Here is a 115343-nt window from a genome sequence, read left to right on the forward strand (position 1 = left end):
AACCCCATTAATACCAATCCCTGCATATTAAGTATCCCAAAAACTTTTGTAGATGGTACCACAAGGGCAATCAGAATAGCAAAAATAGGAAGACGAGCTGAACAGCTCATCAAAGGAGTTACAAGAATGGTGAGCAAACGCTCATAACGGCTGCTGATGCTGCGTGTTGTCATAATAGCCGGAACGGCACAGGCGACTCCTGAAATAAGCGGCACAACACTGCGGCCATTTAATCCGAATTTCCGCATCAGTTTGTCCATAATCACCATTACACGGGCCATATAACCGGATTCTTCAAGTATAGAAACCAGTGCAAATAAAATAGCGATCTGTGGAATAAATATGATAATCCCCCCTATTCCTGCCATAATTCCATCAGTAATGAGGTCATTCAGTACACCTTGCGGCAAAATACCCTTTACCCACTCAATCGTAGCTGCTGTTCCTGCATCGATCAAATCCATTGGATATGTAGCCCATGCAAAAATCGCCTGAAATATGACCAGCAACACAACTGCAAAAGTGACATATCCCCAAAAATGATGCAGCAATATACCATCCAGTTTCCGTGTCCAGAAAGGCTGTTCTGTCATGCCCTCCGACTTTACCGCTTTGGAAACAATTGGTTTTATTTTTTCATACCGCGCTATGGTTTCGGTAGACAGGAAATTATTTTCATCAAAATCGTATTTTTCAATGAGCCTGTCCAGCTTTGTTCTGGCTGGTTGTTCCAGAAAAGAAAAATTATCATGCTGGCAAACATATTGCAAAGCAACATAGTCATTATCAAGATGATAAATGGATTTTACTTCTTCTATTAACTGAACTTCCTTTTCAGTAGGATCATAGAAATAAGTTAAAGCCGGCTTTTCTTTTTGCTCCAGAGTATGCGTAACTGCCTCCATCAAATTTTTAACTCCTTCACCGGTACGCGCATTAATACGAACAACCGGCACTTTCAACTGCATGGCAAGCTGTACTGCATTAACAGTAAGATTCATACTTGTTGCAACATCAAGCATATTTAGTGCAAGTACAGCCGGAATTCCAAGATCATTGATTTCAGTAAAAAGAAGGAGGTTTCTTTGAAGATTTGAAGCATCAACGACTACAATAATTACCTTAGGAAAATCAGGATGTTGCGGATTGGCAAGTATATCCATCACTACCGTTTCGTCAGCAGATTTCGGATAAATGCTGTAAGTTCCCGGCAGGTCAACCAATGTTACTTCTCCATCTGTTTTACCTGTTGAACTTTTAAGATGAAAAGTCCCTGATTTTTTTTCTACTGTAACTCCGGGAAAATTTCCTGTCTTTTGACGCAAACCGGTTAAAACATTAAACAAGGTAGATTTCCCGGCATTGGGATTACCGACGAGCGCAATTTTAATATTTTCTTGTTTCAATTGAAAAGCACTGAATTTGATGAAGATGTAATAATTACTCGATAACTATAGTCGCTGCCTCATTTAGTCGCAATGATAAACAATAACAGCCTCCAACATTGATACAAATAGGATCTCCAAATGGAGCCACTGCATCCAGACGAACTTCGCATCCCGGCAAACAACCCATTTCAAGTAATTTCAGAGACATGACTTTGTCTGAGAAAGATTTAATGACTCCGCTTTCTCCTTTTTTCAGATGGGATAGTGTTCGAACAGGCATACACCTTATTTAGATTAAATATACTTAAACTGCAAATTAAACATTATCAGCCCGCAATTCAAACTATAACGTGGAATTTCCTGCAATACATTATTTATATCATTCAAAATCATGACTGTTTTATGAGCACCCTGAGCCTTTATGTAGTACTTTTGCAGCACGATACAGAAAAGCAGGAATTAAAAGTAATTGAGTAACCACTGCGCCGAAAGCTGAACCGCCGACTGCCGATTGCCCATAATTTGAACGAGATAAAAACCCTCATCTGGAAAGAGTTTACGCTGGAATGGCGGCAAAAATACGCATTAAGCGGTATGCTGTTGTACCTGGTAAGTACCGTTTTTATTTGTTATCTCAGCTTTGGCCTGCGTCGCAATCAGCTTACACCGATTGTATGGAACACACTTTTCTGGATAATCCTGCTTTTTGCTGCAGTGAATGCAATAGCAAAAAGTTTTTCTCAGGAACGATATGGCCGCCTGATCTATTATTACAGCTTATGCAGCCCGCAGGCAATCATTTTATCTAAAATCATATATAACTCCTTCATCATGCTTTTTCTTTCGGGCATCGGTTTCGGGTTCTATGCTTTTGTAATGGGAAATCCGGTTGGCGACATTGGTTTATACATGATTTGCATTGCTTTGGCGGCAGTTGGTTTTGCATCCGTTCTGACATTGGTTGCCGGAATTGCTTCCAAGGCAGACAATAGTGCGACTTTAATGGCAGTTTTAAGTTTTCCCATCATTTTGCCAATGTTGTTAATGACAATAAAACTGGCAAAAAATGCATTGGACGGCCTGGACTGGAGTGTAAGTACAGACGAAATCAGCACATTATTATCCATCGACCTGATAGTAATAACGCTTAGTTATTTGCTTTTTCCTTATTTATGGAGAAGCTGACATAAGGTTTTTAGTAAAAATTAAAAGTAAACGGCAGCAGGAGCAGATTACGGTTTCCGGTAAAAAAGTTTCTGTTAAACACATAGTAATATCTGATAATGAAAAAGCTTTGGTGGAAAATCCTTTGTATTATTTTAATATTTTACGTCATCATAAATGGCCTGATGGGCCCGGTACCACATTTACCTATTTTGAATGAAAGTATCCGGAATACCTATTTTCATGTAGCGTTGTGGCTGGCTATGACTCTGTTATTGTTTACTTCCATGATATTCTCGGTTCGTTATCTGAACAGCGGAAATATAAAGCATGATGACATAGCCAGTGAACTTGCCAAATCGGGATTATTCTACGGAATTCTGGGTTGTTTGAGTGGTTCGGTATGGGCTAATTTTACATGGGGTGATCCTTGGCCAAATGATCCGAAATTGAACGGGGCTGCTGTTGGTATACTGATTTATCTTGCCTATTTATTATTAAGAAGTTCATTTGAGGACGAACAGCGCAGAGCCAGAATTGCTTCTGTTTATAACATTTTCGCTTTTGCTGTTTTTGTTCCTCTTATTTATATTCTTCCACGCCTTACAGATTCATTACATCCAGGAAGCGGTGGTAACAGCACATTCGGTTCTTATGATATGAATAATGACCTTCGGATGGTTTTTTATCCGGCTATTATCGGCTGGATTTTGTTAGGTCTTTGGTTTGCTGAATTGAGGGTCAGAATTAAAAGAATCAATCGTTTCAGGGAAGAAGATTTTTTGGAAGTGAAAAAATCCTGACAGCGCAAGCCTCACATTTTGAAGAAACTGTAAACATTTCAAAACAAAAATTCGTTAAGAATTAAGTACATAATAAATACCATGAAAAAAGTCTTTTCCATTCTGATTTCACTTATTATTTTCTCCGGAAATTTGTTAGCGCAAACTACTGTGGACAATACCGTTCCAATGGCTGACAAATTACGGGAAGATGGTAAAATCTGGGTTGTTGTTGCTGTTATTGCTGTCGTTTTTGCCGGGATTGCAATTAATATGATCCGGTTGGAATTGAGGGTTGGCAAAATTGAAAAAGAATTAAATATCAAGTAAAAACGTATGAAGAAGATACAGATATTCGGTCTTGTGATAGTAGCCGTAGCAATTGGAATCATTATATCAACGGCTGGTGATGCAAGCACTTATGTAAACTTTTCCAAAGCACAGGAATTGGCTTCCAGCGGTGATAATGAAAGTATTCACGTTGTTGGTAAATTAAAGAAAAATACGTCAGGACAGATCCTGGAAATGGATTACCATCCCGAAATTGATCCAAACTACTTCACTTTTACTTTGATCGACAATAACAATGTGGCTCAGAAAGTAGTATATAAAAGTACCAAACCTCAGGATTTTGATAAATCTGAACAGGTTGTGGTAGTTGGAAAAATGCAAAACGGCACTTTCGCAGCGGAGAAAATCCTGATGAAGTGTCCATCTAAATACGAAAACGGAAAATTGGAAACAACCGAGGCTACCGCATCTAAATCATGATCCATACCACTATCGGAAGCGCAGGTCACCTGCTGGTAATTATCGCATTTGTATCGGCATTAGTAGCCACCTTTGCTTATTTTAAAGCCGGAATGGCTAATACGCCTGTGGATGATCTGGCGATCTGGAAACGTTTTGCCCGTGTAACTTATGTTGTTCACGTACTGGCTGTGTTAGGTGTCGTTTTCTCCTTATACTGGATTATCGGTAATCATTATTTTGAATATCATTATGCCTGGAAAAACTCTTCCCTTTCCTTACCGACCGGCTATACTATTTCCAGTTTCTGGCAGGATCAGGAAGGCAGTTTCCTGCTTTGGATATTCTGGAATGTCGTTTTAGGATCAGTTCTGATCTTTACCAACAGATCCTGGGAAGCCCCGGTTATGACTGTTTTTGCTCTTGTACAGGCATTTTTGACTTCCATGATTCTGGGAGTTGTCATTCCCGGATTGGATGTTAAAATCGGCTCTACTCCATTTCTTCTGCTAAAAGAAGTAATGCCTGATATTCCAGTGTTTAAAATGGATCCGAATTTCATTGCAAAAGACGGAAACGGTTTAAATCCGCTTTTACAAAATTATTGGATGGTTATTCACCCTCCTACCTTGTTTTTAGGTTTTGCTTCTACGCTAATTCCATTTTCATTTGCGATTGCCGGTTTATGGACAAAAAAAATTCAGGAATGGATTCGTCCTGCTTTACCGTGGGCATTATTTTCAGCATTGGTTTTAGGTGTAGGTGTTTTGATGGGTGCTTATTGGGCATACGAAACGCTTAATTTTGGCAGTTACTGGAACTGGGATCCCGTAGAGAATTCTTCAATTGTTCCCTGGCTGGTTCTTGTTGCGGCAATTCACACCATGATTATCGCACGCAAAAATGCAACTGCATTAAAAACTTCGTTCATCTTAACTATTACAACTTTCATTCTGGTACTCTATTCTACGTTCATGACACGGAGCGGGGTTCTTGGAAATGCGTCGGTTCACTCATTTACGGATTTGGGATTGTCCGGTCAGCTACTGGTTTATCTATTGACATTCCTGATTGTCGCCATTGGTTTACTTGCATATCGCTGGAAAAGCCTTCCGTCGGACGAAGAGGAAGTTTCCACTTATTCCCAGGAGTTCTGGATTTTTATTGGAGCAACCTTATTGTGTCTTTCCGGTTTTCAAATTCTTGCTACTACTTCGATTCCGGTTTATAATAAAATAGCAGAAGCCTTTGGAACAGTACTAAATATGGCTTTACCGGCCGATCAGGTTGGACATTATAACAAATTTCAGCTTTGGTTTTTCTCCCTGATTATCGTCCTAACAGGTATTGGCCAATATTTCTGGTGGAAACGTGTTGGAAAGGATAAACTTCAGGCTTTGTACAATCCATTGCTTATTGCGTTAATTATCAGCGCGGCTGTCATTACAATCCAGGGTGTTAAGGATATTCAGTATATCGTGCTACTGACCACTTCCATATTTGCGATTGTTGCGAACGGTACTATTTTGTTCAACATTGCACGGGGAAATTATACATTGTCGGGTGGTGCTGTAACGCACATTGGTGTTGCCTTGATGCTGATCGGAATCCTGTTCTCATCTGCTTATACCAAAGTAGTTTCTATTAACAATTCGGGGCTGATGATTTCCCGCAGCGAAGAATTTACCAACAACGATAATAAAGAAAATAAAGAAAACATCACGCTATGGCTTAATAAGCCGGAAAAAATGGGTGATTATATGCTTACCTGGCGGGATGTCCGTGTAGAACCGCGCAGCATTCCTGAATACATTTCAAAAAGCTGGGTTGATATTATTGAAAACGACTTCCACGCTGTTGCGCTCAGGGATATTGTTGTAAACGATAAGAAGTATTATTCCAAAGGCGATACCCTGGAAATCTTCCCTGAAAATTTTTATTACGAAATTGAGTACCGGGAACCTTCCGGACGTGTTTTCAATCTTTTCCCTCGCGTTCAGATTAATCCAAGAATGGGTGGAATTGTGTCATCTCCGGATATTAGCCGCAAATTAGATAAGGATTTGTACACGTATGTCGCAATGGTTACCAATCCGACTGCAGAGCCCGTCTGGAGTGCTACTGAGAATTTTACCGCCAGTTTAAGGGATACATTCTTTGTAAATGATTACGTAGCTATTCTGGATAATGTAGTCCGTACAGATTCTGTGGAAGGCGTAACTTTGGGAGAAGGCGATGCGGCGGTAAAAGCAATTATCAGGGTATTGGACAACGAGCACGAATATATCATTACTCCTTCTTTTGTGATCAGGGATCGGATGGTTGCCCGTAAACCAGAGGTTAACAACGACTTAGGACTGCGTGTTCAGTTCCAGGAAATCAATCCGCAAACAGGTCAGTTCTCTTTCGCAGTCAATACAACACAACGGGACTATATTGTGATGAAAGCGACCGAAAAACCACTGATTAATATTCTTTGGCTGGGTACTTTTGTACTGGTTATAGGTTTCCTGATGGCTACTATCCGGCGATTTAAAGACTTTATAAAAATGAGGGATAAAGAAAATGCCTCTATCAATAAGAACAGGGAAAAGATTAAGGCACAAGTGGTTTAGTATCTTATTGAAGCAGTAAAAAGGGTTCCGGCAAATGTTGCCGGAACCCTTTTCTATTAGAATAAAATTACAAAATCACAGAAATAATTAACATCATTTTCAAAATCACAGAAGGATAAAATATTGGTAGCCAAAAGTTATAAGAATTGTTTATAGTGCCGCCGGTACGAAACGTTACATACCTTTGGCATTAGGATTTCCCCCAACGTTATTAACTTCTACCGCACCGCAGACCGTTGATATAATGTCCCTAATGATACTTTCACTTCAATATCTCAAATTCAATATTTATAAATTTAGAAAATTCCCTACTTCCCATCCTTTACCTTGTACCTTAATTTGTAATAAGAAATTTCTCTTTCAAATACCTTAAATCCGGTTTCAGGACATTCTTTTTTTAATTCTGCAAATTGCTTTTCTGCAAGTTTCTCATCCAGTTGCCATAACGTCCCGTTTTTGAGAGAAGTATTATCTTCATCCAGCGTTTTTTGCAGCTTTTTAATTACTGGAATTGATTTTGCCAACCCAGGCATTTGCTGTAAGGCATCCAGCTGCTGTGTACTAAAACGGAAAACATACAATTCTCCACTTTCTTTTTTCATCGTATCCGCAACTGCAAAGGTCTGCGTAAGTAACTTGCAATCCTGACTTTTGACAATGATTGATAAATGAAAAAAGAAAGCGAAAAAACCGTATTTCATTGATTAAATATTAGAATTTAAACCCAACTCTTGTAAAGAAAAATGCACCATTGCTACCCATTTGGACCGGGTCCCATGCGCCACCTGATTCAGTCAGTAATGGTTTGGACATTGTTGGGTATACATTAAGAATATTGCTTCCGCCAATAGACAAAGAGATATTTTTGGAGAATTTATAATTAACCGTGAGGTCTGTCTGAACTTTTGGTTTGTACACATCCAGCTCATAATCCCAGTTAGCCAACTTAATCTCCCCAAAGCGGATAAAACGCAGCATAAAGCTTAACTTATTAACTGTATAATCAAAAGTTAAATTGATTTTGGAAGGAGGAGCAGAAGCTAATGTAAAACGGCGTTCCCTTTCGTCAAAATAAGTATTTTGTTTTCCTTCTAATTTTGGGCTCGTATTTATCGGGCCCAATTTCATCCAGTTTAAATTCGCCGCCAGCGTTGTACTCAACCGTCCTACACTAAGTGAAGTACCATGAGCTATAATAATATCCAGTCCTTTTGTGGTCGTTGACGAAAGTGCATTGCTGAAAAACTGGGCTTTTCCTACGCGTAATGCTTTCAACAAATCACCAATCTCCTCATCTTCATCGCTAAATTGCCCGGTTAAAACTACCCGGTCTTTAACCTTGACATAGTAACCATCCACTGTAACAGATAGACTGGAAGCTGGTTTCATCGTAATTCCCAAACTTGCATTTTGTGATGTTTCCTGTTTTAGTTGTGGAATCCCTAATGCCTGTGTTACTGCACTGTTATTATTTGCCAGTAAAACTTCAACCGGTTGTCCGTTTACAAAGTTGGTAAAAGTAGAATTAAAGTATTTTTGAGCCAGTGATGGTGCACGGAATCCGGTACTGACTGATCCACGAACTGCAAACACTTCTGAAATCTCATATCTGGCACCCAATTTCCCATTTAATGTACTTCCAAAATCGCTGTAATTCTCAAAACGAACAGCGGCATCAATCAGTAATTTTTTAGTGATATCTGCTTCAACATCAAGATAAACGCCAACATTCGAGCGTCCCTTGCTGGTTGCATCTGTTGGGCTATAGCCAGGAAATCCCTGAGAACCACCTGCAAAATCAGTATCATAAGTGTCATAAGATGCACGTTCGCCTGCAAATATTTTATAGCGTTCATTCCGGTATTCTCCTCCGAAAGCTACATTCAGGCCATGCAAGATACTTTTATAATTACGGGTAAAATTCAAATTGGTTACATTCTGAGCCAATTGAAACCCGCCAGCATCAAATGATGTCTGGGTTTGTAATCCCATTGATCTGTTTAATGAGTTATTGACAAGGAAATGGAATTTATTCATTCCGTATGTATTGCTCAGATCAATATCCCATTGCTTCCATATTCCTCTGATACCAACCGTAGCTGCTTTGTCGTCGATTTTACTGGCAATAACCGGATCAAAACCGTTGGGATAAATAGATGGAATATTTCTGTTATCATTTGAGAAACGTGTCCAGGCATAAGCATCGCCTTTACGCTTATTTAAACCACCAAAACTATAAACCTGAACATTTTTTCCAACAGGAATTTTGGCATTGTAATAAAGTGCCGCATTTTTCATTTGCGGATCACCATACTGACGACGCAGAAGTTCTTCGCCCGCATCCGTATTGGCACGGTTGGTGTGGTCGCGAAAATTGTAATCAGCAGTCACATTCAGAAATCCCTTTTTGGCAATAGCAACCCCATAATTCAGATTGACATTGTAATTCTGCCCGTCAAAATTCTTATTATCAAAACGATATTTGGCCTGGTACATTCCTGCATTAACATTGGCAGTCAGCTGGTTGACATTTTCTTTCAAAACAATATTGATCACACCTGCAATGGCATCCGAACCATATTGTGCCGCAGCTCCGTCACGTAAAATTTCTATTCTTTCTATTGCAGCAGCAGGAATAGCATTTAAATCGGTTCCCGTATTACCACGGCCTCTTGATCCAAATAAGTTAACCAATGCCGATTGATGACGGCGTTTACCATTAATCAAAACCAAAGTCTGATCAGGACCTAATCCGCGTAATGAAGCCGGGTCAACATGGTCGGCGCCATCCGATCCGGTCTGGCGGTTAGAGTTAAATGATGGTGCAGCGAATTGTAAAAGCTGGTTCACGTCAAGCTGTCCCTGTTTTGTTGTGATTTCCTGAATATTGATGATGTCAACCGGAGCAGGTGTATCCGTAGACGAACGATTCATATTACGTGAGCCAACTACGGTTACCTGGCTTAGCAGTGTTGCATCCTGTAAAGTGAAATTCTGAGTTTCCTGTCCGTTAATTTCCTTTTCAATTTTGTTGTAACCTACATATGTTACTACAAGCGTCGCGCTGGAATATCCAACAGACATTGCATACATACCATTGCCATCAGCAGTAGTGCCATTATTTGTACCTTTTTCAATAATGGATGCGCCAATAAGCGGATCTCCTTTTTCATCTGTAATTTTTCCGGCAACTTTAAATTTTTGTGCGTTGGCAGAAAATACCAATAGTGTGAAGATAAACGAGAAATAAATTTTAGTCATATGATGATTTTTTTAGTAAAACAATTCGCAAAATAAAACAATAAAATTATATGCGGGAAGCACTTCGTCAAAATAATATTTCTCATGTTATCATAATTGCAGAATTTTATAAAAAGAAAAACATATTTTCTGGTACTATTGACAGATATAGTTCATAATATGTGCTTTGCTCAATAATTCATCCAAATGCCTGATTTCAAATGTATGATTGTAATTATTCGAATAGCTATCTTTGTCTTAGAAAAATACTATCTTTCATTACGCAGTAATTTTTATGTTATCTACTCTTCTTAAATCATCATTGGGTCGCCTGCGCATTGTTGCAATCCTTGAAGGAATTTCTTTTCTGGTACTTTTAGGAATCGCAATGCCTCTAAAATATCTGGCTGGTATTCCTGAAGTGGTTCGCGTGGTAGGAATGGCGCATGGCGTACTTTTTGTGCTTTATGTGATATTGTTAATCCAGGTTGCCATTGAAAAGAGCTGGTCTTTTAAAAAATCCATTCTGGCTTTTATTGCATCTTTTATACCATTCGGCACCTTTTATGCAGATTCAAAATGGTTCAGGGACTAATCTGATATTATCAATTCAACTTCCGGATTATCCTATTTCTATATTCCTATACCCATCAAAAAGTGTTGAAAAAACTTCTTCCAGCCTGTTTCTTTTACCTGTTAAGCTGTTATTGCTTTGCTCAAAAACCCAATGAAAATTATCAGTATCATATCTTCCCTGCACCTTCGGAAATAAAAGTTGATGGTGTAGCCAGCGATATTGCGTGGGAATCTGCTCAAACAGCTACGGATTTCTTCATGATTACACCCATGGATACCAGCTTCTCGCGCTGTAAAACTGAGGTGAAAATGTCTTACGACAAGCATAACCTGTATATTCTTGTTATCAATTATAAGCCAGTCAAAAGCTCTATCATCGTTGAGTCGTTGAAGAGAGATTTTGCATTTGGCAAGAATGATAACTTTTTGTTGTTCATGGATACTTTTGATGACCGAACCAATGGTTTTTCTTTTGGCGCAAATGCTGCGGGCGCACCGTGGGACGGACAAATGGGTGACGGTGGTACAGTTGATCTCAGCTGGGACAATAAATGGCTTTCCGAGGTGGTAAACGATGATGAAAAGTGGGTTTGGGAGGCTGCGATTCCGTTTAAAAGTATCCGATACAAACCAGGAATTTCAAAATGGGGAATTAATTTCAGCAGGCAGGATCTGACTATTTCTGAAAAATCTGCCTGGGCGCCCGTTCCGCGCCAGTTTCCTTCCGCTTCACTTGCTTATACAGGTGTGCTGGTCTGGGATACGCCGCCACCTAATCCGGGGCCCAACGTTTCTCTGATTCCATTTCTGGCAACGCGCCTGACCAAAGATTATCAGAACGACACGCCGAACAAATATAAAACAACGGTTGGAGGTGATGTTAAAATAGGACTTTCACCTTCACTGAATCTTGACCTTACTGTCAATCCGGATTTTTCACAGGTTGATGTGGATGTACAGCAAACCAACCTGAACCGTTTCGAACTATTTTTCCCTGAACGGCGCCAGTTTTTCCTTGAGAATGCTGATTTATTTGCAAACTTCGGGTACGCTACCATTCGTCCTTTTTTCTCCCGTCGTATTGGTTTGGGTGTTCCCATCCAATTTGGGGCGCGTATGAGCGGTAAATTGAATAAGAAATGGAGAATAGGTTTGCTTGATGTTCAAACCGCTTCCCAGGACAGTACGCCGAAAAATAATTATGCTGTTTTTGCCTTGCAGAGACAGGTTTTTGCTCGCTCCAATGTGCGTTTTATATTTATAAACCGGGATGCAATTAATTATTCACCGGAAAAAAACTCCGCCAGCAATCGTTACAACAGGAATATTGGGGCTGAGTATAATCTGGCAAGTGTCAACAATTTATGGACTGGAAAAGTCATGTTCTTAAAATCGTTTACACCTGGCAAATCGACTGATGATTTTGTACATGCAGCAGATTTGAAGTTTAATAAAGCAAATTTTTTCTGGCAATGGCAGCATGAATATGTTGGAAGAAACTACAATGCCGAAGTAGGTTACGTACCAAATGCGCCAAGAAACGGATATTACAAGATCAGTCCCAACATAGGTTATCTATTTTTCGTTAAGTCTCCACAAATCATCAGTCATGGGCCCAAACTGGTTACAAATGTGTATTGGGATAAAGAATTTTCTGTGAGTGATAAAGAATTTATCTTTTCGTATAATCTCAATTTCATTAACCGGGCTACCATTTCGGTATGGGGAGCAAGTAATTATGTTCGGCTGCTTCGTCCTTATGATCCTACCAATCTCGGTGGTTTTACCCTTGCTACTAATACTGAGCACAACTGGAAATCTACCGGATTTGACATTGCTTCCGGCCCGCAAAACCGACTTACCTATAACGCCTCAGCTGTTTTTGGAGGTTACTACCAAAATGGACACCGGAATAACCTGAGAGTTGAGCTTGGTTATCGTGTTCAGCCATATGTAGCTATTACGATGGCAGGAAATTATAATGATATTCGTTTACCAGATCCCTGGAACCGTACACAATTGTGGCTTGTCGGGCCTCGCGTAGATGTTACGTTTACCAACAAGCTCTTTTTTACAACATTTATGCAGTACAACAATCAGTCTAAAAATATCAACCTGAATTCACGTTTTCAGTGGCGGTATAAACCTGCTTCTGATTTGTTTATCGTTTATACTGACAATTATTTACCTGAAAATTTCCTGATCAAAAACCGGGCTTTGGTTTTGAAATTTACTTATTGGTGGAATTTGTAAGGATTTAATAAAACACCTCAATATTTTTATCCTTCAGCGATCCGAGTTCCTGGCCATATTTTAATTCTGACTGATTTTCTGTAAATGGATTTCCACGCAGATAAAGCTTATCGAGGTGTTTGATTTTTAAAAGCTGTGTTGGAAATTCATGAAAATTATTGCCTGATAAGTCAAGTTCTTCCAGTTTTGTAAATGCCGTAATTTGATCAGGGAAATTGGTAAACCAGTTATGACCCAGGTCAAGAATTTTCATATCCTGTAATAGTGCAATTTTTTCAGGCAGTTTGCTTAAACGGTTATGATGAGCGTAAAGTGTGTTGATATTTTTTAATTTATACAATTTGGCCGGCAAAATACTCAGCTGATTATGCGAAACTGCAAGATGCGTTAACCTTTTTAATTTTGTTATGGCTTTTGGAAGTGCTTCCAAATTGTTGTGATAAAGATCCAGAGTCTGAAGATGCTTCATTTTTTTAATTCCGCCAGGCAACAAAGCAATATTGGTTTTATATAAATTGAAATCCTTTATTTTTTTTAATCCCTTAAAACTTGCATTCCTTAGTTTGGTTAAATCATTTCCACTTAACCAGAGTATTTCCAGGCGTTTGCAATTGCTTGTCTGAATTGGAATATCTGTCAGTTGATTTTCGTTGAGATTTAGCAATTTCAAGGTTTTATTTACTGAAATCCTGAAATTTTCAGATGATATTTTATTACTCTGCAAATGAAGTTGTGATAATATAGGAAGCTTCTTCATGTCGAGATTAACTGCTTCAATTTCATTTTTACCCAGATAAAGTTCTTCCAGATTTGGATAACGGTATATGGAATTGGGGATGGCTTTCAATTCTAAATCATTGAGAAAAAGCCTTTTAATGCCCAAAGTATCTTTATATGCAATTAGGCTGGCCAGGTCTGTTAATGAACTGTCAGTATGCCGAACTTCTCTGGGTTGTTTTACCTGACCAATTCCTAAACTAAATGACAGAATGAAAGGTTTACCTGGAACAGACGCCTTGTATTTTGACATATGCCTGGTAAAGGCATCCCTGAATTTACCAGCCAGGGAATCCTTATTATACTTCTGTGAATGAAGCAGATCGAATAGAACGTAATCAACATAACCTTCTTTATTAACCATTATCCCGGCAGATACATCAATTCCATTTTTTGGCACATTAGGAAATACTGTCCTGATATTACTGTCTACAGTTTGGTACAAAAGCTGCTGATTTTTTTGATCAGTGTCATCTTCGGCATATCTATTTATTAAAACTGTTCTTTCGTTTTCTGTGATTTCTGATAATAAAAGAACTTTTTGGGCAGCAGCGCTCTGTATAATTAAGGTAAGTATACAAACAAAGAAATTTTTCATAACCAGTAAAAATTAGACATATTCAATTAACAACTAAGTTATTAGTCAAATATAACTAAAAATTTAGTTTAACAAATATTTCTACTTATTAATTTACATCAGTGAACCTTGCCTACACTGCCAAGTCGTTGCTACCTGTTTATAGAGATATAATTAATCAATATATAATGCAGAGTGCCGTAGCTACGTAACCTGAATGCATCCGTGGCACGGATGATTCACATAGCTTCACGAAAAGGATGTCCGGCCAACATAGTAAATTTATATCTGCGCAGAACATTCTTATTTACTACGTTCAATGGTGTACTGAACCAGATGTTCGAGTGATTTGCGGTGTGGGGAATCTGCAAACTGATGCAATAAAATTCGGGCTTCCTCAACATAGCGCTCCATTACTTCCTGCGCATATTTAAGTCCTCCTGAGGCTTTTACAAAATCAATTACTTCAGTTACTTTTTTGGGTTTGTGACTTTCGTTACGGATGATATTAATAATCCGGCGTTTTTCCAGCCAGCCTGCTTTGTTTAAAGCATAAATAAGCGGCAATGTCATTTTTTTTCTTTGATATCAATTCCCAGAGGCTTGCCAATTTCATCTTCGCCGTAATCAAAAAGATCATCTTTGATCTGGAAAGCCATGCCTACTTTTTCGCCAAAAGCATGCATGCGTTTTACAACATCCTCCCCTGCTCCTACCGAACAAGCGCCTACTGCGCAACAAGATGCAATCAACGAAGCCGTTTTTTGTTTGATTATCTGGTAATAAACTTCCTCATTGATATCCAGCCTGCGTGCTTTCTCAATTTGGAGCAATTCCCCTTCACTTAGCTCCCTTACTGCCGTGGAAACAATTTTAAGAATATCAAACTCCTGATAATCAACAGATAAAAGTAACCCACGCGAAAGAAGGTAATCTCCAACAAGTACCGCAATTTTGTTTTTCCACAATGCATTTACAGAGAAAAAACCGCGGCGGTAATTGGAATCATCCACAACATCGTCGTGTACCAGCGTGGCCGTATGAAGAAGTTCGATGAGTGCAGCGCCCCTGTAAGTTGACTCCACTACGCTGCCGCAAACACCAGCAGTAAGAAAAACAAACATCGGGCGAAGTTGCTTTCCCTTACGACGTACGATGTAATTCATGATCTGATCAAGAAGCATTACATCACTTTTCATAAATTGACGAAATTTTTGCTCGAAAGCTTTCATTTCATCTGCAACGGGAAGCTGAATTTCCTTTATTGAAAGGGTCATATTGATAAACGGGGGCACTCGATCCCTTACTGGTGTTAAAAAGCAGGTCGCAGAAACCAGGTGTCATTTATTTATTTAACCTGTTTCTGAACTTCAATGTTCAAATTTGGAATAAAATCTTCTGTTTACACTAATATTACCCTGAAAATGTTTAGAATTGAGTAAAAAAGGATGGCTTGGGTCGTATAAAATGACAATGTCTCCCAAATGTAAAAAATCAAACTAAACAACTTATAGCTGAAAGCCGATAACGGTCCGCCGCGCGGGGCGGAAGGCCGAAAGCCAACAAAATATGAAAGCACTCGTTCTGGGAGGTGGATCAATGAAAGGCGCTTTTCAGGTAGGCGTCATACAAGCAGTACTTGAAAATGGATTTGAACCTGAAATGATATATGGAATTTCTGTCGGAGCACTCAACGCTACCTTTCTCACTAATGAAACGGGGATTCAGTTAAAAGAAAAAAAGAAATTTCCTGGCCGGTTGCTGGCCGTAAACTCTTAGAATTCTGGATTAAAAACATCACGCATCCACAAGATATTTCAATATTACGGTCCAGGGTGAAACTAGGCATGAATACGCTTATGAGCCGATTTGATGGCATTCTTGATCCACTCCCACTTCATCAGCTGATCCGTAAAAATGTTCAGGATGAGTATCTTGAAAGTTCATCCGTAAAATTAAAGGTTGGTGCAGTCAATATTGAAAGTGGTGAAATAAAGTATGTATCGCCAAAAGATTCAAGGTTTCTGGATTACGTGTACGCCAGTTCTTCTATTCCCATGCTGATGCCGGCGGTGTCCATTCATAATGATTTATTTCTTGACGGTGGGTTGAGAGAAGTGGCACCCATTCGCCAGGCTATTGAAGACGGAGCAACAGAAATTGTACTGATTGCCTGCCATTCTCCATTATTATATCAGCCGGAAGGAATCAATGCAAGAAATCTGATTACACTCATTGAACGGGTAAGGGATATTACTGTTAATCAAATTGTTAATAACAATATTCTTTGGGCTGAATCTTTTGTTGACCGTTCCATTCTTCGTGGAGTTCCAATGAAACTGACCGTAATTCGCCCGGCAGTTCCGCTGGTGTTAGACCTGCAAAAATTCACCTCTGATGATATTTCCAGGCTCATCATTGAAGGGTACCGGGCTGGTGTCGAGACGTTGAAGAAAGTCGAAAAGGTTAAAGAAAATTAATTATAAATTTTCGGTTTAATTTCATAGTGGCCTTTCAATTTCTATCTGTTTCCAGTAACTGCCTGGAATATAGATAACCCTGAATAAACAGAAAACCCGCACGATGATGCGGGTTTTCTGTTCATAAAAACTGTTAACAATTCAATCAGAACGAATAACGGGCTCCGATTTGTGACTGCCAGCGGGAAGTAAAATCACTTACGGTGTAAGGTCTTCTTGTTCCGTTGATGTCAGTCATGTTGTTAATATTGAACTGCATAGCCGGCGCTTTCGTGCTAGGTGTAACAGCAGTACCGTCCTGAGTCTGTGCACCTGAGTTAACTACCGTAAACAAATTAACGCTTTGGAAAGATGTTGCATAACTTCTTCCCCAATCCTTGTTTACAAGATTACCAACATTAAGAACATCATAGAAAACCTGAAGTTTGTTTTTACCAATAATAAAGTCCTGAGCAATTCTCAAATCGAAATGATGTTCGAAAGGAGTTCTGTCTTCATTACGTTTGGTATTTTTTCCAAGGTTATCGGCTAAATACTTGTTACCCGCAGCGAATTTCTGAAAGTCAGTCCATTGTTGAGAAGCAGTTGCTCCACCTCTTATATCTACAAAGTTTGCTTCAGCGGCAGTTTTAGGCAGATATACCAATGTGTTACCAAATCCGGAAGCTGATCCAGCGATATCATCTCCGGTGATAGTTCTGCTATACAAGTATGATAATCTTTGCCCCGACTGACCTGTATAAATTAACGTAAAGGTTGTTGCAAGGTTTTTAGAATACTTAAACTCCTTGCTTATTGTACCAACTACACGTGAACCCAGATCAAAATTTGAGTTAGCCACGTCTAAGTGATTAAGTCCATTTGTTGTATATGCACCTCTCCAGTTAGAAAAAGCAACCGAGCTTGTAAGGTCGTTAATCGAGGTAGAGCGTCCATAAGTATAGGCTAAGAAACCTGACCATCCTTTGCTATACGGCTTTTGAACCTGAGCAGTAAAGTTATAGCTGTATCCCTTGTTTGTATTTTTTAACAACAAAACATCAGTAAAGTTTGAACTGATTCTTTTTGTCCACAATGGGCGTGTTGTTGATCCCAATGCCACGGTGCCTTCACCATTTTCGCTAAGGTTGATGTTTTGATAATTGGCATTGTTTACCGTTTTTGTAAAAATACCTTCTAAACTACCAATCAGACCCCAAACACCCAATTTTTGATCCAAAGCTAAGTTGGCTCTGAAAACCTGAGGAAATTTGAAGTTTTTATCAATAACGTTAATAACAGTCGCCGGAGTTGTAGTTGACGTTGGAATGTAAGCACCCGCGTGTGCGTCAGCAGGATCGAATTTGAAAGGAATATTCGCAAGATCGGCAGCAGCAGTAATTGTCCTGCCAAGATTGGTAACACCTGTATTTGACATCTGGTTAGAAATCCATACAAAAGGAACACGGCCTGTAAATAACCCGGCTCCACCACGAAGTTGCGTTGTAGCATCACCTGTTACATCCCAGTTGAACCCAACACGTGGAGAGAACAATGGGGAAGCCTTAGGCATTTGCTGCGTCTTCACGTCAAAAGATTTGAAAGTTGGATCTGCTTCAAACGGTGCATTGGCAGCCGGCTTATTAAAGAATACAGGAAGGTCAATTCTTAAACCATAAGTAAGTTTAAAATTAGGCTTCATTGACCATACGTCTTGTCCATATACGCTAAACTGTGCAGCGTGAAGATTAGCCTGCGCTTTGTCGGTAGGATCCGCACTTGTCGAATAACCTATCGCATAGGATGTTAATCCCTTGTTAGCCATAAAATTGGAGATGTTGTTGGAATTAGTATTTCCAGCAGCACCGTATACATATGTTCCGTAGAAATTCTGAAGGAACAAGTTCTCACTATTAAAGAACTCATTGTTTGTACCAAAAGTAAGCGTATGTTTTCCTTTGTATAAAGTAAAGTTATCCGTGATCGTGAAAATATCCTGGTTCAAGCCATTAACCTGAGACGAATTATCGGAGCCAAGGTTGTATTGAATCGTTAATTTCTTGGCTACATCATAGTTATTGATAGTTAATGAAGGGAAGAAATTACTATTTCTCTTGTCACGAATCGTGTTAAAAGTGAAACGTAAAACGTTAGAAGCTCTTGAAGAAAAAGTGCTGTTCAATTCAAGAACTGTTGAATTAGACTTGCTCAAAAACTTGTATCCGGCATTTTCAAATACAACAGAATTGGCAGTTCTGCTTCTGATATCATTGCTACCGTCAACAAAATTGTGACGCAATGTCAATGTATTTTTTTCATTAATGTTCCAATCCAGGCGGGCGAATAACGAAGTAGATTTGTTTTCGTTGTTAATGGCTCCAAAATTTCCCGGATCATAGTTATAAGTTTCTTTAATAAAATTTCTTAATGCCTGTAATGTATCAACATTTGCATTTGAACCAGATCCTGACAAAGTAGGGTCAAAGGAAAGAGGAGTCGATTTAATAAATCTTTCTGCATTAATAAAGAAGAACAATTTATTTTTAACAATTGGCCCGCTTAAGCTTGCACCGAAAGTTTTGTTTTTAAATTCTGGATATTTGTTTCTGGTAACTACGTCATTGTAACCTGCGCTTTTACCAATAAAGGCATCGTTTTGAAGCTGTCCATAAGCTGAACCATGAAACATATTGGCACCACTTTTTGTAACTGCATTGATACCACCACCTGTAAAACCTCCCTGCGTAACATCGTATGGAGATAACACGATTTGCATTTCCTGGATTGTTTCAATTGAAATAGGATTGATCCCGGCCTGACCGCCATTTGTTCCTGATGATCCTAAACCAAACCCATCCGTTGCGTTGGCACCGTCAATTGTGAACTGATTATAACGGTTGTTCTGTCCACCAAACGAAACCCCATTGCCAGCCGTATTTGCCTGAGGAGTAAGACGGGCAAAATCAGATACACTTCTGTTGATTGTAGGAACACTTTGCATCAATCTTGGAGATATGAATGTTGAAGTTCCATTTCTTGAGGTACTTATAACATTACCTTTGCCACCGGTAACCACTACTTCGTTCAGCGTTTGAGAAGCGTCTTCAAGTACAATATTAATTGAAACCGGAGAACCCAGGGTTGTCGTAACATCGCTAATCTCTTTGGTAACTAAGCCGATAAACGTAATAGTAAGCTTGTAAGGACCGCCTACACGTAGATTTGGCAATGTGTATTGTCCACTTTCTGACGTAATAGTTGAATAAACTGATCCCGTTGGTTCGTGAAGTGCTTTAATGGTAGCACCTGGTAAGGTTTCACCTTTGGCATCGGTAATTCGCCCACTGATTGACGATGAAGTTACCTGAGCATTTACTTGTCCGCTCAGAAAAGACAATGAAAATAACAGCAGAGTAAATACCGCTGCCTTGAAAAGTAAACTTTTCCTGTTCATAAAATTTTTTGATTTGGTTTTTAATATTAGTGGGATACATCAATTGATGACAACTAATTTAGCGTAAAATAAAAGTTTTTTTCATTCATAAACAATTACCATAATCCTACTTAAATGCTATACTAATATGTATAACTCGCTGATTTGTTGGAATAATACAGATTTCTATATCAATATTGACATATTATGTATATTATTTTTTTGTTATTTTTTTAATTTCGAATGTTGTTTTCTCTAATAGAAATCCTGCCGACATTTGCCTTCCGTATAACATATATACGTATAAAGGTCCTATGGACGAAAAAAAGCATTTTTCGGTGATTCAATTTAATTTTTATCAAAAGTTATCATGCTTCTTAATTATAAAAAAATAGGTGAAACGGGAAAGTCAATAATAATTCTTCACGGCGTTTTCGGTTTTCTGGATAATTGGCTTACCATTGGCAAAACTATTTCCGAACAAGGTTATCAGGTTTATCTTCTCGACCAGCGCAACCATGGCCGTTCACCTCATGGCGGCGGACTTGACTATGTGACTTTTGCCAATGACCTTAAAGATTTTTTGGAGCAAAAAAATATTTCCAATCCCATTTTACTCGGACATTCCATGGGTGGGAAAACCGTGATGGAGTACGCTGTAAGATTTCCGGAAACGTATGAAAAATTGATTATTGCAGATATTGGCCCAAAAGAGTATGCGATTCATCACACTAAAATCCTGAAAGGATTAAATGCAATTCCTGTCAATGAAATTGAGAGCAGGAACCAGGCTGATGATATTCTGGCCGATTTTGAACCAATCATATCTGTGCGGCAGTTCCTGTTAAAAAATTTGTACCGGAAAGAGGAAGGAGGATTTGGATGGCGTTTTAATTTACCGCTGCTTTCGGGTAATATGGAAAATGTAGGCGTCCCTGTCGTTTCAGAAAAACCTGTGGAAGTTCCGGTATTATTTATGCGCGGCGATAAGTCAGATTACATTCTGGATGAGGACTGGGAGGGCATTCTTGAAATATTCCCGAACGCTCAGCTTGTAACCATTGAAAACTCAGGACACTGGATACAGGCAGAACAGCCAAAAGCCTTTGTAAAAAGCCTGGTGGATTTTCTTACCTGAAATTAAGGCCGGTTCACCTGGCGTATTTTTCCCTGGTACCGTCACAGTATGAAATGATTAGCTGATTTTTATTCCATTCTATTTCCCATGTAGGACAGGATGTGCAGTTTACTACGGCACAAAGCGGATTGACAGCTATAGCCAGGGCAGGTTTTATTTCAAAGAAATCACCATTGATCAATAAAGAAGTCGGGCCGCAGCAAACTGATAAATTCCGGGAATCCAGAATTGCACCATCTTCCCGGAAAACGAGGTTTTTCGCGGAGTTAACAGCAGCAACTTCCCATATTTTTTGTCCGAATCCTCCTTTTTCAATTTCAATTAACCGCCACGTTCCTGCGACTGAACTAAAACTGGCTTGTGGCACATTTGCAGTCTCCTGGCTACATGAAAGAAGAATGAATAAAAAAAGTATAATATATAGTTGTCTTAACATAGCACGTAACTTTGCTCTCTCATAATGACTCCATTATTACTTAAATGGTTGGAGTCTAATTAAAATAAGCTTTAAAAGTCATGAACTCATCAGCACTGTCATTATTTCTGATTCCGACTGTATTGGCAGAAAACACTTCTGAAAATGTACTTAGTCCGCAGATCAAGGATGTTATAACAAATCTGGACTGCTTTTTCGCAGAAGATATCAGAACAGCCCGCCGTTTTATCAGTAGTTTGAGGCTTGGCAAAGTGATTGATCAGATTACTTTTTTTGAATTAAACAAAAATACCGATCCGGCCGAAACCAAACAGCAATTAAAAAATCTGAATCAAAATGCCGGGATTATTTCAGAAGCCGGCTGCCCTGGAGTAGCCGATCCGGGCGCTGTCGCTGTCAGGCTTGCGCATGATCTGGGTATCAATGTGGTTCCATTGGTTGGCCCCTCTTCTATTCTACTTGCATTAATGGCTTCGGGCATGAGCGGACAATCGTTTGCTTTTAATGGTTATCTGCCCATTGATAAAACTGAGCGAAAAAAAGCAATCCAGCACCTTGAATTGCAGGCACGTAATCAAACACAGATTTTCATGGAAACGCCCTTCAGAAACAACCAGCTTATGGATGCTATTTTAGAATCCTGCCAGCCCGGAACTTCACTTTGTGTTGCCAGTAACCTGACAGCACCTGACGAATTTGTAAAAACGTATTCAATCAGACAATGGAGAAACAATAAACCGGATTTACACAAAATTCCTACAATATTTATAATCGGATAAAGTTTTTAAGGAAGTTCATAAATGAAGTGAGCCAAGTATTTCACTTACAAAAAATAATTGAGTGCCGTGAAAAAATGGATATTGTGGAGCAGTGTAGCTGTCATTGGCTGTATGGCTGCGTGTAAGGACGAAAATGAAAAACTGAATGCTATTATAACAGTAGAATCGCAGTTTCAAACAACTGTTGAGGATTGGGCAGGTGGTTTTTCTGGTTACAGTTCAGTTACCAATGATACAACCCTGGAAAAGTCCTTCGGCAGGGCGCGGCTGCCGGCAGTCCTTGATTCGACTAAATATGGCCTCAGAATGCAGGGATATAACAGAGGTGATGGTATGTTTATGTTTCTCAAGAAAAAGGTTTCGGGCCTGGCTCCCGGCCGTGATTACAAAGTTACATTTGATATTAATCTCGGAACATCTTACAGCGCATCCGATCCTGGAACAGGAGGTTCTCCGGCAAGTTCAGTCTATTTGAAAGCAGGTGCATCACCGAATGAACCGACTGTAAAACTTTTAAATAAAGTTTATACCATTAGTATAGATAACGGCACACAATCGGAAGGCGGCAAGGAAATGAATGTATTAGGAAACGTGGCTAACGGATTAGATAAAAACATTTACAAATTAGTTTCACGCTCCAATTCAGATAATCCGGTTTCAGTCAGGGCTAATTCAAACGGAGAAATATGGCTTTGTGTCGGTTCAGATTCAGGCTTTAAAGATTTAACAGTTCTTTATTATGACAAAATTAAAGCAACAATTAAAGAATAATTAACCTTTTTGCGCATAAAACTATTCATCCTAACTTAAAATACCATTACAATCTTGACAGGATCGTAATGGTATTTTTTTGAAATGATATTAAATCTCAAGATTCAGGGCGCTTCAGAAACTGTTTCGTAACTTCGCCCGATATAAAAATGCGTTTCGCGAGAGCAACATTATAGATAATGATTCAAATAAAGTCTTTTACCTTCGGAGCCTTTTCCGAAAATACGTATGTTTTACATGACGAATCCGGAGAGGCTGTAATTATTGATCCTGGTTGCTATGACAAGGCAGAATATGAGGAACTTAATCGTTACATAGAAAATAATGGCCTGAAACCTGTGAAAATCATTAATACACATGCTCATATTGACCATGTTTTAGGTGTTGCTACTTTAAAACGAAAATATAATATTCCCTTTTATCTGCATAAACTGGATGAACCCTTACTGAAAGCTGTAAAAACTTACGCGCCAAATTATGGTTTCGCACAGTTTGATGAACCCGAAATTGATGGTTATTTTGATGAAGGTGATACTGTAAAATTCGGGACAACAACACTCAAAGTAATTTTTGTCCCGGGCCATGCGCCGGGCCATGTTGCGTTTGTTCACGATGAACAGCATTTCGTTGTTGGCGGAGATGTACTTTTTCGCCAGAGCATAGGCCGCACCGACTTACCGGGAGGCGATATGAAAACTTTGCTGAATAGCATTCGCACTAAATTATTTACCCTGAATGACAATTACACGGTGTATGCCGGCCATATGCAGCCTACCACAATTGGATTTGAAAAGAAAAATAACCCGTTTTTAAAATAGGTGTTTAATCACTGTTTATTTAATGATCAGAAGAAATATACCTAATGCACTTACCTGCGGCAATTTGCTTTGCGGATGTATAGGAGTAGTTGAAGCCTTTCACAGCAACCTACTTTTATCCTGCGTTCTGATAGGTGTTGCGCTCGTATTTGATTTTTTTGACGGTTTTTTGGCCCGGCTGTTAAAAGTAAGCTCACCCATTGGCAAGGATCTTGATTCCCTTGCAGACATGGTAACATTCGGATTACTTCCTTCGGTAATTGTATATCAGCTGCTTATGCAAAGTATCCCTGATCTTTTCGGGATTTGGAAGGCATACCCGGCATTTATCATTGCTATATTTTCAGCAATCCGTCTGGCCAAATTCAATAATGATCCGCGTCAGAGCGATTCGTTTATTGGCGTTCCTACTCCAGCCAGTGCCATGTTCATTGCTTCTCTCCCGCTTATCCTGAATACAACACAGGGTGAAAGTTGGAAACACATCATTATTAATACTAATAATCTATTGATTATGAGCATAGTAATATCCATATTACTGGTAGCTGAAATCCCGTTGCTTGCTTTAAAGTTTAAGTCATTTGGATGGAAGGGGAATGAAGTACGTTATGTATTCATACTCATTACCGCTGTGCTGTTGCTGACACTGAAAATTCTGGCAGTTCCACTTATTTTGGTAGTTTATCTTGCCGTTTCATTATTAACAAATTTCATGAAAACGCGTTAACAAATTGTTATCAAGGAGTTTTTATTGCAATTTTGCAGCACTTTTTCGGATGCAGGTATACAACTGATTTTAGAGATGATTTGTAAAACAGTTGTCACATAAAAGGATTTTAAATTTGTTTTGAATTTTTTTGCCAGTTCCAGATTACAAATTATTTTCATTTATAATTTGATTTGTAAAAATGGTAATTTCTTATTTTAAAAGTTTTAATTGCTGTTTACATTTCTATGACACATTCACGGATTATTGGTCTGGGATACTATGTTCCAAACAATATCGTTACTAATAATGACCTTACTGAATGGATGGAGACTTCGGATGAATGGATTCAGGAGAGAACCGGGATTAAAGAACGCAGATATTTTGAGTTTGGGAAAGATACAAATTATAGTATGGCTACGGCCGCTTCCCGTCAGGCTTTGGAACGTGCCGGACTCACTCCGGATGATGTTGATGTAATTGTTTATGCTACCATCACACCGGATTATTTTTTTCCGGGATCTGCATTTTTGATGCAACGTGAATTAGGTATGGCAGGTAAGCCGGTCATTGATATCCGGCAGCAATGTTCAGGTTTTGTTTACGCATTATCCATCGCTGACCAGTTTATCAAATCGGGCATGTATAAAACCGCATTGGTAGTTGGTTCGGAAATACAATCTTCATGGATCGATAAAAGTACAGCTGGCCGTAATACAGCAGTAATTTTTGGAGATGGGGCCGGTGCAGCCGTATTACAGGCAACATCAGATCCGGAACATTGCATATTATCTACACATTTACACGCAGACGGTAATTTTGCAGAAGATTTGTATGTAAGGGACCCAGGCAGTAGCCGTGCAGGCCGTGCCGTGACGAAGGAAATGGTCGAAGAAGGCGGATTTAATGTTATTATGAATGGCAATGCCGTTTTTAAACATGCTATTGTTCGTTTTGGTGAAGTAATAAACGAGGCACTTAGTGCCAACGGATACTCTCCCGAAGATATTAACCTATTGGTTCCGCATCAGGCGAATATTCGTATAAGCGACTATGTGAGGCAGCAAATGGGACTAGCAGAGAATCAGGTTATTAATAATATACAGCGATTTGGTAATACCACAGCCGCGTCTATTCCGATCGCCCTGGCCGAAGCATGGGAAATGGGAAAACTTAAAGACGGTGATTTGCTCTGCCTGGCTGCTTTTGGCAGTGGTTTTACATGGGCGTCAGCATTAATCCGCTGGTAAAACGTATGGTATTTATTAAATTATTTAAATTAATATTGTCCCGTAGATAACATTACTAGTGTACACGCATTTATTGGCATGATATTTATATCATTTAAGATGCTTTCAAATTCGGGGTTCTCAGTTCCGGGATTGAAGATGACACGATTAGGTTTCAAAGAAATAATGTAATCGTAATATTCTGGTTGATGGCTAGGATTAATATAAAGTGTAACTGTATGAATATCAGTCCATTTTATTTTTTCTAAGTAAATTTCCTGACCAAAAACAGAACCTTTTTTACGGCCAAGCAGCAAGACCGGATGGTTGAATGCCATCAATTTTTTAGCTGCAATGTATGAATATCGTGATGGATTAGATGATGCGCCAATAATTAGTGTATCTTTCATTGTTGTGTATTTTTATGCATGGAATGAGAATTAAATTCAGCACATCGTATATAGATAATTAGATTGCTGATAATTTTTTCTTTGGTATAAATATTATATTAGGCATGCAAAATATGCTCAACGTTATTAAAAAAATTCAACGTAATCAATAATACTATTTCTTAAAATGAACGAGTCAAATGTAAGTCGGAGTTTCTGGAATGAGAAGTGGGCGAAAATTAAATTCGACGAAATCGAAAATGCTCCTCATTACGAAGTATCAAATTATGGAAGACTTAAGAGCTTTCAGAACAACCCTAAGGACGGCGCGATAATAAAAGGGTCGGTTATTCAGGGATACAGATCTCTCAATATCAGAGCAAGTGGCGGTAAGACAATTAACCGTTACGTTCACAAACTGGTAGCCGAGTATTTTGCAGAAAAGGCAAGTGATGATCACGCTTTTGTGATTCACAATGATTTTGAAAAGCAGAATAATTACTATGAAAACCTGAAATGGGTTACAAAAGCAGAAATGATCGATCATAACCGTGAAAATCCTGCCTTTATTAACCGCGTCATCCCAAGACGGACCAAGAATTATAAATTAACCGAGAGTAAGGTAAGGATTATCAAGAAATTGTTGAAAAATGACAATAATCGCCTGAAGATGATTGCCAAACAATTCGGAATCACACATACTCAGCTTAACCGTATCAGGTCAGGAGAAAATTGGAAACATGTGACTATTGAGGATTAAAAGTATAGTGGTTATTCTTCTTTTATTAAGGAAATCGTATAACCGTTGCCGTTCATTCCTTCCTCATAATCGACTGACAACCCAAGGACATACATGAGATGTCTTTTATCAATGTATACCCTGATCCCATCGATCAGGTAAAGTTGATCATGTTCTGTTTTTGTGTCAAAGCCCAGGATGAATGTTCCACTGCATGCTCCTCCTTTTAACCCTACTCTTAACCCGTAGGTGTCCGGGATTTTATTGGCTTCCAGGGTAGTTATTATTTCAGATTTTGCCTTGTAGGTAATCCGAATTGGATTTTCCATTTACATAAAATTTAATGAAGTATAACTTCTTCTTTTTGTTGAGGTTAGCAATAACAAGAAGATTTATTTTTCTCAGTGTTACGTCAATTCTTTTTTTGCTGATCCTGATTTAAACTGCAAAAACAGAAGTAATTTATTACTGCTAACGCCAAATTACCGTATTTAATTCGTAAAATTTTTATTTGGAATCTCAGTTATCTTGTAATTTTGACTTCATTTTGGCTCAATATTAAAAGTTGCACGGCGCTATGGAGTATTATATTTTATTAACAATTACATTACTGGGAGTAGTTATTATTTACGGGATCTACCTGACAATTACCACTGTTGCAAACAAGGTCTTCGAAAAACAACAATGGGATATTCGAAATAAACATACCGAAATCACCCTGCCGCTTCGATTACAGGCTTATGAAAGAATGTGTCTTTTTCTGGAAAGAATAAGTCCTAATAATCTCTTGCTCAGGCTAGTTCCGTCTGCAATGAATGCACTCGAATTACAACAGATTCTGCTTAACGACATTCGGGAAGAATACAACCATAATGTTGCACAACAAATGTATATCAGCACCAATGCATGGGATCACATCAACAATGCGATGCACGAAATTGTAGCTGATATCAATAATGCATCCGTTGATATTACACCGGAAGCACCAGCTTCTGACCTGGCAAAGAAAATTTTTTCTCATGTAATCCAGAAAGAAGTGCAGCCAGCCTCATTTGCACTGAAAATTCTTAAAGAAGAGATCAGAACTTTTTTTAAAACAATACTGAACCAATTTCCAGGAAAATTAATTATTTCTAAATATCCTGATCAAAAAATTAATCAGTGATTACCGAAAAATAAAGCTAAAACGGTCCGCCGCGCGGCTAATTCCCAAAAATGCTATATCCTAATACAATAGAACAAAAACTTGGTTTTGATAAACTGCGCATCTGGCTTAAAGAAGCCTGTATAAGTACATTAGGGCAAAACTTTGTAGAGAAAATCAGATTCTCAGATAATTTCGGATTGGTAGAAAAGCTGGTGAGCCAAACTGCCGAAATGAAAAAAATAACAGAGATTGGCGAAAATTTTCCATCTCAGAATTACATCGACGCCACAACCTATCTGAAACGGGCTTCTATTGAAGGAATGCTCCTGACTCAAAGTGAATTCTCTGATTTAAAAGTTTCTCTTCACACAATAAAGCTTTGTATCCGTTTTTTCGAAAATCAGGAGCCTGAAACTTATCCATTATTAGGTGAATACGCAAAAAATGTAAGAGTTGATAAAGCAATTACGGACGCAATCGAAAAGATCATTGATGACCGTGGACAGATCCGCGATTCGGCATCTTCGGAATTATCGCGTATCCGTAAGCAGCTGATTTCAGAACAAGCGGGAATTCGAAAAAAACTGGATACGATGTTACGTTCGGCTAAAAGTAATGGCTGGGTGAGCGAAGATGTATCATTGACCGTTCGTAACGGACGTATGGTTATTCCGGTTGCTGCTGAGCACAAACGTAAACTTAAAGGCTTTATACACGACGAATCAGCTACCGGCCAGACTGTTTTTATAGAACCGACAGATGTTTTTGAATCCAATAATGAAATCCGTGAACTGGAATATGAAGAACGAAGAGAAATTAACAGGATATTATTACAGTTAACCTCTCAGCTGCGGCCATTTGTACCAGATTTGCAAAAGGCATACCAATTTTTAGGACTTATGGATTTCTTGCGTGCAAAAGCAAAACTTGCACGTGAAATGGATGCTATTAATCCACCTTTCACCAACCGGCAGTTCATAGAATGGCGGGAAGCAAGGCATCCGCTTTTACACTTGTCATTTCAGAAACAAGGAAAAAAGGTAGTACCTCTGAATATTGAATTAAACGAAAAACAGCGCATTCTGATCGTTTCCGGGCCTAATGCCGGAGGTAAATCTGTGTCACTGAAAACAGTTGGATTAATTCAGTATATGTTCCAATGCGGCTTACTTGTGCCCGTACAGGAAGGCTCTTCAATGGGCTTTTTCCAAAATATATTTATTGATATAGGTGACGAACAATCACTTGAAAATGACCTGAGTACATACAGTTCGCATTTGACTAACATGCGGCACTTCCTGACTTTAGCCAATAAACGTACATTATTCCTGATCGATGAGTTTGGAACAGGTACTGAGCCAGGTTTAGGCGGAGCCATTGCAGAAGCTATCTTAGAAGATCTGACAAAGTCTGGCGCTTTTGGAGTGGTTAATACGCATTATACCAATCTGAAAGTACTTGCAGACAAAACGCCCGGGCTTGTGAACGGAGCTATGCGATTCGACGGAGAACACTTGGAACCTCTTTATCAGCTCGAAATCGGAAGGCCAGGAAGTTCTTTTGCATTTGAAATTGCCTCAAAAATTGGCTTACCAATGGCTGTCATCAATCGTGCTAAAGAAAAACTGGGTACACAGCAGGTTAATTTCGAAAAATTATTGAAAGAACTGGATATTGAAAGAAGAGTTTTTGCTGAGAAAAATATTGAATTAGGAATAAAAGAACGAAAGCTGACCCGGGAATTGGCTGATTATACAGCGCTAAAATCAAACCTGGAAACAAATGAAAAAAAGATTGTAAATGAAGCAAAACAAAAGGCCAAAACACTTTTGGCGGATGCTAATCAGTTAATTGAAAATACGATCCGCGAGATTAAAGAAAACAAAGCGGAAAAAGAAAAGACCAAGGTTGTCCGCAATGAAATTCAAAAGTTTAGTAAGAAAAATCTGGAACCGGAACTGATACCTGAACCAGCTGCTACAGAGGAAATATATGAACCCGAAGATGGCGCTATTGCTCCCGGAAATTATGTTCGAATTCTGGGCCAGACAGCCATCGGTGAAGTAATTGCCCTGAGAGGAAAAGATGCTGAAATAAGAATAGGAGATCTCAAAACAACGCTTAAACTGAACCGGCTTGAACGGGTTAGCAATAAAACCTATAAAGCTGCCACGGGAGAAAAATCATTAAAAACGGTTTCAAAAGGTGTAGATTTGAATGAGCGCATGATGAATTTTAGTTTCAACCTGGATATGCGCGGCAAACGTGGAGAAGAGGCTCTTGGCCTGGTTGACCAGTTTATGGACAATGCCATTATGCTGGGGTACGACGAAATACGGATCGTGCATGGAAAGGGAGATGGAATTTTGCGGACATTGGTACGTAATCATCTTCGAGGTTATTCCCACGTTTCAGCAATGCAGGATGAACATGCTGACCGTGGCGGTGCAGGTGTTACAATTGTAAAATTGAAATAAAATTATCAGGTTATAATCCATACGGCCCGGCCTTGTGCCCGCCTTTAATATAATAAATCACCTGATGGCCGATTTTGACAATAAAAAAGGGCAGGCACAAGGCCTGCCCCAACGACGACGTTTCAATAATTTATAATTGCGGCTGTTCGGCCACCTTTGTTTCGTCGATATGATTAGATTTTGGATTGCCCGCCCAGAACCACAAAACTACAAAAGCAAATATTAATATAATCGGGAATGTCATCATAGTTGAAAGAGTTGCTTGTCCGGCGGCTAATTCCAATGCTGATCCTGAAAGACCTTTTGCCGAGTATTCTGCATTGCTGTTATCAATCCACCGGCCAATAATTGGCTGAAAAATTGATGTTGACAACATACCCACGCCACCTATTATTGACATACCCAAAGCTCCGCTTTTTGGGACCCTCTGAGCAACAAAGCCAATCATTGTAGGCCAGTTGAAACATACACCCAGACCAAATATAACAGCAGCCAGATATGCGATAGGGCCGGTGACAGTACTGAACATATAAATACCAATAGTCGCCAAAACTGCTCCTCCCAATAAAACGCCGGTTTGTCCGAATTTATCCGCAACAGGTCCGTTGAAAAGTCTGCCTACGGTCATTACCCCAAAAGTTAATGCCAAAACCAGCATAGCATCAGCTCCGCTGCTGCTTAATACCACTGTTACCCATTGGTTAGGACCAAATTCTGTAATAGCTGTTAGTGCCATGCAGCAGAATATGAAGATATACAAAGGGGTTAGCATTGACTGGAAGTTTTTCGCCAGTGAAGTTACTCCCTCAATTTTGGGCTTTGGAAAAACCTGGCCGAAAAAGAGGAAAGCATAGACTACAGTAGGAAGCATAAGAACCCAGATCTGAGTTTGCCACGAAAAACCACCACTGGTCATAAATTTGGATATTAAGCTACCAATTACAATTCCCCCTGGAAACCACATGTGGAACCTGCCAAACATTTTGTTTAGTTTACTGCTCGGATACATATCTGCAATCATCGGATTACATGCCGCTTCCGTACATCCATTGCCAAAGCCGATAAAAAATGTAGAAATCAGCAGGCCGTAGTATCCCCCTGCATAAATCGTTAATAAAATTCCCAGCGTGTGAGCAAAAACAGCTACCTGCATAATTATTTTTGGACCTACCGAATGATAAACAATACCCCCAATGATCATTGAAATCGGGAAACCAAAAAAGAACATGGAATTAATAAATCCTAATTGTTCGGCAGTCAGGCCAAAATCATTTCCCAACTGAGGAAGAATTCCTGCCCTGATGCTAAAGGAAAAGGCAGTAGTAATGATAGCAAGACAACTTGCAGTAAAAAGTCGTGAGCTGTTAATCGGTTGAGCCATGTGACTTGTGGGTTTAGATATTTAATGTGAATAAATGGAACTCGGGGTATTGATATTATTTAATATTTTCACAAAAAAAACAAATAATTTGCAAAACTACTATTCTATTCGGCAGTAATGCACCGATTTTTGCACTATAAATTTATATTTGTAAGAAGTAAGAGTCATGTATACTACTCTTTATAAATAGAAAATCTTTTCAAAACTTTAAACCAACACGAATGTCACGAAAGATAAGGATGGGTATGGTAGGCGGATCTCTTGAAGCATTTATAGGAGGGGTTCATCGTCGTGCGGCCATTATGGACGGAGAAATTGAGCTGGTTTGTGGTGCTTTCAGTTCAAGTCCTGAAAAATCTAAGGAAACAGGAAAAGCTTTGTATTTGCCTGAAAACAGGGTTTACAAAGATTATGAAGAGATGATTTTAAAGGAAAAACAGTTACCTCTGGGAGAGCGTATGGATTTTGTTGCTATTGTAACACCCAATCATGTACACTTTGGCCCAACTAAACTTGCGCTGGAAAATGGCTTTCATGTAGTATGTGACAAGCCTATAACTCTGAATGAAGAGCAGGCAGAAGAAATAGTAGAACTGGTAGCAAAAACGGGACTGATTTTTTGCCTGACACATAATTATACTGGTTACCCAATGGTAAAAGAGGCACGACATATGATCGCGTCAGGTGCTATCGGAAAAATCAGGAAAGTAATTGTTGAATATCCTCAGGGATGGCTTGCCACAATGGTGGAAACTGCGGGAAATAAGCAGGCAGCCTGGCGTACAGATCCAAGCAAATCCGGCGCAGGAGGTGGTTTGGGAGATATTGGAACCCATGCCGAAAACCTGGCAGAATATATAACAGGACTAAAAATCACACAACTTTGTGCTGACCTCACGATTTTTGTTGAAGGCCGCCTTCTGGATGATGATGCAAATATCCTTCTCCGGTTTGATTCCGGCGCAAAGGGTATCCTGCAAAACAGCCAGATTGCCAATGGAGAAGAAAATGACCTGAATATCCGTGTTTATGGTGAAACAGGCGGCTTGCAATGGAAACAACTGGAACCTAATACACTTATCCATAAAACCAACCAGGGAGCACGTATCATCCGGACAGGCGTCGGTAATCTTTCAAAAGCGGCACAGGTACATACACGTATTCCTGCCGGCCATCCGGAAGGATATTTTGAAGCATTTGCTAATCTTTATAGAAATTTTGCATTTCAGCTTCGTGCCCGTTGGGAAGGCAAAACTGCCGACCCTGTGTACGATTTCCCATCTGCAGAAGATGGACTGCGCGGTATAAAGTTCGTTAATGCTGCTTTAGCCTCGGACAAGTCGGATAAGAAATGGACAGATTTAATTTAATTACAACGTTACCAAATATTTTAACCGCTTAGCGGACCGTTTTCCACCTTTTCATTTACCCATTTATGAACAAAATTAAAGTTGGCGTGGTAGGTACTGGCTTCATTGGGCCTGCACACATTGAAGCTCTGAGACGCCTCCCTAATGTAGAAGTTGCTGCCCTTTGCGAAGTAACTGCTGAACTGGCCAAAGAAAAAGCCGATGCACTGGGCATTCCGCGTTCTTATACCTTCGATGAATTATTAAAACAGGAAGACATTCAGGCAATCCATATCTGTACGCCTAATTTCCTTCATTACAATCAATCAAAAGCAGCATTATTAGCTGGCAAACACGTGATCTGTGAAAAGCCATTGGCAAAAGACCTGGCGGAAGCGGAAGAACTGGTGGAACTTGCAGCAAAAAGCGGACTGGTGAATGCAGTGCATTTCAACCTTCGTTATTATCCGCTGGCCCGCCAAATGAAGTCCATGCGTGAAAAGGGTGAATTAGGTGAAATTTATTCTTTCATTGGTTCTTATTTACAGGACTGGCTATTTTACGAAACTGACTATAACTGGCGCCTTGAACCGGACAAATCGGGTGACTCAAGGGCAATTGCTGATATTGGTTCACATTTAATGGATATTCTTGAATATATCACGGGTTTAAAAACAGTTGCTGTTCTGGCTGATTTTAATACCATTCATAAAACACGTAAAAAACCACTCAAGGCTGTTGAAACATATTCCGGCAAAATGCTTCAGCCAGAAGACTATGCTGATGTTCCAATTAACACCGAAGATACCGCCAATGTATTGTTGAGATTTGATAATGGAAGTAAAGGTGTAATTACAGTTTCTCAGGTATCGGCAGGACGTAAAAACCGTATGACGCTGGAAATTTCCGGATCTAAAAAAACATTTAACTGGACTTCCGAAGCTCCTAATGAAATGTGGATTGGTAACCGTGATAAAAGTAATGAAATCCTGATGCGCGATCCTTCTTTGGTACATGAAGATGTTCGCTCGCTTATAACATTCCCGGGCGGGCATAACGAAGGTTTCTCGGATACTTCAAAACAATTATTTAAAGAAGTTTATGCGGCAATCACAGTTGGTAAACAACCTGAAAACCCAACTTTTCCAACCTTCGCTGACGGATATCGTGAGTTATTGATTTGTGAAAGAATACTTGACAGCAACAAAAAACAAGGCTGGGTCGAAGTATAATAATTTTATCAAAAAAGAAGTCAACTCCTGAAGAGTTGACTTCTTTAATCAACATCAGCTAATTACAAACAAAACTCTTAATCATGAAAACAATAAAAGGACCTGGAATTTTTCTTGCTCAGTTTTTGGGTGATGAAGCTCCCTTTAATACATTGGACGGTATAGCACAGTACATGGCTGACCTTGGATATAAAGGTGTACAGTTACCAATCTGGGATCCAAGAGTTATTGATGTTAAACTTGCTGCTGAATCTCAGACATACGCGGATGAATTGAACGGTAAGTTGAAAGATAAAGGTCTGGAAATTACAGAACTAGCTTCACATATTATCGGCCAGCTGGTGGCTTCTCATCCTGTTTATGACGATATGTATGATGGGTTTGCTATTCCAGAGGTGAGAAAAAATCCAAAAGCGCGTGCAGAATGGGCAGTACAACAGCTTAAATACACGGCTCAGGCAAGCCAGAAACTTGGTTTAACGGCCAGTGCAACTTTCTCAGGTGCTTTGGCCTGGCCATTTTTGTACCCATGGCCACAGCGCCCTGCAGGATTGGTTGAAACTGCATTTAAGGAACTGGCAGCCAGATGGAAGCCAATTCTGGACGTGTATGATGAAAACGGTGTCGATGTTTGTTATGAACTGCATCCTGGCGAAGATCTTTTCGATGGTTCTACATTTGAAATGTTTGTGGATTATCTGGATGGCCATTCGCGGGCTAATATCAATTACGACCCGAGCCATTTTGTACTGCAGCAACTAGACTATTTACAGTTTATCGATCTTTATCACGACCGTATCAAAGCATTCCATGTAAAGGATGCAGAATTTAACCCAACCGGAAAACAAGGCGTTTACAGCGGTTTTGCGGGATGGGCCGACCGCGCAGGACGTTTCCGTTCTCTTGGCGATGGACAGGTTGATTTCAAATCAATATTTTCGAAACTTTCCCAATATAATTATGATAGCTGGGCCGTTTTAGAATGGGAATGCTGCATAAAATCACCTACACAAGGCGCAGCAGAAGGAGCTCCGTTTATTGCAAACCACATTATTGAAGTAACTACCAAAGCTTTTGATGATTTTGCAGGGGCTGGTACTGATGAGGCATTTAACAGAAAAGCACTGGGACTTTAATTATTAATTGTCTTATTTACAAGTATATTTAAAACCTATCTATCTTATGACAGATAGGTTTTTTTATGCAAATATTTGTATTCTTTTGAGCGTTTAAGAAATCGGTTTTAATTTTATAATAAAGTCCTAAGCCTGCAAAATTTTACTTCACCAAATCTCTGATTATTACTAATGAATGAATATGCTTGTAAAAATTATCAAAGAATAATTCAGGTATTCAGTTTGACTATGTTTGCTTGTTTCAGTTTTGAAGCTTACTCACAAACCATTATAACGCCTGAAAAACGGGTTCTTGTTTTTTCAAAAACGGCAAGCTTCCGGCATAGTGCAATTCCGGCAGGAAAAACAGCCATTATTAAATTAGGAAAAGAAACTGGTTTTGAAACAGATACAACTGAAAATGCGGCCGTTTTTACGGACAAAAACCTACAAAAATACGGTGCAGTAATATTCCTGAATACTACTGGTGATGTTCTCAATGATAAACAACAGGAAGCTTTTGAACACTATATTCAGGCTGGCGGCGGTTTTGTAGGGATCCATGCTGCAACAGACACAGAATATGACTGGCCATGGTACAACAAACTTGTTGGTGCCTATTTTAACGGCCATCCCGGTAACCCTAATGTACAGCAAGGAGAAGCTTATGTAGTTAACGACAATCATCCTTCTATGACCGGATTTCCTAAAAAATGGAAAATAAAAGATGAATTTTACGATTTCAAAAGCTTTAACCCGAAAGTAACAGTTTTGGTTAAGATTGATGAAAAAACTTACAAAGACGGTAAAATGGGCGAGAATCATCCTATGTCATGGTATCATGATTATGATGGCGGAAAAGCATTTTATACCAATTTTGGGCATGAAGACGCCACCTATATTGATCCTGTATTTGTAAAACATCTCACTGGTGGACTCAATTATGTCATGGCTGCAAAGTTGGATTACAGTAAGGCACGCCCGGAAGAAAACCGGTTCACTAAAAAAGTATTGGCTACCAAACTGGATGAACCAACGGAACTGGTTGTACTGGATGACCAGCGTGTACTTTTTGCAGAACGTAAAGGGAAATTGAAGCTCTATAATCCTAAAACCGGAAAAGTAAAAGTTGTTGCGGAAGTACCGGTATATATTAAGCAGGAATACGGTTTAATGGGTTTAAACATCGATCCTAATTTCAAAACCAATAAATTGGTTTACCTGTATTATTCTCCGCCATCCTCCGAAGCCGATACAGCCCAGCATTTGTCACGGTTTAAGTATGATGATATGAAGGATACTTTGCTGCTTTCGACCGAAGAAAACTTACTGACAGTTCCGGTAAAAAGAACAGATTGCTGCCATACAGGCGGATCAATTGCCTGGGATGAAAAAGGAAATCTATATCTGTCGACAGGTGATGATGTAAATCCTTTTCAGTCTGACGGATATGGCCCGATTGACGAACGTCCCGGACGTGAAGGCTGGGACGGACAACATTCTTCTTCCAATACCAATTCTTTAAGAGGCAAAATCCTGCGTATTAAACCACGATACGGTGACCGTCGTGCGAATATGCCTGGCGGAACAAATTTGTATGACATCCCCGAAGGAAATTTATTTCCTCCCGGAAATCCTAAAGCCCGCCCTGAAATTTATGTAATGGGAACCCGTAATCCATATCGTATCTCGATAGACAAACACACAGGTTATGTATACTGGGGGGATGTAGGCCCGGATGCTTCCAATGACAGCCCGACACGTGGGCCTCGTGGTTATGACGAAGTAAATCAGGCAAGAAAAGCAGGGTATTTTGGTTATCCCCTTTTCATTGCTGACAACAAGCCGTACATAGACTTCAATTTTGCGGATAGCACATCAGCCAAACCATTCGATCCGAAAGCACCCGTCAATAATTCTCCTCACAATACAGGTTTGCAGGAATTACCTCCCGCACAGCCAGCATTCATTTGGTATCCTTACGCCGATTCACCAGAATTTGGGCCGATTGTAGGAAAAGGCGGACGTAATGCAATGGCCGGCCCGGTTTATTATTCAGCAGATTTTCAGGAAAGTAAAGTTAAATTTCCGGATTATTACAATGGAAAATTTTTTGCTTACGACTGGATCAGAGATTATATCAATATTGTAACGATGAACAAAGAAGGTGATCTGATGAACATTGAGCGATTTATGCCTAATGGGAAATTCAGTCATCCGATTGACATGCAGTTTGCGAACGACGGCTCACTTTACACACTGGAATACGGCCCCAACTGGTTTGCCCAAAATGACGAAGCCAGTTTGTCACATATTACATATAATGCAGGAAATCGTGTTCCGGTTTCTGCAGCAAGTGCAGTTAATACAACTGGTGCTGTTCCGTTAAAGGTGAATTTTTCGTCAAAAGGATCACTTGATTATGACGGAGATGCGATTAAATATGAATGGAATTTTGGAAAAGGATTTCCTAAAAGTGTATTGCCAAATCCTTCATTTACCTATGCCAAACCAGGAGAGTATATCGCAGTGTTAAAAGTAACGGACAGTGCCGGAAATACAAACATTTCTGAAGTTACTATTAAAGCAGGTAATGCCGTACCAAAGGTGGATGTGGCTATTAAAGGAAATAAAACATTTTACTGGAATGACAAACCAGTTGATTATGAAGTCACTGTAAGCGACAAGGAAGACGGTAGTATAGCTAATAAAACGATCCCGGATGACGAAGTTACTTTGACAATCAATTATCTGGAAGGTTTTGATAAGACGCAGCTTGCGCAGGGGCACGTAGCTAATACAGGATTCGAGACCGGAAAACGGTTGATCGAGCTGAGCGACTGCAAGGCATGCCATTCGATAACTAAAAAATCAATCGGTCCTGCTTACATAGAAGTTGCCAAACGTTATGAAAAAGAACGTAATTCGGTGAAACTGCTAGCGAGTAAGGTTATTGCAGGTGGTGGCGGTGTATGGGGAGAACAGGCAATGGCTGCGCATCCTCAGCACAAACCGGAAGAGGCCGAGGAAATGGTAAAGTATATTCTTTCTCTTGCACAGGAAAAAGTAGTAGATAAAAAGCCGTTAAAAAGTACCTACCTCACCCAGGGCAAACAGAAAGACGGATCCTACATATTTACAGCCAGTTATACAGATAAAGGTAATGGCAATATGGGACCGCAAACCGGATCTAAAACCGTAGCTTTGCGCCCGGCCAAAATTTATGCAAGCAGCATGGACAGTGGTAAAGATTTCCTGAAATTTAAATCAGGAGAAGGAACTGAAACAGTTGTTGGACTTAAAAACGGGAGTTATATTGCTTTTGATGATATTGATCTTACTGGTATTAGCACCATAAATATTTCAGCAGCAGTAAGAGAAGGTCAAACAGTCGGTGGAACTCTTGAAGCTCGCCTTGACTCTCCAACTGGCATTAAAGTCGGAGAAGTGAAAATTACTTCAACCGGTGATGTAACTATTCCCGTAAAAGCACCGGCTGATAGCCGTTTGCGTAAATTGGTTTTTGTTTTTGCAAATCCAAATGCAGGTGGGAAACCTTTATTTTCTGTTAATACGATCCAGTTTAATACTGCATTGCAATAATATTTTTTTTAAATGATAAAGAAAAACACCGTTTGTTTGAGCCGGCGGTGTTTTTCTTTTTGAACAGCATTGCAATCGAAAAATCATTAAAGCATCGATGGCAAATGGGTATTTGTGTTTATCTGCAAATAAGTGTTAGTATAAATTATTTCCGATACACCTGAATGGCCGGAGTTGCAAAACCCTCAATACCAAGGCCAAAAAGAGCAAAGTCGAATTTTACCGGATCATTTGGGTTAATTAAGCGAAGGGATGCTGTTAGTTCCTTAGCTGTTTGCCAGTCGGTTACAGGCCTTTGAAGTAAGCCAAGCAAACGAGCTACCCTGTCCACATGTACATCACAGGGACAAATCAACTGGGACGGACTAATTTGATTCCAGATACCAAAATCAACGCCGTTGTCATCTTTTCGTACCATCCAGCGCAAAAACATATTTAGTCTTTTACATGATGATTTTCTTAACGGCGTTGCAATATGTTTTCTCGTTCGAAGTGGGAAGTTTTCAGAATCACAGAATAAATCGTGAAAGCCGATCAACCCTTTTTCTATTGTGTCATCTCCCGGATTCAGATGGTCACTAAAAGCATTTTCAAGTGAATCATGCGTTTTATAATAATTCCGGAAGAAATGCAGGAAATAAAGTGTGTCGGTGGAATTAAACGTCCGGTGCTTAAAATAAAGAAATCTTTTCAAATCACTTTCCTGATGATTCAACACGAAATCATGTGGAGCATTATCCATTAACTCGCATAATTCCAGACACTTATTAACGATTGTTTTACGCTGGCCCCAGGCAAGAATGGCAGCCCAGAAACCCATGATCTCAATGTCCTGTTTTTTAGAAAAACGATGTGGAATACAAACAGGATCATTTGAAATAAATTCAGGCCGGTTGTATTGTTCCGTTTTTTGTTCTAATAAGTCTATCACGTAAGCTGAAAAACCGGCAGCTTTTAAAGTATTATTTTGCACTGCTTTTCGCAAACAAATAAGCCAGAACCCTCGATATACCCGAAAAGAACATGACGATTCCGGAGAACACAAATGTAAAAATAGCTATGAAAGGATAGAGAACAGTGAAAAGGACACTCCACATTTTATAGCCTATAGTGTTTTTCAAAGCTGCTCTTTCTTCTTCTCTTTTTGAACGGAATTCGGGGGAATGCTTCATTATTTAGTATTTCAGTGTATCCTGTCGGTTATTCAAGATAACTCACTACAGCTCTAAAACGTTTGCTATTAGGTGAAACTTTTTCAAAAGCCCGTGACGAAAGTTTGATAACAATATCGTCATTAATACTCGTGTCCGGAATTCGGCCAATAATCCTTACAATAATTTTTTCCTGGTTATATTCATTCAAAACCTCAACCAGAGCACCAATTGGTGCATTACGGTGCAAGCCCAGAAATTTACTGGTGCTTTCGTCTGTCTCGATCATTTCAGCTAATCCCGACTCGGATTTTTTCTTTCCTGATACAACTCTTGGAGGAGCTACTTCTTCCACCGGTTTTACTACTTTTTCAGGAACGGCTGCCTTTGCTTTCAAGGAATCTTTCACAACGTTGGTAACATCCACTTTCGGAGCTACATGAGGCGTTACCACTGCCACTGCTTTCTCCTTTTCGCTGGCTTTTTCGGTTACAATTAATTCCTGGCCGTCTTTCAGATTATCATCGGTCAGATTATTCCATTTACGGATATCAGCCATTAATACGCCGTACTTCACAGCAACCCGGTACAGGGTCTGGCCTGGTTCAACTCTGTGAATTCCATTTGGCGCAACAGATACAGCTGATGCAACAGGAGCAGATGTTGTAGACGATGCAGGTGAATTAACACTTACAGGTTTGGTTTCCTTTACTTCACTTTTCTTGGTTTCTTCTTTCTTAGCCTCTTTCTTCGAAGATTTAGCAGTATATGGAACCCTGATCATTTGTCCGGATTGGATCTGATCATTCATACCAGGATTAGCCTCCCGTAGTGCTTGTATGGTGGTGCCGTACTGGCGTACAACAGCAAACATTGTTTGTCCGGTATTAACCCGGTGTAAGACAAAAATTTTACCTCCAACTTTTTCAGATCCAACTGAATCTGCTGCAAACTTCCCATTCGCACGGGCACTTGATAAGCTACTAAATAAACCGGTAATGAATACCAGGCAAAAAATGTATTTCATTTATTATGGAAGTGTTAAACTCGAAAACTCATTATTATTTTTCAGATATACCAGGGTTGACCCTTTAAGTAACATGGTCGATTGGCCAATTCCCTCCCGTCGGTCTGACAATTTCTCATGTAAGATATGTTCCATTTTACCGGAGACAATCAGAAGGTGTTCTGTCATCTTTTCCTGCTCGTAAATATAGTAAGAAAACATCATAAAGGGTCGCTTCTCCAGATAATCAATACATACTGGCTGGTGACCCTTTGTACTTTCAAATATGAAAGAAGCCAATTTTTCAAAATAAATATTTCCTTCCTTGTAACGAACTGCTTCTTTTAAAATTATTTGAGGGTCAGGTTGTTTATTATCTTCACTTGTTCCCGAAATAATACCAGTTTCTGATTCAGATATGGAATATTTAAACAGGTCACCTACCCTGGTAGCAATTTCAATTTGTGAATTGTTTAATGTTTTTACCAGCAAATAATTTGGCATAACCCATTGTAAATCGCCCTGCTCAGCGGAAACCATCAAAAAGGTCTGTTGGTTGTGGTAAGTCTGGATAACGGTTATTGTGCAGGTAAACGTGCCCATAAGAAAACGCAGTCAGGGATGTCCACCAATCGGTGGCTTCCGGTGCTTCTTTCCATTTTAATTCCGGTTTTTTTAAATCAATCACAGCGAAAGATACTTTCTTTGCCGGTGGAACATCCCGCAATTCAACTGCCCACAGATTACTATCAGCATCTGAGTCAGGCAATATGCGCCAGATATTTTCTGAAAACTTGTGTGAAAAAGTTTTTGCAATTTTTTAATCTTTATTTTGAAACAAATTAGAAATTATATCAACCAAACTATAAACCTGTGCAAATATTAGGAATAATACCGGCTCGATATGCATCCACTCGTTTTCCGGCCAAAGCGCTTGTAGATATTGGTGGAAAAAGTATGATCCAACGAGTTTATGAACAAGCGAGTAAAGCCACAAATCTTAGCCAGGTGATTGTGGCAACAGATGATGCGAGAATATTGGATCATGTATTGAGCTTTGGCGGTAAAGCAGTTATGACATCGGAAAATCATCAAAGTGGAACTGACAGATGTTTTGAAGCGCTTACTAAAACAGAAGGCCACTATGACTATGTTATTAATATACAAGGTGATGAGCCATTTATCAGCCCGGAACCAATTGATAGTCTGGCAGATGAATTAAACGGGCAAATTGAATTAGCTACTTTGGTTAAAATTATTGATACAGAAGATATACTTTTTAACGTCAATGTTCCGAAAGCAGTTCTTAATAACCGTCGTGAAATATTATATTTCAGCAGACAAACAATTCCTTACATCAGAAATCAGGAAGCAGATCAGTGGCTGAAAAATCACACTTTTTATAAACATATAGGTATTTACGCGTACCGCTCCGACGTACTTGCGGCACTTACTGAATTACCCGTAAGTTCTCTTGAAAAAGCCGAAGCTCTGGAACAGCTTCGCTGGCTTGAAAATGGTTATTCTATTAAAGCTGTAATCACATCCGACGACTCGCACGGTGTAGATACTCCTGATGATCTGGATAAGGTAACACGTAAATTTTTATCCTGATTTACATCCAAAATATGCTGAATGCAACAATTCTTATATTAAAAAACGTATAATTCTTTATTTAAAATAAGTTAAAAACGTTTATTCTTAATACGACTTTACCTTTTAGCTCGTTACCTTACATTGTTTTTATTATAATTTATCTGAAATACCATTCTTATGCAGTACAATATTCTTTGGGCCGATGATGAAATTGATCTTCTTAAACCACATATAATGTTTCTTACAAACAAAGGCTACAATGTCACTCCGGTGAACAGCGGAGCCGATGCTTTGGATAAAATAGAAAACGAACGTTTTGATATCGTATTTTTAGATGAAATGATGCCTGGTATGACTGGTCTCGAAACGCTGGCCCAAATCAAACAGCAACAGCCTAATTTGCCAGTTGTGATGATTACAAAAAGTGAAGAAGAGCATATCATGGAAGATGCTATCGGATCTAAAATAGATGATTATCTGATCAAACCTCTTAATCCAAACCAGATATTACTTTCTGTAAAAAAATCCTGGATAATAAGCGTTTGGTCACTGAAAAAACTACTTTAAGTTATCAGCAGGAATTCCGGAATCTGTCTATGCAATATCAGGACCGTATTGGTCATGAAGAATGGGCAGACATCTATAAAAAATTAATATATTGGGAATTAGAGCTTGAAAGTTCTGAGGATCAGGGAATGTCAGAAGTATTTACAATGCAGAAAAGCGATGCAAATGCTAATTTCTGCAAATTTATTGAAGAAAAATATGAAGACTGGCTGAATGAGCCACGTGAGGATAAACCGATTATGTCGCATCAGTTGATGAAACAAAAAGTTTTCCCACATCTCAAAGGATCTGATGAGCCATTATTTTTCCTTTTGATAGATAACTTCCGCTATGATCAATGGAAAATGATCCAGCCTATCCTCCAGGAGTATTTTAACATTGAGGAGGAGTCGTCATATTATTCCATTTTACCAACTACAACCGGATATGCCAGAAATGCCATATTTTCAGGATTGATGCCAAGCGAAATGGAAAGAAAATATCCGCAATGGTGGGTGAGCGATGAAAATACGCCGGACGGAGAAGAAGGTTTGAACAACCATGAGCATGATTTTCTTCAAAAACAACTTGAAACCAATCACATGGGTAGTATTAAATCATCTTATCATAAGATATTAAATACAAATCAGGGAAAATCATTGGTTGATAATTTCAATAATTTACTGAATAACCAACTGAATGTGGTGGTTTACAACTTTGTTGATATGCTTTCGCATGCCAGAACTGATGTTCAGATGATTAAAGAACTGGCACCGGATGAAGCGGCATATCGCTCTATTACTAAGTCCTGGTTCCAGCATTCACCTCTTCTTGACTTCATTAAAAAGGTGGCAGAAAAGAAAGGCAGATTAATATTGACCACAGATCACGGAATGATTCGCGTTCAGAAACCCGTAAAGATTATAGGATACCGTGAAACGAATACAAATCTGCGGTATAAACACGGAAAAAACTTAGGATTTGATGATAATCACCTGATGGTTTGCCGTAAACCTGAAAGAATTTTCCTGCCAAAACCGCACGTTTCCACGTCATACGTTTTCACAAAAGAGGACTACTTCTTTGCATACCCGAACAACTACAATCAGTATGTTAATCTGTACCGGGATACTTTCCAGCACGGAGGCGTTTCACTGGAAGAAATGATTATTCCTTTCATTGACCTGAAAGCGAAATAAAATAGTGAAGAATTAAAACCGGGTCGCCGGTGAAATTTAGTATTAACAGTTTACGGAGCTTCATAGCTTTGTAAACTGTTATTTTTTTATAGTTGTGTATGGATTGTATTGAGTTAGATAAGAATAAATTATAGTCTGGAATTTATAATATATTTTCAATTTTAAACTTTTCACTCTAAGCTAAAAAATCAGCCTTCGACAACAGCGCCGTTTTCACACTTCAAAACTCGTGCAGGAAATTTCCTTATAAATTCGTGATTATGAGTAGCCATTAGTATTGCGGTTCCGGCATTATTTATAGTTTTGAAAACCTGCATAACCTGATCCGCAACAATTGGATCCAGGTTCCCTGTTGGCTCGTCAGCAATTAGAATTTTTGGTTCATTCAGCATTGCACGGGCAATTACAACACGCTGCTGTTCACCGCCTGAAAGCTGATGCGGCATTCTTTTTTGAGCAGTTCCGAGCCCTACCTGCATAAGCACTTCTGCAATACGCATGGAAATTTTTGTTTTGTCCTCCCAACCCGTTGCACGTAATACGAAAGAAAGATTATCCTCAACTGAACGGTCTGACAGTAATTGAAAATCCTGGAAAACAATGCCAATTTTACGACGCAAATGAGGAATATCAGCACGTTTAATATTATGAAGCTCATAGCCCGCTACTTTTGCAGAACCGGTATGAAGCCACAAATCCGCGTAAAGTGTTTTTAAAAGCGAGCTTTTACCACTTCCTGTCCGTCCGATCATAAAAACGAACTCGCCATCTTTAATCTCAAAATGAACATCATTCAGAACAGGCCGGTCTCCCTGATAAATATCTGCCCTGTCTAATACAATAATCGGCTCTGATGCCTCTTCAGTCATAATAAAAATGAATAACCCCAACACTTTTGCAAATGCCGGGGAGTTATTATTTAAGAATTTCCTTTTGCGTAGTCAGCAAGGAATTTTTCCAAACCTGAATCTGTAAGAGGATGTTTTAATAATGCTTCAATTACACTTAACGGGCCTGTCATAACGTCAGCTCCAATTTCAGCACACTGAAGAATATGCATCGGGTGACGTACTGAGGCTGCTAAAACCTGAGTTTCGAAACCGTAGTTACGATAAATAGTCATGATCTGTTCAATTAAGGCAACACCATCAGTTGAAATGTCATCCAAACGGCCAATGAACGGGGAAACATAAGTTGCTCCGGCTTTTGCAGCCAATAAAGCCTGTCCTGCTGAAAAGATTAGCGTACAGTTGGTACGAACTCCTTTTGATGAAAAATATTTCAAAGCTTTCACGCCTTCTTTGATCATCGGGATTTTTACCACAATTTTATCATCGATTTCGATCAGCTCTTCGCCTTCACGAATCATTCCAGCCAAATCAATTGAAACTACCTCCGCACTCACATCACCATCCACTAAATCGCAAATTGCTTTATAATGACGCATGATATTATCCTTACCGGTAATTCCTTCTTTTGCCATTAATGAAGGGTTAGTAGTAACTCCGTCTAAAACGCCCAAGGCCTGAGCTTCCTGAATGTCTTTCAGGTTTGCGGTATCAATGAAAAATTTCATATTAGCGATTGTATGGTTTAATATTCCACAAAAGTAGAAAACCCTGACCAAACCAAAAAGAAAGATGTGAATTGAAATAGAAAGGCACAAAAAAAGGCAAACCGAGAATCTCACCGCATCGACCACCTACCCTTGCTTCCGTCAGGACCTGGGGGATTCGGAAGGAGCTGGTAGTTCCGATTTGCCGATGCAAAGATAAAGACATTTTATTGACAAAAAGAAAACATTCGTTTCGTCTTTCGCACTACTTTTGTGCGAACCATCTAGAAATGAATCATTATGCCCCGTCAATTTTTTTTATTTTTTTATTATTACTGTCTGCCTGTTCACAATCTTCCGATGCTTTCCTAAAAAAAGGCAAGGATTTGATGCATGAAGGAAAAACCAAAGAAGCCATTGAATATATTAATAAAGCCATTGAAAAAAATACATCTAATGCCGAAGCTTTTAATTTACGCGGAGTTGCCTATTATGAATTAAAGGAATATCCCAATGCCCTATTGGACTTTAACCAGTCAATTAAATTAGAACCAAATTCTTACCGCCCTTATTTCAACAGAGCTTTGCTGTATACAAGTGAAAATCATTTGGATTCAGCTTTGTCGGACTACGACCAGGCTGCAAAACTGGCACCCGACACCTCAGATGTTTTTCTTAACCGCGGGCAATTGCATGTATTGATGGAGAAAATTCCTGCCGCGGTAACTGACTTTGAAAAAGCAACCAAGCTTAATGAAAACAGCAAACAGGCCTGGTACAACCTGGGGAATACTTATTATCGTCAGAAAGATTACAAAAAGGCAACTTTGGCTTTCCGTCAAACCATTAAACTGGATTCACAATATGGCAAGGCTTTTTATGGATTGGGACTTGCACAATGGTACGACGGTGAAAAAGATCTGGGCTGTGGTAACTTCAAACAAGCCGCAAGCCTGGGTTACAGCGATGCCGGTACTGCTTTAAGCCAGTTTTGCCAATAATTTATCGAAAAACTTTTTAGAAGACAGTTATTTATGATTAAAAACTGCCTTCTAATCACAGGCAATCTTTGCAATGATCCATTATTATCCCATGTCATATGAAATTATTTAAAATTGTTTTCGGAGTTATATTTATCATTTTCTCCTATTTGCAGTTCAACGATCCTGATTCAAGTATCTGGATATTTACTTACAGTTTTGCTGCATTAGCCTGTTACATGAGTTTCAAGGAACTGTGGCCCTCGTGGGTATTTTATGCCATGGCCGCAGTATATGTAATTGGAGCTATCTACCAGTGGCCTCCGTCATTTGAAGGGATATTTTTTTGGTGAAACCCAAATGCGGAGTATTAATATTGAACTTGCAAGGGAATCATTGGGATTGGGCATTTGTGCATTGGTAATGGGAATTATTGGAAAATGGGGATAATTATTTATCCCACAAAAACTCTATTTCTTTCAAACCAAATTCCTGAATTTCATTCTTACCCTCAAATTTTATACACAACCTGCCGCTTTTGGTAATGTCAGTTACAGTGCCTTTAACAATTTCGTTTTTTAATAAAAACGAAATTGTTTGCTGGTAGCCATGCAGATGTCTCAGGTAAGATAAACGGATATGGTCCTGTTGAAGCTTGGATTTCAGTCTTAGATATCCGGCATCCAACGAATGTACCAGTTTAGAAAACTCAACTTCCAGTGAAGCCATAGAGCCCGTTATTAAAGCCAGTGAAGTGGATCGGGGGTTTGAAAAATTCACCTGGTTAATATTGATTCCTATACCAACAATCGAATAAGAAATGGATGCTCCCTGAATCGAATTCTCAATGAGCGTACCACTTATTTTTTTATCTGAAATGTAAATATCATTAGGCCATTTTATCTTAACTTCGTTGGTGTAAAAAGAGAAGTAATCATATATTGCCAGAGCTGCCATTTGACTAATTAGAAATTGTTCGGCAACCGGAATGAATTTCGGCCTGAGAATGATGGAAAAAGTCAGGTTTAAGGAAGGCTCAGTATACCATTTTGATCCTCTTTGTCCCCTGCCTCCAACCTGGTTATCTGTTATGACAATGGTGCCTTCCTCCACCGGACCTTTATGTACTAATTCAGCCGCTATGTCGTTTGTAGAATGACAAGATGGCAGATAAATCACCTTTTTACCAATATTTAAGGAATCGTATATAGAGTTGTACAATTTTTTTGCTTTACTTTAGGGTTTATAGAAATGGGAATCAATTACGCATGAAACAACGCAAAAATAAGGAACTATCATCAAAAGATCTCTCCGAGCTTGTAGCTAAAGGAATGACAGAAAAGAAAGGGCTTGATATAGCAATTCTGGATCTCAGAAAAGTAAAAAATTCAATAACCGATTTTTTTGTAATTTGTTCGGGAAACTCCGACACACAGATAGACGCTTTGGCCAATTCGGTTGAAGACGAAGTATATAAATCATCAAATATCGACCCCTGGCAAAAAGAAGGAAAAGCGAACGGTGAATGGATACTTATTGACTATGTGGATGTTGTAGCTCACATTTTCAACAAAGACCGGAGAAAGCATTATGACCTGGAAGAGCTCTGGGGAGATGCAGAAGTAACTTACCTCGAAGATAGCGTGGTATAAATCATCGAAGGCGGTGAACATTCACCGCCTTCGTAATGTTGTTTATTATATTTCTTTTAATTAAAAACACAGAATGTCTGAAAACGATAATAAGCGAGGGCCATTAAGTCCTAAAAGTCCCCAAAAGGGTTATCAGGGCTGGATTATTGCCGCTCTGATAGCTACTATACTGGGGATAACATACCTTAACCGGACATCAACGGTTCGGGAAACGACTCAAAAACGTTTCGAGAAAATGATGGCCGACAAAGAGGTAGCAAGAGTAACCATTGTAAATGATAAATCTGTTGAGATTACTCTGAAACCAGAAGTTCTTAAGGAAGATAAATACAAGGTTATAACGAAAGAGAACAATTATTTTGGAGGTGAATCGGCTTCTCATTACCAATTTCAGGTAACATCAGCAGAAACTTTTAAAAAGGATTTTGATAAAATGCAGGAAGGTATTCCTGACGGTGATAAGGCTGAACTTGTTGTAGACACAAGAAACGACTGGACAAGTTTTCTGGGAACCTGGGGCTTTTTCATTGTCATGATCCTTGTCATGTATTTTATTCTTGGCAGAATGTCAGGTGGTGTTGGACCAGGTGGCCAGATCTTTAATATCGGCCGTTCACGTGCGACACTTTTTGACGCTGAAAATAAGGTTAAAATTACTTTTAACGATGTTGCCGGCCTTGACGAAGCGAAAGAAGAGATCAAAGAAATTGTTGAATATCTGCAAAGCCCTGACAAATTCAAGAAACTCGGCGCTAAAATTCCGAAGGGTGCACTACTTGTAGGCCCTCCGGGAACTGGTAAAACACTTTTAGCCAAAGCAGTAGCTGGCGAAGCAGGTGTTCCTTTCTTCTCATTGTCTGGTTCTGACTTTGTTGAAATGTTTGTTGGTGTTGGAGCTGCACGGGTTCGTGATTTGTTTAAACAAGCTAAAGAAAAGGCTCCTTGTATCATCTTTATCGATGAAATTGATGCCGTTGGCCGTTCCCGCGGACGTGGTGGTAATATGCCAGGTTCTAATGACGAGCGTGAAAATACACTGAATTCACTTTTGGTTGAAATGGATGGTTTTGCTACCGATTCCGGTATCATCATTGTTGCAGCAACTAACAGACCAGATGTATTAGATCCGGCGTTACTTCGCCCGGGTCGTTTTGACCGCCAGATTTCAGTTGATAAACCGGATGTAATTGGTCGCGAAGCAATCTTCAAAGTTCATTTAAAACCTTTGAAATTATCTACTGATGTAAATATTCAGAAGTTATCTTCTCAGACTCCCGGATTTGCAGGGGCAGAAATTGCTAATGTTTGCAACGAAGCCGCTTTGATTGCAGCCCGTCGCAACAGGGACGAAGTAACTATGCAGGATTTCCAGGATGCAATGGACCGCGTTATTGGTGGATTGGAAAAGAAAAACAAACTGATATCTCCTGAGGAAAAGGAAATTGTTGCGTATCACGAAGCTGGTCATGCAGTAGCAGGCTGGTTCCTTGAACATGCTGATCCATTAGTGAAGGTATCAATTGTTCCCCGCGGTGTTGCAGCATTAGGTTATGCACAATATTTGCCAAGAGAACAGTATTTGTATCGTACAGAGCAGTTATTTGACGAAATGTGTATGACATTGGGTGGACGTGCCGCCGAAGATGTCGTTTTCGGAAAAATTTCTACCGGTGCATTGAGCGATCTTGAAAGAGTAACCAAACTGGCATACAGCATGGTTACAATGTATGGTATGAACGACCGGATTGGAAATGTTTCTTATTACGATTCAAAACAAAGTGATTATTCATTCACTAAACCATACTCGGAAGCTACATCACAGGCTATCGACGAAGAAGTCAGAAAACTGATCGATCAGGCCTATCAGTTTGTAAAAGCGATGTTGTTTGAAAAACGTGATAAGCTTGAAGTTCTTGCCAAAGAATTACTTGAAAAAGAAATTCTATTCCAGGCAGATCTTGAAAAATTAATTGGAAAACGTCCTTTCGAGAAAGAAACCAGTTATCAGGCTTACATCAACCGTCGTTCTAATGAAGAGGCTGCGATCCATGAAGAAGTAGTAAAACAAACATTGGAACAGGATAAGGCTTTGGCAAAAGCGAAGGAAGAAGAAATGGTTGCCGAAGATAAAGATGCTTCAAACGATTAAGAAATAGAATATTTATTCTTTAAATAATAGCCGGTCAGTGCATTCTGTCCGGCTATTATTGTTTAATTTACCATTGGAAATTAATTTATCTAAACCCATTAAATTCATGCCTTTCGAAATATTTAAACAGGAATTTGGAGAACTTACTGAGTATATTATTCAGGAAAGTACATCAGGAAACCGCTTTGTTGTAATTCCTGAACTTGGAGGAATTGTACGCCAGCTTTCCCTCCGTAAAGGATTAACCTTGTATTCGGTACTTAAAACTCCGCCGACTCCAAATGCATTGACAGAAGATACACAAAGTGCAAGTGAATTACTTTTTCCGTTTGCAAGCCGTATTCCGGAAGGGAAATATACATTTTTAGGAAAGGAATATCAGCTTGGTAAAAACGAGGCTGGTAAAACTAACGCAATACATGGTTTGGTAAGAAAGCAGAAGTTTAATTTTGAAAAACAATCCATTAATCAGGATAGTGCAAGTATAGAATTTTCTTTCCCGTTAAAAGATCTTGAAGGATACCCATTCGACGTAAACTTTTCGGTACTGTATACCTTATTCAGCGATGGCAGATTTACATTAAAATATGAGGCGACGAACACAGGAACAGAACCATGTCCTGCTATGTTCGGCTGGCACCCTTATTTTTTACTTGGAAATGAAATGACTGATGCCTGGAAAATAAATATTCCTTCCGACCATATTGTAGATTTCAACAATAACATGATTCCAATCGGAACAAAACCCTTCAACTATGAACAGCCTATGCTGTTGTACAGGAAGGTTTTGGACAATTGTTTTATAGTAAAATCCGAAACGAAGTCTGCTGTTACGGAATTGATTTCAGACAACCAGCATATAACACTAAGAATTGAACAGGAAACCGGGGAAGGGAAATTTAATTATCTGGTGATTTATACTCCGCCAGCCAAAGATTGTGTCGCAATTGAACCCCTAACAGGAAATGTAGATGCATTTAATAATGGAGAAGGTTTAAATATACTGGCACCAGGAAACAGTATTTCCGGGATTATTACAGTTTCACTTTTTTAAAAAGATTTCTTTCTGTACCAAACAAATTTTTGCCATAAAAGCTGCCATTCTGTTAAATAAGCAAGATGTCCAAAAATGATATTTATCTTATCTTTCCAGCGGTCGCGATACCTTATATTGTATTTAAATATTCTCCAGGATTTGGTTTTAAGCACCGGACGCCCATTTTCCCAGTGATCAATAATATTTTTCATTAATTGTGCATCCGGATAATTTTCGTGGCCCGAATCCGGAGAATATTTTAAATAATCTTCCCCCGTAATTTCACGGATTAAACCAAGTGATTCCATGATCAGGCGATGAAATCCCTTTGATTTGCTTGTTTCTGAAATATAATTCCAATCAAGGCGGTGCGCTTCTAACCTTAGCAACCTTAAAAAATCAGCAACATATTTAAGTTTATCCCATTGCTCCACTCCTGCATGATGAACAATCATCATTAAAAGCTGGGTTTCCATGCAAGGCACCTTTATACTTGTGTTTACTACACGAAAATCCATCATTCTTGTAGTTAGTTCGTCCCATGTAAAAGAGTAACAATATCTGGGATAACTGGAATTCCACTGAATTTCAAGAGATTGCAATGTATTCTCGTCGATGGGCTGCAAAGGTAATTGATAATCCGTCTTCAGGTATAATTCTGCAATTCTCCTTTTTTCGAGTAGAAAAGTACGATAGGCGTCCGGTTCAAAACCATTGCGTGACAAAATTTTCAGGCTGTCTTTAATATCATGTTTATTAATAAAATAATCTATATCACCAAATTCCCTTGCACCAGGTTTGTCATATAACATCCAGGCCCATAATGCGCCTTTCATCAGGAAAGCCTGGACCCCGCTTGTTATTAGTTGTTCATAAAAGTCAATTGAGGTGCGCAGAAAACTCATATTGGTAACTGCCTGTGTGATTGTAGAATCTCTTAGAAGCTGATTATATTTTTCAGGAACCTGCATATTCCTGTTTTTACCCAGATAGTCAAATAACAATGGCCTTACCTGATGCCATTTTGCCAGTTTCATTAAAGAATCCCAATTTAGTTCATTTCTGCTTACAGAAATAGGCAGATCGTTTTCATCTTTTAAAGCAGCATTGATTAAAATTGACAATTCAGTGGAAACCTGGATTTTATGCATTTTCATCTGTGGTTATTACAGCAGATACATTCATTTTTACCCATTCTTCCAATAAAGCAAATCCATTTGGTCTTCTTTTACGCCACATGTTTGCACTTTTTGCACATTGAAAACTTTGTGAAAAATGATTTTTCAAAGCAAGTCCTTTTAAAAGCTGAACTGGCAATGGAAAATTTTTAAGTGTTTCGGTAGGGATTTCAGGTGCGGTCAATGCCTGAACAGCCGGGCGATTTCGTGCTTTGTGTAAAAAAAGATTTCCTTTAGTCTGATAGGTTCGTGCGTAAAACCTATCTTAGGCTGATATGAAAACTTATTAACCCCCTCACTAACAGGTTGTAACTCTGACTTATCATATTGAAGTCCATTCACTGTTTTCTCCCAAATTTTCAATTGAGGATAAGCAGGAATAACCATGGGCTCTCCATTATTATTGAAACCAATCGCAGTTAAATCATCACTCAATAACTTACATCCCATCTTCACAAAAGCAGCTGCCGTTGTTGATTTCCCGGCACCCGGACTCCCCATAAAACACCAGGCTTCATTTCCAACCTGGACAGAACTGGCATGTAAAAGGAAATATCCCCTTTGAAATAGTATCAGTCCCAAAGCTTCGCTGACTGTAAAAAGGCTTAATAAATTAGGGTCGGTAGTAAGCGGTGATAATATTAGTAAGTTACCATTTGTTGCACTATAATTTCCAACACCATCCCAATTCAAATAAAGTATTCCTGCATTATCCTGACCAAAACCAGCTCTGATTCCTCTGCGGTATATTAATGTTTTTTTTAATTGGGGAAGTACAACCGGGCCAATTTTAATTTGAAGATCATACAAAGCCTGAGGCTCAATACTACTTAATTCTGGCAATTCAATTTCGGAATTAATATGTAGGCCAAAAGCCTTGTAATAATGCATAGAGTGCTGATAAATGAATAGTAATTATTCCCAAACCCAAAGCCTCTGATAAGAAACAGATCCGGACCAATCGCCAATAATGACCGAACCATTTCTTTCTACCCAGGCATGGGCTTCGAAAGCTTTTGATGGATTAATTTCAACACCAATTTCCAAAGTCAACGATGGGAGTTTTCGGAGCAGATATTTTGCAGTCAATGCGCGAGGTAAACACAATAGACTGAAAGGTAAAAGATTAGCTGCCGTATCCACTGCCCAAACAGTCGTAGCTATTTTCTTTTGTGAAAGATCCTGAGTCGTAGCAGTTTTGCAAAACCAATGAAAAAACTTGCGAAAAGTAGAAAATGGCAATATAATCAGACTTACCTTAACAACAATTAAACACAAAGCCGCTTTCAGAAAAGTAATTTTTTCCTCTCCGGACAAATGACGCCATCGTGCTAAATATTTTTCGGTGTATCTCAAAGTAACTATTTTAAAACTTCCACAAGTTTTTCAGAAACCAGATCTTTCAGTAAAAGTTCAATGTCTGTTTTACAGGTTTCCTTATCAATGTTGTACTCCTCCATAACTGCATCACGAAGATTATCAATAGTCTGCGGGCCTTTTTCAAGTTCATCCCAAATAAACACGCCGACTTCATCAAGCCCGTAATAAGCACCCTTATTATGGTTTAAAATTACGGTTTCGCCAGCTACTTTTGATGCAATTTGTTCGGAACTGAGTTGGTATTTCATATTGTTAATAGTAATTGGAAGTTCTTAATTTGCGATGAATACCTGTTTGACTTACAAAGTTAAAAATAATAATCACTCTATCTCAAACTTTATACCTTGTGCAAGAGGTAAAACATCACCGTAATTAATGGTATTGGTTTGGCGTCTCATATAAGCTTTCCAAGCATCAGAACCCGATTCGCGCCCACCGCCGGTTTCCTTTTCACCACCGAATGCCCCTCCGATCTCAGCTCCGGAAGTTCCTATATTAACATTGGCAATACCGCAGTCGGACCCGGAAGACGATAGATATAATTCTGACTCTCTGATATTTAGGGTAAAAATTGCTGATGATAATCCCTGCGGCACATTATTTTGCATTTCGATCGCCTGCTCTAATGTTTCGTATCTGATCAAATAAAGTACAGGCGCGAAAGTTTCATGCTGTACAATATGATATTCATTGCTGACTTCCGCAATGCAAGGTGCAACATAACAACCTGATGCATATTCATCTCCATTTAATATTTGTGGTTCAATAAGAAATGTACCACCTTCTTCCTTTACTTTTTTCACCGAAGTTTCATATTGTTCCACCGCAAGTTGATCAATAAGCGGGCCTACATGATTATTTTCATCCAACGGATTTCCTATCCGTAGTTGTGCATACGCCTTTACCAATCGATTTTTTACCTCTTCATAAATATCTTCATGAACAATTAACCTTCTGGTAGAGGTACATCTCTGCCCGGCCGTACCGACAGCACCAAATACAATTCCGGGAATTGCAATATTTAAATCTGCAGAAGGTGTAACAATAATTGCGTTGTTTCCACCCAGTTCCAGCAAACTACGCCCTAACCTTCTTCCAACTGCCTCACCTACCAATCGTCCCATATGCGTACTCCCGGTTGCCGAAACCAACGGAACTCTTGTATCATGAGCTAACCACTCTCCTACTTCCCTGCCACCGGTCACAATACCTGAAATACCCTCGGGCACATTATTTCTTTTAAGAACAGCTTTTATAATGTTCTTACAGGCAATAGCAGTCAGTGGTGTTTTTTCGGATGGCTTCCATACACAAACGTCGCCGCAAACCCAGGCCAGCATAGCATTCCACGACCAAACGGCGACCGGAAAATTAAATGCTGAAATAATTCCTACAATTCCCAGTGGATGCCATTGTTCATACATACGATGCAGTGTACGCTCACTATGCATACTCAACCCATATAATTGCCGGGAGAGCCCTACTGCAAAATCACAAATGTCAATCATCTCCTGAACTTCGCCTAAGCCTTCCTGAAGGCTTTTCCCCATTTCATAACTTACCAGAGTACCCAATTCAGTTTTATTCTGACGGAGCTCCATTCCCATTTGCCTTACAATGTCACCACGTTTAGGCGCAGGAACCACCCTCCATTCTTTAAAAGCCTGTTGTGCGGATGTAATCACTCTGTCATAATCCGATCTTGACGTTGTATTTATTTCTGCTATTTTATTTCCATCAACCGGAGAAAACGACACTAATATTTCACTACTTCCATCCCAGCTTTCCAACCCTGTACTGACACCATTATTGATTGGTTTTATGCCAAGTGTATCAAGAACCTTCTGTATATCAAGCATTTTATATTGTTATAGCTTTTGAAATAAAATTTTTATTAAATCTGGCAAAGCAAATAATTAATTGAACATTAGTTAAAATATTTTCCATTTTCAGTTTTCAGGAAATCATCAAACGAAATATCTTCCTGTTTGATAAAACCACTGTTCAGCAAAGTACCGTTTGCAACCATTTCTACTATAGCTGCAATTGAGGCTGCCGTGGTCCAGGATATAGCACGCCAATGTTTGTCATCAATGGTTATGGGATGATATGCTCGGTAAAATTCCTCGCGTTCCAGGTGTGCTCCTTTCCAGCCTTCTACCACCGCATACACATATACTACATCCTGCTGTACAGGTGGTTTAGCTTCGGTCAGGATCTGCTCCAATAATTCCCTTTTCTCCTTGAGAATCAACTCATAAAGCATAAACCTCATCAGACTGCAATGACCCGGATAACGTATCGTTTTGTAATTAAGCGTGTCCAGCCTGCCTTCAAAAGTTTCACACATTGTACCTAGGCCTCCGGAAGTACTGAAAGCCTCAAATTCCTGGCCTTCAATATTAATCATTTCAATGCCTTCGAGAGACGGGACCATTTTCCTGGCACCATTATGAATTACTTCTGCGTCGTTAATATACTCATTTACAACCCCTGCCGGAGACCATGTAAAAGAATATCCCATCAGGCCATTAGGATATCTTGGCAACGCACCAACGCGCAACTCAATATCTCTTAATTTGGTAAATCGTTTGGAAAGATCGCTGCCAACAATTCCAATGAATCCGGGAGCAAGGCCACATTGTGGTGCCATAACACCTTTGCTATCTTTTGCCATTTCCCGAATGGCTGTGGTAGTTGCAACATCTTCTGTCAGGTCAAAATAATGAATCCCTGCCTCATATGCCTTTCGTGCAATAGGCAGATTCAAATTATATGGCATACATGACACAACTGCATCGTAACCGGTAAGAATTTCATCCAAAAATGCAGGCAGGCCAATATCTCCTATTACAACCGGGAAAGGCAGGGGAATGTATGAAACCATTTTATCAACTCCGGTCACTGAAAATCTTTTATTTAATAGTGTTCCTACTAAAGAACCAACTTTTCCTAAGCCAATCACCAGAATCTTTTGCATAGTGTTTTTACATGAATAATTTAAAATATTTCAAGCATTGATGAAAGATAAGAAAGGAATGAGCACTTTTTAAAACTTCCTATTCATTTTTGTATTCTTTTCTAATTTATATCTATGCGTATTGTTATTATTGGAGGCGGAGCTTCGGGTTTTATGGCAGCTATCACAGCCGCAGAAACTTTTCCTGATGCAAGTATCATTATTCTGGAAAAAAATAAAACTGTCCTTAACAAGGTTAGGATATCTGGTGGAGGTCGATGCAACGTCACACATAAACCTTCAGAGCTTCGATTTTTTATTAAAAATTATCCCCGCGGAGAAAAATTGCTTAGAAAACTGCTTCATCATTTTGATTCGCAGGCAACGGTAAACTGGTTTGAAAAACGCGGTGTAAGCTTAAAAACAGAAGCAGACGGAAGAATGTTTCCAATTTCTGACTCTTCCCATACCATCATTGAGTGCATGTTAAAAGCAGCCAAAAAACTAAATATTACGATCAGGACCAGTACAGGGGTAAAGTCTTTTACTAATCAAAAAGATAATATTTTTAACATATTTCTGGAAAATGACGAGATTTTACATGCAGATAAATTATTAATTGCAACGGGAGGTTATCCCAAATTAAGCAGTTTTGAATGGATCAGCAAGCATGATATAATTACTCCATTTCCATCTTTATTTACCTTTAATACACCTGACAATTATTTACTTCCGTTGGCAGGCGTTTCGGTACAGGATGCTGTTGTTAAAATTAATAGCACCAAATATGACTGGCGTGGGCCGGTACTCATTACACATTGGGGATTTAGCGGGCCGGCCGTATTAAAACTTTCAGCCTGGGGCGCGCGCGATCTGGCTGAAAAAGATTACCGGTTTAGTTGTAAAATCAACTGGGTGCCGGATTTGAATGATCAGCAGGTAAGAGAATTTCTAATTGGGGAAAAAACAAAAACACCTAAACAATTAATCACTTCCCATGCACGCTTTGGAATTCCTGCAAGATTGTGGAAAGCTTTTGCAGAACAGGCAGAAGTTACCGACGGATTAATCTGGTCCGAAGCTTCACACAAAGTATTAAACCGAATGACCGACCTTCTGACAAACAGCCAGTTTAACGTAAATGGTAAAACTACATTTAAGGAAGAATTTGTAACCTGTGGCGGTATATCACTTTCAGAGGTCAACCCTGAAACACTTGAAAGCCTTAAAATTCCAGGATTATTTTTTGCCGGAGAAGTATTGGACGTAGATGGAATCACCGGTGGTTTTAACTTTCAAAATGCATGGACAACTGGTTATGTAGCAGGAAAGGAAATTGGCAAATAACATGCAAAATAAAGTTTCATCAAAACTCTTTCATCTGACGGCTTTGGTGGTATTGCACCTAAAATAAAACAGAATAGAGAAACCGCTCTGGATATATCAATTTCAGGATTTTCGGACTGAATTTTAGTTCGCCATGGTATCAAAATATGCCCTGACTTTTTTGGCCCTGTCGATCCCGATCAGTTCTGTCAGGTTTTCAATTGTACTTTCCCTTATCGCACGCACCGAGCCGAAATGTTTTAAAAGCTTGGTTGCTGTAATTTTACCAATGCTTTCAACACCTTCCAGTTCACTTACCAGACTGCCTTTACTTCGTTTATCTCTGTGGAAAGTAATTGCAAAACGGTGAGCCTCATCTCTGATCTGCTGAATTAGTTTAAGGGATTCCGATTTTTTGTCAATATACAACGGTAAAGAATCCTCTGGAAAATAGATTTCTTCCAACCTCTTGGCAATACCAATAATGGGAACTTGTCCATATAATCCCAGATTTTTTAGTGCATCACAGGCTGCACTCAACTGGCCTTTCCCTCCATCGACTACAATCAGATCCGGAAGTGGCTGCTCTTCGGCAATCAAACGTAAATATCTTCTTCCGACCACTTCATTCATCGAAGCAAAGTCATTCGGGCCAATCACTGTTTTGATATTAAAATGCCTGTAATCCTTTTTCGAAGGTTTGCCTTCTTTAAAACAAACCATTGCAGCCACCGGATTGGTACCCTGAATATTTGAGTTATCAAAACATTCGATATGCCTTGGTAAAGATTTTAGCTGTAAATCTGTTTTCAACCGAATCAAAATCCGGTCTTTTTTCGATGTTGTTGCAGATTCTTCCACTGCTCTGCGTTCTGCCTTTTCACGCCTGAAATACATGACATTTTTCATTGACATGTCCAGTAACTTCTTTTTGTCTCCAATTTGCGGGACAATTACTTCCAGTTTTAGTTCCAGGTCAGGTTTTAAGTTAGAAATTAGTTCTTTTGCCTCAGCGCCATATTTTGTCCGCATCTCAACTATCATCATAGCCAGCAGGTCAACATCGCTTTCATCCAGTTTCTTTTTGATTTCGACCGTCTGCGTGGCTACCATATAACCTTCTGTTATTTTCATAAAATTCAGGTATGCAGCTTCCTCATCCGATACAATGGTAAGCACATCCACATTACCGATTTTTGGATTAATAACTGTCGCCTTGCTCTGAAAGCTGGAAAGATGTTCAATTTTCGTTTTCCAGGAATGTGCGTGTTCAAAAGCCATCTGCTCCGCCGCTTCCAGCATTTTCTCCTTAAAATATTGCTGCGGCAAAGACAGGTTACCTTTTAGCATATTGTGAACCTGATCAATTTCAACATTGTAATCTTCTTTCGATTGCAAACCTTCGCAAGGCCCTTTGCAATTACCAATATGATATTCCAGGCAGACTTTAAATTTGCCAGCTTCTATATTGGTTTTATTCAGCGGTAACTGACAAGACCTGATCGTATATAATGATTTAAACAAATCCAATAATGTATGCATAGATCGCAGATTCGCAAAGGGTCCGTAAAATGTTCCTTTTTTTCGATCCAGGTTCCGGGTTACATAAACACGTGGAAAAGGCTCGTCCGTAACACAAATGAAAGGATAGGTTTTATCGTCTTTAAGTAAAATATTAAACTTCGGCTGAAGTTGTTTTATAAGCTGGTTTTCCAGTAACAAAGCATCCCACTCACTATGAACAATGGTGTATTCAATCCGCCGGATCTGGCTCACAAGCCGTTTGGTTTTACGGTCGTGCTGATTGGATTTCAGAAAATAGCTTGAAACCCTGTTTCTTAAACTTTTGGCTTTTCCAACATAAATTACCTCACCGGTTTCATCAAAATACCGATAAACACCCGGGTCAAATGGAATTTTTGAGAGTTCTTCTTTATAATTAAATTCTGGCATTGATTTATTTCAGAAAGCGGAGCAACAGGCTATCGCATTTGGAGTTTAGAATTTCAGAAATTGGTATACCAAAAAAGGAAATCCTTTTTACTTATTACAAAAAAACAACCGTACCAGGTTAAAAGTTGCGTCCTTCACCAGAGTATAAGCATTGTTTTGAGCACTATCCAGATCCATGGGTCGGTTAAGTACAGAAACAGCATAAGTAATGCCAGCGGATCTCGTTTCTTCAGGAGTAATCATTAGCGTACCACAAACTACAGCCAAAGGAATATCATAACTCCCGCAAAGATCTGCCAGTCCTTTTACCACCTTGCCGCTTAAAGTTTGCTCATCTACTTTTCCTTCACCGGTTATTACCAGAGCTGAATCCTGAATGTGCTGGGCAATATTGGTTTGTTCCATTACAATGCCAACGCCTTCTTTCAGTTCTGCATTTAAAAACCACAAACATCCTGCTCCAAGCCCACCAGCAGCGCCTGCACCCGGAACGTCACTAACATCTTTGCCAAATGCTTTTTTAGCCACTTTTGTCAGATTTTGCAAACCCCGATCAAGCTCTTTAACCATGTCCGGGTCTGCTCCTTTTTGTGGCCCATAAATATGGGCGGCTCCATTCAGGCCAAACAATGGGTTAGTTACATCACAGGCTACAGTAATTGATACGGATAGAAGACGGGTATCTGCATTTTGATAATCTATGCTGTTTATTTTACTTAAACTCTCACCAATTGGAATAAGTATTTTACCATTTTCATCCAAAAAATGATAACCCAAAGCAGCCGCCATACCTATTCCGCCATCGGTAGTAGCACTGCCTCCAATACCTAAAATAATTTTTCCGACACCTTTTTCAATTGCATCCAGAATGAGCTGGCCCGTGCCAAAAGTGTTGGTTAATCTTGGATTGTATTCATGAGCAGAAAGTAATTTCAGACCCGAGGCAGAAGCCATTTCAATAAATGCAGTTTTCCCGTCGCCTGACAAGCCGTAGGAAGCATTCATCAATCGCCCCAATGGATCATGCACTTCAGCAGATATGTATTTCCCACCAGACTTATCAGTCAGTATTTTTGTAGTTCCTTCCCCTCCGTCCGCCAACGGGATAGCAATTATCCTTGCATCAGGATAAGCGAAGAGAATACCTTCCTCTACTGCATGGCAAACCTCAGCAGCTTCCAGTGAGCCTCGAAATTTGTCGGGAGCAATCAGTATCTGCATCATGTATTAGAATAACACACCTTCGTCATTCGAGCGGGAAGGTGGTATGTAAGTATCAGTACTATCCGTCGCCACTCCTCCGCAATCAAGAACATAATTGTCGGGCTTTATAAAAGGTCCTTTACGATAATCTGTCAGAGTCTGGTCATTGTAGACCTTTTGCATGAAAAGGCCCCAGGCAGGCATTGCCATTCTGCCACCTTGCCCCAGTTCAATGGTACGAAAGTGAATACTTCTGTCTTCACCGCCTACCCATATACCTGTTACAAGATTTTGAGTCATACCCATAAACCAGCCATCGGAATAATTTGATGTTGTACCGGTTTTGGCTGCTATTTCATTTCCTTCCGTTACGCCATATTGTTTCAGCCTTGCCGCCGTTCCTCCCGGATCTTCCACTGCTCCACGCATCAGGTACAGCATATTGTATGCCATATTTTCACTTAATTCCTGGTTTTGTTTCTGATAAAATTCCTGTAAAATATTACCATAACGATCTTCAATCCGTAAAACTGTCATGGGATCGGTCCGATGTCCTCCATTGGCAAAAGAACAATAAGCACTCACCATTTCGTAAACAGATACATCACTGATTCCAAGACAAAGCGAAGGTTTTTCTTCAAGTTTACTGGTTATGCCAAGTTTATGGGCATACTCCACAACTGTTTTAGGACGCACCATTTTCATAATGTAAGCGCTCACAGTATTTACTGACTTACCAAGTGCCTGTCTCAATGATAAAGATTGATACGAATATTTGTTATTGGAGTTATGCGGAGACCAGGCTGGCGCACCATTTTCTGCTGGGAAATAAACAGGCGCATCCGTCACATGATCACATGGTGTCAAAAAACTTTTATCCAAACCCGATACATAAACAAAAGGCTTAAAAGTAGAACCCGGCTGGCGTTTGCCTTGCTTTACATGGTCATATTTTAAATACTTAAAGTCAATACCGCCAACCCATGCTTTTATATGGCCATTTCTTGGATCCATTGACATCATTCCGGACCTCAGCAGGCGCTTATAATACTTAATGGAATCGACAGGGCTCATGGTAATAACCTTTTCCCCTTCCCATGAAAATACTTTCATTTTTACAGGTTTCCGCATTATTTCCCAAGCTTTTTTCTCACCAAGGTCATTTTTAAGCGAAACAAAATGCGGAGACATTCTTACTGCCCGGTCAACAAAACCTGGAATTTCTTTACCATGTGCATCAATCCACGGATTGCGGCCTTTCCAGTGTGCATCAAAGAGCTTTTGCTGCTGTTTCATGTGATCGTGCAAAGACTGCTCTTCGTATTGCTGCATACGTGAGTCGATGGTGGTATAAATCTTTAAACCACTGGTATAAAGATCCAGATTTTCGTCATGCTCTTCGTTATATAATTTAACCCAACTTTTCAGATAATTACGCATGGATTCCCTGAAATACGGCGCCAATCCTGTATTATGACTATCAACTGTGAAATTGAGGCCAAGTGGTTTTGCTCTGTACAATTCCAGTTTATCCGCAGGGATATAATCGTATTTAGCCATCTGCGATAATACGGTATTCCTTCTATTGAGTGTATTGGTTGGAAAACGCAACGGATTATAAAGGGTCGGATTCTGAAGCATTCCTACAAGGAGTGCCGCTTCATTTACATTCAAATCCCAGGCAGCTTTATTGAAATATGTTTTTGCGGCGACTTTTATCCCATAAGTATTATTACCAAAAGAAACCGTATTGAGATACATTTGCAGGATCTCCTGTTTGGTATACTTTCGTTCCAGCGTAATAGCCAGAATCCATTCTTTGGTTTTAGAAATAACTGTACGTACTAAAGGGATATATCCAAGCACACCTCGGAATTTTTCAGAACGGGTCTGAAATAGATTTTTTGCAACCTGCTGCGTTAGTGTACTACCACCACCTGAGCTTGCATTACCGGAAACTATACCTTTTACTACACGGAGTAAACTTCTTGGGTCAATACCTGAGTGATTTACAAAACGGGCGTCTTCCGTTGCTAGTAAAGCCTCCAACAGGTTAGGCGAAATCTGTCCTATTTCAATAGGGGTACGGTTTTCGAAAAAATATTTCCCCAAAGATTTCCCATCTTCTGAAATGAGTTCTGAGGCTTCCTCACTTTTAGGATTTTCCAGTGTTTTTAAATCCGGCATTCCACCGAATAACCAAAAAAAGTTTAGACTTACTGCAACAATATACAATATAACCAGACCAATACCGATGCCCACATATCTCCATAAACGAACGATGCTGCGACGGTATTTTCCGGGTTGTAATTCAATCATATTTGGAATTATTTATTAATAAACTGTCAAAGATACAAAAACCAAACTATCTCTTTTCCACGGAAAGAGCACTTAGTTCTTTCATTTCTTTTAACCGGGGAAGGTATTCACTTGAAGGATATAGTTGAATAAATTCATTAATTGCTTGTGAATAAGCCTCTTTACCTCTTACTTTTCCAATCAGGAAAACGCGAAGCAGAGCAAATTTGTCTTCCATTACACCTCCTTTATATGAAGGCAGATTTGCCTCAATTTCTTCAAGGGCTTTTTCATAATTCCCGTCTACATACAACTGATAAGTACTTTCGTATTCCTTTACCGGATTTCCTGTACCAGATGCATTACCGTCCTTGTCTGATCTTTTGCTGATTAGCCTTGCATAGGTTGAGTTTGGGAATTCAGTGAGTAACTTATCCTTCCAGGCAGTTCTGTTATTATCATCATCGGCAAGGGTCAGATAAATGAGATAGTATATTTCATCTTTATGCTGAGTTTTTGGAAAATCGGCAAGAACACGGTTAAAAGTAACAATGGCCTTATCCTGTTCTTTTAGATCAAAACGATATATTTTTCCTAATTTAAAAAGTGCCTCTTCTTTGTTTCTCTGGGATTCTGCAAATTTTTCATCGGTTAAAGGAACATCTTTTTTCAATGCTTCATGCAATTCCAGCCATTTTGCACTACCCTTTGTCATTACGGAATCAACCGAAGCCGTAACCGATGCAGAATCAACAACGGCAGCAGGGTTACCGGAAACAATTGTTCGGGTTTGTTTCCCTGATCTCCGCCAATCATCTTCCAATACCCGGTTACCCCAGATTCTTCGAAATTCCACTTTTCCGGAATTAATCAATGCAGGATCGTATAGCTCCAATCTTCTGTCTGAACTATTCATTGCCGGAGTCAGGGAATTAGGCACCACATTATTTACCGTGCTGGCAGAAGCTAATGCTGCATCGGCTAGCTTTTTTCTTCGGCTAACCTTACCTTTTCTCTTGCATCAATGATTGCATCAATTTTGTTATCCAAAGCTACCGGATTCATTTGTGCTAATTTCTGAAGGCTGTCCTCCGTTGTAACAATTGTGAATTCAGTCACGAAACTATCCAAGGCTCTTTTGCGGTCAGAAACCAGTTTATATTCAGGAGCTTCCTGTGGAAGTATTGCCAGTGCACTATCATAATAAGCTTTAGATAATTCGAATTTCTCTAATGATTCGTAATTTATCCTGGCAAGCTGAAGATAGGTGTACGCTTTCTGTGTTGCATTATTTCCTGTAGAAGCAGCGACGGATTTCTGAAGATAATCAATGGCTTCGGGAAGCTGTTTCCTGTGTTCGGCCAACAGACCCATTGTAAAGTAAATCCGGTCCCTAAGATCGGTATTTTTACGGTCACTGAGCATGTTATGGAATCCCACAGTCGACAAGTTCGTTCCCGGCTCTAATATGATCCTGTTTTGGAGCGAATTCATTGAGGAATAAAAACCCATATCATAATTCGGGCGGTTTTTCATTACACTTTTGTAGTGTTTGTTGGCCAGTGCATATTGTCCGAGACGATCATACATCTGGGCAGCGGCAAAATGGATTTTGGCAGTTTCAGTTGATTTTTTCAACAAAGGAAAAGATTCTTCCAATATAGCCAGAGATGTAAGGTACTCTCCGTTCTGCTGATGCAGATAAGCTTTGGTCAGATAAAAATCCTTTATGGTAGATTTGGAAAGTGGTTGCTGGCTTAGATATTCGGCAACTCCAAGTGCATTTGAAAAATCTTTTTTTATAATGTAGGCTTTCATCAATACGATTAACGCATTGTTTTTATCATTTTCATCACGTCCGTTGGCAAACACATAACGCAATGCTTCCAAGCCATCGGCCCATTGTCCAAGGTATAATCTTGATTTCCCCAGAATAATATAACTATTGTCGATCCAACGGCTGTTCTGATGTTTTTCTGCAACAATGGAAGCTTTTTTAATTGCTCCTTCCAGCTGTGCTTTTGCGGGCAAAGCAAGTACTGAGTCAATAGGAAATAAAATAGGTAATAGTTGGTTGTAATCGTCCTTATAGGCTTTTTTCATCGCCATTTCAGCTTCAAACAAATCCTGATCAGCCATAAAATAAGCATTGTACCTGGCTGAAAAGTTGTGAAAACCTATCGCGCCAGACTTAGTACTATATTGGGAGCAGGCGGCCAACATCAGTACTACCAGTATGCAAAGTGCGGTTCTATGAATAATGGACACTAAAATGTCTATCACAAATGATTACTTTAGGGATGATTTAATATCTTTTCCGGGCAAATCTAAAACGGTATTTTCAATAATTACGTATCGAAGATAACGCCAATTACAAAATTAGGGTCAATTTTGTCTTAAAATTAAAACAAATCCAATGGAAGAGAATAAAAAGGATGTATCCAAAGAGGCCTTTTCAGTCTCTTCTGACAAAAAATCGTCTGGTTTTCTCAGATATTCGGGCATGGCAACCCAAATGTTGGGAACCATTCTTGTTTTTACCTACGCTGGCTATAAACTGGATGAATGGCAGCAAAATAAAATCCCTGTCTGGACCCTGGTTTTATCGCTGACTTCAATTGCCGCCTCACTGTATTTACTGATCAGAGGTATCACCAAAACCGGTAACCGGAAATAAAAATTACGCATTTATGTTACGAAGCACTCTGGCGACTTTACTCTTGGGAATTGTACTATTCCTTGCCCAACGATTTCATATCGATTCATTGGTCCACACAAATATCTGGTATATCCTTGCTTTTTTCTTTGGCCTCTCTTTTTTCATACATCGCCTCATGGACATCGGATTACGCAACAATCGTGAAAAATTCGTAACCTATTACATGGCAACTATTGTCGGCAGGATAATACTGAGCCTGATTTTCATTGCAATCTTCCTGTATAAGGGTCTTACTGATCCGTTTATATTTATTGTGAACTTTTTTGCACTCTATTTATTTTACACTTGCTTTGAAATATATGGTTTGTATTGTAACTTGCGCCGCGATTGACAAAGCATAGTATACAACCATTTATGTATAAGCATTTTAGATTTTTATTATCCATTGCCCTAACTGCGGCAACCTGCTTTTTTTCAGTTCCGGTAAGCGCTCAGGAACACGAACAACACGATTCTAAAAAAGTTGTTGACGATATTAACCAGGCAGAACATAAAATTGAACATAATCTGGAAGAGTCAGAGGAAAAGTTCAACATTGGGCAGATGATTATGCACCACATCGCTGATTCTCATGAATGGGAATTCAGTCATGGCGTAGTTCTTCCTCTTCCTGTTATCTTGTATTCTGCTGACAGAGGTATTGAGGTTTTTTCTTCTGCCAATTTTCATAACGAGCATCATGAATATAATGGATATCATTTAATTCACGGTGATTCGGAAACTATTGTTCCGGTTGATGAATCTCGTTCCGTTTACGATTTCTCAATAACCAAAAATGTAGCCTCCATGCTTCTGAGTGCGGTTATTCTGATTTTAGTGTTTACAAGTATAGGAAGAGCGTACCAAAACAATAAAGGAAAAGCACCAAAAGGATTTCAGTCTGCTATGGAAGTGATTATCCTGTTCATCAGGGACGATGTTGTTAAACCCAACGTTGGGCCTAAATATGAAAAATACCTTCCTTATTTGCTGACTTTGTTCTTCTTTATCTTGATCAATAATATCCTTGGCCTTTTGCCGGGATCAGCCAACCTGACCGGAAACATCGCTGTAACGATGACACTTGCGGTGCTAACTTTTATTGTAGTACACCTGAACGCAAACGGGCATTATTACAAACACCTTGTAAGGCCAACTGGTGTTCCTTTGCCTTTGCTTATTATTATGATCCCAGTCGAAATTGTTGGTGTGTTCATGAAACCATTTTCTCTTATGGTACGGTTATTCGCCAACATGACAGCAGGCCACATTATTTTGCTAAGTCTATTTGGACTTATCTTTATATTCCAAAGTTTTGCTATTGCCCCTGTTATCTCCCTGTTTGCCTTGTTTCTGAATTTTATTGAAATTATGGTAGCCTTTATTCAGGCGTTTATCTTTACACTTTTGTCTTCTATGTATATTGGAAGTGCAATTGAAGATAATCATCACGCAGATCACGGACATTGATTTGAATCTCTTTTTTATTAATTATATTTTAAAACAAACACAATTATGTTGCTTCAAATGTTGCTTCAGGCTATAGAACAAAGTGGTGCAGGTTTAGCTGTTTTCGGTGCTGCAATCGGTGCAGGTCTTGCTGCTATTGGCGCAGGTCTTGGTATTGGTAGAATTGGTGGTAGTGCTGTTGAAGGTATTGCACGTCAGCCAGAAGCTGCTGGTGCTATCCAGACTGCAATGCTTATCATCGCTGCTCTTATCGAAGCGGTTGCATTGTTCGCGGCGGTTATCTGTCTGCTTATTTCTTTCAAGCTTTAGTAAAGCATTACGCAGGACTTCAACGTCTAAACTTCTTTTGCATTAGGCATGGAAGACGCGAAAAAAATCATGTGGGAGCAATAGGCTTCCACATATTTTTAATAACAAAAGAGACAAACTAATATTTAAGACAATTTCTGTCTGAATTTTTCAACTAAAACTCATCTAATATTATGTCATTGCTTACTCCTAACCCAGGTCTGATTTTCTGGATGCTGGTGGTATTTTTGCTGGTTGTTTTCATACTGGCCAAATTCGCATGGAAGCCAATCATCAATGGTTTGAAAGAACGCGAAAATGAGATCCAGGGCGCACTTGATCTTGCAGAAAGAACAAAGGCAGAAATGATCCAGTTAAAATCTGACAATGAAAAACTGATCGTTGAAGCAAATGCTATCAGAGACCGGATTTTGCGTGATGCCAAAGATGCTGCTGACCGTACAATTGCCGAGTCAAAAGAAAAAGCTGTGATAGAGGCACAGAAAGTAATAGACAGCGCACGTGAAACGATCCGTACTGAGCAGCAATTAGCAGTTTCTAAAATACGTCAGGAAGTAGCAACATTGTCGTTGGAAATAGCTGAAAAAGTTTTACATCGTGAATTAGAGAACAAAGATGCACAGGTAAAATTAATCGCTGACCTTGCTTCTTCTGCCAGCTTGAACTAATTCATTAAGCTGTTACTAACGTTCTCTTTTTTAACCGGTAACCAACCGGATAATCATTCAAAATTAATTAATATGTCTGTAGGTATAGTTGCATCCAGATACGCCAAATCACTTATTGACCTTGCCAAAGAAAAAAACGTTTTGGAGGTTGTAATTGAGGACATGAAATTATTTAAAGATACTGCTGATAAAAATCGTGGCTTAATGCTGGCACTTAAAAGCCCGGTAGTGCGACACGAAAAGAAACTGAATATTCTTAAAGCACTTTTTCAGGATCGGGTGGATCCGGTATCTTATTCCATATTTACAATTATTACCAAAAAGAACCGGGAATCAATACTGGACGCTATTGCTGACGAATTCATCAAGCAATACAACGAATACAAGGGAATTCTTAAGGCAACCGTAATAACGACAACCCCACTCACTGAAGAGCTTCGGAAACAATTTAACAATATTGTTGCAACAGCCACTGGCAAACGTATCGAACTGGAAGAGAAGATTGATCCTAAACTTATAGGTGGATACATCCTTCGCGTGAATGACCGTCAGATTGACGCTTCATTACGTAGCAGGCTGAATGAGCTAAAGCTTCAACTTGTTAATTAAAATTTTTTATCTGTATAAACAGAAAGACCCGGTTGCTATGCGCCCGGGTCTTCTTTTATATTTGGGTTAGCGTTTCACCACTAAACTTTCATTGTAACCAGATTTTTATAGCTGGTAGTAATTGCTTCAAAAACGGGCTCTTTAGTCATATCCTGTTCTACAAAAAAGTGCGTCATTCCTGCCAGTTTTCTTGCAGCAAAGATTTTTGAAAAATCAACGGAACCTGTTCCTACCGCAGCAAATGATTTATCACTTTTATCCATATCCTTCACATGCCATAATGGGAATCTGCCCGGATATTTTTTAAACAAATCAACAGGATCCAATCCGGCTTTTGCAATCCAGTACAGATCCAGTTCGAGCTTAACAAGTTTTGAATCTGTTTTACCTGCTATATAATCGTAACCTATCTCTCCATCCAGTTTTTCGAATTCAAAATCGTGGTTATGGTAGGCAAACTGCAATCCGGCTTTCTTCGCAACTTCTCCTGACTTGTTGAAAAGATCAACATATTTTTTGTAGTCTTCTATGGACTTCCTTTCGTTTGGAGTCAGGTAAGCACAGACAACATATTTCTGGCCAATTTCAGCAGCGTCAGCTACGGCTCTTTCCCAATCATTACTCAAAGTACCTTTTGCATCAGCTTTTTCTACACCGGCTCCATAATGTCCGCTTACTGCACTAAGACCGAATGATTTTAGTAAAGCCTTAAATTCTTTGGGCGTTTTTCCGAAGAACTTTCCATCGGAATAACCAAAGGTCTCCACTTCTTTATAACCAATTTCCGATACCTTCTTTAATGTTCCTTCTAAATCGGTAGTTAACTCTTTTCTTAAAGTATAGAGCTGTAACCCAATTTTAGAAGGTGACTGCATCTCCAGGTTCAATTTGGACAACATTGGTGTTGCCAGCGCAAAAGCACTTGCTTTGATGAATGATTTCCGGGAAATCTTTACGTTAAAATCCATTGAAATAAAATAAAAGGTAAAAAATAGTTGAAATCTTTATTTAACAATAGTAATGACTCCTGAACCGTTGAGCGTATTTTTCAAACTATCCGGCAGTTGCCAGGAAGAAGTAAAATGACCCTCTGCAACCGGAGTTTTGGATGACCCCTTAAAAAAAAGTAAATCCTTATATTCTGAAAGTTTCCTATGCGTAACAGGTACAAATGGAAAACCCTCATCTGCTACGCCAGTCCACCACGGCAATCCTGAACTCACTGCAAAATAATGCTGATCAACCGGAAATACATAAAACAAACCATATTCTTTTGCTGTTGGATTTAAATGCAAAGGGAGCTTATCAGCATGCATGGCAATGATCGAATTCGTCTCTTTCGTACCAAAAAGAATAAAATTAGAACTCTCAGTATCACTTTTTCTTACTTCTTTGTCCGACATCACGCGTGGAAAGAACATAACACGTCCTAAAAAGGGCCCACGATTGTATGACCAATCAGCTGCCTGATTAGCAATATCCATCCTTTTTTTCAACTCTTCTGCTGAAGGATTATCTTGTGTACCGTAGACATATACATGCCTGCTGGAAAATGCATCATAAATTGGCCCCTCAGCACCTTTCATCTTATATAGTGTGCTTTGATTTTTCTCTTTACCAATAGCCCATACATGATTGTTTCTGACAAAAGAAATAGTGCTGTCACTTTTTGATTTCAATGCAACTCCGTCAATGTTTACCAGTAATTCTGCACCCGGCTTAAATTTCGGATGTCCAGTGAGATTTAAAGTAATACCTTCCAGATTTTTCGTGGTAACAAGCAATGTATTCTCTTTCTGAAACTTAGCATCAATTTCAGCCACGGTTCCCTGAGTAATTTTATCAAACGTTACCCAGAATGCTTTATTATATTTATACAGCTTACTAACAAACCGTACCTGATCAGGATATGGATTCCGGATTGCCGGACCAAACCATTCAAAAATATATTCGTTATCATAAGCATTTACCCAACTGTCATGTTTTACGTCAGCAAATTCTTTATAAAAAACCTCTACGCCAATATCCTGCAAATGTGAGACCCATTTTCGTGTACCTTCAACAGGAACAACAGGATCAGCATCTCCATGAAAAAAATGCACTGGAAAATTAAGTGCATTCACAGCAAGATCCATAGTACCAGCCGGTGGTGCGGCGCAAACAGGTGCAATAGCAGCCCAGATATCCGGACGCGTAAGCCCGATCCAGAGTGTACCTCCGCCTCCCATAGATAAACCAGTAAGATAAATCCTGTTCTCATCTACATTAAATCGCTTTTTCACGTCATCCAGCACATCATAAACATCTTTTTCCGGTATTCCCTGATAACCCGCGGTTCCACGTGCATATGGCGATGCAACAATGTAATCAACGCCATCCCATTTGGGAAAATAACGCGATGCTTCCACATCAGTTTCACCCTCTGCATTACTTTTGCCAAATACACGGCGCAATTCAAGTCTGTGGTTGGAACCTGCTCCATGCAGCATCATTACCAAAGGATATTTTTTTGCCGGATCGTAATTTTCAGGAAGGTATAAACCGTAAGGTTGCTCTGTATCATCTGCGTCCGAAAAAAAAGTAAGTACCTGAGGACCGGAAGAAAGTTTCTGCGCATTAGAGTTTTTAGGAACTATAAGAAGGCTAAGATTAAGCAAAATAATGAATTGCAGAAGTCCGTTTTTCATTTGTTATATAAGAATTTTCAAGGGCTAAATATAAACTAATTCATAACGTTTATTTGCTTAAATATGTATCCATTTTAAAATACATATTCCAGGTTCATTAAAATGAAAAGAGGAACGGATCTGATGATCCATTCCTCTTCAATTATATTATACAAGGGTAGCTTAGTTCGCTACCTCTTCTTGTTTTTTGCGAACAACAATTGTCAGCTCTTCCGTGTTTTCTTCATGATTTGCTACCAAAACATCCCCCTCACGTAAATCACCTTTAAGTATTTCCTCAGCAACCGGATCTTCAAGATATTTCTGAATCGCGCGGTTAAGCGGACGTGCTCCGTATTGAGGATCATATCCTTTTTCTGATAAGAAATCTTTGGCTGCCACGGTTAGTTCTATTTCGTAACCAAGGCCTTTCACTCTGTTAAATAATTTCCCAAGAGAAATATCAATAATTTTGTGCAGGTCTTCTCTTTGTAACGAGTTGAAAACGATTACATCATCCAGACGATTCAGGAATTCCGGTGAAAATGCCTTACGAAGCGCACTTTGAATCGTGCCTTTCATGATATCATCCAGATTTTCAGATTTAGCTTTGGTAGAAAAACCTATTCCAGCCCCAAAATCTTTCAGGTCACGTGCCCCGATATTGGAAGTCATGATAATGATCGTATTTCTAAAATCAACTCTGCGGCCTAATCCGTCAGTTAATATACCATCATCCAGAACCTGAAGCAGAATATTAAAGACATCCGGATGAGCTTTTTCAATTTCATCCAACAATACCACACTATAAGGTTTGCGACGGATTTTTTCAGTTAACTGACCACCTTCTTCGTAACCAACATATCCCGGAGGCGCTCCAACCAAACGAGATACACTGAATTTCTCCATGTACTCGCTCATATCGATACGAACCAGCGAATCATCTTTATCAAACAGGTAAGTTGCCAGTACTTTTGCAAGCTCGGTTTTACCAACTCCGGTTGGGCCAAGGAAGATAAACGATCCAATTGGTTTTTTGGGATCTTTCAATCCAACCCTTGTACGTTGGATCGCTTTCACCAGTTTCTCAATCGGAGGATTCTGGCCAATTACTTTGGCTTTCAGTTCATCAGCCATATTAAGTAACTTTCTGCCTTCGTCCATTGAAACATTTGTAACAGGAATTCCTGTCATCATCGCAACAACCTCTGCTACATTATGCTCAGTTACCGTATAACGTTTTTGTTTGGTTTCTTCTTCCCAAGCCAGTTTAGCTCTATCAAGCTGATCTATTAATTTCTTTTCACGATCCCTCAATTGCGCAGCCTCTTCATACTTCTGGCTTTTAACAACACGGTTCTTTTCCTGTTTGATATTTTCAATCTGCTCTTCAAGAACCAGAATATCCTCAGGAACCGTAATATTGCTGATATGAACGCGAGCACCCACTTCATCCATTACATCAATTGCCTTGTCAGGAAGGAATCTGTCGGTGATATAACGTTCAGATAATTTTACGGCCGTTGTGATTGACTCAGGAGTATAATTAACATGGTGATGTTCCTCATACTTATCTTTGATATTTTCCAGGATCTGAATGGTTTCTTCGATAGAAGTAGCATCCACCATTACCATTTGAAAACGACGAGCCAGGGCCCCGTCCTTTTCTATATACTGACGATACTCGTCCAATGTAGTAGCGCCAATACACTGAATTTCACCGCGTGAAAGGGCAGGTTTAAACATATTGGAAGCATCAAGCGAGCCAGACGCGCCACCTGCACCAACAATAGTATGAAGCTCATCTATAAAAAGAATTACGTCCGGAGATTTTTCAAGCTCGTTCATGACAGCCTTCATACGTTCCTCAAATTGTCCGCGGTATTTTGTACCAGCAACCAGTGAGGCCAGGTCCAGAGTAACAACGCGTTTTCCAAAAAGGACGCGGGAAACTTTTTTCTGGATAATCCTAAGTGCGAGGCCTTCCGCAATTGCAGTTTTACCTACACCAGGTTCACCAATCAGGATTGGATTATTCTTTTTACGTCGGCTTAATATCTGTGCTACACGCTCAATTTCTTTTTCACGGCCCACAATTGGGTCGAGCTTACCAACTTCTGCCATTTTCGTTAAATCACGGCCGAAATTATCTAAAACCGGAGTACGGGATTTTTCCGCTCCTTTTGATTCTTTTCCTGAAGCTGATCCACCTCCTCCAAACATTCCACCTCTTGCCTCGTCGTCTCCGTCTTCGGTTTCCGGTCCCATATGGGGCCTCGAACCAGATGATTGATATTCTAACATTTCTTTAATGACTTCGTAATTAACGTTAAACTTATGTAAGATTTGGGTACCTACATTGTCCAAATCACGTAAAATTGACAAAAGTAAATGTTCAGTGCCTATCAAAGGGCTCTTGAAAATTTTAGCTTCCAGATAAGTAATTTTCAAAACTTTTTCTGACTGTCGGGTCAATGGAATATTCTGCAGGTTTTTTACATTATTCGTAGCAGCACCCTTAGTTGCCTGCTCTATTGTCTGTCGGACATCATCAAGGGAAACACCAAGTTTTTTCAATAAACCAATTGCAACTCCATCGCCTTCACGTATCATTCCTAGTAATAAGTGTTCGGCACCGATATAATCGTGACCTAACCGTAGCGCTTCTTCCCGGCTAAGAGAGATTACTTCCTTCACTCTATTCGAAAATTTTGCTTCCATTTGTAGCAATAAAAAGTGTTTTAATATTTTAAACGCTACTTGAACAATCTTTGTTCAAAAGCCTCATTGTCTCTTGCAGGAACTTAACAAAACACTTCTTGCTTCGGGCCCCATATTAAAGATTAAATCAACAATACTCAAATTACTCACAAAATCATTCCCGAAGGTTTGATAATACGGTATTGTCTGATAATAATTATAAATATTTGTATTTTTTTTATTATTTATAATAGAAATAGCGTTAATTACCTTGTTTTGAGACATTTCGGAGCCTGACAAATTGTACACAACCTCTTTCTTTACACCCACCAATCTAAGACAAATTGTCAATAAATCATAATTAAGGTCAATAAGAAAATCATATTTTTTTTGAAAAACCGCAATCAGCTCCGGAGCGTAATATTCATAAAAGGGGGATTTCCCATAAGCTGACTGGAAGCAACCCAAATGACGCCTGATCCAGTCCTGGCTGTAATCAATTTTCACATCTTTTGTTAATGTATCCACTCCTCCGGTCTTAACCGGAACTGTTAACGTATCAATTTTATTTGCTGTGAGTACTTTGCACCTGTTCCTGTAAGTTTGCTTTATATATTTCTCTTCAACATCAATCCACACTCGGTCAAAATCAAGAATGCACGTGAAATATTCAAGACAGGGAAGGTATTGTAATTCTAAGCGTACTTCTTTAAAAACGGGTTCTGTAACAGATATTTCCGGCACTATCAAATATGAGAAAGGGTTACGATATTATCAAAAAAATAATAATAAATATTTTGCATGAACTATATTATTCAATATTAACTTAGCTGAGTGCAATTTATTTACAAGAAGAGGAAAGTATCACCAAGTCCTTCACGTACTACTTCAAAATCATCACCATCTGCCCTGATAATCGTCGAACCGATGTTCCCTCCGTAACCTCCGTCAATGATCATGTCAACCTGATGCTGGAATTTTTCAAATATCAATTCAGGATCGGTTGAATACTCCATTATTTCATCATCATCCTTTATAGAAGTAGTAACGATAGGATTACCTAATTCTTTTACTATCAGTCTGGGAATTAAATTATCCGGTACCCGTATACCTACTGTCTTCTTATTTGTGTTTAACAATTTGGGAACATTACCGGTTGCATCCAGAATAAATGTATAAGGTCCAGGCAGTACTTTTTTCATCAATTTAAATGCTGAATTGCCCACTTTTGCAAAATCTGCAATATGGCTCAGATCATAGCAAATAAATGAAAAATCGTTTTTTTGGGGTTTAATACCTTTTATTCTTGCAATTTTCTCTACTGCTCTTGTATTATAAATATCACAACCAAGACCATATACGGTATCTGTTGGATAAATCACTAAACCTCCGTTACGAAGGCAATCTACAACCTGCCGGATTCGTCTTTCGTCAGGATTTTCAGGGTAAATTCGAATAAATTCAGCGGGCATGATAAGAAATTAGCTTTATACAGTAACAGTTTTTAAAGTTAAATCCTTCCTGCCAGTAAAAAAATTTTGCAAACGAATGTAGATCCTGTAAATAACATTGACCGGAATTCTTAGATAACACAGCAAAATAATAGTTTGTGTTTCCCATCCGGGATTCTCAATATAATTAAGCAGCTTCTTAAATTCAATCGCTAATTCAAATTCCTGTGCATAAAAACATTTTCGTATAAATGTACGGATTCTGGCTGCCAATAGATCAAACTCTTCCTGATCGCGATTCAGATCATAAGCTTTGTTACATACAGTATAATAGGAAGCCAGTATACCACTTCCCTTTTTATAAACCTGGGTACCCAACGACCCAGGCGTCTTTCTCTTATAAGTTAAAATTTCGTCCTGGTAAAAATATTTAAACTGAACGGAAGAACGTACCCAAAAATCAAAGTCCTCAAATTTCAAAGATTCATCGTATCCGCCCATTAGATGAAGGATTTCAGTCCGCATGATCATCGTTGGCGTACAGATAAAATATTTTTCCAAAACATTTTTATAAACATCACCGGAAGGAACACTTTCTACTGCTTTACCATTTTCATCGACCTGATAATGAAAATTTAGTTTTTCTCCATTCTGATCAATATAACGCGCATTAGAAAAAACTACGGCATAATCGTTAGCCAACAATTCGAAGGCCTGAACCTGCTTTTCAATCCGTTCCGGCAACAGAACATCATCTCCCGAAAGATCAATAATATATTTCCCCTTTGCTAAGGCTAATCCCTGGTTAAAAGCAGCGCAAATCCCTTTGTTGAAAGAATTCCTGATCAGGGTAAAATCCGTTGAAGTTGTTTTTTTGTTCTCAATTAACGCAAGTGTATTATCTGAGCTGGCGTTATCAACTACAATAAGCTGTATATGGTTATAGCTTTGTGATAGCACTGAATTAAGTGCTTCAGCCACATATTTCTGATGATTGTAAGCAGTCAGAACTACTTGTTACCAATGGTTTTTCAATATTTTCCATTATTCCGGTACATCCCATTTGATATATTCCACAGACACCTTTCTTAAACGCTAAGTATCAGTGAAAGTCACAAATTTCGCCAATTAAACAGCGGCTGTGAAGGGATTGTTATTATTCGGTATAACAGCGGAATATGTCATTTAGAAATGCGCCTTTTTGCCCTTTCAATACTCGCATTAATTTCAAAGCCGAGGATAATCAGTAATGCAAGTAAATAATACCAAATCATCAGTGCGATCATGGTTCCGATTGAGCCATATAATTTATTGTAGGAACTGAATCTGGATAAATAGAAAGAAAAACCGTAAGTGGCTGTTAAAATAAGTATTGAAGCGACAATAGAACCGGGATTAATGAAAGCATAACGTGTACCGCGTGTGGGAGCGAACCTGTAAACGAGAGATATTACCAGCATTAATGACCCGAAACTAATCAGATAACGCGTCATATTTAACAGGACAATGACCCAGTTATCCCGTATAATATGCCATTCGCTTAAAATGTGCATGGCAGCATCACCTACGATCAGCAGTACAACGGAAAGGCATAATACAAGGATCAGCATGAGGGTAAGAATGATAGCAATTCCTCTGGTTTTTAAAAATCCACGCGTTTCCTTATCCTCAAAAACCATGTCAAAAGAATGCATGAGCGACATCATTCCGTTGGTAGATGCGATCATGGCAAAAATAAAACCGAACGACAAAACCCCTTTCCTTGGCCTGCTCAGAATGTCCATGATCGTTTGATCAGCATCTTCGTAGATTCCTCTTGGCATCACTTCCTTTAACAACATCATGATCTGTTTGTCCAGGTTCATAATTGGAATATATGGGATGAGCGTAAATAAGAAAATAATCGCTGGGAAAGATGCCAGCGTCAAATTATAAGCCACAGCAGAAGCCCGCTGATCAATATCATATTTACGGTTGCTTTGAACAAGATTGGCTAATATATCATACAATGATGCTGTTCCGCGAAATAGCATTGTGCGTTGTAACCATATGATCAGTCGCTTGATTTGATAATTTTGCAGCAGTCTGTCCAGCATAACGTTTCTGATAATTTATTCAGAATCAAAATACGGTTTTAACTTGTCAATAAGTGTACCTGGTGCAACACAAAGCTTTCCATTATCCCGTCTCTGAAAAACCAAGGTCGTCTCTCCTGTATTCAATAAAGCGTTTTCCTGGTTTCTTATTTCATAATGAAAAATTACACGGACGCCTGGGAGCTCTTTTAACGTAACTTTCACGCTTAACAGATCATCGTAACGGGCTGGTTTTAAGTATTTAGACCGGTTTTCATAAACTGGCATCATCACACCTTCATCTTCCATAACTTTGTAGTGGAAGTCCAGACTACGTAACGCCTCTACCCTTCCTATTTCATAATAGCGTGCATAATTGCCATAATATACATATCCCATTTGATCGGTGTCCGCATATCGCACCCGTATTCCTTTTACTTCGTAAGTAAACATTATTTTTAAAACAGGAAGTGTAAAGTTATAAAAATGAAAAATCCTGAATAAGAATATGTTCTTATTCAGGTTGTAATTACTATAATTTAAAATTCGTTATTTCATGATTTTAAGGCGGTTCAGTTCAGCCTGATACATACGTGCGTTATTTAAATGATCTTCATATGTTGTGGCAAATGCATGGTAACCAGACAAATCGGCTTTGGCACACATGTATAGATAATCATGTTTATCGTAATTCAAAACTGCATCCAGAGAATTAAAATCCGCCACACGGATCGGGCCGGGAGGAAGCCCTGTATTTACATAAGTATTGTAAGGCGACTTAACCCTTAGCTGCTCGTTCAAAATACGTTTAATAGCAAAATCCTGTAAAGCAAATTTAATAGTCGGATCGGCCTGTAATGGCATCAATGCATTCAAACGATTGATATATAATCCGGCCACGCGAGGCCTTTCATCCACTTTTCGTGCCTGTTCTTCTTCCACAATCGATGCTAGAATTGAAACCTGAACAGGTGTTAAACCAATGGCTTTTGCTTTCGCTACCTTTTCATCTGTCCAGTATTTTTTGTATTCAGAATGCATCCTGTCCAAAAACTTTTCGGTTCCTGTTGTCCAGAATATTTCATACGTGTTCGGCAAAAACATGGATACAATTGTAAGCGTATCCAGTCCGTATTTCCTGCAAACTTCGGGGTCGTTCAGCGCCTTCCTGAAATTGTCTTCCCCAAACTCAAACCGGCTTCCAATCCTTTCAATCAGATCTTCTTTTAACCTGATGTTATTGAATGTCAGTCTCAAAGGATCCTGAACACCAGAAAGAAGTTTTTTAACTGCCTGGTAATTGCTCGTATTCGGCTTAAAAACATAACGGCCAGGTTTTACATTTTCAGGATAGCTAAGCATTTTGGCCAAAAACTGAAATGAAATATGGTCATTGATTACATTGTGTTTATTCAATGTATCCAGAACCGTTTTATAAGTTGCACCTTCAGGAATCAATAAAGCAAAACTGGTTTGTTTGTCAAGCTGAATATTTGGGGTTCTGAAAATCTGCCAGAAATAAAAGGTAAATGTGGTTGTCAGCATCGCAATGGTGACAAATGCTCCTATTTTGAAATTACGGGACATGGAAATTCGCTTTGAGCTGTCAGCAATTAGCCATCAGCTGTTTAAATATTTAAAAAAGTATCTATAAATTATTTTCAAAACTGATACCAAAACGCTTAGCCAGTTCAGACAATGACAAAATAACAGGTTCTAAAAGTTCAATTCCCTCTACACTCCGAATTGCCTCAGTTTCCCTTTCCGGATCGCCTGGAATAAGCACCTTTTTACCTTCAACGGCTCTGGCTCCGCGAAACGCGCGTATCCATTTGTCCATATCTTCCTTAAATTCATTCGCTGGCCGGAATCCATCAATCCGCATTGCGCCTAAAAAATGACCGGTTCCTAATCCAACTCCTGCCTGAGCTGACATAAACCCTGCAGTAGCAAACGGCGGCACCCATGGACCAAAATTAGCGCCCGAAAGAACACCCGAAAATATATCCACAATAGCACCTAATCCATATCCTTTGTGACTTCCGTGTTCTCTGTCCGAGCCGAGAGGAAGCAAACCTCCCCCGCTTTTTACGGCATTGGAATCTGTCGTGTCATTTCCTTCTGCATCCTGTGCCCATCCCAGTGGCGCTGGTAAACCTTTCCGCTGTAATATTTCAAATTTTCCGTAAGCTACCGCCGTAGAAGCAAAATCAGCAACAAACGGAGGTTCTTCATTTGCAGGGACAGCAACTGCTATCGGATTGGTTCCTAACAATTTATCCAGCGAAAAAGTAGGAGCAACCAATGGTGCAGCATTGGTCATGGTCATACCGATCATTTCCTTTTGTAAAGCCAGCATTGCATGATAACCCGCAATACCAAAATGATTCGAATTTCGAACTGAAACCCAGCCTGACCCTACTTTCTCTGCTTTTTCCATGGCAATTTCCATAGCCCGCGGCGCTACTATCAATCCCAATCCACGATCACCGTCCACTACCGCAGTGCTTGGTGTTTCGTAAACCACTTTAATGTCTGGCGTAGGATTCAGCCTTCCGTTGTCATAGAGACGAACATAACCCGCAAGCCGGGCAATTCCATGAGAATCAACACCTCTTAAATCAGCACTGATTAAAACCTGGGAAGCCAGTAATGCTTCTTCTGCTGAACACCCTATGGCAAGAAATACTTCTTCTGTAAAATGTTTTAAATAACTCGCCTGATACATATATACTAAATAATGGAAAGACAATGTGTTTTTAATAACACTTAAAAGCTAACTTTTAATGTTAGCGGGTGCAAATATCAATATTACATTTCCAACGTCCAATATTTCATTTTAATGATCAGTTTTTGCATGCCTTTATGAATGGCAAATGCCATTGCAAATGAATTTAAAAGCATTTAAATCTGTACCTTCGTATATAGTTTTGGTGTAATCCTCTGCATCACAAGCACAAATTATTGATGAAGATTAAAAACTTTTTACTGAAACGAATACTTAGTTATTTCATCAGAGGGCTTGTTTTAATAGCTCCTTTGTATGCTACCGGACTTATTATCTGGTCAGGAATTGAGTTTCTGGATAACATAATCCCTATTAACATTTCTATTTCCGAACACCAGGAAGTTTATCTCCCGGGTTTGGGTGTACTAATTATTGTGAGCGGCATTATTTTGCTTGGTTTCTTCTTTTCTACCATTGTCCCGCAATCATTTTTAAAATTTGCAGAAAATATCATGCGCCGCATACCACTGGTCAGCCTGATATATTATTCCATTAAAGATCTGATCCTGGCTTTTGTTGGCGACAAAAAGAAATTCAACCAGCCGGTTCTTGTTACGATGTATAAAGAAACAGGAATTAAAAAAATCGGATTTATTACACAGACAGACCTGAGTCACTTAAATATATCCGATCATGTGGCCGTATATATGCCATTATCCTATTCGCTTTCAGGAGAATTATTTATTGTTCCAACCGAAAATGTTACCTATTTGAATGCCACTACAACCGACATGATGAAAATGCTTGTTTCCGGCGGAGTTTCAGTTAAAGTATTAAAAGAAGAGACCCACGAGCCAGACAATTTATAACTTTTGATCAAGCAACATTGTATTTGTTTTGCCCGTTTAAATAATGATTTCCTATATTTGAACCTTTCATCTTCAATCATGAGAAAATACCTTATCATATTCTTTTTGTCTGCCTTAGGAAATGTTCCTGCATGGTCTCAGGATCACTACGATCCACAAAATGCACTGAGCAGCGAAGAGCTTTTCCTTAAACAAAGCGGAGATAACCGAGTCATTGGTGCTCCTGGCCAAAAATATCTTGTTCTCGATGCGTCTCCTGTTCTCGGCGGTTTTCACCGTTATCGTTTTTTCCTGGCGATAATATTAAGTTCAGGATGAATAATGAAACAATCCGGTTCAATGAAACTATCGCAAGTGTGAACGATTCTTCTTTTACTATTGGTATTGTCAATGAGGCAGTGGGAAGAATGGATTATCAGGAAATACTTTTAAAAGATATCCGTCTTATGAAGGTTTCGCGGAGAATACCTTTTGTTTCCCAGGCAGCTGTATTTCTTCCTTTGGCAGGACTAATTTACATCGGTGCTGATTTTTTCAATAAAGGGATTGATAATAAACGTTTTACAACCGACTCTTCGTCTATTATTGTAGGCGGCGCATTAATGGTTACAGGTTTATTCTGTTACAAAATGACTTTTGCTTCTCTGAAAATGAACCATAAAAACAAGCTGAAAGTACTTGAAACCTATTAAAGCCTGCTATTTTAACCAAAATCTGTATATATTCAGATATATAAATGTAACTCTGTGAAACTTCACGCTTTGCGTTGTTTTCACTTATCAAACCCCGCGTTAAACACGCCAAAAAATCCGAAATTCCAGTGAAATCTATTCTTGTACAACCACCTCAACAACCAATAAGAGCCGAAATAAGACTTGTAGCGTCTAAAAGCGAATGCAACAGAGCCTTGATTATCAATGCACTTACAGGTTTTCAATGTGAGCTTTCCAATATTTCTGAGGCCCGCGACTCACAAACAATGCAGCGGTTATTGCAATCCGCTGAGCCGGTTGCGGATGTTATTGATGCAGGAACTACCATGCGTTTTTTGACTGCCTATTTTGCTGTAACCAACCAGAAAAAACGCATGACCGGTACGCCGCGAATGTGTGAACGCCCGATTGGAATCCTGGTTGATGCATTGCGGATTTTAGGAGCAGACATTCAATATGAAAATGCAGAAGGTTATCCTCCTCTTCTGATCAATGGATTTTCTTATTCAGGCCAGAATGAATTGAGTATGCGTGGTGACGTGAGCAGCCAGTATGTATCAGCGTTACTTCTTATTGCCCCTGCATTACCAAGCGGACTGACAATCAAACTGAATGGCGAAGTAGGTTCACGCCCGTATATTGAAATGACACTCAACCAGATGGCAACATTTGGCATTGATTATAAAGCGGATTGGAAAACAAATACTTTACATGTTCCGCCAATGAAATACCAGGCAGCTCCATATGCTATTGAATCTGACTGGTCCGGCGCAAGTTATTGGTATAGCATTGTGGCACTTGCTGATGATGCAGAAGTAGAACTTTTAGGTTTACAAAAAGCATCGTTGCAAGGCGATAGCGCGATTGTTGAGATCATGAGCCATTTGGGCGTTGACAGCGTTTTTACCGAACGTGGTGTGCTTCTTAAAAAAATACCCGCAGCAGCTTCTATCGGATGGGATTTTGCCAATTGCCCCGACCTGGTTCAAACAGTCGCAGTTTGCTGTGCAATTAAAAAAATTCCTCTTTCTTTAACCGGAATCGAAAGTCTTAAAATAAAAGAAACAGACCGCGTACTGGCTCTTCAGCAAGAGCTGCAAAAAATCGGTGCAGAACTGAATGAAATTGAAACCAACCATTTATACCGTGTTTCAAACATAGAAAACTGGTCGGAAAATGAGACTCCCTCTATTCATACGTATGACGATCATCGCATGGCTATGGCATTTGCACCAGTTGGAATGGTTCGTCCGATAATTATTGAAGAACCGGATGTAGTTGTAAAATCTTATCCGGGATATTGGAAAGATCTTGCTGTTGTTACCGAATGGCAGGAAATATAATTTTTCATTTTCTAAAAACCGGCCCGAATGCAATAGCCAGGCTATTTCTTTCTGACCGGTTTACCACACACTGTCAATAAGCATTTCAATGGAATCCTCCGCTCTTTCTTTTCTTTCCTCTGTTCCTGTTTGGGTTTATATTGTGCTTCCTCTTTTAGCAATAGCACTTAGAGATATGCTGCAAAGAAAACATACAATTCAGCATAATTTTCCACTTCTTGGTCATTTTCGTTACATGATCGAAAAGATCGGGCCTGAATTGCGGCAATATATTGTAGCTAATAACCGGGAAGAACTTCCATTCAACCGCCGCCAGAGATCCTGGATTTATGCTTCCTCAAAAAATGAAAATAATTACCAGGGTTTTGGAACAGATCAGGATATGCAGGAAGCTGGTTATGTTTTGATCAAACCGGCTATGTTACCTTACAAACTTCCGGCAGCACATCCGCATCATGTAAGCAATGGAAAAGATCCCAACCACTACACCATCCCGTCAGCAAAGGTAATTGGTGAATACCACCAGCGCAGGCGTCCGTACCGGCCTCATTCTGTGATTAATATCAGTGCCATGAGTTTTGGGTCTTTGTCCGCCCGTGCGGTAGAATCCATGAATAAAGGGTCGTTACAATTTGGCAATTATCATAATACTGGCGAAGGTGGCTTGTCGCCGTATCACAAATTTGGTGCCGATGTGGTTTTCAACATGGGCACCTCCTATTTTGGTGTTCGTGATAACGAAGGGAATTTCAGGATGGAGAAACTAGTCAAAATGACCCAGAATAATCCGTTCGTAAGGATGATCGAGCTTAAATTATCACAAGGTGCAAAGCCAGGTAAAGGTGGTGTGCTTCCTGCAAGTAAAATAACGGCCGAAATTGCTGAAATTCGCCAGGTGCCTATGGGCATTGATATTGTTTCTCCTCCCTATCACAGTGCATTTTCTGATGTTCGGGGTATGATTGAATTCATTGAGCAAATGGCTGAATCAACTGGTTTGCCCGTTGGAATTAAATCAGCCATAGGGAAAACAGATATGTGGGAGGAACTGGCCGATATGATGATTGAAACCGGAAAAGGGCCTGATTTTATAACTATAGATGGTGGCGAAGGAGGTACCGGAGCTGCACCACCATCTTTTGCCGATCACGTAGCATTACCTCTTGTATTTGCTTTTAGTACAGTTTATAAAATATTTCAAAAAAGAAACCTGACTGATAAAATTACTTTTATTGCATCGGGTAAACTAGGTTTACCCGCTCAGGCAGTAATGGCGTTTTCCATGGGCGCCGATATCATCAATGTTGCCAGGGAAGCTATGATGTCGATTGGCTGTATCCAGGCACAAACCTGCCATACGAACAATTGCCCTACCGGCATTACTACCAATAACAAATGGCTAGGTGCTGGTCTTGACCCGACTTTAAAAAGTGAACGGTTTTACAATTACATGAAAACCCTGTCAAAGGAAATCATTGAAATTACGCACGCGGTTGGTTACGAACACCCCTGTCAGTTTGGAATGAATGACGTCGATATTTCTATGGGAGACAATAACCGGACTATCCCACTGGCCGATAATTATGGATATTTAAAAACCATTGTACCATATTCAGGCTTTAATGCGCTGTTGGACTGCCAGCATTTGGGAGGGAAAAGTGAGAAGTTTTAAAGTTTAGAGTTCAGAAGCGCAGCTGCGCCGTACAAAGTCCAGAGTTTACAATATGAGTGTCAGGATAAAATTTTACATTAAAGTGTTATTTTTATTACTTGCCACTATTTCGTGCTCCAAAGAGAATCTGTCTTCCAATTCCGACTCCGCATATTTTCCTTTAAGTATAGGTCAATCTACAAAATTCGATATTGAACGTACAATTTATTCACTATCTTCATCACCGGAAACCGATCATTTATTAACATTACAGGTTATCTCAGATTCATTTAAGGATATCCATGAACAGCAGGTTTTCAAAACCATGTATTATGTTCAGGAGAATAAATCAGAATGGAAATTGGATTCTACCGGTACATCCTGGCATACTCTGGATAAAGCTTTAAGCCAGGAAAATGGCCGGACAATAGTAAATATGTGTTTCCCTTTGACTGAAAAAGTGATGTGGAATGGAAATCTATTTAATTCCAACGGTGAGACCATGTTCAGGGCAGTTGATGTGGGTGAGCCATTTCAGATCGGCAATACAATTTACCCCAATACAGTTACAATTATCAGGCAGGACGACTCAACACTTTTATCAAAAAATAAGTATATAGAAATATATGCAAAAGACGTTGGCTTAATCAGGAAGGAAAAAGTATTTCTACAATATTGCAACCCGTCTGATTGTGTAGGGAATGGAGTTATTAATACCGGCTGGAAAGAGCTTAGCACAATTAAAAATGATTGAAAATAATGGCTAAATCTATATTACTAATTCTGTTTTGTATCTTATTTACAACAAGTTACGGAATCGCCCAAAGTAATCCACGTTATCTTATTCTATATAAGGATAAAGCCAATTCGTTATATACTGTTGATAAGCCTGCTGAATTTCTGTCTGAGCGTTCAATTTCCCGTAGAGCACGTCAGAATATTCCCGTAACTATCCAGGATTTTCCGGTAAATCCGGGTTATGTCTGGGCCATTGGACAAACGGGCGCAAAGGTCATTTACTCTTCCCGATGGTTCAATGGTTCCTTGGTGGAAGCATCGGATGCACAACTGGCAGATATTAAAAAGCTAAGTTTTTATAAAGGGATTGAACTCAATCTACCAGTTGCAAATCTTACATCCAAATCTCCCGGCATTGAAAGAATCAGTGCTGTTGATCGAAAGATGGAAACATCGGAAGAATTGAATTATGGCAGAATGAATGACCAATTGGCGTTAATGGAAGTGCCTCAATTGCACGACAAAGGCTTTCACGGAGAAAATATGATCATTTCCGTAATTGATAATGGTTTTATAAACGGTAAAAATCTCGGTTTTTTAAAGCCTGTTTTTGATGAAAACCGCGTGTTGGATACACATGATTTTGTTGGCCGGGATGGTAACGTGTACAATGACGGGTCCCATGGGCTTGAAGTACTATCGACCATCGCTGCTTACGCACCTTCTTCCATGATTGGTGCAGCGTTTAAAGCTACTTTTGCATTGTACGTAACAGAAGCTAACCTGGTTGAATCGCCTTATGAAGAAATAACATGGCTTTTAGCGGCTGAAAGAGCTGATAGTGTGGGTACTGATATAATCAGTTCATCACTGGGTTACAGTTACTTCGACGGAGAATTTGACACTCCGGCATATAATCATACTTATGCGGATATGGATGGGAAAACAACAATCATAAGCCGTGCCGCCCGCTATGCTACCAGAAAAGGTATCTTAGTAGTAATCTCCGCTGGAAATGAGGGCAACGATCCCTGGCGTTATATTACTGCTCCGGCCGATGTAGATTCCGTTTTGAGCGTAGGCGCAACAAATTATGACCTGAGCTACGCTGCATTCAGTTCAATTGGGCCTAATTACATTGGTCAGCAAAAACCAGATGTTGCTGCTGTTGGAGCGGGAACTGTCGTTGGTAATGCATCAGGAAATGTAGGTTTAAATAATGGTACTTCTTTTTCAACTCCGCTAATTGCAGGTTTGTCAGCGATTTTATGGCAGGCATACCCGTATCTTTCAGCTCAGCAAGTTATTTCTGTACTGAAACGATCAGGAAACCAGGCTAATAATCCTGATAATATGCTCGGATATGGAGTTCCCAGTGTAAGCAAAGCTGAGAATATTATTTACGACGAATTTAAACCGTTGGGCGTAGAAAATGACTTACTAAAATCTATCATACTCTCTCCAAACCCAACCGCAAATGATCTGATATTAACGATTCCCCAGTCGTTAGTTGGCAAAAAAGCATCATTCAGGATTTTTCATTCGAATGGCGGATTGCTTTCAAATTATGATGTGAATCTTTCCCAAACAATGGCTGTCAATACAAAAGCATTAACGACCGGATTATATATAGCGAAAATCAAAGTGGGAAATCTGGAACGGGCTTTAAAATTTATAAAGCAATAGTTTTCCTTACCATCCGCATGATAGATTCTGAATCATTTAAATTTCCAATTTTCTGAATTGGTATCCATTTGACATCACGCGATTCGATATTGATGATCAGTTCCTCTGCCGGATCTGCTTCAAACAAGAATCGGATATCATAGTGATTATGTGCAGCATCTTTACTATTAGCAGGAATGAGATGAATATCTACATCAAAAATTCCATTTTGCAATAATTTCACATTTTGAAGTCCGGTTTCTTCTTCCACTTCTTTTGCTGCAACGCCTATTACATCCGGATCTCCGTCACAATGTCCGCCTGGCTGAAACCAGCGATCCAGTTTGCGGTGATGCATAAGTAAAACTTCGTCCTTGCCAGGAGAAACGATCCAGCCCGAAGCGGTGACATGGCCGCATACTAGGCTTCTTTCAAAACAATCAGGGTTATTACTAACGAAGCTTTTTATATCTGCAAGCATTTCAAGCTCACCTGAATCTGCTGGCGTATAAGAATTAAGTAAAGCGTGTAAACTGTTTCGTTTCATTGTAGGCTATCTAAACTTTTCATTCTAATTTCGCCGCAAGTTTAATATTTAAAGCAACAAACCACCCATTCGAAATGAAAAAGTATCTTCTATCCATCTCCTTTGCCATTGCGATAACAGCTGCAACGTTAGCTCAGCGTACGCCTCAGGCCAGCCCAGCAGCCATTGTCATGCAAACTGTCGGAGTTACGGATTTTACTGTAAAATATTCAAGGCCAAGTATTAAGGGACGCAGGATATTGGCTGACAGTTCTGTACTGGCACCTTATAATGAAGTATGGCGTACAGGGGCCAATCAGGCAACTACACTGGAATCCGGTACTGAATTTTCTTTTGGCGGAAAGAAAGTGCCTGCCGGAAAATATGCGTTGTTTTCCATTCCATCCGGCGCAGCATGGACTATTATTCTGAACAAAAATTTTACCCAAGGTATTGATGCTTACAAAGAAGCTGACGATATAGCGCGCATTGTAGTGGTTCCTACATCAGCTGGTTATACTGAAACTTTCAGCATTGATTTTTCAAATCTTACCGACAGCACCGCCAATTTGAATCTGGCGTGGTCATCAGTGAAAGTTCCTGTACAGATTTCAGTTGAAACGCAAACTCTGACCATGGCTTCATTGAACAAAGCAGTTGCTGAAAAACCGGAAGATCCTGCAACGATGCAAACTGCGTCCGGTTATCTGCTATCAAAAGGAAAGGATTTACCTCAGGCATTAGCACTGGCTGACAAATCAATTGGCCTGAAAGAAACATTTTCAAATCTTTGGCTAAAAGCACAGATCCTGAACAAATTAGGAAAAGTATCTGAGGCATTACCCATCGCTCAAAAAGCATTAACTGTTGGAGCAGCATCGGGAGACAATGCCTTTGCAAGCTTCTACAAAGGACAAATTGAAAAAGGAATTGCAGGCATGACGGCGAAGTTGCCAATTGTGAAAGAAGCTGCTTCGGTGGTTAAGGGGAAGAAAAAGAAGAAATAATTTCAACTGAATAATTTAAGGAACTAAGCCTGCAAAGTTTAAGCTTTAATAACCGGAGTCAGGCATCTCCGGTTATTAAAATAGTCCACGATTCTTAAACACACATATCAACTCATGTACCTGTTTATGTACATAACTGTATTTATTTTTACATTATAAGCGCAATATCATGAGAACAATAACAGTCAGCGAATTCCGAAAAAACATCAAAAAATATGCGGTTTTAGCGAATACAGAAAAAGTAATCGTTAATCGCGGCGATGGCAAAGCGTTTGCAATCGTGCCAATTGAAGCTTTAGAAGATAATGGCTACGATCCCGAATTTGTAAAAAAAATTTTGATGCTGATAAATCTGCGAAAGAGGGCAATGTTACAAGGATTAAAGATGCCAAAAATATATGGGCAGATATTCTGTAGACATTAAGAAAAAGGCAATTGGCTGAACTTTATAAATCTGGCAATAAAGCTGATATAAAGAAAGTTGAAGTTATCTTTTTGGAATTAGAAGAACATCAAGAGATAGGTCCTGGCAACCCGGAACAACTGAAGTATGAACTTTCCGGATTTTGGTCAAGGAGAATTAATCCAAAAGACAGGCTTGTTTATAAAATTGACAATTTAGAAGTAATCGTGACCATCCTCTCCGCCAAAGGGCATTATTCGGATAAATAAATTATATCCCCTACCCTCACCTGAAAAACCGCGGAATAGTCCATTCATATCTTACAGCTAAAATCCGGATTACTATAATCAACAGAGAAGAAGCAATAAATGCTGTATTTCTTTCTACACCAATCCTGTTAAGAATCAGGTAACAACAGGCACCTGCCAGACAAGCCGTTGCATAAACTTCTTTCCGGTAAATAATCGGGATTTCATTGGTCATTACATCCCGGATCACACCACCCATTATAGCAGTAAAAATCCCCATAATTGCGGCAATTTCAGGTCTTACTCCTAAATTCAGGGCTTTTTCAGTACCTACAATAGTGAAAAGCGCAATTCCGCAGGTATCAAAAAAGAAAAGTGTTCTTCTTAAACGGATGAGGTATTTGTAAAAAATGAAGGTTACTACAATTCCGGTGATAATGGCATAAATGATGGTGATGTCACTTATCCAGACCAAAGGATAACTATTCAGGAGAATATCCCGCAAAGTACCACCGCCAATAGATGAAATAAAAGCAGTAAAACTCGCTCCAAACCAATCCTGATACTTCTGACCTTTTATAGCAAGAGCACCGGAAATAGCAAAAGAAAATGTTCCAATAATTTCTAAAATGTACTGAATACTCATAGGAAGAGTGATGAATTAAGAGTTAAGAATACCTTTTCTAATATTTAATTCATCACTCTTCATTTTTAACCCTTAATTATTTTAAACGGCCACCGGCGCCTTGATCCCGGGCCATGGATTATAATTCAGCAATTCGAAATCTTCAAATTTAAAATCGAAGACGCTTTTAACTTCCGGATTAATAGCCATAGTTGGAAGCGGCCGTAACTCGCGGCTTAACTGCAATTCTACCTGTTCCAGGTGATTGCTGTAAATATGCGTGTCGCCCCCGGTCCATACAAAATCACCCAGATCAAGGTCGCATTCCTGTGCGATCATCATGGTCAGTAATGCATAACTGGCAATATTAAAAGGTACGCCTAAAAACACATCTGCACTGCGCTGGTAAAGCTGACACGATAATTTGCCTCTTGTTTCTCCTGCAGAATCGTCGGGCGGGGCAACATAAAACTGAAATAATGCATGACAAGGCTGCAATTTCATCATTGATAATTCTGACGGATTCCAGGCTGAAACCATAATCCGGCGTGAATCCGGTGAATTTTTTAACTGATTCAGGACTTCCTGTAACTGGTCAACTGATTTGCCATTCGGGCCTTCCCAGCTCCTCCATTGTTTACCGTAAACGGGCCCAAGATCTCCGTTTTCATCCGCCCATTCATTCCATATCGATACACCATTGTCTGTCAAATATTTGATATTGGTGTCTCCCTGCAAAAACCAGAGCAGTTCGTAAATAATGGATTTCGTATGTACTTTTTTAGTCGTAACCAACGGGAAACCATCTTTCAGGTTAAAGCGCATTTGATAACCAAAAACACTGATCGTTCCCGTTCCTGTCCTGTCTGTTTTACGAACTCCATTGGCTAATACATGCCGGAGCAAATCGTGGTATTGCTGCATTTGAATTTTATTAGTACAAAAAATGTGTACAGATTATTTTTTAAACAGTTGCGATTTCTACGCTGTGTGTAATGGTCGCCAAAGCTTCCAGTTGAGCAGTTGCCGAGCAATATTTTTCCATAGAAAGAGCAATGGCACGGTCAATTTTTTTCTCGTCGAGCTGATTTCCTACAAATTTGAAGGTCAGGTGGATATTTCTGAATGGTGAGCGCTTGGTACCTTCTTCTTCCGTACGATCACCATCCGCTGTTACCCGAAAATCAGTAATGTCCTGTTTTTGTTTTTTCAAAATAAGAACCACGTCAATCGCACTACAGCTTGCAAGCCCCATTAACAGCAATTCCATTGGCCTTACTCCCAGATTTGTACCACCAATTTCCGGCGATCCGTCGGTATGTACTTTGATTTCTGATGAACCGCTTCCTTCAAAATGAAAAGCGTCATTAACGCGCACAAGTTCTACTTTCATAATTCTTTGGCAGGTATCAAAGTCTATCTTTTATAACCTGTTTATTTATCTGCGTAATTTTTAAAAAACTTTCAGGTAATCTCCTGATCTACTTTCCTTATAATGATTAAGGCGTAATCAAAGTTCAAATATACTTCATGATTCCCTATTCGGCTATTGGTGCGAATAATTTAAAAACAAGTTTTATCCTTGTATATTCGTTCAATAATGATACATGGTTTATAAAAATCGGTGAGCTTGTACGTTGCTTAATCCTAAATTCCTGATTATGTGGAAAGAAGAAGATAATAAATTAAAGCGCAGTTTTACATTCGGCGATTTTAAAGAAGCATTCGCTTTTATGACGAAAGTGGCCCAAACTGTTGACAAGATGGATCATCATCCGTTTTGGAGCAATACCTACAACAAAGTTAATTTTGAGTTGAATACCCATGACGCCGGTGACAAAGTGACTGAAAAAGACAGAAAACTGGCCGCTGCTATTGATCAGATTTTTGAACAAAAATGAAATTATACATAGTACCAACCCCAATCGGGAACCTTGAAGATATAACCCTTCGTGCAATAAATGTATTAAAAAGTGTGGATGTTGTTTTAGCAGAAGACACCAGGACTTCCGGCAACTTACTGGAAGCATCTGGGCATCAGTAAACCCATGCATAGTTACCACGTTCACAATGAACATCAAACAGTTATGCGTGTTGTAGAGCGTATATTGAAAGGCGAAACTATGGCGCTGGTCTCAGATGCCGGTACACCTGCCGTTTCTGATCCGGGTTTTCTTCTGGTGAGAGAATGTATTAAAAATGGAATTCCGATCGAATGCCTGCCCGGTCCAACGGCGTTTGTTCCTGCGCTGGTAAACTCCGGATTACCTAGCGACAGGTTTACTTTTGAAGGATTTTTACCACATAAAAAAGGAAGGCAAACACGTTTGCAAAACCTTGTGAATGAAGACAGAACGATGATATTTTATGAATCGCCGCATCGTTTGCTTAAAGCTTTGCAGCAGTTTTCAGAATATTTCGGTACCGACAGACAGGTTTCAGTTTCAAGAGAACTGACAAAAATTTATGAAGAAAATATCCGGGGAACGATAACAGAAGTTTTGGCTTACTTTTCCGGAAAAACAATAAAGGGTGAAATTGTAATCGTACTTGCTGGTAAAGCAGAGGAGAAAAAGTCATCAGACAAATACGAGGACGAACGTTTTGAAACATCTCAACATGAATAAAAGGTCAATAATACATACTACGGTTTGTAACCTTAGTAAAATGAAATCCGGTTTACTATTTCTTTTTTTACATTATTTATTGTTGGGACCGGGAATGCCCAATTCGGGACTTTAAGTCCAAATGCGAAGGTTAGCCTGATCACAGTCGGGCCAGGAAACGAATTATATTCCGGGTTCGGCCATAGCGTACTTTGGATTACTGATCCGGTTCAGGGAATTGACAGAGCATATAATTATGGAACGTTCGCTTTTGAAACCGGTAATTTTTATATAAAATTTTTGAGGGGGACTCTGCCATATTCTGTCTCAGTAAGTCCGCTTCATTATCAAACGGATTATTGGGCTTCTGAAAACAGATCCATTAAAGAAGAGGTTCTAAATTTATCACCGGGCCAAAAGCAGAAGCTATATAATTTCCTTGAAAACAATTATTTGCCTCAAAACAGATATTATGCGTACAAATTCTTTTTTGATAATTGCTCAACAAGGATGGTCACTGCATTAAAGGCAGCATGCGGCGACAGTCTGAATTTCCCTGGTTACACGCATGAAAAACTGAGTTTCAGGCAATGGATCGACCGTTATGCTTACGAACAAAATCCATGGGCCGATTTTGGCATGGATCTGGCAATAGGTGCACCATCGGATGAAATTGCGACTGCAGAACAGGCTACATTTTTACCTGATAATCTGAGTACTGCATTCAGGGATTCTAAAATAAAAGTTGGAACCCGGACTTTGCCCTTAGTAGGGTCAAGCCGTAATATATTCGTGGCACAACCTATTACCGGTAAAATATGGCTCACGCCAATGATCACGTTCTGGGCATTGGCAGCATTGGTTTTGTTATTCACTTTTTGGCAGATCAAGTATGAGAAAGTCAATTTTACTCTGGATAAGATCCTGTTCAGTATCTGCGGGGTAATGGGCTGGTTTATCCTGTTATTATGGTTCGGAACCAATCATGGTGTTACGGCATTTAATTACGATATTTTGTGGGCTTTCCCGCTGTGGCTGCCGCTTATTTTATTTATTTCTCCACAGCAAAAACCCGCGTGGTTTCCATTCTTATTGATATTTTACGGATTTCTTTTACTTTGTGCAACCGGAAATCTTGCCAAACATAATCTCGTGATTATTCCTATTTTACTGACATTGATCATCCGCGTTTATTACATGAATAATTCACTTTCTAAAATCCCGCAAAAAGGATAATCAACGAATGAATCTTGAACTGCTAACTCAACAAACGGTAGAAATCGTTAGAAAAGCTTCCTTATTTATTCAGCAGGAAGCGGCACTTTTTTCCCGTGACAGAATTGAATATAAAGATCTGAATAATCTGGTGTCTTATGTCGACAAAGAGGCTGAAAAGCTCCTGGTTCAGGCACTGAGTGAGATTTTGCCGGAAGCAAGTTTTATTACCGAAGAAGGAACGACCGGACAGGAACCAGATCCGTTAGCACTAAACTGGATTATTGATCCTTTGGACGGCACAACAAATTTCATTCACGGCCTACCCGTTTATTGTGTAAGTGTAGGTTTGGCAAGAGGAAAAGAACCACTCGTTGGCGTGATCCATCAGCCAAGTACGGACGAAATGTTTTACGGCTGGCAAGGTGGCGGCGCATGGTGTAATGGAATTCAAATGCATGTATCCAAAGTACCTGTTTTACAGGAAAGCCTGATAGCAACCGGTTTTCCATACTACAAATTTGAAAAGCAAAAACGCTACATGTATATTCTGGAACTGCTGATGCAAAAAACGCATGGGCTCAGACGTATGGGGGCAGCAGCAGTGGATCTGGCATATGTAGCAGCCGGCCGGTTCGACGGCTTTTATGAATACAACCTCAACTCCTGGGATATGGCTGCGGGTGTATTACTGATCAAAGAAGCAGGTGGAACTGTTACTGATTTCAATGGCGGGGATAATTATCTTTTTGGAGGCGATATCATCGCAGCAGCAGGCGCACACAAAGAATTGATGGAGCTGATACGTGAGAATTTTTAAGTAAATAAAACTAGCCATTATAGTAGTATAACAATCTATAAATGACGGCCTGGCAATTAATCATTTATAATTAATATTTATAACAACCATGGAACTTGAACAACTCCGCTATCCTATCGGGAGATTTACTCCTCAAAGTAGCTACACAGCAGCCGAAATAAAAACCGATATTCAGATCATAAGTGCTTTGCCTTCTGAAATTCATTAATCTGCTGGGAGGATGGGATGAAGACAAAATTAACACGCCTTACAGGCCGGATGGCTGGACGATACGGCAGCTGGTACATCATGTTGCAGATAGCCATATTAATGCTTACACCCGTTTCAGACTCGCTTTAACAGAAGATAATCCTACTATCAAGCCCTATAAAGAAGATCTTTGGGCAGAACTTCCTGATGCCAAAGCGGCTCAGGTTGAATTATCCCTGCAACTGATCCGCTATGTTCATTTGCGTTGGGTATTGTTATTAAATTCCATGAATGAAACCGATCTGGCAAGAACATATGTGCATCCCGAAGCAGAAAAGATTTTCAGGCTGGATACAGTCATAGCAAACTATGCATGGCACAGCGAACATCATTATCAGCAGGCATTCCAGCTAGCGGCCAGGAACAATTGGTAATCATAGATTGTTTATAACCCATGATGTTACAACAGATTATAGTGATTATTCTTTTCCTTGCAGCTGCCGGTTACATGGGGTGGAAATTATGGAAATCGATTAATAGCCGAAATGCCGGCGGATGTGCAAAAGGATGCGGCTGTGCAGCGGATAAGGCAAGTTCTGTGAAAGCCTGATTTTGTTCTTTCAAACCAAAATCAATGGTCAATTATTAATAAGCCTGAAAACAAGCGTTAATAATTGACCATTAACAATTTACAATTCTATTTTATAGCGCCCCTTTTTTAATATCTTCTACAACGGAAGGGTCAAGAAGCGTAGACGTATCACCCAGATTAGCCACGTCTCCTTCCGATATTTTACGCAAAATCCGTCGCATAATCTTTCCTGAACGCGTTTTAGGTAAACCTGATACAAACTGAATTTTGTCCGGTTTTGCAATAGGCCCGATAATACGTGAAACCGTGGCAGCTATATCTTTTCGGAACATTTCTGCATCGCCGTGTCTGTTATCCGTAATAATATAAGCATAAATTCCTTGCCCCTTAATGTCGTGAGGATAGCCCACAACAGCAGATTCCACTACCCCAAGGTGCATATTAATTGCATTTTCCACCTCGGCAGTACCAATTCTATGGCCCGACACGTTCAGTACATCATCCACACGACCAGTAATCCGATAAAATCCGTTTTCGTCGCGAAGGCAACCATCACCAGTAAAATACATGCCTTTGTATGCAGAAAAATACGTCTGCTTGCATCTTTCATGATCGCCATACGTCGTACGGATTATTCCAGGCCATGGGAATTTGATGCACAGGTTTCCGCTTACGTCGTTTCCTTCGATAATATTTCCGGCTTCATCCACCAATACAGGCTGGATTCCTGGCAGAGGCAATGTTGCATAAGTTGGCTTTTCCGGTGTAACACCGGCAAGCGCGGTTATCATAATTCCACCAGTTTCGGTCTGCCACCATGTATCAACAAGAGGACAATGATCATGGCCAATGTTATGCTTGAACCAGTGCCACGCTTCTTCATTAATCGGTTCGCCAACGGAACCCAATTTTGTCAGTGATGACAAATCGTGATCTTTTACATATTGTAAACCAAAACTCATCAATGAGCGAATGGCCGTAGGCGCCGTGTATAGGATATTCACTTTGTGTTTTGCAACAATCTGCCACATGCGGCCGGCATCCGGGTAAGTTGGGACACCTTCAAAAATAACAGAAGTAGCTCCATAACACAATGGGCCATAAACGATATAACTGTGGCCGGTAATCCATCCGATATCTGCTGTACAAAAATGGATTTCTCCCGGCTCATACTGAAATACATTCGCAAATGTATAAGTTGCATAAATCATGTATCCGCCGCAGGTATGCACCACACCTTTTGGCTTGCCGGTTGATCCGGAAGTATATAAAATAAAAAGAGTGTCTTCGGCATCCATTGGCTCGGCTGCACATACAGAATCCACCAGTTTCACCTCATCTTCCCACCAGAGATCTCTTCCCTTAAGCATAGAAACCGGCGTACGAGTACGCGTCATTACAATTACGTTTTCCACCGTTGAACAAAGTTCCAGTGCGTTATCCACCGTTTCTTTCATTGGGATAACCTTGTTTCCACGGAAAGCACCATCAGATGTAATTACCATCGTACAAGAGGAATCGTTGATCCGGTCAGCTATCGATTTTGCCGAAAATCCACCAAAAACAACAGAATGTATCGCTCCTATCCTTGCACAGGCAAGTACAGCAACAGTCAATTCAGGAACCATCGGCAGATAAATGCAGACCCGGTCACCTTTTTTAATGCCATGTTTTTTTAAAACATTGGCAAAGCGGCAAACCTGGTCGAAAAGCATCTTATAGGTTATACTTACGGAGACGTCTTCGGGATCATTAGGCTCCCATAAAATAGCAACCTGATCGCCTTTTGTTTCAAGATGGCGATCCAGGGCATTTTCGGTGATATTCATTTCACCTCCTTCAAACCATTTCGTATTTGCTTCACTGAAGTCCCAGCTTAGGACTTTTTTCCATGGTTTGCGCCATGTAAATTGTTGGGCTACTTCGGCCCAGAAACCTTCGGGATCGTCTACACTTTGTTTGTAGGCAACCTGATACTCTTCAAAGGTCTTAATTCTCATAATATTAAAGGTTAACTAAAGGAAATAGGTGAATAAGCGACAATTTATAATTTTCGGTTGGTTAGTCCTACTCAAGAGAAAATAGATTTACAGTCAGCTACCGGCTATCGGAAGAACCCTGTCGGCGATCGTTTAATTTTGTTCATTGTATTTAGCTGAAAGCCAATTGCCGATGGTACTATTAGATTATTCTGATAAAGTGTGATGAATACTTTCCTTTTGATGAACGAAAAATCTTTATTTTGAATTGAAAAGCCACATAGAAGACCTTCTTTATCATGGATGCCTCTTTACTACAAAATGACAGGAATACGATTGGTTTTGACGATACTGAACTCGCTTTTATCAGACAGCATAAACAGGACGATGTCAATCAGCTTATTTTAAAATCCGGCCAGTTTAAAGGGATTGATGTAAAAAAACTTGCAGGCCAGATCTTATCCAGACAAAAAGCTTTAAAAAAACTTCCGGAATGGTCTGCTAATGATGCGTTAATTTTCCCACCGGCTCTTTCTGTTGAGCAATGTTCATCCGAAGCAACCGCACGTTACAAGTCGGGTATCATTTCAGGAAAATCGCTTATTGATATTACCGGCGGAATGGGTGTTGACAGTTATTACCTGAGCAAAAACTTTGGTAAAACGCAATATTATGAACAGCAGGAAGAAGTAGCTGAAACGGCTGCTTATAATTTTAAAATACTTCAGGCTGAAAATATCGAAGTTCATCAGGTTGATTCGCTTGCTGCTCTGGAGAAAGTCAATATACAGGCCAATTGGATTTACGCCGATCCTGCCAGAAGGGGTTTGAATAAAGAAAAAGTTGTAAGGTTGTCAGACTGCACGCCGGATATTGTTGCCAATCTGGATTTATTACTCAAAACCGCCCCTGACATCCTTCTCAAAACCTCCCCTTTGCTGGATATAGATCTGGCAGTGAAAGAATTGAAATATGTAAAAGAGGTTCATATAACCGGTTATGATAACGAGTGTAAAGAACTCCTCTTTCATATCAGCCGCGACCATCATTCAAATGATTTTCTACTAAAAGTACGCATTCTGAATTCGGCGGGCGTTGTATTGCAATCGCTGGATTTCAACAGAAATACGGAGCGAAACTCAGAAATAAGCTACTCTTATCCGCTTTCCTATTTATATGAACCACATGCCGCTGTTTTGAAAGCAGGTGCGTTTAAGATTCCGGGATCGCTTTATCAGGTAAAAAAACTGGCAGCAAGCAGCCATTTATACACTTCTGACAAGCATATTATTAATTTCCCCGGACGAACTTTTGAAATCATTGGTGTTTGCAAGCCTGACATTCAGGAAATACTTACTTATATTAAAGAAAATAAAGCAAATCTGACTTTGCGAAATTTCCCCGCTAAAATTCATGACCTGCGCAAAAAATGGCGTCTAAAAGACGGTGGTGATTTTTATCTTTTTGCAACCACTCTTTCCGACAATAAAAAAGTAATTATTATTACTAAAAAAATTGAAAAGTAGACATTTAAAGCAATGAAGAACAGCAACATATCATTTGGTTTACCAAAACGAAAAACAATGAAACTAAGAATTACCTTCGCCCTGTTTGTAATAATCCTCAATGTAGTTCCCTGTTCATTACACGCGCAAACGGTCTTTCCCGGAAAACAAACTATTGACAAAAAGGAATACCTGGGACTTATCCTGAGCAACGCTATTTCAGAAAAATACCTGAGTGATTACTGGGAAAGTTATATCAGCAAATTTGGAAAAGTAAAAGGGAAAAGAGGCATTTATACCATTGAGAAGGCTTCTATTCCTCCGGTTTCTCCCAATCCGATTCAGCTTACCAGTGAAGTTTCTTCTTTAAAAAAGCAAGCACAGGTATTTATGGCTTTATATGTCGATGGCAATTATGTAGCCAACAGCAGTGATCAGACATACAAAGCAGCGGAATCCGTATTGAAAGATTTCTCTGATTACGCAAGCAAACATGAAGATGTAAGAGTTGCTGATGAAGCATTTACCACAGCTGAAAAAAGCCATCAGAAATTACAAAGTAAGATGGAGGACAACACCAAGGAAATAGAACGTACTGAAAAGAAACTGAATGAATTACGCCTTGAAATGGAAAAAGGAAAAGTAGATTCTCAGAATTCCATACTGGATCTTCAAAATAAACAGAAGGCGCTTGAAGCTGTAAAAAGTAAGTTATAAGCTTTAAATAGTTTCAAGACGAAAAATCCCGGTATTTAGAAATTTAAATGATTTCTAAATACCGGGATTTTTTATGCACTAATCTGAATCTGGTCAGAGAAAAATCTCTTCATATTCTTTTTCAGAAAATCCAAGGGCAACAGCGTTTCCATTCTCATCTTCAATCACCGGCCGTTTGATAACTGATGTTTTCGTTACCATCAGCTCTATCGCAGATTTTTCATTTTGGACCAGTACTTTTTCTTCATCCGTTAATGCTTTCCAGGTTGTACCAGCTTTGTTCACGAGTTTTTCCCAGGGAAATTTTTTAAACCAATCCTGGATTTTTTCCGGTGAAATACCCTTCTTTTTATAATCATGAAAGCTATATTCTACTCCGTTTTGTTCAAGCCAGGTACGCGCTTTTTTAACAGTATTGCAATTCGGTATTCCGTATACGGTAAACATATTGAAGTTTAATTCGCTTATTCAGCGAGTTTGTAATATTAAATAATCATACTTCGAGTGCAACCGGCTCCGCTACCAATTTGTCTGAATTATGCATTTTTTCATCGTCCAGTTCGCCTTCCCAACGAGCAACTACTGCTGTTGCAAGACAGTTTCCAGCCACGTTTACGGTGGTTCTTGCCATATCCATCAGTTCGTCAATACCCATAATTAATAGTACGGGCCATTCAGGCATATTAAAACTTGCAATAGCTCCCAGCAAAATCACGAGTGTTGCGCGCGGTATACCTGCTACACCTTTACTGGTTAACATCAGTAAGAAAACCATGGTAACCTGTTCTCCAACAGACATGTCTGTACCAGTGGCCTGAGCAACGAATACGGCGGCAAGTGCAAGGTAAAGTGTGGAACCATCCAGATTAAAGCTGTACCCTGTTGGCATAACAAAAGCAACAATCTGGCGCGGTACTCCAAATTTTTCCATTTTCTCCATTGCTTTTGGCAATGCAGCTTCTGAACTAGTAGTAGCAAAGGCAATAGAAAGTGGCTCGAATATATTCTTCGCCAATTTGAGAACGGGAATTCTTGCAATTAATGCAATTGGAACAAAAACGATCAGTATAAAAACGATCAAAGCACAATACAACGTTGCAAGCAATAAGGCCAGGTTTTTCAAAACATCGATACCCATATGGCCCACCGTTTCTGCAATGGCCGCTCCAACACCAATCGGTGCGAAATACATGATGATTTTAGTGAATTTAAACATTACTTCGGCCAGCAATTCAACCCCCGAAACAAATTTTTCTTTCTTTACCGCCGGAAGTAATGCGAGGCTGATTCCAAAAAGAACACTGAAAACAACAATTTGTAATACTTCACCATGGTAGATGGATTTTGCCATGTTTTCCGGAAAGGAATGGACGATTATGTCCTGCCATGTTTGATGCTTAATTTCCGGTAATGTGGCATTCAGTGACGCAGGTGCAACAATTCCTACACCCGGCTTAAACCAATTGGCAAAAACCAATCCTATAACAAGTGCAAAGGTGGTAACAACTTCAAAATAGAGCAGCGATTTCCAACCCATTCTGCCCACCTGTTTCAGATCCGAATGCCCGGCAATACCTGTAACCAGCGTTGCAAATAACAACGGTGCTATTACAGTCTTGATCATTTGAAGAAATATCTGTCTTAAAAAGTGAAGATTTATTCCCATATCCGGAAAATCATGGCCAATCTCCGTTCCTACCAGCATTGCAATCAGTATCGAAGTAGTAAGGTTTTTCTTTATGATAGCAAATGTGATAAGACCTGCAACAGCAAGCCATCTGATGACAAGCAGAACGTCATGAGAAATTGGTACTATATCGTATGCACTCAGTACTGTGGCAATGGCGGCAATGCTTATAAGGGCGATGTTAATGATGGTAATCTTGCTCTTCATATAGAATCTTGGTAGTGGGGAAAACAGTTTGTGACGGTAAACTTATAAAAAATCAAATTAAGGAACGTACAATAGCACGAAGCATTTAGAACAAAACCCAAAATATTTTAGATGCATTGCATGATATTATTGATTGATTGTATTATTCTTTACCAATTTGAGGAAATAATAAATTGTTTAACAAGTTAATCATTGGTACAAAAAAATGGTTGGACAACTTTATAATCCACTTTTGGGATTCTGTCTTTTTTTATCAAACAAACAGAAAATTGAAGATGGCATAATATTTGAACCTCTTAAACTACTGAATTATATTATCATTACTTTTTGTCAGCACCAGTTGTATTGCTTTAAATATTTTTAAATTACCAGACTTTAATTTATTTCTGAATTTACTCTCAATATCATGAACCGCATATTAATTCCAATAGACTTTTCTGAAAATGCAGACCGTGCGTTAAGTGCTGCAAAGATAATGGCTGATAAAGAAACCACCGAGCTCTTAATTTTACATGCATATCAGCCTTATATAGCAGATGTAAGCGCTACATCCGGCAGTGTTTTACCGGGTGTTGGCTCACCTGATTTTCTTTCTATGACAACCGAATTAGAAGAAGAATTTCGCAAAAAACTGGATGAATATGCTGATGCTGTTACCGCAGAAGGTTATAAGACTACTACAATATGGTCGATCGGAGGTATACAGTCATCAGTAGAAGAGGCTGTTAAAGAGCACAACCCCGATCTGATTGTATTAGGAAGAACCGGAACAGGCGGTTTTCTGGATAAGCTGATTGGCAGTTCCGCTACGCATATTGCACTGCATTCGCCTTGTCCGGTGATGATTATACCTCCGCAGAGCACACCAAAAAAATTCAGTAAAGTCGTATATGCCACACAATTTGAATATGAGGAAAATGATATTCTTAAAGAGGTATACGTTATGCTGAATCATCTGGGAGGTAAATTAACGCTTTTAAAAATCAATACTGACTCACAGCCAAATATTCAGTCCGACGAACAGTATATCACACAGATCAAAAATGAGTTTGATATTCGGGACGAAAATATTGTGACCCGCGAAGCCAAACATGTTTTGGACGGAATAGAAGATTATTGTGATGAAGTCAATGCTGACCTGCTCATCATGTCATCCAGGGAAAGATCATTTCTTGAAGAATACCTGATCAATCCTGGTGTCACAAAAAAACTCGTTGTTGATACACACGTTCCATTATTAGTGTTTCATCTTAAGTAAAATGCTGCATTGAATAACTCCGCTGCCACCGACGAATCTATCGATACTGATATTGCCAACGGGAAAGTAAAAAAGCATAAGCGCTACAAACGCCACAACCTGCTTACTTCTCCCGGTACGCTAACCTATATTGGCCCTGATATTGAGCTCAAAACCCGGATAGAGAGAATCCAGTATAACGATAAAGTTTTCACTCAGGATTCTGTTAAATCTCTGGTAGAATGTTTGCCCTCTGCCGGATCGGATGGACAAATTACCTGGCTTGATGTTGATGGCATCCATGAAACCGGTCTGATTGAAAAACTGGGAAGTGTTTACCAACTTCATCCGTTGTTACTGGAAGATGTTGTGAACACCGAACATAAGCCGAAACTGGAAATATATGATACCGGACATTTGTTCCTGACTTTGAAAATGCTGCATATCGAATCGGTATCACCGCTGGAAATTTCTTCTGAGCATGTTAGTTTTGTTTTGGGAGAAAATTATTTAATCTCTTTTCAGGAAGAACTTACAAGTGATATTTTTACTCCGGTGCTCGACAGGTTAAAAGCTTCTGTTGGCAAAACGAGAAAAAACGGGTCGGATTATCTGCTGTTCGCCTTAATGGATGTGGTAGTAGACAATTATTTTATTGTGCTGGAAAAGCTTGGTGATCAGCTGGATTTGGTTGAAGATCAGGTAATCCGTGGAGTACAACATTTATCTCTGGCGGATATTTATGCATTAAAACGCGAAATAACGCTGGTAAGGAGATTGATATGGCCGTTACGGGATATCATTAATCAACTAATCAGAGAAGATAATGCACTTGTCAGTAAGAAAACAATTCCTTATTACAGGGATTTGTATGATCACGTGATGCAGGTCATTGACACAATTGACTCTTACCGCGAACTACTGGCCAGCTTAGCCGATGTGCATCTTTCCACGATCAGCAACCGGATGAATTCTGTCATGAAAACGCTGACGATCTTTTCAGCGATTTTTATGCCCCTTACTTTTATAGTCGGGGTGTACGGAATGAACTTTCACTATCTGCCAGAGCTTAGTTACCACAACGGATATTTTTACGTGTGGGGGCTGATGGGGGTTGTAACCGTAGGGATGGTATTTTACTTTCGGTGGAAGAAATGGCTGTGAATAATCAGAGAAGTCGGCTTTGGAGAAGTCAACTTTAGAGAAGTCAACTTTTCAAAAGTTGACTTCTCTTTACTAAAAGCAATTATTTAATCCCCAGCATTAAACTCGCTCCGCCTGCACTTGTGGTAGGTAAAACACCATTCCACTTGGCTACCCATTCCTGCTGGATCAATAACGGGGTCAATGTTTTCCGTCGTAACTCATTGGCTTCCGCTTCGGCATGTGCCCTGATCAAAGTTGCTTTTGCCTGTCCTTCGGCTTTGGCAACCAATACTTTGGCTTCTGCTTCTGCCTGCTTCGCCATGTTTTCTGCTTTAAGTCTTGCCTGGATCGATGTGTTTTTTTCATCAATCATCTGCCTTAACGAAGGCGGCGGTGTTATAGCTGAAGTAAGCTGGTCGTAGATGAAACCGTCTTTGCCCAAAGTCTGGGTCAAAATATTCTGGACCCGGTTTTCGAAAACTTCCCTGTTCGACATCACACTGTCGGATGTAAAAGAATTGGCAGCAATACGATAAGCATCATAAATCGTATTTTTCATAAAACCCTGCTGAATTTCTCCAAGCGGCCGGCGATACTGGCGATATATCTGCGGTACTTTATCCGGATTGATATGGTAATTCAGCTTTGGGTCTACCTTGAATTCCGCTGCATCTTTGGTGGTGATCACAAAAGGATCATAATCAACACTTTGGGTAAACGTTGGAAACTCAATGATTTTGGTTGTCCAGCTGTTATACCAAACCCGGCCGGTAACCAACGTAATATTGTCAACACCCTTATCAGTTCCGTATAAATTGATCTTGATACCGACATTACCTGCGTCAATATTTTCAAAGGAAATCGGCTGCACAAACAACAATATTATTACTACAAAAAAGGCAATTACACCAATGGTAATTTTTCTTGTCATACTGATCATAGTTTAGATTTAATTAGGGTAAAAATGTTGTTTAATTCAATAATGAAAAGATAAAGCGCAAAGCCAACAACAGCCAAACCGCTAAAAACAAGCAGATCTGATTGTGAATTGATCAGTTTGAGCGAGTAAGTAACCGCAATAATAATTGCGATGATTTTAAGGATGTGTATCATGATTTTATCAGGTTTGTTAAGTAAAATAACAGCCTAATATTCATGTAAGATAAAGAATATTTATAAATGGTTACAGGTGTTGTCGAACTGGCCTTGCAGGTACAGGAGTGTATGGCGAAGATAAAAACACATTAAGCTATGGACAGATTAAAATAGAATGTACTTCCCATTCCGACTTCACTTTCCAGGCCAATCTTTCCTCCCTGCGCTTCGATAAACTCTTTACTAATAGCGAGTCCCAGTCCGGTTCCGGTTTTGCTGCTACCGGGAACCTGAAAATAACGATCAAATATTTTGTCTTTGTAACGGCTGTCAATTCCTCGCCCTTCATCTTTGACAAAAAACATCACGCGTCCCTGATCTGTTTTCAACCGAATGGAAATCCTGCTTCCCACACCTGAATAACGGATTGCATTGGTTAAAAAATTGATAAGTACCCAAGCTGTTTTCTCCGTATCAGCTTTTACAAAAGGGATATTTTCATCTGCTTGTAAATTGAGCTCTATCTGTTTTTGGTCTGCCTGAACCTTTACTGCGTCCAATGCATACTGAACAATTTCCAATGGACTGCTTTGCTGTATGTTTAACTGAATATTGCCTGTTTCAACCTGTGACATGTTCAGCAATTCGCCAGTAATTTTCAAAAGCCGGTTACTGTCATCTTTTATACTGTCCATAAGTTGTTTCTGCTCTTCATTGATCAAACCGGTTTGTTGGTTTTCAAGCAATTGCAGACTCATTTTTATAGAAGAAATGGGTGTTTTTAATTCGTGGGAAACCGTTGCGATAAAATTTGTCTTCGCAAAATCCAGTTCTTTAAAAGGTGTAATATTTTTAAGGATAATAACCTGTCCAATGAATAGCTTTTTCTTTTCGCCTGTTGGTGTGATCGTAATATTTACTATTTCTTTTTCAAAATAACTTTCCTTGTTATCTGCATATATTTTTAACGGAGCAGTTGGTACATGTTCATTGTAACCTCCCGGAGTAAGTAATTCCTGAACCAGCGAACGAATCAGATCATTGTACACGGCCAGATCCACAGCTGATTTCCCAATCATTTCATCCGCTGCCAATCCTGTGATTTTCGAAGCTTCATCATTGGCAAACAGGATCGTTTTGTTTTCGTCCAAACCTATCACCGGTTCGTGCATATTATTGATAAGTGCCTCAATCCGCTTTTTTTCAAACAATATCCTGGAAAGATTACTACTATCATATTCTTCCAGTTTCTCGGCCATGATATTGAATGAACCGGCCAACGCGCCAAATTCATCCTTACTGCCAAAATGAACACGCTCTGAATAATTTTTTGCGGCAATTTCCTTAATACTTTCAGTAAGTTCTCTGATTGGATTGGCAATATTTCCCGGCAGGTTTACAAATAAAGTCAGGGCAATAAGACAGCAAAGTGTACCGGTTACGGCAATCCAGAGATTGGCGGATTGTGCCGTAAGCATTGCAATGTCACTTTTTCGCTGTATTGCTTCCATATTCAGCTTTATCAACGCCAGTATATCTTTTCTGAGCATAGTTTGAAAAACCTGGTTTTGCAGGTTGTTTTTTAAGCTGATAAAATGATCCATTATATTTTGAGTAGCCACTCCCTCTCCTGGTTCAGTTACATTTTCCTGCTGTTTATTCAGGTTTGCCTCAAATGTCAGTGTTGCTTTTGGATCAGATTGTATTTTATCCAGTGACAACAACATATTACGTGAATAATCAAGTGTGTTGTAATTGTCTCTGAGAATATTGGCAGTATCATTTTTCAAAATATTGATGTAACCGGCGGCAACCAGCGACAACAGGATAATCATAAAGAACAGAAGCCCGATTCCTAACCTGAGTTTGGTTTTTATTTTCATTATGAAAGAATGACAAGATCGATTTCCGAAGAAGACAGTTTCTTCAGAAGGTTATTAAAAAGATTGGTTACCAAAATTACTCTTAAAAGCGTGATATGTGGTTTACCTAAACAAATAGTATAATCTGTTTTTGCTCAGCCACTTCTATAATAGCTTCTGACACATTGGCATTTTATACCCGTATAATTTCCGCTCACATTTCGGTTGCCAGCTTAAAGTTATTGATCAGATACCGCCGTTTGTCCAGTGCAATTTTATCCTGACTTTCAGAAGGGGTTTGAACATACAAAACAAACCATTTACTGTTGTAATAACTGGCAAGTCTGGCTGTTTTCCGGATCACATGCCTGGCTGTTTTCTCATTGCTGCTTATACAGGCCAAAAACTTTTCACGCCGGGGTACAACCTGTCTGGGGATTTCAGATTCCACTTTCCGTTCCACCTGGCTTGCTACTTCTTTTAAAGCCAGCTCCCGCAACTGGAGAATATGATCTGCCTTAAAAAAGTTGTTAAGGGCTGTCTGAATTTTATCTGATTTATAAATTTTCCCTTCTTTCAGCCGGGTGATCAGTTCATCAGAAGTAAGATCAATATTTACCACTTCGTCTGCCGCACACAGGACGCTGTCGGGAATCCTTTCTTTTACTTCAACCCCGGTAATATCCTTTACTTCTTCATTCAGGCTTTCAATATGCTGAATATTAACTGCACTGATTACATTGATGCCCGCTGGCAGGATTTCCAGGACATCCTGCCAGCGTTTGTCAAGAAAAAGCAATTGAAGCATATTTGGGAGTATGCCCAAAGTGTTGCTGTAAAAGAAGATGACTTGCCAGATCCACCAGACTTTACTACCATTAACACGGAAAAAGTACAGTCTACCGTAAATAAGCTCAATGAAGTGCTCGGTAAAAAGAAAGGTGTTGACATAAAGACAAAGAATAAACTGGGTTATATAACTAAACATTATCCGGCCAATAGTGCCAAATATGAGTTGCAGGAGGCCATCTTAGAAGATCGCAAGCTTTTTTATAATTCCAGGAAAGATTGCTACATCTGTCCAGTGGGGCAATAAATGCATTATATCGGAGACAGCAAGAACAAAACCGGCACTGGCTTTGAGCAAAGGTTAAGAAAGTACCAGGCTCAGAACTGTTACAACAGTTGCTAAACGGAGCATGTTGTAATACCAAAGGAAACAGGATCATCCAGGTGAATGTGGAGTTGGAACGACAGAAGAAAAAAGCTCATGAACTACTCAATAGTCCGGAAGGAATTGAGAGACGAAAGAAAAGATGTTTCGATGTTGAACTCGTTTTTGCAGGTATAAAAAGCAATCATGGGTTTAAACGCTTTATGCTCAGAGGCAAAGAAAAGGTAACAATCGAGCTTGGCTTACTGGCAATAGCACAAAATATATGAAAAAAGGCCGCCTAGGACGGCGTTTTTAGTCTAGCCAATAAATTCAAGACACTGAGATTTGATTGTACATATTCAATTCAGGTTTTTCCTAAGCTAATAATATAAACGAAAGAGGATGCTTCATTTTGGTTATGAGACATCCTCATTTTATCAGAATGGAAGGAATAGTTACTTTTACAAAATCCCATACTCCTCAATCTTCCTATACAAGGTCGCAATACCGATTTCCAGTAATCGAGCCGTTTCTGCCTTATTGCCCCTGGTATAATTAAGTACCTTCTGAATGTGCAGTTTTTCAACGCTTTGCATGGAAAATGCAGAAAGCTGGTTTATCTTTTGAACAGGTTGTGCCTGTTGAATTTCATAAGGTAAACTATCAATTGACAGTTCATTTCCGTTACTTATAATCACTGCCCGCTCAATTACATTTTTCAATTCACGGATATTCCCAGGCCATTGATAGAGTTCAAATCTTTTTAAAATTTCAGAAGAAACGGGATTAAATTTCCTGTTTGTTTTATCAGCAAAAAAATGAATAAAATGATTAGCAAGAACTTCAATATCCTTTATCCGCTCACGCAGTGCAGGAAGTTTTATCTGAAAAACATTCAGACGAAAATACAGATCTGAACGGAACCGCTTTTCTTCACTTTCTGCTTTTAAATCACGGTTGGTGGCCGCAATCAGACGAAAATCAGATCTGGTTGGTTTGGTATCACCCAGTTTAATAAACTCATTTGTTTCTAAAACACGAAGCAGTTTGGCTTGTAATTCCAAGGGCATTTCACCAATCTCATCCAGAAAAAGTGTTCCTCCGTTTGCTTCCTCAATCTGGCCCTTTTTATCTTTATTTGCTCCCGTAAATGCACCGGCTTTATAACCAAACAACTCACTTTCCAGAATTTCCCTGCCAAAAGTACTGCAATTTAAAGCGATGAAATTCCTTGAAGATCTCAAACTTGCCTGGTGAATTGCCTGTGCAAATACTTCTTTTCCTGTTCCTGTCTCGCCGGTTAATAATACAGCGGCATCGGTTGGAGATACTTTTTTAGCCAATTCAATAACATCCTGAACAGGCTTTGATTTTCCCAAAACAGCCTGGAATGAGAATTTCTCCTCTACCCGTTTTTCAAGTTGTATAACGCGTTTTTGTAAAGTTATTTTTTCAATTGATTTGTGCAGTAATGGTATAATTTTATCGTTGTCATCCCCTTTAACAATATAATCAAACGCACCATTTTTCATAGCCTGCACGCCGTCGGTGATATTTCCATAGGCAGTGAGCAAAATAATTTCAATGAGCGGGTTTATTACTTTTATCTTCGAAACCATATCAACACCATTCCCATCCGGTAATTTCACGTCACACAGAACTGTATCAATTTCATTCTGCTCCACCAATTTCAGCCCGGACCGGCAATCGGCTGCTTCCAAAACCTTAAATCCTTCCGAACGAATTATTCGTGCCAGTAAAGACCGTAGTTTTTCTTCATCATCAATAACAAGTATTGTTTTCAAAGCTGAGTTGGGATAGTTGGTTGTTTTGCAAATCGTCCGAATGTATCGGTTAAAGTGATAACAGGAAAAATTAAAGGAAAATTTTTTGAGCTATCGGCACTACCTGTTTGTAGAAAAATAATGTGATTTGTTCCAATAATTTGCCTCGAAGAGGCTACCCATGTATATGTTGCGTACCTACGGCAAACCTGTAAACATATGATATTTCATTTTTCTACAAACAGGTAACCCCACTGTGGAAGCTAACTCAAATGTATAATTTTTTGATTTTTCTCAATCAGCAAAAAAATGGGGCTCCTAAACGAATCCAGGTGCCCCATTTTATATGTTTTAACAAATATCTACTTCTCTAAAAGAGCAGCTGCTGCTTCATCTACAAACCAGTGCAATTCTCCGGTTACAGGTTTGATAATCTGTGAAGGAAATTTATCAAGATTTGTTTCTCCTTCTAAAACACTTTTCAGCGTTTCGGCTTTTCCTGAACCAACTGCCATAAATGCTACATATTTTGCAGCGTTCACAACGGGTGCAGTCAAAGTAATGCGGTACATATCCTGAGCTGTAAGGAAAAAAGCATTTACCCAGCTTTCTGCTTCATGAATCACTTTGGTTCCCGGAAACAAGGACAATGTATGCCCGTCATCTCCCATTCCAAGCAAAACCAGATCAAAAGTAGTTTCAGAATCTCCGAAGTATTCCCTTAGAATCTTTTCATAAGCTGCTACTGAGGCTTCCGGTTCAATATCCGTACGCATCACATGTATCTGGCTGGCAATTACAGGAACTTTGTCCAGCAACTCCTCATAACACATTTTTGCATTGTTACGGTCATCTTCAAAAGGTACGGCACGTTCGTCACCCCAGAAAAAATGTAATTTCTCCCAGGGAATCGTTTCTTTATAAGGCGAAGCTGCCAGCAAATCATACAATTTCTTTGGCGTGCTTCCGCCGGAAAGAACAAAAGTGAAACGGTCCTGGCTTTTTAATACTTCCTGAATACAATCGCTGATCCAGGTTGCCAGATCTTCACTTAACTGCCTGGCATCGTTTGCTATATGGAGTTCCATCAATTTTTATCCTACAGGTGGTAAATTGATCCAGGTATGGCCGTCGCGTGCAATCAGTGCATCAGCTTCGTCGGGTCCCCATGAATCGGGCGCGTAATTAGGAAAATCCACTGGTATCCTGTTTTCCCAGGTTTCCAGTATCGGCATAATAACCTTCCAGGCTGCATCAACCTGATCCCCACGCATGAATAATGTTGCATCGCCTTCCATTACGTCCAGTAACAAAGTTTCGTATGCTTCCGGAGCGTGTTCACCTGCTACTGCATCATAATCAAAAGTCATGTCAACCGGATCAAGATTCATCGTTTGTCCGGGGCGTTTTGCCTGGAAACGAATACTAATATCCATGTCTGGCTGAATACTTATTGTCAACCTGTTAGAACGCCATGTTTCATTAGCTTCCGCAGGGAACGCATAATGTGGTGCAGGCTTAAACTGCAAAGTAATATGCGTTGCTTTCTGGTTCAGGTATTTCCCTGTCCGTACATAGAACGGAACTCCCTGCCAGCGCCAGTTATCAATATAAAATTTGGCAGCAGCAAATGTATCCGTTTTAGAATTAGGGTCTACACCTTCTTCCTCCCGGTACCCTACTACCTTTTCGCCCTTTTTCCAACCTCCCGAATACTGCCCGCGAACCGCAAAATCATGAACCTGATCTTTTGTAATACGACGAATTGCATTCAGTACATCTACTTTTTTATTTCTGATTTCGTTGGCATCGAAAGAAACAGGTGGCTCCATGGCTACCATACACATAATTTGCAGAATGTGATTTTGAACCATATCGCGTAATGCACCTGAACGCTCAAAATATCCGCCCCTTCCTTCCAGTCCTACACTTTCAGCAGCAGTAATTTGTACGTGATCGATATAATGGCGGTTCCATAATGGCTCAAAAAGCGCATTCGCAAAACGTAATGCCAGAATATTCTGAACCGTTTCTTTACCCAGATAGTGGTCAATCCTGAAAATCTGCTCTTCTGTAAACATGCTCAGTAAGAGCTCGTTCAGTTCGTGCGCACTTGCCAGATCATGCCCGAAAGGCTTTTCAACCACAATTCTTGTACTGCTTGTATCCGAACAGATTTTAAGCGCGCCCAATTTCTGTGCGATAGAAGGCACCAGCTGCGGAGCTACTGCGAGGTAAAAAATTACATTTGGGTGCGTGCCCCATTCTGCTTCTTTTTCTTTTACCAGATCAGTAATCAGATGATATGCTTCTGCATCGTCTCCGTCCATCTGCAGATAGGAAACGTGTTCGCTGAATTCTGTCCAGTGTCCGTTCTGTTTTCCTTTCCTGCGTGAAAATTTAGTGACACCATCCAATAAATGCTCATGATAAACTTCGTTTGTATAAGCACTTCTTCCAATACCTGCGATCGCAAATTTTTCCGGCATCCAGTTGTCCAGAAACAAATTATATAAGGCAGGCGTCAGTTTCCTGTAATTCAAATCCCCGCTTCCTCCAAAAATAAAGAGTAAAGAGGCAGGAGGACGTTTATTGGTTTGCATAAAATCTAAATTTAATTTTGACCCCACTCTGTATGAAAAGTACCTGGGATATCGATACGCTGGTAGGTATGTGCGCCGAAATAATCACGTTGTGCCTGAATCAGATTAGTTGGCATTCTTTCGGTCCTATATGCATCAAAATATGACAGAGCCGACATAAACCCACCTGCCGGTATACCCGATTTTGCAGCCAGCGCAACAGTCGAACGCATATTTCCTTCCACAGATTTAACGAGTGAAGCTACATCTTCGTTCAACAAAATATTGGACAATTCCGCGTTCTTGTTGTATGCTTTTGAAAATGTTTCCAATAAGGAAGAGCGAATAATACAACCGCCTCTCCATACACTCACAACTTTTGGCATTGGTATATCCATTTTCAGGTAAGTTGATGCCTGGGATAACATGGCCAATCCTTGTGTATAACTCAATATAGTAGCGAAATATAAAGCGTCATGAACCAGTTTAACCAATTCTTCCTGAGATTCAGACAAATCGGAATGCTCAGAAGTGTATATGGCAGCTGCCTGAACGCGCTCATCTTTATAACCGGATAAAGTCCGCATTGCTACCGCAGTATCAATGACAGGAACTGCAACCGGCAATTCCATAGAATCCTGTGATGTCCATTTACCCGTACCTTTTGATCCTGCTTTATCAGATATAACATCAACTAAATCAGCATCCGTTTTATCATCTTTTTGAAGAAATATATCCGCAGTGATTTCAACCAGAAAAGATTGCAGATCACCTTCATTCCAGCTTTTGAAAGCTTCATGAAGCTGGGTATTCGTAAGACCGCCGTGTTTCAGAATGGCATAAGACTCGCTGATAAGCTGCATAATGGCATATTCAATTCCATTATGGACCATTTTCACATAATGGCCAGCTCCGCCTTTACCCAAATAATCCACACATGCAACGCCATCTACCTTCGCTGCAATTGATTCCAGTACAGGTTTGATATGTTCGTAAGCTTCTTCATTACCACCTGGCATCATACTAGGCCCAGAGCGTGCACCTTGTTCACCGCCGGAAACACCCATACCCATAAAATTGATCCCCGTTTCTTTGAGATATTCTACACGGCGTAATGTATCGGTATAATGAGAGTTTCCTCCGTCAATGACAATGTCTCCTTTTTCCAGCAAAGGAATCAGCGATTCGATCACATCATCAACGGGCTTACCCGCAGGTACAAGCATGATCAGCCTGCGCGGGGTTTTTAATTGTTGAACCATATCCTCCAATTCCGGCACACCTTTTACAGTAGTACCAGGAGTGGCAGCCG

General features: G+C 39.5%; 111 protein-coding genes and 4 pseudogenes (2 of these 115 running past the window's edge). 59 read left to right on the forward strand and 56 right to left on the reverse strand.

The features are described 5' to 3' along the window. Together feoB and KZC02_RS06215 are read right to left on the reverse strand one after the other, a co-directional pair. Positions 1-1406: the 5' portion of a ferrous iron transport protein B gene (feoB, locus tag KZC02_RS06210; protein WP_221393312.1), read on the reverse strand. The gene continues 730 nt to the left of window position 1, outside the view; 1406 of the gene's 2136 nt are visible here — the first part of the coding sequence; the start codon lies at positions 1404-1406; its stop codon lies off the left edge, out of view. Positions 1407-1440: 34 nt separating this feature from the next. Next, positions 1441-1668 (reverse strand): FeoA family protein, encoded by a 228-nt coding sequence (locus KZC02_RS06215; RefSeq protein WP_221393313.1) that lies wholly within the window; start codon positions 1666-1668, stop codon positions 1441-1443. Between the two features lie 242 nt (positions 1669-1910). On the opposite strand from KZC02_RS06215, the gene KZC02_RS06220 reads away from it, so the two are divergent. The 5 genes from KZC02_RS06220 to ccsA (KZC02_RS06240) all read left to right on the forward strand — a co-directional run bounded on the left by KZC02_RS06220 (position 1911) and on the right by ccsA (KZC02_RS06240) (position 6699). Next, a complete protein-coding gene (locus KZC02_RS06220; protein ID WP_229254023.1) occupies positions 1911-2573 on the forward strand; it encodes a heme exporter protein CcmB in 663 nt (220 codons plus the stop codon). A gap of 98 nt (positions 2574-2671) precedes the next feature. After that, on the forward strand, positions 2672-3355 hold the full coding sequence (ccsA, locus tag KZC02_RS06225; protein WP_221393314.1) for a cytochrome c biogenesis protein CcsA: 684 nt from the start codon (positions 2672-2674) through the stop codon (positions 3353-3355). A gap of 81 nt (positions 3356-3436) precedes the next feature. Next, the gene (locus KZC02_RS06230; RefSeq protein ID WP_221393315.1) at positions 3437-3664 is read left to right on the forward strand and encodes a CcmD family protein; all 228 of its coding nucleotides are present in this window, start codon (positions 3437-3439) and stop codon (positions 3662-3664) included. Positions 3665-3670: 6 nt separating this feature from the next. Beyond that, entirely contained in the window at positions 3671-4105 is a 435-nt protein-coding gene (locus tag KZC02_RS06235) for a cytochrome c maturation protein CcmE (RefSeq protein WP_221393316.1), read from the forward strand. Further along, positions 4102-6699 carry a cytochrome c biogenesis protein CcsA gene (ccsA, locus tag KZC02_RS06240; protein ID WP_221393317.1) on the forward strand — a complete coding sequence of 866 codons (2598 nt, stop codon included), beginning with the start codon at positions 4102-4104 and terminating at the stop codon, positions 6697-6699. Before KZC02_RS06235 ends, ccsA (KZC02_RS06240) begins: the two co-directional genes overlap by 4 nt. A 308-nt stretch (positions 6700-7007) precedes the next feature. Here ccsA (KZC02_RS06240) and KZC02_RS06245 read toward each other — a convergent pair whose 3' ends face one another. Both KZC02_RS06245 and KZC02_RS06250 read right to left on the reverse strand, forming a co-directional pair. Then, on the reverse strand, positions 7008-7400 hold the full coding sequence (locus tag KZC02_RS06245) for a hypothetical protein (protein WP_221393318.1): 393 nt from the start codon (positions 7398-7400) through the stop codon (positions 7008-7010). Between the two features lie 10 nt (positions 7401-7410). Next, the gene (locus KZC02_RS06250) at positions 7411-9960 is read right to left on the reverse strand and encodes a TonB-dependent receptor (RefSeq protein WP_221393319.1); all 2550 of its coding nucleotides are present in this window, start codon (positions 9958-9960) and stop codon (positions 7411-7413) included. 274 nt (positions 9961-10234) lie between these two features. On the opposite strand from KZC02_RS06250, the gene KZC02_RS06255 reads away from it, so the two are divergent. Together KZC02_RS06255 and KZC02_RS06260 are read left to right on the forward strand one after the other, a co-directional pair. After that, positions 10235-10534 (forward strand): DUF3817 domain-containing protein, encoded by a 300-nt coding sequence (locus tag KZC02_RS06255; protein ID WP_221393320.1) that lies wholly within the window; start codon positions 10235-10237, stop codon positions 10532-10534. 65 nt (positions 10535-10599) lie between these two features. Then, positions 10600-12768 carry a DUF5916 domain-containing protein gene (locus KZC02_RS06260; protein ID WP_221393321.1) on the forward strand — a complete coding sequence of 723 codons (2169 nt, stop codon included), beginning with the start codon at positions 10600-10602 and terminating at the stop codon, positions 12766-12768. 4 nt (positions 12769-12772) lie between these two features. Here KZC02_RS06260 and KZC02_RS06265 read toward each other — a convergent pair whose 3' ends face one another. Both KZC02_RS06265 and KZC02_RS06270 read right to left on the reverse strand, forming a co-directional pair. Further along, complete coding sequence (locus KZC02_RS06265) at positions 12773-13990, reverse strand: leucine-rich repeat domain-containing protein (protein ID WP_221393322.1); 1218 nt, start codon at positions 13988-13990, stop codon at positions 12773-12775. A gap of 435 nt (positions 13991-14425) precedes the next feature. Beyond that, positions 14426-15399: pseudogene (locus tag KZC02_RS06270) on the reverse strand (polyprenyl synthetase family protein). Positions 15400-15691: 292 nt separating this feature from the next. Here KZC02_RS06270 and KZC02_RS32835 point away from each other — a divergent pair. Together KZC02_RS32835 and KZC02_RS06275 are read left to right on the forward strand one after the other, a co-directional pair. Continuing rightward, complete coding sequence (locus tag KZC02_RS32835) at positions 15692-15901, forward strand: patatin-like phospholipase family protein (protein WP_310590414.1); 210 nt, start codon at positions 15692-15694, stop codon at positions 15899-15901. Between the two features lie 80 nt (positions 15902-15981). Beyond that, a complete protein-coding gene (locus KZC02_RS06275; RefSeq protein WP_310590415.1) occupies positions 15982-16602 on the forward strand; it encodes a patatin-like phospholipase family protein in 621 nt (206 codons plus the stop codon). A gap of 145 nt (positions 16603-16747) precedes the next feature. Here the strand turns inward: KZC02_RS06275 and KZC02_RS06280 are convergent, their stop codons facing one another. Further along, a complete protein-coding gene (locus KZC02_RS06280; protein WP_221393323.1) occupies positions 16748-20035 on the reverse strand; it encodes a carboxypeptidase regulatory-like domain-containing protein in 3288 nt (1095 codons plus the stop codon). A 349-nt stretch (positions 20036-20384) separates the two neighbouring features. On the opposite strand from KZC02_RS06280, the gene KZC02_RS06285 reads away from it, so the two are divergent. Further along, complete coding sequence (locus tag KZC02_RS06285) at positions 20385-21152, forward strand: alpha/beta fold hydrolase (protein WP_221393324.1); 768 nt, start codon at positions 20385-20387, stop codon at positions 21150-21152. Positions 21153-21165: 13 nt separating this feature from the next. Here the strand turns inward: KZC02_RS06285 and KZC02_RS06290 are convergent, their stop codons facing one another. Next, positions 21166-21519: a hypothetical protein gene (locus KZC02_RS06290; protein WP_221393325.1), complete on the reverse strand. Its 354-nt coding sequence runs from the start codon at positions 21517-21519 to the stop codon at positions 21166-21168. Between the two features lie 149 nt (positions 21520-21668). On the opposite strand from KZC02_RS06290, the gene KZC02_RS06295 reads away from it, so the two are divergent. The 5 genes from KZC02_RS06295 to KZC02_RS06315 all read left to right on the forward strand — a co-directional run bounded on the left by KZC02_RS06295 (position 21669) and on the right by KZC02_RS06315 (position 25912). Beyond that, positions 21669-22367: an SAM-dependent methyltransferase gene (locus tag KZC02_RS06295; protein ID WP_221393326.1), complete on the forward strand. Its 699-nt coding sequence runs from the start codon at positions 21669-21671 to the stop codon at positions 22365-22367. Between the two features lie 66 nt (positions 22368-22433). Further along, positions 22434-23138, forward strand: a complete 705-nt coding sequence (locus KZC02_RS06300; protein ID WP_221393327.1) for a hypothetical protein — start codon at positions 22434-22436, stop codon at positions 23136-23138. Between the two features lie 179 nt (positions 23139-23317). Next, complete coding sequence (locus KZC02_RS06305) at positions 23318-23956, forward strand: MBL fold metallo-hydrolase (RefSeq protein WP_221393328.1); 639 nt, start codon at positions 23318-23320, stop codon at positions 23954-23956. Between the two features lie 22 nt (positions 23957-23978). Continuing rightward, entirely contained in the window at positions 23979-24683 is a 705-nt protein-coding gene (pssA, locus tag KZC02_RS06310) for a CDP-diacylglycerol--serine O-phosphatidyltransferase (protein ID WP_221393329.1), read from the forward strand. Positions 24684-24910: 227 nt separating this feature from the next. Next, positions 24911-25912, forward strand: a complete 1002-nt coding sequence (locus KZC02_RS06315) for a 3-oxoacyl-ACP synthase III family protein (protein ID WP_221393330.1) — start codon at positions 24911-24913, stop codon at positions 25910-25912. 29 nt (positions 25913-25941) lie between these two features. Here KZC02_RS06315 and KZC02_RS06320 read toward each other — a convergent pair whose 3' ends face one another. Next, positions 25942-26301 carry a CoA-binding protein gene (locus tag KZC02_RS06320; RefSeq protein WP_221393331.1) on the reverse strand — a complete coding sequence of 120 codons (360 nt, stop codon included), beginning with the start codon at positions 26299-26301 and terminating at the stop codon, positions 25942-25944. A gap of 166 nt (positions 26302-26467) precedes the next feature. On the opposite strand from KZC02_RS06320, the gene KZC02_RS06325 reads away from it, so the two are divergent. Next, a complete protein-coding gene (locus KZC02_RS06325) occupies positions 26468-27040 on the forward strand; it encodes an NUMOD4 domain-containing protein (RefSeq protein ID WP_221393332.1) in 573 nt (190 codons plus the stop codon). Between the two features lie 11 nt (positions 27041-27051). On the opposite strand, the gene KZC02_RS06330 is transcribed toward KZC02_RS06325, so the two are convergent. Beyond that, on the reverse strand, positions 27052-27348 hold the full coding sequence (locus KZC02_RS06330; protein WP_221393333.1) for an iron-sulfur cluster assembly accessory protein: 297 nt from the start codon (positions 27346-27348) through the stop codon (positions 27052-27054). A 248-nt stretch (positions 27349-27596) separates the two neighbouring features. Here KZC02_RS06330 and KZC02_RS06335 point away from each other — a divergent pair, with 248 nt between their 5' ends. Both KZC02_RS06335 and KZC02_RS06340 read left to right on the forward strand, forming a co-directional pair. After that, a complete protein-coding gene (locus KZC02_RS06335) occupies positions 27597-28184 on the forward strand; it encodes a hypothetical protein (RefSeq protein WP_221393334.1) in 588 nt (195 codons plus the stop codon). A gap of 50 nt (positions 28185-28234) precedes the next feature. Further along, positions 28235-30643, forward strand: coding sequence for an endonuclease MutS2 (locus KZC02_RS06340; protein WP_221393335.1), 2409 nt, complete (start codon positions 28235-28237; stop codon positions 30641-30643). 130 nt (positions 30644-30773) lie between these two features. On the opposite strand, the gene KZC02_RS06345 is transcribed toward KZC02_RS06340, so the two are convergent. Continuing rightward, a complete protein-coding gene (locus KZC02_RS06345) occupies positions 30774-32024 on the reverse strand; it encodes a sugar MFS transporter (RefSeq protein ID WP_221393336.1) in 1251 nt (416 codons plus the stop codon). Between the two features lie 239 nt (positions 32025-32263). On the opposite strand from KZC02_RS06345, the gene KZC02_RS06350 reads away from it, so the two are divergent. The 4 genes from KZC02_RS06350 (at position 32264) to KZC02_RS06365 (ending at position 39323) form a co-directional block, all read left to right on the forward strand. Beyond that, complete coding sequence (locus KZC02_RS06350; RefSeq protein WP_221394959.1) at positions 32264-33394, forward strand: Gfo/Idh/MocA family protein; 1131 nt, start codon at positions 32264-32266, stop codon at positions 33392-33394. A gap of 65 nt (positions 33395-33459) precedes the next feature. Beyond that, positions 33460-34605 (forward strand): Gfo/Idh/MocA family protein, encoded by a 1146-nt coding sequence (locus KZC02_RS06355; RefSeq protein ID WP_221393337.1) that lies wholly within the window; start codon positions 33460-33462, stop codon positions 34603-34605. 83 nt (positions 34606-34688) lie between these two features. Beyond that, entirely contained in the window at positions 34689-35741 is a 1053-nt protein-coding gene (locus KZC02_RS06360) for a sugar phosphate isomerase/epimerase (RefSeq protein WP_221393338.1), read from the forward strand. A 228-nt stretch (positions 35742-35969) separates the two neighbouring features. Then, positions 35970-39323: a ThuA domain-containing protein gene (locus tag KZC02_RS06365; protein ID WP_229254025.1), complete on the forward strand. Its 3354-nt coding sequence runs from the start codon at positions 35970-35972 to the stop codon at positions 39321-39323. Between the two features lie 145 nt (positions 39324-39468). Here the strand turns inward: KZC02_RS06365 and KZC02_RS06370 are convergent, their stop codons facing one another. From KZC02_RS06370 to KZC02_RS06390, 5 genes are read right to left on the reverse strand one after another with little or no spacing between them, the layout of a single operon-like run. Beyond that, on the reverse strand, positions 39469-40296 hold the full coding sequence (locus tag KZC02_RS06370) for a TIGR02757 family protein (protein WP_221393340.1): 828 nt from the start codon (positions 40294-40296) through the stop codon (positions 39469-39471). Continuing rightward, positions 40286-40495: a hypothetical protein gene (locus KZC02_RS06375; protein ID WP_229254026.1), complete on the reverse strand. Its 210-nt coding sequence runs from the start codon at positions 40493-40495 to the stop codon at positions 40286-40288. The genes KZC02_RS06370 and KZC02_RS06375 overlap by 11 nt, the downstream gene beginning before the upstream one ends. A 28-nt stretch (positions 40496-40523) precedes the next feature. After that, a complete protein-coding gene (locus KZC02_RS06380; RefSeq protein WP_221393341.1) occupies positions 40524-41501 on the reverse strand; it encodes a LysM peptidoglycan-binding domain-containing protein in 978 nt (325 codons plus the stop codon). A 3-nt stretch (positions 41502-41504) separates the two neighbouring features. After that, the gene (locus KZC02_RS06385) at positions 41505-42023 is read right to left on the reverse strand and encodes a hypothetical protein (RefSeq protein WP_221393342.1); all 519 of its coding nucleotides are present in this window, start codon (positions 42021-42023) and stop codon (positions 41505-41507) included. Beyond that, positions 42007-42249, reverse strand: coding sequence for a DUF4905 domain-containing protein (locus KZC02_RS06390; RefSeq protein WP_221393343.1), 243 nt, complete (start codon positions 42247-42249; stop codon positions 42007-42009). The genes KZC02_RS06385 and KZC02_RS06390 overlap by 17 nt, the downstream gene beginning before the upstream one ends. 104 nt (positions 42250-42353) lie before the next feature. Here KZC02_RS06390 and kdsB point away from each other — a divergent pair, with 104 nt between their 5' ends. Both kdsB and KZC02_RS06400 read left to right on the forward strand, forming a co-directional pair. Beyond that, positions 42354-43094 carry a 3-deoxy-manno-octulosonate cytidylyltransferase gene (gene kdsB / locus KZC02_RS06395; protein ID WP_221393344.1) on the forward strand — a complete coding sequence of 247 codons (741 nt, stop codon included), beginning with the start codon at positions 42354-42356 and terminating at the stop codon, positions 43092-43094. Between the two features lie 159 nt (positions 43095-43253). Further along, a pseudogene (locus KZC02_RS06400) lies at positions 43254-44821 on the forward strand (PglZ domain-containing protein). 188 nt (positions 44822-45009) lie between these two features. Here the strand turns inward: KZC02_RS06400 and KZC02_RS06405 are convergent. Then, positions 45010-45690 (reverse strand): cell division ATP-binding protein FtsE, encoded by a 681-nt coding sequence (locus KZC02_RS06405; RefSeq protein WP_221393345.1) that lies wholly within the window; start codon positions 45688-45690, stop codon positions 45010-45012. Positions 45691-45740: 50 nt separating this feature from the next. After that, complete coding sequence (fsa, locus tag KZC02_RS06410; protein WP_221393346.1) at positions 45741-46397, reverse strand: fructose-6-phosphate aldolase; 657 nt, start codon at positions 46395-46397, stop codon at positions 45741-45743. Between the two features lie 269 nt (positions 46398-46666). Between fsa and KZC02_RS06415 the strand changes: the two genes are divergently transcribed. From KZC02_RS06415 to KZC02_RS33240, 3 genes are all read left to right on the forward strand, one after another. Continuing rightward, on the forward strand, positions 46667-47377 hold the full coding sequence (locus tag KZC02_RS06415; protein WP_221393347.1) for a tetratricopeptide repeat protein: 711 nt from the start codon (positions 46667-46669) through the stop codon (positions 47375-47377). A gap of 98 nt (positions 47378-47475) precedes the next feature. Beyond that, positions 47476-47709, forward strand: a complete 234-nt coding sequence (locus tag KZC02_RS06420; RefSeq protein WP_310590416.1) for a transmembrane 220 family protein — start codon at positions 47476-47478, stop codon at positions 47707-47709. Positions 47710-47716: 7 nt separating this feature from the next. After that, positions 47717-47806 (forward strand): hypothetical protein, encoded by a 90-nt coding sequence (locus KZC02_RS33240; protein WP_409014247.1) that lies wholly within the window; start codon positions 47717-47719, stop codon positions 47804-47806. Here KZC02_RS33240 and KZC02_RS06425 read toward each other — a convergent pair whose 3' ends face one another. Next, positions 47807-48577 (reverse strand): biotin--[acetyl-CoA-carboxylase] ligase, encoded by a 771-nt coding sequence (locus KZC02_RS06425; protein ID WP_221393348.1) that lies wholly within the window; start codon positions 48575-48577, stop codon positions 47807-47809. Between the two features lie 47 nt (positions 48578-48624). On the opposite strand from KZC02_RS06425, the gene rsfS reads away from it, so the two are divergent. From rsfS to KZC02_RS06440, 3 genes are all read left to right on the forward strand, one after another. Beyond that, a complete protein-coding gene (rsfS, locus tag KZC02_RS06430; protein WP_221393349.1) occupies positions 48625-49008 on the forward strand; it encodes a ribosome silencing factor in 384 nt (127 codons plus the stop codon). Positions 49009-49081: 73 nt separating this feature from the next. Further along, the gene (gene ftsH / locus KZC02_RS06435; RefSeq protein ID WP_221393350.1) at positions 49082-51157 is read left to right on the forward strand and encodes an ATP-dependent zinc metalloprotease FtsH; all 2076 of its coding nucleotides are present in this window, start codon (positions 49082-49084) and stop codon (positions 51155-51157) included. Positions 51158-51263: 106 nt separating this feature from the next. Next, positions 51264-52211 carry an aldose 1-epimerase gene (locus KZC02_RS06440; RefSeq protein WP_221393351.1) on the forward strand — a complete coding sequence of 316 codons (948 nt, stop codon included), beginning with the start codon at positions 51264-51266 and terminating at the stop codon, positions 52209-52211. On the opposite strand, the gene KZC02_RS06445 is transcribed toward KZC02_RS06440, so the two are convergent. The 7 genes from KZC02_RS06445 to KZC02_RS06470 form a co-directional block, all read right to left on the reverse strand. After that, positions 52208-53344 (reverse strand): nucleotidyltransferase family protein, encoded by a 1137-nt coding sequence (locus KZC02_RS06445; RefSeq protein WP_221393352.1) that lies wholly within the window; start codon positions 53342-53344, stop codon positions 52208-52210. The genes KZC02_RS06440 and KZC02_RS06445 overlap by 4 nt on opposite strands. Beyond that, positions 53337-53555 (reverse strand): hypothetical protein, encoded by a 219-nt coding sequence (locus KZC02_RS31525; RefSeq protein WP_229254028.1) that lies wholly within the window; start codon positions 53553-53555, stop codon positions 53337-53339. The genes KZC02_RS06445 and KZC02_RS31525 overlap by 8 nt, the downstream gene beginning before the upstream one ends. Continuing rightward, positions 53552-54262 (reverse strand): serine kinase, encoded by a 711-nt coding sequence (locus KZC02_RS06450; protein ID WP_229254029.1) that lies wholly within the window; start codon positions 54260-54262, stop codon positions 53552-53554. Before KZC02_RS06450 ends, KZC02_RS31525 begins: the two co-directional genes overlap by 4 nt. A 24-nt stretch (positions 54263-54286) precedes the next feature. Further along, complete coding sequence (locus KZC02_RS06455) at positions 54287-54727, reverse strand: lasso peptide biosynthesis B2 protein (RefSeq protein WP_221393353.1); 441 nt, start codon at positions 54725-54727, stop codon at positions 54287-54289. Positions 54728-54732: 5 nt separating this feature from the next. Next, complete coding sequence (locus KZC02_RS06460) at positions 54733-54999, reverse strand: PqqD family protein (protein WP_221393354.1); 267 nt, start codon at positions 54997-54999, stop codon at positions 54733-54735. Between the two features lie 72 nt (positions 55000-55071). Next, positions 55072-56610 carry an aldehyde dehydrogenase family protein gene (locus KZC02_RS06465; RefSeq protein ID WP_221393355.1) on the reverse strand — a complete coding sequence of 513 codons (1539 nt, stop codon included), beginning with the start codon at positions 56608-56610 and terminating at the stop codon, positions 55072-55074. A 68-nt stretch (positions 56611-56678) separates the two neighbouring features. Beyond that, positions 56679-57731 (reverse strand): saccharopine dehydrogenase C-terminal domain-containing protein, encoded by a 1053-nt coding sequence (locus KZC02_RS06470; RefSeq protein WP_221393356.1) that lies wholly within the window; start codon positions 57729-57731, stop codon positions 56679-56681. A gap of 114 nt (positions 57732-57845) precedes the next feature. Between KZC02_RS06470 and KZC02_RS06475 the strand changes: the two genes are divergently transcribed. Next, positions 57846-59057 (forward strand): NAD(P)/FAD-dependent oxidoreductase, encoded by a 1212-nt coding sequence (locus KZC02_RS06475; RefSeq protein ID WP_221393357.1) that lies wholly within the window; start codon positions 57846-57848, stop codon positions 59055-59057. A gap of 123 nt (positions 59058-59180) precedes the next feature. On the opposite strand, the gene uvrC is transcribed toward KZC02_RS06475, so the two are convergent. From uvrC to KZC02_RS31535, 5 genes are all read right to left on the reverse strand, one after another. Continuing rightward, positions 59181-60989: an excinuclease ABC subunit UvrC gene (uvrC, locus tag KZC02_RS06480; protein WP_221393358.1), complete on the reverse strand. Its 1809-nt coding sequence runs from the start codon at positions 60987-60989 to the stop codon at positions 59181-59183. A gap of 87 nt (positions 60990-61076) precedes the next feature. Further along, positions 61077-62213, reverse strand: a complete 1137-nt coding sequence (locus KZC02_RS06485) for a glycerate kinase (protein ID WP_229254030.1) — start codon at positions 62211-62213, stop codon at positions 61077-61079. A 3-nt stretch (positions 62214-62216) separates the two neighbouring features. Then, entirely contained in the window at positions 62217-64511 is a 2295-nt protein-coding gene (locus tag KZC02_RS06490) for a penicillin-binding protein 1A (RefSeq protein ID WP_221393359.1), read from the reverse strand. Positions 64512-64557: 46 nt separating this feature from the next. Continuing rightward, positions 64558-65406: a tol-pal system YbgF family protein gene (locus KZC02_RS31530; protein ID WP_229254031.1), complete on the reverse strand. Its 849-nt coding sequence runs from the start codon at positions 65404-65406 to the stop codon at positions 64558-64560. A gap of 65 nt (positions 65407-65471) precedes the next feature. Next, a complete protein-coding gene (locus KZC02_RS31535) occupies positions 65472-66773 on the reverse strand; it encodes a lipopolysaccharide assembly protein LapB (RefSeq protein ID WP_229254032.1) in 1302 nt (433 codons plus the stop codon). Between the two features lie 133 nt (positions 66774-66906). Between KZC02_RS31535 and KZC02_RS06500 the strand changes: the two genes are divergently transcribed. The 6 genes from KZC02_RS06500 to atpH all read left to right on the forward strand — a co-directional run bounded on the left by KZC02_RS06500 (position 66907) and on the right by atpH (position 70244). Next, a complete protein-coding gene (locus tag KZC02_RS06500) occupies positions 66907-67167 on the forward strand; it encodes an AtpZ/AtpI family protein (protein ID WP_221393360.1) in 261 nt (86 codons plus the stop codon). A 13-nt stretch (positions 67168-67180) separates the two neighbouring features. After that, a complete protein-coding gene (locus KZC02_RS06505) occupies positions 67181-67540 on the forward strand; it encodes a hypothetical protein (RefSeq protein WP_221393361.1) in 360 nt (119 codons plus the stop codon). Positions 67541-67563: 23 nt separating this feature from the next. Continuing rightward, positions 67564-68658 carry a F0F1 ATP synthase subunit A gene (gene atpB, locus KZC02_RS06510; RefSeq protein WP_221393362.1) on the forward strand — a complete coding sequence of 365 codons (1095 nt, stop codon included), beginning with the start codon at positions 67564-67566 and terminating at the stop codon, positions 68656-68658. Between the two features lie 45 nt (positions 68659-68703). Then, positions 68704-68967, forward strand: coding sequence for an ATP synthase F0 subunit C (atpE, locus tag KZC02_RS06515; RefSeq protein WP_304488625.1), 264 nt, complete (start codon positions 68704-68706; stop codon positions 68965-68967). Between the two features lie 173 nt (positions 68968-69140). After that, the gene (gene atpF / locus KZC02_RS06520) at positions 69141-69635 is read left to right on the forward strand and encodes a F0F1 ATP synthase subunit B (protein WP_229254033.1); all 495 of its coding nucleotides are present in this window, start codon (positions 69141-69143) and stop codon (positions 69633-69635) included. Positions 69636-69707: 72 nt separating this feature from the next. After that, complete coding sequence (gene atpH, locus KZC02_RS06525) at positions 69708-70244, forward strand: ATP synthase F1 subunit delta (protein WP_221393363.1); 537 nt, start codon at positions 69708-69710, stop codon at positions 70242-70244. Positions 70245-70324: 80 nt separating this feature from the next. On the opposite strand, the gene KZC02_RS06530 is transcribed toward atpH, so the two are convergent. From KZC02_RS06530 to KZC02_RS06575, 10 genes are all read right to left on the reverse strand, one after another. After that, a complete protein-coding gene (locus KZC02_RS06530) occupies positions 70325-71212 on the reverse strand; it encodes a sugar phosphate isomerase/epimerase (protein ID WP_221393364.1) in 888 nt (295 codons plus the stop codon). A gap of 36 nt (positions 71213-71248) precedes the next feature. After that, entirely contained in the window at positions 71249-72931 is a 1683-nt protein-coding gene (locus KZC02_RS06535) for an alpha/beta hydrolase-fold protein (protein ID WP_221393365.1), read from the reverse strand. Between the two features lie 162 nt (positions 72932-73093). Next, positions 73094-75631: an ATP-dependent Clp protease ATP-binding subunit gene (locus tag KZC02_RS06540; protein ID WP_221393366.1), complete on the reverse strand. Its 2538-nt coding sequence runs from the start codon at positions 75629-75631 to the stop codon at positions 73094-73096. Positions 75632-75694: 63 nt separating this feature from the next. Then, on the reverse strand, positions 75695-76354 hold the full coding sequence (locus tag KZC02_RS06545) for a WbqC family protein (RefSeq protein ID WP_229254034.1): 660 nt from the start codon (positions 76352-76354) through the stop codon (positions 75695-75697). Between the two features lie 101 nt (positions 76355-76455). Next, positions 76456-77082, reverse strand: coding sequence for an L-threonylcarbamoyladenylate synthase (locus KZC02_RS06550; protein ID WP_221393368.1), 627 nt, complete (start codon positions 77080-77082; stop codon positions 76456-76458). A gap of 15 nt (positions 77083-77097) precedes the next feature. Further along, positions 77098-78042: a glycosyltransferase gene (locus tag KZC02_RS06555; RefSeq protein ID WP_229254035.1), complete on the reverse strand. Its 945-nt coding sequence runs from the start codon at positions 78040-78042 to the stop codon at positions 77098-77100. 200 nt (positions 78043-78242) lie between these two features. Next, a complete protein-coding gene (locus tag KZC02_RS06560; RefSeq protein ID WP_221393369.1) occupies positions 78243-79157 on the reverse strand; it encodes a YihY/virulence factor BrkB family protein in 915 nt (304 codons plus the stop codon). Between the two features lie 15 nt (positions 79158-79172). Then, positions 79173-79589, reverse strand: a complete 417-nt coding sequence (locus KZC02_RS06565; protein ID WP_221393370.1) for a thioesterase family protein — start codon at positions 79587-79589, stop codon at positions 79173-79175. Positions 79590-79685: 96 nt separating this feature from the next. Further along, positions 79686-80723 carry an endolytic transglycosylase MltG gene (mltG, locus tag KZC02_RS06570; protein ID WP_221393371.1) on the reverse strand — a complete coding sequence of 346 codons (1038 nt, stop codon included), beginning with the start codon at positions 80721-80723 and terminating at the stop codon, positions 79686-79688. Between the two features lie 61 nt (positions 80724-80784). After that, the gene (locus KZC02_RS06575) at positions 80785-81864 is read right to left on the reverse strand and encodes an Ldh family oxidoreductase (protein ID WP_221394964.1); all 1080 of its coding nucleotides are present in this window, start codon (positions 81862-81864) and stop codon (positions 80785-80787) included. A 239-nt stretch (positions 81865-82103) separates the two neighbouring features. Here KZC02_RS06575 and KZC02_RS06580 point away from each other — a divergent pair, with 239 nt between their 5' ends. The 7 genes from KZC02_RS06580 to KZC02_RS06605 all read left to right on the forward strand — a co-directional run bounded on the left by KZC02_RS06580 (position 82104) and on the right by KZC02_RS06605 (position 88864). Beyond that, positions 82104-82733 carry a DUF502 domain-containing protein gene (locus KZC02_RS06580; protein ID WP_221393372.1) on the forward strand — a complete coding sequence of 210 codons (630 nt, stop codon included), beginning with the start codon at positions 82104-82106 and terminating at the stop codon, positions 82731-82733. 78 nt (positions 82734-82811) lie between these two features. Continuing rightward, on the forward strand, positions 82812-83051 hold the full coding sequence (locus KZC02_RS31540; RefSeq protein ID WP_229254036.1) for a hypothetical protein: 240 nt from the start codon (positions 82812-82814) through the stop codon (positions 83049-83051). After that, a complete protein-coding gene (locus KZC02_RS31545; RefSeq protein WP_229254037.1) occupies positions 83048-83425 on the forward strand; it encodes a hypothetical protein in 378 nt (125 codons plus the stop codon). Before KZC02_RS31540 ends, KZC02_RS31545 begins: the two co-directional genes overlap by 4 nt. A 128-nt stretch (positions 83426-83553) precedes the next feature. Next, a complete protein-coding gene (locus KZC02_RS06590) occupies positions 83554-84789 on the forward strand; it encodes a 3-phosphoshikimate 1-carboxyvinyltransferase (protein WP_221393373.1) in 1236 nt (411 codons plus the stop codon). An 88-nt stretch (positions 84790-84877) separates the two neighbouring features. Then, on the forward strand, positions 84878-86461 hold the full coding sequence (locus tag KZC02_RS06595) for an FMN-binding glutamate synthase family protein (protein ID WP_221393374.1): 1584 nt from the start codon (positions 84878-84880) through the stop codon (positions 86459-86461). A 52-nt stretch (positions 86462-86513) separates the two neighbouring features. Continuing rightward, positions 86514-87194: a hypothetical protein gene (locus tag KZC02_RS06600; protein ID WP_221393375.1), complete on the forward strand. Its 681-nt coding sequence runs from the start codon at positions 86514-86516 to the stop codon at positions 87192-87194. Positions 87195-87199: 5 nt separating this feature from the next. After that, a complete protein-coding gene (locus tag KZC02_RS06605; protein WP_221393376.1) occupies positions 87200-88864 on the forward strand; it encodes a S8 family peptidase in 1665 nt (554 codons plus the stop codon). On the opposite strand, the gene KZC02_RS06610 is transcribed toward KZC02_RS06605, so the two are convergent. Continuing rightward, a complete protein-coding gene (locus KZC02_RS06610; protein ID WP_221393377.1) occupies positions 88851-89390 on the reverse strand; it encodes an NUDIX hydrolase in 540 nt (179 codons plus the stop codon). The genes KZC02_RS06605 and KZC02_RS06610 overlap by 14 nt on opposite strands. 74 nt (positions 89391-89464) lie before the next feature. Here KZC02_RS06610 and KZC02_RS06615 point away from each other — a divergent pair, with 74 nt between their 5' ends. The 3 genes from KZC02_RS06615 (at position 89465) to KZC02_RS06625 (ending at position 91048) form a co-directional block, all read left to right on the forward strand. Next, positions 89465-90376: a DUF2911 domain-containing protein gene (locus KZC02_RS06615; protein WP_221393378.1), complete on the forward strand. Its 912-nt coding sequence runs from the start codon at positions 89465-89467 to the stop codon at positions 90374-90376. A 169-nt stretch (positions 90377-90545) separates the two neighbouring features. After that, positions 90546-90800, forward strand: coding sequence for a type II toxin-antitoxin system Phd/YefM family antitoxin (locus KZC02_RS06620; RefSeq protein ID WP_221393379.1), 255 nt, complete (start codon positions 90546-90548; stop codon positions 90798-90800). A gap of 11 nt (positions 90801-90811) precedes the next feature. After that, the gene (locus KZC02_RS06625; RefSeq protein WP_221393380.1) at positions 90812-91048 is read left to right on the forward strand and encodes a Txe/YoeB family addiction module toxin; all 237 of its coding nucleotides are present in this window, start codon (positions 90812-90814) and stop codon (positions 91046-91048) included. 16 nt (positions 91049-91064) lie between these two features. Here KZC02_RS06625 and KZC02_RS06630 read toward each other — a convergent pair whose 3' ends face one another. From KZC02_RS06630 to KZC02_RS06640, 3 genes are all read right to left on the reverse strand, one after another. Next, the gene (locus KZC02_RS06630) at positions 91065-91673 is read right to left on the reverse strand and encodes a trimeric intracellular cation channel family protein (RefSeq protein ID WP_221393381.1); all 609 of its coding nucleotides are present in this window, start codon (positions 91671-91673) and stop codon (positions 91065-91067) included. Between the two features lie 81 nt (positions 91674-91754). After that, on the reverse strand, positions 91755-92576 hold the full coding sequence (locus KZC02_RS06635) for a thymidylate synthase (protein WP_221393382.1): 822 nt from the start codon (positions 92574-92576) through the stop codon (positions 91755-91757). Positions 92577-92616: 40 nt separating this feature from the next. After that, complete coding sequence (locus tag KZC02_RS06640) at positions 92617-93045, reverse strand: OsmC family protein (protein WP_221393383.1); 429 nt, start codon at positions 93043-93045, stop codon at positions 92617-92619. Positions 93046-93313: 268 nt separating this feature from the next. On the opposite strand from KZC02_RS06640, the gene KZC02_RS06645 reads away from it, so the two are divergent. The 6 genes and pseudogenes from KZC02_RS06645 to KZC02_RS06670 all read left to right on the forward strand — a co-directional run bounded on the left by KZC02_RS06645 (position 93314) and on the right by KZC02_RS06670 (position 97092). Beyond that, entirely contained in the window at positions 93314-93553 is a 240-nt protein-coding gene (locus tag KZC02_RS06645) for a 4a-hydroxytetrahydrobiopterin dehydratase (RefSeq protein WP_221393384.1), read from the forward strand. After that, a pseudogene (gene rsmI, locus KZC02_RS06650) lies at positions 93550-94279 on the forward strand (16S rRNA (cytidine(1402)-2'-O)-methyltransferase). Before KZC02_RS06645 ends, rsmI begins: the two are co-directional and overlap by 4 nt. Before the next feature lie 138 nt (positions 94280-94417). Next, complete coding sequence (locus KZC02_RS31555; RefSeq protein WP_255637526.1) at positions 94418-95494, forward strand: DUF4105 domain-containing protein; 1077 nt, start codon at positions 94418-94420, stop codon at positions 95492-95494. Positions 95495-95501: 7 nt separating this feature from the next. Continuing rightward, on the forward strand, positions 95502-96293 hold the full coding sequence (locus tag KZC02_RS06660) for an inositol monophosphatase family protein (protein WP_221393385.1): 792 nt from the start codon (positions 95502-95504) through the stop codon (positions 96291-96293). Between the two features lie 182 nt (positions 96294-96475). Further along, complete coding sequence (locus tag KZC02_RS06665; RefSeq protein ID WP_229254039.1) at positions 96476-96916, forward strand: YfiT family bacillithiol transferase; 441 nt, start codon at positions 96476-96478, stop codon at positions 96914-96916. 20 nt (positions 96917-96936) lie between these two features. Further along, positions 96937-97092 carry a FeoB-associated Cys-rich membrane protein gene (locus KZC02_RS06670; RefSeq protein WP_229254040.1) on the forward strand — a complete coding sequence of 52 codons (156 nt, stop codon included), beginning with the start codon at positions 96937-96939 and terminating at the stop codon, positions 97090-97092. Between the two features lie 92 nt (positions 97093-97184). Here the strand turns inward: KZC02_RS06670 and acs are convergent, their stop codons facing one another. Then, complete coding sequence (gene acs / locus KZC02_RS06675; protein ID WP_221393386.1) at positions 97185-99074, reverse strand: acetate--CoA ligase; 1890 nt, start codon at positions 99072-99074, stop codon at positions 97185-97187. 278 nt (positions 99075-99352) lie between these two features. Between acs and KZC02_RS06680 the strand changes: the two genes are divergently transcribed. Continuing rightward, positions 99353-100579: a THUMP-like domain-containing protein gene (locus KZC02_RS06680; protein WP_221393387.1), complete on the forward strand. Its 1227-nt coding sequence runs from the start codon at positions 99353-99355 to the stop codon at positions 100577-100579. A 57-nt stretch (positions 100580-100636) separates the two neighbouring features. Continuing rightward, a complete protein-coding gene (locus tag KZC02_RS06685) occupies positions 100637-101275 on the forward strand; it encodes a hypothetical protein (RefSeq protein ID WP_221393388.1) in 639 nt (212 codons plus the stop codon). A 93-nt stretch (positions 101276-101368) separates the two neighbouring features. On the opposite strand, the gene KZC02_RS06690 is transcribed toward KZC02_RS06685, so the two are convergent. Both KZC02_RS06690 and KZC02_RS06695 read right to left on the reverse strand, forming a co-directional pair. Next, complete coding sequence (locus KZC02_RS06690) at positions 101369-101722, reverse strand: ArsC family reductase (RefSeq protein ID WP_221393389.1); 354 nt, start codon at positions 101720-101722, stop codon at positions 101369-101371. A gap of 46 nt (positions 101723-101768) precedes the next feature. After that, positions 101769-103169, reverse strand: a complete 1401-nt coding sequence (locus tag KZC02_RS06695; protein ID WP_221393390.1) for a dicarboxylate/amino acid:cation symporter — start codon at positions 103167-103169, stop codon at positions 101769-101771. A 406-nt stretch (positions 103170-103575) separates the two neighbouring features. Between KZC02_RS06695 and KZC02_RS06700 the strand changes: the two genes are divergently transcribed. Both KZC02_RS06700 and corA read left to right on the forward strand, forming a co-directional pair. Continuing rightward, the gene (locus KZC02_RS06700) at positions 103576-104427 is read left to right on the forward strand and encodes a universal stress protein (protein ID WP_221393391.1); all 852 of its coding nucleotides are present in this window, start codon (positions 103576-103578) and stop codon (positions 104425-104427) included. A gap of 9 nt (positions 104428-104436) precedes the next feature. After that, positions 104437-105570, forward strand: a complete 1134-nt coding sequence (corA, locus tag KZC02_RS06705; RefSeq protein ID WP_229254041.1) for a magnesium/cobalt transporter CorA — start codon at positions 104437-104439, stop codon at positions 105568-105570. Between the two features lie 82 nt (positions 105571-105652). On the opposite strand, the gene KZC02_RS06710 is transcribed toward corA, so the two are convergent. The 4 genes and pseudogenes from KZC02_RS06710 to KZC02_RS06725 form a co-directional block, all read right to left on the reverse strand. Then, positions 105653-106483 (reverse strand): SPFH domain-containing protein, encoded by an 831-nt coding sequence (locus KZC02_RS06710; RefSeq protein ID WP_221393392.1) that lies wholly within the window; start codon positions 106481-106483, stop codon positions 105653-105655. 5 nt (positions 106484-106488) lie between these two features. After that, a complete protein-coding gene (locus KZC02_RS06715; RefSeq protein WP_221393393.1) occupies positions 106489-106665 on the reverse strand; it encodes a hypothetical protein in 177 nt (58 codons plus the stop codon). 131 nt (positions 106666-106796) lie between these two features. After that, positions 106797-108530, reverse strand: a complete 1734-nt coding sequence (locus KZC02_RS06720) for an ATP-binding protein (protein WP_221393394.1) — start codon at positions 108528-108530, stop codon at positions 106797-106799. Next, positions 108530-109296 (reverse strand): annotated as a pseudogene (locus KZC02_RS06725) (sensor protein KdpD); the annotation flags it as partial. The pseudogene KZC02_RS06725 and the gene KZC02_RS06720, both read right to left, overlap by 1 nt. Positions 109297-109308: 12 nt before the next feature. Here KZC02_RS06725 and KZC02_RS31560 point away from each other — a divergent pair. Together KZC02_RS31560 and KZC02_RS31565 are read left to right on the forward strand one after the other, a co-directional pair. Further along, a complete protein-coding gene (locus KZC02_RS31560) occupies positions 109309-109605 on the forward strand; it encodes a hypothetical protein (protein ID WP_229254042.1) in 297 nt (98 codons plus the stop codon). 89 nt (positions 109606-109694) lie between these two features. Beyond that, entirely contained in the window at positions 109695-109952 is a 258-nt protein-coding gene (locus KZC02_RS31565; RefSeq protein WP_229254043.1) for a transposase, read from the forward strand. A gap of 174 nt (positions 109953-110126) precedes the next feature. On the opposite strand, the gene KZC02_RS06735 is transcribed toward KZC02_RS31565, so the two are convergent. From KZC02_RS06735 to gndA, 4 genes are all read right to left on the reverse strand, one after another. Beyond that, entirely contained in the window at positions 110127-111470 is a 1344-nt protein-coding gene (locus tag KZC02_RS06735) for a sigma-54 dependent transcriptional regulator (RefSeq protein WP_221393395.1), read from the reverse strand. Positions 111471-111811: 341 nt separating this feature from the next. Next, positions 111812-112537, reverse strand: coding sequence for a 6-phosphogluconolactonase (gene pgl, locus KZC02_RS06740; RefSeq protein WP_221393396.1), 726 nt, complete (start codon positions 112535-112537; stop codon positions 111812-111814). Positions 112538-112543: 6 nt separating this feature from the next. Next, on the reverse strand, positions 112544-114052 hold the full coding sequence (gene zwf / locus KZC02_RS06745; protein ID WP_221393397.1) for a glucose-6-phosphate dehydrogenase: 1509 nt from the start codon (positions 114050-114052) through the stop codon (positions 112544-112546). Between the two features lie 11 nt (positions 114053-114063). Beyond that, positions 114064-115343 carry the 3' portion of an NADP-dependent phosphogluconate dehydrogenase gene (gene gndA / locus KZC02_RS06750; RefSeq protein ID WP_221393398.1) on the reverse strand. The gene runs 136 nt beyond the window's last position, so only the last 1280 of its 1416 coding nucleotides appear in the window; its start codon lies off the right edge, out of view; it ends in the stop codon at positions 114064-114066.

It is taken from the genome of Dyadobacter sp. NIV53 (assembly GCF_019711195.1).
Classification (GTDB): domain Bacteria; phylum Bacteroidota; class Bacteroidia; order Cytophagales; family Spirosomataceae; genus Dyadobacter.

Bases quoted from the DNA above. Each gene is read 5' to 3' on its own strand.
- KZC02_RS06215 (WP_221393313.1), bottom strand. From the start codon at position 1,668: ATGCCTGTTCGAACACTATCCCATCTGAAAAAAGGAGAAAGCGGAGTC.
- ccsA (WP_221393314.1), top strand. From the start codon at position 2,672: ATGAAAAAGCTTTGGTGGAAAATCCTTTGTATTATTTTAATATTTTAC.
- KZC02_RS06230 (WP_221393315.1), top strand. From the start codon at position 3,437: ATGAAAAAAGTCTTTTCCATTCTGATTTCACTTATTATTTTCTCCGGA.
- KZC02_RS06235 (WP_221393316.1), top strand. From the start codon at position 3,671: ATGAAGAAGATACAGATATTCGGTCTTGTGATAGTAGCCGTAGCAATT.
- ccsA (WP_221393317.1), top strand. From the start codon at position 4,102: ATGATCCATACCACTATCGGAAGCGCAGGTCACCTGCTGGTAATTATC.
- KZC02_RS06245 (WP_221393318.1), bottom strand. From the start codon at position 7,400: ATGAAATACGGTTTTTTCGCTTTCTTTTTTCATTTATCAATCATTGTC.
- KZC02_RS06250 (WP_221393319.1), bottom strand. From the start codon at position 9,960: ATGACTAAAATTTATTTCTCGTTTATCTTCACACTATTGGTATTTTCT.
- KZC02_RS06255 (WP_221393320.1), top strand. From the start codon at position 10,235: ATGTTATCTACTCTTCTTAAATCATCATTGGGTCGCCTGCGCATTGTT.
- KZC02_RS32835 (WP_310590414.1), top strand. From the start codon at position 15,692: ATGAAAGCACTCGTTCTGGGAGGTGGATCAATGAAAGGCGCTTTTCAG.
- KZC02_RS06275 (WP_310590415.1), top strand. From the start codon at position 15,982: ATGAGCCGATTTGATGGCATTCTTGATCCACTCCCACTTCATCAGCTG.
- KZC02_RS06280 (WP_221393323.1), bottom strand. From the start codon at position 20,035: ATGAACAGGAAAAGTTTACTTTTCAAGGCAGCGGTATTTACTCTGCTG.
- KZC02_RS06285 (WP_221393324.1), top strand. From the start codon at position 20,385: ATGCTTCTTAATTATAAAAAAATAGGTGAAACGGGAAAGTCAATAATA.
- KZC02_RS06295 (WP_221393326.1), top strand. From the start codon at position 21,669: ATGAACTCATCAGCACTGTCATTATTTCTGATTCCGACTGTATTGGCA.
- KZC02_RS06305 (WP_221393328.1), top strand. From the start codon at position 23,318: ATGATTCAAATAAAGTCTTTTACCTTCGGAGCCTTTTCCGAAAATACG.
- pssA (WP_221393329.1), top strand. From the start codon at position 23,979: ATGATCAGAAGAAATATACCTAATGCACTTACCTGCGGCAATTTGCTT.
- KZC02_RS06315 (WP_221393330.1), top strand. From the start codon at position 24,911: ATGACACATTCACGGATTATTGGTCTGGGATACTATGTTCCAAACAAT.
- KZC02_RS06320 (WP_221393331.1), bottom strand. From the start codon at position 26,301: ATGAAAGATACACTAATTATTGGCGCATCATCTAATCCATCACGATAT.
- KZC02_RS06325 (WP_221393332.1), top strand. From the start codon at position 26,468: ATGAACGAGTCAAATGTAAGTCGGAGTTTCTGGAATGAGAAGTGGGCG.
- KZC02_RS06330 (WP_221393333.1), bottom strand. From the start codon at position 27,348: ATGGAAAATCCAATTCGGATTACCTACAAGGCAAAATCTGAAATAATA.
- KZC02_RS06335 (WP_221393334.1), top strand. From the start codon at position 27,597: ATGGAGTATTATATTTTATTAACAATTACATTACTGGGAGTAGTTATT.
- KZC02_RS06340 (WP_221393335.1), top strand. From the start codon at position 28,235: ATGCTATATCCTAATACAATAGAACAAAAACTTGGTTTTGATAAACTG.
- KZC02_RS06345 (WP_221393336.1), bottom strand. From the start codon at position 32,024: ATGGCTCAACCGATTAACAGCTCACGACTTTTTACTGCAAGTTGTCTT.
- KZC02_RS06350 (WP_221394959.1), top strand. From the start codon at position 32,264: ATGGGTATGGTAGGCGGATCTCTTGAAGCATTTATAGGAGGGGTTCAT.
- KZC02_RS06355 (WP_221393337.1), top strand. From the start codon at position 33,460: ATGAACAAAATTAAAGTTGGCGTGGTAGGTACTGGCTTCATTGGGCCT.
- KZC02_RS06360 (WP_221393338.1), top strand. From the start codon at position 34,689: ATGAAAACAATAAAAGGACCTGGAATTTTTCTTGCTCAGTTTTTGGGT.
- KZC02_RS06365 (WP_229254025.1), top strand. From the start codon at position 35,970: ATGTTTGCTTGTTTCAGTTTTGAAGCTTACTCACAAACCATTATAACG.
- KZC02_RS06375 (WP_229254026.1), bottom strand. From the start codon at position 40,495: ATGAAGCATTCCCCCGAATTCCGTTCAAAAAGAGAAGAAGAAAGAGCA.
- KZC02_RS06380 (WP_221393341.1), bottom strand. From the start codon at position 41,501: ATGAAATACATTTTTTGCCTGGTATTCATTACCGGTTTATTTAGTAGC.
- KZC02_RS06405 (WP_221393345.1), bottom strand. From the start codon at position 45,690: ATGACTGAAGAGGCATCAGAGCCGATTATTGTATTAGACAGGGCAGAT.
- fsa (WP_221393346.1), bottom strand. From the start codon at position 46,397: ATGAAATTTTTCATTGATACCGCAAACCTGAAAGACATTCAGGAAGCT.
- KZC02_RS06415 (WP_221393347.1), top strand. From the start codon at position 46,667: ATGAATCATTATGCCCCGTCAATTTTTTTTATTTTTTTATTATTACTG.
- KZC02_RS06420 (WP_310590416.1), top strand. From the start codon at position 47,476: ATGAAATTATTTAAAATTGTTTTCGGAGTTATATTTATCATTTTCTCC.
- KZC02_RS33240 (WP_409014247.1), top strand. From the start codon at position 47,717: ATGCGGAGTATTAATATTGAACTTGCAAGGGAATCATTGGGATTGGGC.
- rsfS (WP_221393349.1), top strand. From the start codon at position 48,625: ATGAAACAACGCAAAAATAAGGAACTATCATCAAAAGATCTCTCCGAG.
- ftsH (WP_221393350.1), top strand. From the start codon at position 49,082: ATGTCTGAAAACGATAATAAGCGAGGGCCATTAAGTCCTAAAAGTCCC.
- KZC02_RS06440 (WP_221393351.1), top strand. From the start codon at position 51,264: ATGCCTTTCGAAATATTTAAACAGGAATTTGGAGAACTTACTGAGTAT.
- KZC02_RS06445 (WP_221393352.1), bottom strand. From the start codon at position 53,344: ATGCATAAAATCCAGGTTTCCACTGAATTGTCAATTTTAATCAATGCT.
- KZC02_RS06450 (WP_229254029.1), bottom strand. From the start codon at position 54,262: ATGCATTATTACAAGGCTTTTGGCCTACATATTAATTCCGAAATTGAA.
- KZC02_RS06460 (WP_221393354.1), bottom strand. From the start codon at position 54,999: ATGAAATACCAACTCAGTTCCGAACAAATTGCATCAAAAGTAGCTGGC.
- KZC02_RS06465 (WP_221393355.1), bottom strand. From the start codon at position 56,610: ATGCTTGATATACAGAAGGTTCTTGATACACTTGGCATAAAACCAATC.
- KZC02_RS06470 (WP_221393356.1), bottom strand. From the start codon at position 57,731: ATGCAAAAGATTCTGGTGATTGGCTTAGGAAAAGTTGGTTCTTTAGTA.
- KZC02_RS06475 (WP_221393357.1), top strand. From the start codon at position 57,846: ATGCGTATTGTTATTATTGGAGGCGGAGCTTCGGGTTTTATGGCAGCT.
- uvrC (WP_221393358.1), bottom strand. From the start codon at position 60,989: ATGCCAGAATTTAATTATAAAGAAGAACTCTCAAAAATTCCATTTGAC.
- KZC02_RS06485 (WP_229254030.1), bottom strand. From the start codon at position 62,213: ATGATGCAGATACTGATTGCTCCCGACAAATTTCGAGGCTCACTGGAA.
- KZC02_RS06490 (WP_221393359.1), bottom strand. From the start codon at position 64,511: ATGATTGAATTACAACCCGGAAAATACCGTCGCAGCATCGTTCGTTTA.
- KZC02_RS31530 (WP_229254031.1), bottom strand. From the start codon at position 65,406: ATGAATAGTTCAGACAGAAGATTGGAGCTATACGATCCTGCATTGATT.
- KZC02_RS06500 (WP_221393360.1), top strand. From the start codon at position 66,907: ATGGAAGAGAATAAAAAGGATGTATCCAAAGAGGCCTTTTCAGTCTCT.
- KZC02_RS06505 (WP_221393361.1), top strand. From the start codon at position 67,181: ATGTTACGAAGCACTCTGGCGACTTTACTCTTGGGAATTGTACTATTC.
- atpB (WP_221393362.1), top strand. From the start codon at position 67,564: ATGTATAAGCATTTTAGATTTTTATTATCCATTGCCCTAACTGCGGCA.
- atpE (WP_304488625.1), top strand. From the start codon at position 68,704: ATGTTGCTTCAAATGTTGCTTCAGGCTATAGAACAAAGTGGTGCAGGT.
- atpF (WP_229254033.1), top strand. From the start codon at position 69,141: ATGTCATTGCTTACTCCTAACCCAGGTCTGATTTTCTGGATGCTGGTG.
- atpH (WP_221393363.1), top strand. From the start codon at position 69,708: ATGTCTGTAGGTATAGTTGCATCCAGATACGCCAAATCACTTATTGAC.
- KZC02_RS06530 (WP_221393364.1), bottom strand. From the start codon at position 71,212: ATGGATTTTAACGTAAAGATTTCCCGGAAATCATTCATCAAAGCAAGT.
- KZC02_RS06535 (WP_221393365.1), bottom strand. From the start codon at position 72,931: ATGAAAAACGGACTTCTGCAATTCATTATTTTGCTTAATCTTAGCCTT.
- KZC02_RS06540 (WP_221393366.1), bottom strand. From the start codon at position 75,631: ATGGAAGCAAAATTTTCGAATAGAGTGAAGGAAGTAATCTCTCTTAGC.
- KZC02_RS06550 (WP_221393368.1), bottom strand. From the start codon at position 77,082: ATGCCCGCTGAATTTATTCGAATTTACCCTGAAAATCCTGACGAAAGA.
- KZC02_RS06560 (WP_221393369.1), bottom strand. From the start codon at position 79,157: ATGCTGGACAGACTGCTGCAAAATTATCAAATCAAGCGACTGATCATA.
- KZC02_RS06565 (WP_221393370.1), bottom strand. From the start codon at position 79,589: ATGTTTACTTACGAAGTAAAAGGAATACGGGTGCGATATGCGGACACC.
- mltG (WP_221393371.1), bottom strand. From the start codon at position 80,723: ATGTCCCGTAATTTCAAAATAGGAGCATTTGTCACCATTGCGATGCTG.
- KZC02_RS06575 (WP_221394964.1), bottom strand. From the start codon at position 81,864: ATGTATCAGGCGAGTTATTTAAAACATTTTACAGAAGAAGTATTTCTT.
- KZC02_RS06580 (WP_221393372.1), top strand. From the start codon at position 82,104: ATGAAGATTAAAAACTTTTTACTGAAACGAATACTTAGTTATTTCATC.
- KZC02_RS31540 (WP_229254036.1), top strand. From the start codon at position 82,812: ATGAGAAAATACCTTATCATATTCTTTTTGTCTGCCTTAGGAAATGTT.
- KZC02_RS31545 (WP_229254037.1), top strand. From the start codon at position 83,048: ATGAATAATGAAACAATCCGGTTCAATGAAACTATCGCAAGTGTGAAC.
- KZC02_RS06595 (WP_221393374.1), top strand. From the start codon at position 84,878: ATGGAATCCTCCGCTCTTTCTTTTCTTTCCTCTGTTCCTGTTTGGGTT.
- KZC02_RS06600 (WP_221393375.1), top strand. From the start codon at position 86,514: ATGAGTGTCAGGATAAAATTTTACATTAAAGTGTTATTTTTATTACTT.
- KZC02_RS06605 (WP_221393376.1), top strand. From the start codon at position 87,200: ATGGCTAAATCTATATTACTAATTCTGTTTTGTATCTTATTTACAACA.
- KZC02_RS06610 (WP_221393377.1), bottom strand. From the start codon at position 89,390: ATGAAACGAAACAGTTTACACGCTTTACTTAATTCTTATACGCCAGCA.
- KZC02_RS06615 (WP_221393378.1), top strand. From the start codon at position 89,465: ATGAAAAAGTATCTTCTATCCATCTCCTTTGCCATTGCGATAACAGCT.
- KZC02_RS06620 (WP_221393379.1), top strand. From the start codon at position 90,546: ATGAGAACAATAACAGTCAGCGAATTCCGAAAAAACATCAAAAAATAT.
- KZC02_RS06630 (WP_221393381.1), bottom strand. From the start codon at position 91,673: ATGAGTATTCAGTACATTTTAGAAATTATTGGAACATTTTCTTTTGCT.
- KZC02_RS06635 (WP_221393382.1), bottom strand. From the start codon at position 92,576: ATGCAGCAATACCACGATTTGCTCCGGCATGTATTAGCCAATGGAGTT.
- KZC02_RS06640 (WP_221393383.1), bottom strand. From the start codon at position 93,045: ATGAAAGTAGAACTTGTGCGCGTTAATGACGCTTTTCATTTTGAAGGA.
- KZC02_RS06645 (WP_221393384.1), top strand. From the start codon at position 93,314: ATGTGGAAAGAAGAAGATAATAAATTAAAGCGCAGTTTTACATTCGGC.
- KZC02_RS06660 (WP_221393385.1), top strand. From the start codon at position 95,502: ATGAATCTTGAACTGCTAACTCAACAAACGGTAGAAATCGTTAGAAAA.
- KZC02_RS06670 (WP_229254040.1), top strand. From the start codon at position 96,937: ATGATGTTACAACAGATTATAGTGATTATTCTTTTCCTTGCAGCTGCC.
- acs (WP_221393386.1), bottom strand. From the start codon at position 99,074: ATGAGAATTAAGACCTTTGAAGAGTATCAGGTTGCCTACAAACAAAGT.
- KZC02_RS06680 (WP_221393387.1), top strand. From the start codon at position 99,353: ATGGATGCCTCTTTACTACAAAATGACAGGAATACGATTGGTTTTGAC.
- KZC02_RS06685 (WP_221393388.1), top strand. From the start codon at position 100,637: ATGAAACTAAGAATTACCTTCGCCCTGTTTGTAATAATCCTCAATGTA.
- KZC02_RS06690 (WP_221393389.1), bottom strand. From the start codon at position 101,722: ATGTTTACCGTATACGGAATACCGAATTGCAATACTGTTAAAAAAGCG.
- KZC02_RS06695 (WP_221393390.1), bottom strand. From the start codon at position 103,169: ATGAAGAGCAAGATTACCATCATTAACATCGCCCTTATAAGCATTGCC.
- KZC02_RS06700 (WP_221393391.1), top strand. From the start codon at position 103,576: ATGAACCGCATATTAATTCCAATAGACTTTTCTGAAAATGCAGACCGT.
- KZC02_RS06710 (WP_221393392.1), bottom strand. From the start codon at position 106,483: ATGACAAGAAAAATTACCATTGGTGTAATTGCCTTTTTTGTAGTAATA.
- KZC02_RS06715 (WP_221393393.1), bottom strand. From the start codon at position 106,665: ATGATACACATCCTTAAAATCATCGCAATTATTATTGCGGTTACTTAC.
- KZC02_RS06720 (WP_221393394.1), bottom strand. From the start codon at position 108,530: ATGAAAATAAAAACCAAACTCAGGTTAGGAATCGGGCTTCTGTTCTTT.
- pgl (WP_221393396.1), bottom strand. From the start codon at position 112,537: ATGGAACTCCATATAGCAAACGATGCCAGGCAGTTAAGTGAAGATCTG.
- zwf (WP_221393397.1), bottom strand. From the start codon at position 114,052: ATGCAAACCAATAAACGTCCTCCTGCCTCTTTACTCTTTATTTTTGGA.